Annotated in this window: 107 protein-coding genes and 3 tRNA genes (1 of these 110 only partly in view); 58 read left to right on the plus strand and 52 right to left on the minus strand. The window is 68.5% G+C overall.

All coding sequences use genetic code 11. The annotated features are described in order from the left end of the window. Window positions 1–234 precede the first annotated feature (234 nt). From ACE3QW_RS12675 to ACE3QW_RS12685, 3 genes are read right to left on the minus strand one after another with little or no spacing between them, the layout of a single operon-like run. On the minus strand, window positions 235–1245 hold the full coding sequence (locus ACE3QW_RS12675) for a hypothetical protein (protein ID WP_374251741.1): 1011 nt from the start codon (window positions 1243–1245) through the stop codon (window positions 235–237). A 54-nt stretch (window positions 1246–1299) separates the two neighbouring features. Beyond that, a complete protein-coding gene (locus tag ACE3QW_RS12680) occupies window positions 1300–1914 on the minus strand; it encodes a Rha family transcriptional regulator (protein WP_374251742.1) in 615 nt (204 codons plus the stop codon). Continuing rightward, a complete protein-coding gene (locus tag ACE3QW_RS12685) occupies window positions 1914–2417 on the minus strand; it encodes a ribonuclease H (protein ID WP_374251743.1) in 504 nt (167 codons plus the stop codon). Before ACE3QW_RS12685 ends, ACE3QW_RS12680 begins: the two co-directional genes overlap by 1 nt. Before the next feature lie 1111 nt (window positions 2418–3528). Between ACE3QW_RS12685 and ACE3QW_RS12690 the strand changes: the two genes are divergently transcribed. Genes ACE3QW_RS12690 through ACE3QW_RS12700 form a run of 3 tightly spaced genes read left to right on the plus strand, consistent with a single transcriptional unit; the run spans window position 3529 to window position 4486 of the window. After that, a complete protein-coding gene (locus ACE3QW_RS12690; protein WP_374251744.1) occupies window positions 3529–3741 on the plus strand; it encodes a hypothetical protein in 213 nt (70 codons plus the stop codon). Continuing rightward, a complete protein-coding gene (locus ACE3QW_RS12695) occupies window positions 3738–3968 on the plus strand; it encodes a hypothetical protein (protein WP_374251745.1) in 231 nt (76 codons plus the stop codon). Before ACE3QW_RS12690 ends, ACE3QW_RS12695 begins: the two co-directional genes overlap by 4 nt. Continuing rightward, window positions 3965–4486 carry a Bro-N domain-containing protein gene (locus tag ACE3QW_RS12700; RefSeq protein WP_374251746.1) on the plus strand — a complete coding sequence of 174 codons (522 nt, stop codon included), beginning with the start codon at window positions 3965–3967 and terminating at the stop codon, window positions 4484–4486. Before ACE3QW_RS12695 ends, ACE3QW_RS12700 begins: the two co-directional genes overlap by 4 nt. A 211-nt stretch (window positions 4487–4697) precedes the next feature. Here the strand turns inward: ACE3QW_RS12700 and ACE3QW_RS12705 are convergent, their stop codons facing one another. Next, window positions 4698–4970, minus strand: coding sequence for a Rha family transcriptional regulator (locus ACE3QW_RS12705; protein ID WP_374251747.1), 273 nt, complete (start codon window positions 4968–4970; stop codon window positions 4698–4700). A 3-nt stretch (window positions 4971–4973) separates the two neighbouring features. Beyond that, complete coding sequence (locus ACE3QW_RS12710; RefSeq protein ID WP_374251748.1) at window positions 4974–6308, minus strand: tyrosine-type recombinase/integrase; 1335 nt, start codon at window positions 6306–6308, stop codon at window positions 4974–4976. Between the two features lie 417 nt (window positions 6309–6725). Here ACE3QW_RS12710 and ACE3QW_RS12715 point away from each other — a divergent pair, with 417 nt between their 5' ends. Continuing rightward, window positions 6726–7844, plus strand: a complete 1119-nt coding sequence (locus ACE3QW_RS12715; protein ID WP_374251749.1) for a trypsin-like serine protease — start codon at window positions 6726–6728, stop codon at window positions 7842–7844. A 23-nt stretch (window positions 7845–7867) separates the two neighbouring features. Then, window positions 7868–8194 carry a hypothetical protein gene (locus tag ACE3QW_RS12720; RefSeq protein WP_374251750.1) on the plus strand — a complete coding sequence of 109 codons (327 nt, stop codon included), beginning with the start codon at window positions 7868–7870 and terminating at the stop codon, window positions 8192–8194. 48 nt (window positions 8195–8242) lie between these two features. On the opposite strand, the gene ACE3QW_RS12725 is transcribed toward ACE3QW_RS12720, so the two are convergent. The 3 genes from ACE3QW_RS12725 to ACE3QW_RS12735 form a co-directional block, all read right to left on the minus strand. After that, window positions 8243–9016: a queuosine precursor transporter gene (locus ACE3QW_RS12725; RefSeq protein ID WP_374251751.1), complete on the minus strand. Its 774-nt coding sequence runs from the start codon at window positions 9014–9016 to the stop codon at window positions 8243–8245. Between the two features lie 86 nt (window positions 9017–9102). Beyond that, window positions 9103–10299, minus strand: a complete 1197-nt coding sequence (locus tag ACE3QW_RS12730) for a class I SAM-dependent RNA methyltransferase (protein ID WP_374251836.1) — start codon at window positions 10297–10299, stop codon at window positions 9103–9105. A 20-nt stretch (window positions 10300–10319) separates the two neighbouring features. Further along, window positions 10320–11096 (minus strand): TlyA family RNA methyltransferase, encoded by a 777-nt coding sequence (locus tag ACE3QW_RS12735; RefSeq protein ID WP_374251752.1) that lies wholly within the window; start codon window positions 11094–11096, stop codon window positions 10320–10322. Between the two features lie 170 nt (window positions 11097–11266). Between ACE3QW_RS12735 and ACE3QW_RS12740 the strand changes: the two genes are divergently transcribed. Further along, window positions 11267–11839, plus strand: a complete 573-nt coding sequence (locus ACE3QW_RS12740) for a hypothetical protein (RefSeq protein WP_156026401.1) — start codon at window positions 11267–11269, stop codon at window positions 11837–11839. A 73-nt stretch (window positions 11840–11912) separates the two neighbouring features. Further along, window positions 11913–12401, plus strand: coding sequence for a hypothetical protein (locus tag ACE3QW_RS12745; protein ID WP_038193536.1), 489 nt, complete (start codon window positions 11913–11915; stop codon window positions 12399–12401). 37 nt (window positions 12402–12438) lie between these two features. Here ACE3QW_RS12745 and ureG read toward each other — a convergent pair whose 3' ends face one another. The 14 genes from ureG to urtA all read right to left on the minus strand — a co-directional run bounded on the left by ureG (window position 12439) and on the right by urtA (window position 25614). Continuing rightward, window positions 12439–13062, minus strand: a complete 624-nt coding sequence (gene ureG, locus ACE3QW_RS12750; RefSeq protein ID WP_250165831.1) for an urease accessory protein UreG — start codon at window positions 13060–13062, stop codon at window positions 12439–12441. Continuing rightward, window positions 13059–13742: an urease accessory protein UreF gene (locus ACE3QW_RS12755; protein ID WP_374251753.1), complete on the minus strand. Its 684-nt coding sequence runs from the start codon at window positions 13740–13742 to the stop codon at window positions 13059–13061. The genes ureG and ACE3QW_RS12755 overlap by 4 nt, the downstream gene beginning before the upstream one ends. Continuing rightward, window positions 13735–14502, minus strand: coding sequence for an urease accessory protein UreE (locus ACE3QW_RS12760; RefSeq protein ID WP_374251754.1), 768 nt, complete (start codon window positions 14500–14502; stop codon window positions 13735–13737). Before ACE3QW_RS12760 ends, ACE3QW_RS12755 begins: the two co-directional genes overlap by 8 nt. A 31-nt stretch (window positions 14503–14533) precedes the next feature. Continuing rightward, window positions 14534–15073, minus strand: a complete 540-nt coding sequence (locus ACE3QW_RS12765; RefSeq protein ID WP_374251755.1) for a Dps family protein — start codon at window positions 15071–15073, stop codon at window positions 14534–14536. Between the two features lie 152 nt (window positions 15074–15225). Continuing rightward, complete coding sequence (locus ACE3QW_RS12770; protein ID WP_374251756.1) at window positions 15226–16257, minus strand: hypothetical protein; 1032 nt, start codon at window positions 16255–16257, stop codon at window positions 15226–15228. Between the two features lie 7 nt (window positions 16258–16264). After that, entirely contained in the window at window positions 16265–17977 is a 1713-nt protein-coding gene (gene ureC, locus ACE3QW_RS12775) for an urease subunit alpha (protein ID WP_374251757.1), read from the minus strand. Window positions 17978–18015: 38 nt separating this feature from the next. Beyond that, complete coding sequence (locus ACE3QW_RS12780; protein ID WP_024278968.1) at window positions 18016–18372, minus strand: GFA family protein; 357 nt, start codon at window positions 18370–18372, stop codon at window positions 18016–18018. A 1-nt stretch (window position 18373) separates the two neighbouring features. Then, window positions 18374–18994 carry an urease subunit gamma gene (locus ACE3QW_RS12785; RefSeq protein WP_374251758.1) on the minus strand — a complete coding sequence of 207 codons (621 nt, stop codon included), beginning with the start codon at window positions 18992–18994 and terminating at the stop codon, window positions 18374–18376. 22 nt (window positions 18995–19016) lie between these two features. Beyond that, the gene (locus tag ACE3QW_RS12790) at window positions 19017–19874 is read right to left on the minus strand and encodes an urease accessory protein UreD (protein WP_374251759.1); all 858 of its coding nucleotides are present in this window, start codon (window positions 19872–19874) and stop codon (window positions 19017–19019) included. After that, complete coding sequence (gene urtE / locus ACE3QW_RS12795; protein WP_029558584.1) at window positions 19840–20535, minus strand: urea ABC transporter ATP-binding subunit UrtE; 696 nt, start codon at window positions 20533–20535, stop codon at window positions 19840–19842. Before urtE ends, ACE3QW_RS12790 begins: the two co-directional genes overlap by 35 nt. Window positions 20536–20539: 4 nt before the next feature. Beyond that, window positions 20540–21286, minus strand: coding sequence for an urea ABC transporter ATP-binding protein UrtD (gene urtD / locus ACE3QW_RS12800; RefSeq protein WP_374251837.1), 747 nt, complete (start codon window positions 21284–21286; stop codon window positions 20540–20542). A gap of 116 nt (window positions 21287–21402) precedes the next feature. After that, window positions 21403–22536, minus strand: a complete 1134-nt coding sequence (gene urtC / locus ACE3QW_RS12805) for an urea ABC transporter permease subunit UrtC (protein ID WP_374251760.1) — start codon at window positions 22534–22536, stop codon at window positions 21403–21405. Further along, entirely contained in the window at window positions 22533–24191 is a 1659-nt protein-coding gene (gene urtB, locus ACE3QW_RS12810; RefSeq protein ID WP_374251761.1) for an urea ABC transporter permease subunit UrtB, read from the minus strand. The genes urtC and urtB overlap by 4 nt, the downstream gene beginning before the upstream one ends. A gap of 187 nt (window positions 24192–24378) precedes the next feature. Then, window positions 24379–25614: an urea ABC transporter substrate-binding protein gene (gene urtA, locus ACE3QW_RS12815; RefSeq protein ID WP_374251838.1), complete on the minus strand. Its 1236-nt coding sequence runs from the start codon at window positions 25612–25614 to the stop codon at window positions 24379–24381. A 693-nt stretch (window positions 25615–26307) separates the two neighbouring features. Here urtA and ACE3QW_RS12820 point away from each other — a divergent pair. Next, the gene (locus tag ACE3QW_RS12820) at window positions 26308–26919 is read left to right on the plus strand and encodes a carbonic anhydrase (RefSeq protein ID WP_374251762.1); all 612 of its coding nucleotides are present in this window, start codon (window positions 26308–26310) and stop codon (window positions 26917–26919) included. Window positions 26920–27121: 202 nt separating this feature from the next. Beyond that, window positions 27122–28462: a magnesium transporter gene (gene mgtE / locus ACE3QW_RS12825; protein WP_374251763.1), complete on the plus strand. Its 1341-nt coding sequence runs from the start codon at window positions 27122–27124 to the stop codon at window positions 28460–28462. 4 nt (window positions 28463–28466) lie between these two features. Here the strand turns inward: mgtE and ACE3QW_RS12830 are convergent, their stop codons facing one another. Beyond that, a complete protein-coding gene (locus ACE3QW_RS12830; RefSeq protein ID WP_024278958.1) occupies window positions 28467–28727 on the minus strand; it encodes a hypothetical protein in 261 nt (86 codons plus the stop codon). 155 nt (window positions 28728–28882) lie between these two features. Between ACE3QW_RS12830 and ACE3QW_RS12835 the strand changes: the two genes are divergently transcribed. After that, window positions 28883–30250, plus strand: a complete 1368-nt coding sequence (locus ACE3QW_RS12835; RefSeq protein ID WP_374251764.1) for an HdeD family acid-resistance protein — start codon at window positions 28883–28885, stop codon at window positions 30248–30250. Beyond that, window positions 30247–31419, plus strand: a complete 1173-nt coding sequence (locus tag ACE3QW_RS12840) for an MFS transporter (RefSeq protein WP_374251765.1) — start codon at window positions 30247–30249, stop codon at window positions 31417–31419. Before ACE3QW_RS12835 ends, ACE3QW_RS12840 begins: the two co-directional genes overlap by 4 nt. Before the next feature lie 12 nt (window positions 31420–31431). Here ACE3QW_RS12840 and ACE3QW_RS12845 read toward each other — a convergent pair whose 3' ends face one another. Both ACE3QW_RS12845 and ACE3QW_RS12850 read right to left on the minus strand, forming a co-directional pair. Beyond that, on the minus strand, window positions 31432–32094 hold the full coding sequence (locus ACE3QW_RS12845) for a DUF1796 family putative cysteine peptidase (RefSeq protein WP_197023032.1): 663 nt from the start codon (window positions 32092–32094) through the stop codon (window positions 31432–31434). Window positions 32095–32303: 209 nt separating this feature from the next. Beyond that, window positions 32304–32380: transfer RNA gene (locus tag ACE3QW_RS12850), tRNA-Pro, on the minus strand. Window positions 32381–32546: 166 nt separating this feature from the next. Here ACE3QW_RS12850 and fabI point away from each other — a divergent pair. The 4 genes from fabI to ACE3QW_RS12870 all read left to right on the plus strand — a co-directional run bounded on the left by fabI (window position 32547) and on the right by ACE3QW_RS12870 (window position 35436). After that, the gene (fabI, locus tag ACE3QW_RS12855) at window positions 32547–33374 is read left to right on the plus strand and encodes an enoyl-ACP reductase FabI (protein ID WP_024278954.1); all 828 of its coding nucleotides are present in this window, start codon (window positions 32547–32549) and stop codon (window positions 33372–33374) included. A gap of 31 nt (window positions 33375–33405) precedes the next feature. Beyond that, on the plus strand, window positions 33406–33918 hold the full coding sequence (locus ACE3QW_RS12860) for a hypothetical protein (protein WP_374251766.1): 513 nt from the start codon (window positions 33406–33408) through the stop codon (window positions 33916–33918). A gap of 35 nt (window positions 33919–33953) precedes the next feature. Continuing rightward, window positions 33954–34541: a histidine phosphatase family protein gene (locus tag ACE3QW_RS12865; RefSeq protein WP_024278952.1), complete on the plus strand. Its 588-nt coding sequence runs from the start codon at window positions 33954–33956 to the stop codon at window positions 34539–34541. A gap of 142 nt (window positions 34542–34683) precedes the next feature. Next, window positions 34684–35436, plus strand: coding sequence for a hypothetical protein (locus ACE3QW_RS12870; RefSeq protein ID WP_374251767.1), 753 nt, complete (start codon window positions 34684–34686; stop codon window positions 35434–35436). Window positions 35437–35469: 33 nt separating this feature from the next. Here the strand turns inward: ACE3QW_RS12870 and ACE3QW_RS12875 are convergent, their stop codons facing one another. Next, entirely contained in the window at window positions 35470–36798 is a 1329-nt protein-coding gene (locus ACE3QW_RS12875; protein ID WP_029558596.1) for a hemolysin family protein, read from the minus strand. 163 nt (window positions 36799–36961) lie between these two features. Here ACE3QW_RS12875 and aroC point away from each other — a divergent pair, with 163 nt between their 5' ends. The 3 genes from aroC (at window position 36962) to ACE3QW_RS12890 (ending at window position 39621) form a co-directional block, all read left to right on the plus strand. Continuing rightward, entirely contained in the window at window positions 36962–38077 is a 1116-nt protein-coding gene (gene aroC, locus ACE3QW_RS12880; RefSeq protein ID WP_374251768.1) for a chorismate synthase, read from the plus strand. Window positions 38078–38091: 14 nt separating this feature from the next. Then, the gene (locus ACE3QW_RS12885; RefSeq protein WP_374251769.1) at window positions 38092–38859 is read left to right on the plus strand and encodes a polysaccharide deacetylase family protein; all 768 of its coding nucleotides are present in this window, start codon (window positions 38092–38094) and stop codon (window positions 38857–38859) included. 105 nt (window positions 38860–38964) lie between these two features. After that, window positions 38965–39621, plus strand: coding sequence for a LysE family transporter (locus ACE3QW_RS12890; protein ID WP_374251770.1), 657 nt, complete (start codon window positions 38965–38967; stop codon window positions 39619–39621). Window positions 39622–39696: 75 nt separating this feature from the next. Here the strand turns inward: ACE3QW_RS12890 and ACE3QW_RS12895 are convergent. Further along, window positions 39697–39781 (minus strand) — tRNA-Leu (locus ACE3QW_RS12895). 203 nt (window positions 39782–39984) lie between these two features. On the opposite strand from ACE3QW_RS12895, the gene lipB reads away from it, so the two are divergent. Then, window positions 39985–40713 carry a lipoyl(octanoyl) transferase LipB gene (lipB, locus tag ACE3QW_RS12900; RefSeq protein ID WP_081837728.1) on the plus strand — a complete coding sequence of 243 codons (729 nt, stop codon included), beginning with the start codon at window positions 39985–39987 and terminating at the stop codon, window positions 40711–40713. Between the two features lie 217 nt (window positions 40714–40930). On the opposite strand, the gene gatB is transcribed toward lipB, so the two are convergent. After that, window positions 40931–42421: an Asp-tRNA(Asn)/Glu-tRNA(Gln) amidotransferase subunit GatB gene (gene gatB / locus ACE3QW_RS12905; protein WP_029558601.1), complete on the minus strand. Its 1491-nt coding sequence runs from the start codon at window positions 42419–42421 to the stop codon at window positions 40931–40933. 258 nt (window positions 42422–42679) lie between these two features. On the opposite strand from gatB, the gene ACE3QW_RS12910 reads away from it, so the two are divergent. Beyond that, window positions 42680–43741, plus strand: a complete 1062-nt coding sequence (locus ACE3QW_RS12910; RefSeq protein ID WP_374251771.1) for a glycosyltransferase family 2 protein — start codon at window positions 42680–42682, stop codon at window positions 43739–43741. Window positions 43742–43873: 132 nt separating this feature from the next. Here the strand turns inward: ACE3QW_RS12910 and gatA are convergent, their stop codons facing one another. From gatA to ACE3QW_RS12930, 4 genes are all read right to left on the minus strand, one after another. Continuing rightward, on the minus strand, window positions 43874–45358 hold the full coding sequence (gene gatA, locus ACE3QW_RS12915; protein WP_374251772.1) for an Asp-tRNA(Asn)/Glu-tRNA(Gln) amidotransferase subunit GatA: 1485 nt from the start codon (window positions 45356–45358) through the stop codon (window positions 43874–43876). Continuing rightward, a complete protein-coding gene (gene gatC / locus ACE3QW_RS12920) occupies window positions 45355–45642 on the minus strand; it encodes an Asp-tRNA(Asn)/Glu-tRNA(Gln) amidotransferase subunit GatC (protein ID WP_029558604.1) in 288 nt (95 codons plus the stop codon). Before gatC ends, gatA begins: the two co-directional genes overlap by 4 nt. 79 nt (window positions 45643–45721) lie before the next feature. Continuing rightward, window positions 45722–46021 (minus strand): type II toxin-antitoxin system RelE/ParE family toxin, encoded by a 300-nt coding sequence (locus ACE3QW_RS12925; protein WP_374251773.1) that lies wholly within the window; start codon window positions 46019–46021, stop codon window positions 45722–45724. A 6-nt stretch (window positions 46022–46027) separates the two neighbouring features. After that, a complete protein-coding gene (locus tag ACE3QW_RS12930; RefSeq protein WP_374251774.1) occupies window positions 46028–46270 on the minus strand; it encodes a type II toxin-antitoxin system ParD family antitoxin in 243 nt (80 codons plus the stop codon). Between the two features lie 91 nt (window positions 46271–46361). Here ACE3QW_RS12930 and ruvX point away from each other — a divergent pair, with 91 nt between their 5' ends. Next, window positions 46362–46880, plus strand: a complete 519-nt coding sequence (gene ruvX, locus ACE3QW_RS12935; RefSeq protein WP_024278940.1) for a Holliday junction resolvase RuvX — start codon at window positions 46362–46364, stop codon at window positions 46878–46880. 178 nt (window positions 46881–47058) lie between these two features. Then, the gene (locus ACE3QW_RS12940) at window positions 47059–47994 is read left to right on the plus strand and encodes an AEC family transporter (protein WP_374251775.1); all 936 of its coding nucleotides are present in this window, start codon (window positions 47059–47061) and stop codon (window positions 47992–47994) included. Window positions 47995–48061: 67 nt separating this feature from the next. Here ACE3QW_RS12940 and ACE3QW_RS12945 read toward each other — a convergent pair whose 3' ends face one another. Then, window positions 48062–48487, minus strand: coding sequence for a hypothetical protein (locus ACE3QW_RS12945; RefSeq protein ID WP_374251776.1), 426 nt, complete (start codon window positions 48485–48487; stop codon window positions 48062–48064). A 245-nt stretch (window positions 48488–48732) separates the two neighbouring features. Here ACE3QW_RS12945 and ACE3QW_RS12950 point away from each other — a divergent pair, with 245 nt between their 5' ends. The 4 genes from ACE3QW_RS12950 to dprA are packed head-to-tail and all read left to right on the plus strand — an operon-like array spanning window position 48733 to window position 52808. Beyond that, complete coding sequence (locus ACE3QW_RS12950; RefSeq protein WP_024278937.1) at window positions 48733–49680, plus strand: aspartate carbamoyltransferase catalytic subunit; 948 nt, start codon at window positions 48733–48735, stop codon at window positions 49678–49680. Next, window positions 49673–50989 (plus strand): dihydroorotase, encoded by a 1317-nt coding sequence (locus ACE3QW_RS12955; protein WP_374251777.1) that lies wholly within the window; start codon window positions 49673–49675, stop codon window positions 50987–50989. Before ACE3QW_RS12950 ends, ACE3QW_RS12955 begins: the two co-directional genes overlap by 8 nt. A gap of 58 nt (window positions 50990–51047) precedes the next feature. Then, window positions 51048–51653, plus strand: a complete 606-nt coding sequence (gene plsY, locus ACE3QW_RS12960; RefSeq protein ID WP_029558608.1) for a glycerol-3-phosphate 1-O-acyltransferase PlsY — start codon at window positions 51048–51050, stop codon at window positions 51651–51653. 6 nt (window positions 51654–51659) lie between these two features. Further along, window positions 51660–52808 (plus strand): DNA-processing protein DprA, encoded by a 1149-nt coding sequence (gene dprA / locus ACE3QW_RS12965; RefSeq protein ID WP_374251778.1) that lies wholly within the window; start codon window positions 51660–51662, stop codon window positions 52806–52808. A 12-nt stretch (window positions 52809–52820) separates the two neighbouring features. On the opposite strand, the gene ACE3QW_RS12970 is transcribed toward dprA, so the two are convergent. Beyond that, a complete protein-coding gene (locus ACE3QW_RS12970; protein WP_374251779.1) occupies window positions 52821–53033 on the minus strand; it encodes a hypothetical protein in 213 nt (70 codons plus the stop codon). A gap of 328 nt (window positions 53034–53361) precedes the next feature. Here ACE3QW_RS12970 and topA point away from each other — a divergent pair, with 328 nt between their 5' ends. Next, window positions 53362–56049, plus strand: coding sequence for a type I DNA topoisomerase (gene topA / locus ACE3QW_RS12975; RefSeq protein ID WP_374251839.1), 2688 nt, complete (start codon window positions 53362–53364; stop codon window positions 56047–56049). A gap of 28 nt (window positions 56050–56077) precedes the next feature. Here topA and ACE3QW_RS12980 read toward each other — a convergent pair whose 3' ends face one another. Together ACE3QW_RS12980 and ACE3QW_RS12985 are read right to left on the minus strand one after the other, a co-directional pair. Continuing rightward, window positions 56078–57577: an MDR family MFS transporter gene (locus tag ACE3QW_RS12980; protein ID WP_374251780.1), complete on the minus strand. Its 1500-nt coding sequence runs from the start codon at window positions 57575–57577 to the stop codon at window positions 56078–56080. A gap of 140 nt (window positions 57578–57717) precedes the next feature. Further along, entirely contained in the window at window positions 57718–58890 is a 1173-nt protein-coding gene (locus ACE3QW_RS12985) for a putative zinc-binding metallopeptidase (RefSeq protein WP_029558613.1), read from the minus strand. 205 nt (window positions 58891–59095) lie between these two features. On the opposite strand from ACE3QW_RS12985, the gene ACE3QW_RS12990 reads away from it, so the two are divergent. Next, a complete protein-coding gene (locus tag ACE3QW_RS12990; protein WP_374251781.1) occupies window positions 59096–59563 on the plus strand; it encodes a DUF488 family protein in 468 nt (155 codons plus the stop codon). On the opposite strand, the gene ACE3QW_RS12995 is transcribed toward ACE3QW_RS12990, so the two are convergent. The 3 genes from ACE3QW_RS12995 to ACE3QW_RS13005 form a co-directional block, all read right to left on the minus strand. Then, the gene (locus ACE3QW_RS12995) at window positions 59535–61187 is read right to left on the minus strand and encodes an NTP transferase domain-containing protein (RefSeq protein WP_374251782.1); all 1653 of its coding nucleotides are present in this window, start codon (window positions 61185–61187) and stop codon (window positions 59535–59537) included. The two genes, ACE3QW_RS12990 and ACE3QW_RS12995, sit on opposite strands and share 29 nt — an antisense overlap. Beyond that, the gene (locus ACE3QW_RS13000) at window positions 61184–61882 is read right to left on the minus strand and encodes an XdhC family protein (RefSeq protein WP_374251783.1); all 699 of its coding nucleotides are present in this window, start codon (window positions 61880–61882) and stop codon (window positions 61184–61186) included. The genes ACE3QW_RS12995 and ACE3QW_RS13000 overlap by 4 nt, the downstream gene beginning before the upstream one ends. Before the next feature lie 82 nt (window positions 61883–61964). Continuing rightward, window positions 61965–62288, minus strand: a complete 324-nt coding sequence (locus ACE3QW_RS13005) for an XdhC family protein (RefSeq protein ID WP_029558617.1) — start codon at window positions 62286–62288, stop codon at window positions 61965–61967. A gap of 62 nt (window positions 62289–62350) precedes the next feature. On the opposite strand from ACE3QW_RS13005, the gene ACE3QW_RS13010 reads away from it, so the two are divergent. Both ACE3QW_RS13010 and ACE3QW_RS13015 read left to right on the plus strand, forming a co-directional pair. Continuing rightward, window positions 62351–63445 (plus strand): lysine-2,3-aminomutase-like protein, encoded by a 1095-nt coding sequence (locus ACE3QW_RS13010; protein ID WP_374251784.1) that lies wholly within the window; start codon window positions 62351–62353, stop codon window positions 63443–63445. Next, the gene (locus tag ACE3QW_RS13015) at window positions 63438–64304 is read left to right on the plus strand and encodes a PCC domain-containing protein (protein WP_374251785.1); all 867 of its coding nucleotides are present in this window, start codon (window positions 63438–63440) and stop codon (window positions 64302–64304) included. The genes ACE3QW_RS13010 and ACE3QW_RS13015 overlap by 8 nt, the downstream gene beginning before the upstream one ends. On the opposite strand, the gene ACE3QW_RS13020 is transcribed toward ACE3QW_RS13015, so the two are convergent. The 6 genes from ACE3QW_RS13020 to tpiA all read right to left on the minus strand — a co-directional run bounded on the left by ACE3QW_RS13020 (window position 64267) and on the right by tpiA (window position 73151). Then, on the minus strand, window positions 64267–65472 hold the full coding sequence (locus ACE3QW_RS13020) for a VWA domain-containing protein (RefSeq protein ID WP_374251786.1): 1206 nt from the start codon (window positions 65470–65472) through the stop codon (window positions 64267–64269). The genes ACE3QW_RS13015 and ACE3QW_RS13020 overlap by 38 nt on opposite strands. Before the next feature lie 11 nt (window positions 65473–65483). Beyond that, on the minus strand, window positions 65484–66416 hold the full coding sequence (locus ACE3QW_RS13025; protein WP_374251787.1) for an AAA family ATPase: 933 nt from the start codon (window positions 66414–66416) through the stop codon (window positions 65484–65486). A 58-nt stretch (window positions 66417–66474) separates the two neighbouring features. Continuing rightward, on the minus strand, window positions 66475–67980 hold the full coding sequence (locus ACE3QW_RS13030; protein WP_374251788.1) for an EAL domain-containing protein: 1506 nt from the start codon (window positions 67978–67980) through the stop codon (window positions 66475–66477). 136 nt (window positions 67981–68116) lie between these two features. Then, window positions 68117–71626: a transcription-repair coupling factor gene (gene mfd / locus ACE3QW_RS13035; RefSeq protein WP_374251789.1), complete on the minus strand. Its 3510-nt coding sequence runs from the start codon at window positions 71624–71626 to the stop codon at window positions 68117–68119. 63 nt (window positions 71627–71689) lie between these two features. After that, the gene (locus tag ACE3QW_RS13040) at window positions 71690–71986 is read right to left on the minus strand and encodes a succinate dehydrogenase assembly factor 2 (protein ID WP_024278918.1); all 297 of its coding nucleotides are present in this window, start codon (window positions 71984–71986) and stop codon (window positions 71690–71692) included. A 415-nt stretch (window positions 71987–72401) separates the two neighbouring features. After that, complete coding sequence (gene tpiA, locus ACE3QW_RS13045; protein ID WP_029558625.1) at window positions 72402–73151, minus strand: triose-phosphate isomerase; 750 nt, start codon at window positions 73149–73151, stop codon at window positions 72402–72404. Window positions 73152–73326: 175 nt separating this feature from the next. Between tpiA and ACE3QW_RS13050 the strand changes: the two genes are divergently transcribed. From ACE3QW_RS13050 to lexA, 9 genes are all read left to right on the plus strand, one after another. Further along, complete coding sequence (locus tag ACE3QW_RS13050) at window positions 73327–75219, plus strand: SurA N-terminal domain-containing protein (protein WP_374251790.1); 1893 nt, start codon at window positions 73327–73329, stop codon at window positions 75217–75219. 12 nt (window positions 75220–75231) lie between these two features. Continuing rightward, window positions 75232–76743 (plus strand): anthranilate synthase component I, encoded by a 1512-nt coding sequence (trpE, locus tag ACE3QW_RS13055; protein WP_374251791.1) that lies wholly within the window; start codon window positions 75232–75234, stop codon window positions 76741–76743. A 315-nt stretch (window positions 76744–77058) separates the two neighbouring features. After that, on the plus strand, window positions 77059–77691 hold the full coding sequence (locus ACE3QW_RS13060; protein ID WP_051679259.1) for an aminodeoxychorismate/anthranilate synthase component II: 633 nt from the start codon (window positions 77059–77061) through the stop codon (window positions 77689–77691). 20 nt (window positions 77692–77711) lie between these two features. Then, window positions 77712–78746, plus strand: a complete 1035-nt coding sequence (gene trpD, locus ACE3QW_RS13065) for an anthranilate phosphoribosyltransferase (RefSeq protein WP_374251792.1) — start codon at window positions 77712–77714, stop codon at window positions 78744–78746. Next, entirely contained in the window at window positions 78743–79534 is a 792-nt protein-coding gene (gene trpC, locus ACE3QW_RS13070) for an indole-3-glycerol phosphate synthase TrpC (protein WP_374251793.1), read from the plus strand. Before trpD ends, trpC begins: the two co-directional genes overlap by 4 nt. A gap of 89 nt (window positions 79535–79623) precedes the next feature. Further along, a complete protein-coding gene (locus ACE3QW_RS13075; protein WP_374251794.1) occupies window positions 79624–80037 on the plus strand; it encodes a DUF2147 domain-containing protein in 414 nt (137 codons plus the stop codon). 117 nt (window positions 80038–80154) lie between these two features. Beyond that, the gene (moaC, locus tag ACE3QW_RS13080) at window positions 80155–80640 is read left to right on the plus strand and encodes a cyclic pyranopterin monophosphate synthase MoaC (protein WP_374251795.1); all 486 of its coding nucleotides are present in this window, start codon (window positions 80155–80157) and stop codon (window positions 80638–80640) included. Between the two features lie 55 nt (window positions 80641–80695). After that, on the plus strand, window positions 80696–81910 hold the full coding sequence (gene glp / locus ACE3QW_RS13085; RefSeq protein WP_374251796.1) for a gephyrin-like molybdotransferase Glp: 1215 nt from the start codon (window positions 80696–80698) through the stop codon (window positions 81908–81910). A gap of 158 nt (window positions 81911–82068) precedes the next feature. Beyond that, window positions 82069–82779, plus strand: coding sequence for a transcriptional repressor LexA (lexA, locus tag ACE3QW_RS13090; protein WP_024278908.1), 711 nt, complete (start codon window positions 82069–82071; stop codon window positions 82777–82779). Between the two features lie 120 nt (window positions 82780–82899). Here the strand turns inward: lexA and ACE3QW_RS13095 are convergent, their stop codons facing one another. Beyond that, window positions 82900–85074 (minus strand): ComEC/Rec2 family competence protein, encoded by a 2175-nt coding sequence (locus ACE3QW_RS13095; RefSeq protein WP_374251797.1) that lies wholly within the window; start codon window positions 85072–85074, stop codon window positions 82900–82902. 236 nt (window positions 85075–85310) lie between these two features. Between ACE3QW_RS13095 and gltX the strand changes: the two genes are divergently transcribed. Both gltX and ACE3QW_RS13105 read left to right on the plus strand, forming a co-directional pair. Further along, window positions 85311–86726 (plus strand): glutamate--tRNA ligase, encoded by a 1416-nt coding sequence (gltX, locus tag ACE3QW_RS13100; protein WP_024278906.1) that lies wholly within the window; start codon window positions 85311–85313, stop codon window positions 86724–86726. Then, window positions 86723–86962: a sulfurtransferase TusA family protein gene (locus tag ACE3QW_RS13105; protein ID WP_250165789.1), complete on the plus strand. Its 240-nt coding sequence runs from the start codon at window positions 86723–86725 to the stop codon at window positions 86960–86962. Before gltX ends, ACE3QW_RS13105 begins: the two co-directional genes overlap by 4 nt. A 94-nt stretch (window positions 86963–87056) precedes the next feature. Here the strand turns inward: ACE3QW_RS13105 and ACE3QW_RS13110 are convergent, their stop codons facing one another. Continuing rightward, on the minus strand, window positions 87057–88223 hold the full coding sequence (locus ACE3QW_RS13110) for a M20 aminoacylase family protein (protein ID WP_374251798.1): 1167 nt from the start codon (window positions 88221–88223) through the stop codon (window positions 87057–87059). Window positions 88224–88375: 152 nt separating this feature from the next. On the opposite strand from ACE3QW_RS13110, the gene ACE3QW_RS13115 reads away from it, so the two are divergent. Then, window positions 88376–88451, plus strand: a tRNA-Lys gene (locus ACE3QW_RS13115). A gap of 30 nt (window positions 88452–88481) precedes the next feature. Here the strand turns inward: ACE3QW_RS13115 and ACE3QW_RS13120 are convergent. After that, window positions 88482–89045: an HXXEE domain-containing protein gene (locus ACE3QW_RS13120; RefSeq protein WP_374251799.1), complete on the minus strand. Its 564-nt coding sequence runs from the start codon at window positions 89043–89045 to the stop codon at window positions 88482–88484. Window positions 89046–89209: 164 nt separating this feature from the next. Here ACE3QW_RS13120 and ribB point away from each other — a divergent pair, with 164 nt between their 5' ends. After that, window positions 89210–90517: a 3,4-dihydroxy-2-butanone-4-phosphate synthase gene (gene ribB, locus ACE3QW_RS13125; protein WP_374251800.1), complete on the plus strand. Its 1308-nt coding sequence runs from the start codon at window positions 89210–89212 to the stop codon at window positions 90515–90517. A gap of 213 nt (window positions 90518–90730) precedes the next feature. After that, window positions 90731–91573, plus strand: coding sequence for a DUF1194 domain-containing protein (locus tag ACE3QW_RS13130; RefSeq protein WP_374251801.1), 843 nt, complete (start codon window positions 90731–90733; stop codon window positions 91571–91573). A gap of 31 nt (window positions 91574–91604) precedes the next feature. On the opposite strand, the gene fni is transcribed toward ACE3QW_RS13130, so the two are convergent. Beyond that, window positions 91605–92636 carry a type 2 isopentenyl-diphosphate Delta-isomerase gene (gene fni / locus ACE3QW_RS13135; RefSeq protein WP_374251802.1) on the minus strand — a complete coding sequence of 344 codons (1032 nt, stop codon included), beginning with the start codon at window positions 92634–92636 and terminating at the stop codon, window positions 91605–91607. Between the two features lie 225 nt (window positions 92637–92861). Between fni and ACE3QW_RS13140 the strand changes: the two genes are divergently transcribed. From ACE3QW_RS13140 to ACE3QW_RS13175, 8 genes are all read left to right on the plus strand, one after another. Further along, entirely contained in the window at window positions 92862–93911 is a 1050-nt protein-coding gene (locus ACE3QW_RS13140) for a polyprenyl synthetase family protein (protein WP_051679261.1), read from the plus strand. After that, complete coding sequence (locus ACE3QW_RS13145; RefSeq protein ID WP_374251803.1) at window positions 93908–94882, plus strand: ABC transporter ATP-binding protein; 975 nt, start codon at window positions 93908–93910, stop codon at window positions 94880–94882. Before ACE3QW_RS13140 ends, ACE3QW_RS13145 begins: the two co-directional genes overlap by 4 nt. Next, window positions 94879–96069, plus strand: coding sequence for an ABC transporter permease (locus tag ACE3QW_RS13150; RefSeq protein WP_374251804.1), 1191 nt, complete (start codon window positions 94879–94881; stop codon window positions 96067–96069). Before ACE3QW_RS13145 ends, ACE3QW_RS13150 begins: the two co-directional genes overlap by 4 nt. Window positions 96070–96146: 77 nt before the next feature. Beyond that, entirely contained in the window at window positions 96147–96878 is a 732-nt protein-coding gene (locus ACE3QW_RS13155; RefSeq protein ID WP_250165780.1) for a heme ABC transporter permease, read from the plus strand. Between the two features lie 10 nt (window positions 96879–96888). Then, window positions 96889–97059, plus strand: a complete 171-nt coding sequence (gene ccmD / locus ACE3QW_RS13160) for a heme exporter protein CcmD (protein WP_029558646.1) — start codon at window positions 96889–96891, stop codon at window positions 97057–97059. Next, a complete protein-coding gene (locus ACE3QW_RS13165) occupies window positions 97056–97652 on the plus strand; it encodes a DsbE family thiol:disulfide interchange protein (protein WP_029558647.1) in 597 nt (198 codons plus the stop codon). Before ccmD ends, ACE3QW_RS13165 begins: the two co-directional genes overlap by 4 nt. 36 nt (window positions 97653–97688) lie before the next feature. Next, entirely contained in the window at window positions 97689–98507 is an 819-nt protein-coding gene (locus tag ACE3QW_RS13170) for a ThiF family adenylyltransferase (RefSeq protein ID WP_374251805.1), read from the plus strand. 3 nt (window positions 98508–98510) lie between these two features. Continuing rightward, on the plus strand, window positions 98511–99458 hold the full coding sequence (locus ACE3QW_RS13175; RefSeq protein ID WP_374251806.1) for a glycosyltransferase domain-containing protein: 948 nt from the start codon (window positions 98511–98513) through the stop codon (window positions 99456–99458). A gap of 12 nt (window positions 99459–99470) precedes the next feature. Here ACE3QW_RS13175 and ACE3QW_RS13180 read toward each other — a convergent pair whose 3' ends face one another. Continuing rightward, entirely contained in the window at window positions 99471–100472 is a 1002-nt protein-coding gene (locus ACE3QW_RS13180; RefSeq protein WP_024278891.1) for a D-glycerate dehydrogenase, read from the minus strand. 156 nt (window positions 100473–100628) lie between these two features. Between ACE3QW_RS13180 and ACE3QW_RS13185 the strand changes: the two genes are divergently transcribed. Then, window positions 100629–101177, plus strand: a complete 549-nt coding sequence (locus ACE3QW_RS13185) for an SH3 domain-containing protein (protein ID WP_024278890.1) — start codon at window positions 100629–100631, stop codon at window positions 101175–101177. A gap of 32 nt (window positions 101178–101209) precedes the next feature. Here the strand turns inward: ACE3QW_RS13185 and ACE3QW_RS13190 are convergent, their stop codons facing one another. Continuing rightward, complete coding sequence (locus ACE3QW_RS13190; protein ID WP_024278889.1) at window positions 101210–101530, minus strand: 2Fe-2S iron-sulfur cluster-binding protein; 321 nt, start codon at window positions 101528–101530, stop codon at window positions 101210–101212. A 382-nt stretch (window positions 101531–101912) separates the two neighbouring features. Here ACE3QW_RS13190 and ACE3QW_RS13195 point away from each other — a divergent pair, with 382 nt between their 5' ends. The 3 genes from ACE3QW_RS13195 to ACE3QW_RS13205 all read left to right on the plus strand — a co-directional run bounded on the left by ACE3QW_RS13195 (window position 101913) and on the right by ACE3QW_RS13205 (window position 108016). Beyond that, entirely contained in the window at window positions 101913–106283 is a 4371-nt protein-coding gene (locus ACE3QW_RS13195; RefSeq protein WP_029558650.1) for a hypothetical protein, read from the plus strand. 131 nt (window positions 106284–106414) lie between these two features. After that, the gene (locus tag ACE3QW_RS13200) at window positions 106415–107407 is read left to right on the plus strand and encodes a P1 family peptidase (protein ID WP_374251807.1); all 993 of its coding nucleotides are present in this window, start codon (window positions 106415–106417) and stop codon (window positions 107405–107407) included. Window positions 107408–107491: 84 nt separating this feature from the next. Further along, window positions 107492–108016: a hypothetical protein gene (locus ACE3QW_RS13205; RefSeq protein WP_029558652.1), complete on the plus strand. Its 525-nt coding sequence runs from the start codon at window positions 107492–107494 to the stop codon at window positions 108014–108016. Here ACE3QW_RS13205 and ACE3QW_RS13210 read toward each other — a convergent pair. Further along, window positions 108004–109524 (minus strand): FAD-dependent oxidoreductase, encoded by a 1521-nt coding sequence (locus ACE3QW_RS13210; RefSeq protein WP_374251808.1) that lies wholly within the window; start codon window positions 109522–109524, stop codon window positions 108004–108006. The two genes, ACE3QW_RS13205 and ACE3QW_RS13210, sit on opposite strands and share 13 nt — an antisense overlap. A gap of 189 nt (window positions 109525–109713) precedes the next feature. On the opposite strand from ACE3QW_RS13210, the gene ACE3QW_RS13215 reads away from it, so the two are divergent. Next, complete coding sequence (locus tag ACE3QW_RS13215; protein ID WP_024278884.1) at window positions 109714–110235, plus strand: histidine phosphatase family protein; 522 nt, start codon at window positions 109714–109716, stop codon at window positions 110233–110235. Between the two features lie 2 nt (window positions 110236–110237). Further along, window positions 110238–110844, plus strand: partial view of a YcjX family protein gene (locus ACE3QW_RS13220; protein WP_374251809.1) — the start only. It continues 860 nt past the right edge of the window; only the first 607 of its 1467 coding nucleotides appear in the window; it begins with the start codon at window positions 110238–110240; its stop codon lies beyond the right edge, outside the window.

The raw sequence follows: 110844 nt of genomic DNA on the forward strand, positions 1-110844 counted from the left end.
CCACCGGCACGCCCGCCTCCTGCTCGCGCAGGATCCCGATAATCTGTTCTTCCGTGAACCTTGATCGTTTCATTCGTCCGTCCCTTTCCTGGGGCGGACTCTAGTTATTTCTGGAGGAGTTTCAGGGGGGCACGTCACCGCGCGAGCCTTTATCAATCGACGCCCCCTCAAAAATTTGGCCCAAATATCGCCGGGCACCGGGAGGGCTCGGACCTCCTCGGCGCCACGACAAACTTAGGAGCCCCTGTCGGCCTTTCGCCCCCTCACGGTGGACGCCGACACCCCGACCATCTCCGCCACGCTCTTCGTGGGGAGGCTGGGGAAGTGGTCAAGGAGGAAGACCGTCTCCATGTCCGTGCATGTGTCGCCGCGACGATCCACGCGGAGCACCTCCAGAGCGTGCCATGCGGTCGCCTCCGGCCTCGGCAGGAAGAGCGTGGGACGGAGGCCGTCGAAGCGCGGAGACGCTGGACGCGGTGGGGCGGGCACCTTTGCCTTCGAGGCGCGACGCGCAAGGCTCTCCTTCAAGGCTCTCTGGAAATCGAAGGGGAAGCCGTCGACGACGCAGGGGCGACCATCGGGATAGGTGTCGTGGACGATGTCCTCCGAGGGGGCGCAATCTTCGCCATCAGGGGCGGACCCGGCATGTGGCACGGAAACAACAGCGGCCGATTTTCTCGTGTCTCCTTCCAGTGCTTTATAAGGAGATGCGCGTCCCACGACACGTGATGACCTTCGCAAGTCCGCGGTACAGCGCTGCACGGTCCTGGGAGAGACGCCTAACACCGCGGCCACCTCCTCCCTCCTCAACTTGGGATGCTCCTTCTTCAGGAGCGCGACCCTCTCGGCAGTGGTGGCGCCGGCCGGAACACGGGCGAGGCTCTCGCCAGCTTGCGCGACCCGACCAGCGCTCTCCCGCGAATGCCAGCGCTCCGCCGACGACAGGCATTCCGACCACCGGGACCGGGCATATTCCACGCCCTCGGGAGACAAGAGGTCGAAGGGGTAGCCTTCAGCGTTGCGGAGGCGACGACCGAGACCGGCCTTCTCGTGGTAGCGCTGGAGGCGGACACGCCCATCCTCCACCCAGCACAACCCAGTGAGGCAGAGGGCCTCCGTCCCGAGACTTCGGGTGGTGCCCATTCGCAGGATGAAGGTGGGGAGCGTGACGTGTCCGGCGAGGTCGCCGGAGACCGCTTTCCCCGTAATGGGGTCGGCAGCCTCCGGCACGATGGGCAGGCTCAAGGCTTGCTCACCATCCAACCGCTATGCTCATGGAAGCGGCCACCTCTTCCGCGGCTATGCCGGGTCATTCCCGAACGTCCCAGGGAGAAGGCGGTGGACGACGTCGCTCAACCGGGCGTCGGTGTGGTCCCCATAGAGGCCGGTCGCCTTCGCCATGGCAACGGCGTCCGCAATGCGCTGGGCGCGGGCTTCCCGCTTCCGGGCTTCGATAGCCTCGGCCTCAAGAGCGCTATACGCGGCGATGTAGTCCATCTTGAACTTCAGCGCCTTCTTGCCCGTGAAGCCCATGGCGAGAAGGGTGAAGCCGTCCCGGTTCATCAGGAAGGCTCGCTCCTGACGCACACCCCCGCGCGGCATGGCAACGGCTTCCCATGTCCCCTCAAAATTGAGGGCACATGCTGGAGCCTCCGCCATAAGGGCCTCGATATCCCGAAGCACGTTGTCGTGGCGCTTCCCGAAGAATGCTGCCACGTCCCGTGAGGAGGCCCTGCCTTTTCCGTCCGGTCCCGCTCTCACAATGGGGATGGAGGTTGGATCGTCGGGATTATTCACGACCCCAGCGAACGGGTTTGGCAGTGCCCGGCTCGGCTTCCAGGGGGTGGGCAAGCCTTCGGTGCGGAGTTCGAAGGCGAGGTCGGTTTCGCCGGGCCGGCGTTTCTCGCCGCTCATCAACCGCGCACCTCTGTCATCCGACCGAACGGGGCGGGGTTGTCCGCCGAGTAGCGGGAGCGAACCGCCAGCTTCCGCTTCTCCGCCTCGGCTCGCGCCAGACGGTCCACGATCTCGTTGAGCCGGTTCCCGGCATGGCCCCGCACCCACTTCAAGGTCGCCATGGGGCGGGTGTCGAGAACGGCGTAGAGGACCTGCCAGAGGTCGGGGTTGGCGACGGGCTTTCCGGCGGAGTTCTTCCAGCCCCGGCGTTCCCACCCCTTGCGCCAGATGGTGGCGCCCTTGACGACATATTGACTATCGAGATGCAGCACGCTCGGAACGTCGGCGGGCAACGCCCGAAGCGCCTCTGTGGCGGCCGTCAATTCCATGCGGTTGTTCGTGGTGTGGTCTTCCCCGCCCGACAGGGTGAGCTGCGTTCCGTCTGCGGCGACGATGACGGCGGCCCATCCACCGGGGCCGGGGTTGTCGAGGGCGGAACCGTCCGCATAGGCGACAATCATGCGAGCACCTGGGCGGCGATAAAGGAGGACGCGAGGGCCAGGTGGGCGGCAACGGAGGGGCGAAGCGAGAGGCTGCAGAGCCAATCGGGCATGGTGGGTCCTTTCTGGTGATGGTGGTGGTGGCGGTGGCGGGAGACTGCCCGCCGCCTCCCGAGCCCGCGGAGTGGGCACAGGCGAGGAGACCGACGGGCGGGTTGGGTCAGCGCTCGGTGAGGCCGGCCCGGTCGAAGATGCGCCAGCTCTCTTCCCGCCTGGGCTTGTAGGCGGGGAGGTCGGCGATCAGCGTCGAGTACATGGGAGGTCTCAATCTGAACTTCCTCAGACTGAGGACGATCAAAAACCGCCCGCATCACGAGGCTTTCGATGGTCCGCTTCACATTGTCATGGCGGCTGCCGAAAAGCTCGGCGATCTCCCGCGACGACATGTGATGGATCCGCCTTGGGAGGCGCCGCCCGTGGTGGGAAGGATTATAGGCGTGTGCATCGGAGTTGATGGCACGAGGTTCATGCGGGTTCTCCTTTCGAGGTGACGAGCCGCCCCAGCCAGCCGCCCACCTCCCCGGAAAAGAGAAAGCGAGTGGCGGGCCGAAGGTTGGGGCGGTGACTGGAAATCGCGGGTGTGGGGCCAAACATCCGGTTCCGAGCGTGGCGGCGGTCGCGCCCGGTGCCAGTTAGGCTGAGGTGCAACCTTTTGCGGCGTGTATGGCCCTGCGAGCGATACGCCCGACGAGGTGCCCAGCTAGGCTTTGGTGGGCCAAAAAGGCAGCATCACGGGCCTCGCGAGGTCCCGCCATAGGCTAGTATGGGACAAAACCTCGCGGCCCATCGCAGCAGGAAATCCTATCTTCCGCGCGGTCGTAAGCATGGCGCCCGGCTTCACAGGAGCTGGCGAAGAACGCTCGCGGACCTCGCACCGCGAAGGTTTCGATATAGCTCGCGTGCAACCTATCTTTGGGGGCGGATTGCGGGCCGTCCGAGCGGTCACGAGCGGCGGCCGCAAAGCATTCGTAGGCGGCCCCCCCGCCATTGCCTCCGCACGGCGCCCGTCCACGGCCCTCCCAGAGCATCGAGGCGATCACCATCGTCAACGCGCCTTCCGAGGCGGTCGCCAATGCCGATGCAGCTCGTTGACCCTCTTCAGGACCACCCGCCGGGGCTGCAGTGCGCCGGCCTTGCGTCGGTGTTCCTGGCCGCCTGCCGGGTCCACCGGATCAACCCGTACGACGTCCTCGCCTCGGCCGCCAGCATGATGGCCGACACGATCCACGGCGAGCGACCCGAGTTCCGGGCGCTGCGCCTCTACGCAGAGCACGATCTGAAATGAGCGCGGAAGAGCAGATCGAGAAGCACCTCATGGAGAACCCGGAGGCGTTCATGGCCGGGTTCGAGTTCGCCGGCAAGGTGCTCGGCGCGTTCCTCAACGGCATGAGGGAGGCGCAGGCGGATCGGGAGAAGCCCGAGGTCGCCCTCGTCAAGAAGCTGGTCAGCTCTGGCGACGTCGTCGTCAACGGGTACACCATCGTGGTCGGGAAGCCGGAGGGCCGGGCGTGAGCACCCTCTCCCTGTTCAATTTCAACGGCCACGACGTGCGCGTGGTCATGATTGATGGCGGCCCGTGGTGGGTGGCAGCGGACGTTTGCCGGGCGCTGGACCTGTCCACCGGCGCCGGCACCACCCACCAACTCCAGCACCTCGTCCCCTCGGAGGTCATGTTGGTCTCGAAGGCTACCCTCGGGCCGACCGAGGTTAGCTTCCCCAACCGGGGCGCCAGTTGCGTCTCCGAGAGCGGCCTCTACCGCCTCGACATGCGCTCCGACAAGCCCGAGGCCCGCGCCTTCCAGAACTGGGTGACGCGCGTGGTGCTCCCGGCCATCCGCAAGGATGGGGCCTACATCATGGGCAAGGAGAAGGTCGCGACGGTCACGGCGGCACGACGCATCCCGATAATCGAAGTGGCCCTGGACATAAAAAGCTGGGAACAGGTAGCCCCCCATTGGGACAGGGCGGAATGGCGCCGGCTTTATTCTCCGTCGATCCTATTAAGTTCGTTTATTTTCAAAGGCTTATAGCAGATTCTAATGGCCTTCGGTTGGTGCGAGTGTTACAACGTCCAAGCGGCGAGTGCCGTACTAACCCATTTCAACTGAAAGGAATTTTAGGAATGGAATTTTCATTCAACGCCGTTGTGAAGTTTGAGACCTCGGCCGCCCCAACCGTGGTGTCGCCCCTCGCCGCGATCATCGTGGAGGCTCTGCGTGTAGAGCTGCACGACCTACTAGTTCACGTCCTGGCAACGTGGACTTGACACCCCGCTTGACGGCGGACTGGAGGCGGAGCCGCTCGGCACGTAAGCCCCGCCTCCATCGCATTGAACTCGCGGATGTAGGCCAGCTCGAACTTGGGGGCCTTTGCCCTATCGAACCCCATGGCGAGCAGCGTGAAGACGCTGCGGGGCATGTTGAAGTCAGGGCTCTTTCGCGTTCCGAACTCGACTAGGACGTCTACGTCATTGCGGGGAAAATGCCGGCAATGGACAGAGCCTCCCGGCAGCAAGCCTCAGCCATCCGCCCTCTCCTTTGCCTTCGGCAAGTGCACCGCCTCCACACACGCCCGCTTCGCCTCAATCCGGGACGCCCCCGGATATCTCCCCATCGTCATCGGCAGCGGGCCGCTCTCCTTCGAGTGACCCACCACCTCCGCAAGCGTCCAGGCGGTGAAGCCCGTGGCGCCTTTTTCCAATGCCTCCACCGCCATACGCATGAACCACCGGCGGAAGGAGTGGAAATCAATTCGAGCCTGTCGCCGGCCGGGAATGCGGTCTTCAAGCTCCAGTTCCCGGAGTAGCCGGGTGAACGCCTGGGAGGCAGGAGCCCCGCGGGGACGGGCGGCATTCTGTTGGTCGGGAAGTTCGTGGAAGAGGTAGTCGTCCGCCTCCTTCCCTTCGCACCGGGAAGCAACCAAGGCGACGATGTCGGGATGGATGGGCACGTCTCGCGTAGCCGCATCCGTCTTCCCCTGCCCCACCCGAATGGTCCCGTCCTTCACGTTGCGCACCCGGAGTTCTGCCATCTCCCCGATGCGCATCCCTGACAGGGCTCCCAGCCGGCAGAGGTCGCCGAGGACGCCCTTTGCGGCGGCAAGGATTTTGGTGATCTCGTCGTTCGTGAAGGGACGCTTGGCCTCCTCCCCCTCCTCCGTTTTCACCTTCTTGAGCTTCAGGCTTTGCCGCTCCCAGGGGTTGCCTGCGGCGGCGTGGCCCCGCTTCTCCATCCACTTCCAGAAGGCGGACAGGCCCGTGATGAGCTTGTTCGCGGTGGCCGGGTCGGCGTTCTTCGCGATGAACACCTCTGAGATGAAGCGACCCGCCGTTTTCCTATCGACGGCCTCCACCGTCTCCGGCGTCGAAGAGGCGCGGCACCATTCGAGGAGCACCCGCACGGCCTGTTTCCGAGAGGTCTCAGTGCGCCCCGCATAGTTCGCCTCGGCGAGCCATGCCGGCTCCAAGGGCTGGATCGGCGTCGCCCGCCCCTTCGCCACCTTGACGAAGGCAAGTGCTGCCTCGGTCCCGTGCCGCTTCTCGATCTCTTCCGCCCGTTCGGGGAGGAGAATGTCGTCGGCCACGTCGTCGCCCTTGGCGATGACCTCGCGCCACTCCATCGCCTCGACGATGACCGGGTCACCGCCTTTGGCCTTGGCCTCGGCGACCCGCTGGGCTTTCGCAATCTGCTCTTTGAGGTCCGAGACGACGGACCACTTCAGCATGTTCGCCTTGGCGAGGCTGTCGGTGTGTAGGGGGACCTTGAGATGGGCTTTGCCGATGACCTCCCGCAGTGCAGCAGGAACCTTCACCTTGACGCGGTACTGGTTGCCGTGTCGTTCAAGAAAACGCATGTCGTGACGCATAAGGGACCCCACTGGGACCCCAAATCGGTACCCCATGGACCACCTTGAAATCAAGCTTTATCAACGGTTCTATGGCCTTTCACTCTACCCATGAAACCCTCCCCTAGGGCGCGCCAGCTTCGCACTGCCGGCGAACGCTATCCCTCAGTCGCGATCCCACGGCCCAGCTTTGATCCTAAGCATCTCCCTCCGGTCGCATCTTCGCGCCTAGCGTTTCTGACATGACGCAAGGTGTCCCCTATTTGCGGTATGCGGATGATCCCGCGCGGGGTGACAGTCAAGACAGATCAGAGAGCCGCCGTTTGTTCAAAAAGGTTATTTGGGCAAAAGCGGCCTGACTCTCTGCTCTATTTTGCAAGCAACGCTCCGGATTCGCGCCCGAGACGGCAGCGAAGGATGGGATCCATGTTGTCCAAATCGATCCAGATCACGGCGACAGCGGCCTCGATACTTCTAGTCCTCCTCATGGGGTGTCGCGGGGCTGATGCGCAGGGGGGCGAAAACTGCCGGAACACATCGGAAGGTCGCGTCTGCGAGATCACCCAGCCCCTCGTGAACGGCGACCCGCTCGATGAGGCAACCCGCAAGGCGCGGGGGCTCGTCATCGTCAACGGCGGATGCAGCGGCATTCTGCTGAACCGCTACTGGGTTCTCACCGCCCGCCACTGCATTACAAACGAGCCAGCCGGTGCGACCGCTCGCGTCGATATCGGCTCGCCGGCGTTTCCAGCCAATCAGGTCACGATCACGGCCGCCTGGGATCCGACGCTCAGTGCGCAGGCGTCCGACTATTATGAGTTCGCCGTCAACCGGAACCTGGCCGCCGGCGCCCTGCCCGCCCGCGACATCGTGATGGTCTATCTCGGCCTGGGCGATCTCGGCCCGGTGGCGGGAATACTGCCCTACATCGCCGAGCCGGAGGGCACGGCGCCGGACCGCTGGACGGGCGTGCGGCTTCAGACAACGGACCAAATCATCCAGAATGGCCAAGGCTTCGGCACATTTGCGAGCGGCGCCTTTCTCGCCAATGGGCAAGCGGACCCGCGCAATCCGCCGCAGCAGGCGACCGGCCTTGGAACATACCGCAGCGGCCAGTTCACCCCCTCCGACATCAGCACGACCGGATACACGCTGACCCTGAACGCGGCTGCTCAGGTCGGGCAGGGCGGCGACAGCGGCGGCCCCACCCTGGTCGGGCGGCGCGACGGTCGCGGGCTTGCGGTGGCTGGCGTGCAGTCCACCTGCAGCGCGACGGGCTACGTGCCGAACGCACCACTCCCGGCGGGCGCGTCCAATCCGGGCTGGGAATGGGCGACGGGCATCTCCCGCTGCCAATACGTCTCGGTGGAGCCGCTGGTGCGCGAAATTGGCGAGGCCGTGGTGCGTGCACCTGTCTGCAAGACAGACGCGGAATGCGCGACCACGACCCTGCCATTCATCCTCGACTACGTCCTCGCCGATGCCGCGCCGGCCGCCACCGCGAGCCTGACCACCATCACCCGCTATCTCACCAGCGACGAGTAATCCTGAACCAGGGAGAAACCGAGATGACGACCCATGCAAACGTCTGGGGCTGCGCAATCGTGCTCGCCTGCAGCTTCGGCCTCGGCCAGTCCGCCGGCGCTCAACAACTGACCGTGACGGCAGGAACTGTTCTCAATGTCTTCGCGGACCCGTCCGATTTCGTCGTGGAAATGGACAAAGCCGGCCGTTGCGGCTCGAAGTATTTCCACATCCAACGCACCAAGGCCAATTTCAAGGAAGTGACGGCGGTGATGCTGACGGCCTTCACCGCGGGCAAGACCTTCACCGGTTTCATCGAAGGCTGCGCCGGTGACCGGAACATCCTCAGCCACGGCGAGGTCTCGCGCTGACCTCGGATCGCGAGATGCTTCAGGCCGGAGTGTCCCTCCGGCCTCCCCTCACACTTTCACCCGAAACGGCGTGAAGTCCGTGCCCACGTCATAGACATCCACCCCCTCCCGCTGCTTCATGAAGCCGACGATCTTGTAGGTGACGGGGGTGAGCACCGCTTCCCAGCCCACTTTGAGCAGGTAGTTCGAGACCATCACCGTCAGCACGAGGTGGGTGTCCCACACGCCGAGGAAGGCGAGCGGGTAAAAGATCAGGCTATCCACGGCCTGCCCGACGATGGTGGAGCCGATGGTGCGGGTCCACAGCATCCGGCCGCCGGTGAGCACCTTCATCCAGGCCAGCACGAAGGCGTTGGCGAACTCGCCGCACCAGAAGGCGAGGATGGAGGCGAAGAAGATGCGGGGCGTCTGGCCGAACACGCTGGTGACGGCGTCCTGCCCCGTCCAGCCCGGCGCGGGCGGGATGGCGACGACGATGGCCGTCATCAGCGCCGCATAGACGGACGCGGCGAAGCCCACCCACACGATGCGGCGGGCGCGGGCATAGCCATAGACTTCGGTGAGCACGTCGCCGAGCACATAGGACAGGGGAAAGAACAGCACCGCCGAACCGAACACGAACGGCCCGATGAGCGGCAGTTCCACCACCGACACCTTGGCGGCGCCGACGAGGTTCGAGCAGATCAGGATGACCGCGAAGGCGACCATGCAATAGTCGTAATAGCGCAGGCGCTTGCCTTCGAGGGCGCGCGCCTCCACCGGCATGATGCCGGCGCGGGTCTCGACGCCATCGACGCCGAAGGGGGTGTTGTCGGAAAGCATGTGGGGCAGCCTCGATGCTGCACCGCATTAAACCGCAAAGCGCCGCGCAAGCCCAGCTCGCGCTCGGGAAGGCCCGCCGGGACGGCTCAGCGCGAGAAGGTCGCCACCAGCTCCACATGGGCCGAATAGCGGAACTGGTCCACCGGCACCACGCCCTCCAGCCGCATCCCGCCCGCGACCAGGAGCGCCGCATCCCGCGCGAAGGTGGCAGCGTTGCAGGAGACATAGACGAGGCGCGGGAGCCGCGAGGCCGCAAGCTCGCGCGCCTGCGCCTCCGCGCCCTGCCGCGGCGGATCGATCACCACGGCATCGAAGGCGGCAAGCTCGGCCGCCATCAGGGGGCGGCGGAAGAGGTCGCGCGTCTCGCCGTCCACGCCCTTCAGGCCCGGCGTGTGGCCAGCCTTGAGCAGAGCGGCGAGCGCACCCGCATGGCTTTCGGCGGCGAACACGCGGGCGGTCTCAGCGAGGCGCAGCGCGAAGGTTCCGACCCCGGCGAACAGGTCCGCCACCTTGCGGGCGCCGGCCACGCCCGCCGTGACATGATCCGCCAGCACGCGCTCGCCCTCGGCCGTCGCTTGCAGGAAGGCCGCCGGCGGCAGGTCCACCCGCGCCCGGCCCATGGCGAGGCGCGGCGGCTCGCGCTGGATGACGAGTTCACCATGCCGCGTCAGCCGGGCGAGGCGGAAGCGGTCGGCGATCACCGCAAGGTCGGTGAGAAGCGCGGGCGGCAGCGGGCCGGAGCCGCGCACATCCATGTCCAGCCCGGTATCGGTGATGATGATCTGGAGATCGAGCGGCTTCTTGAGCGGCGCCAGCGCCTCGGCCACTGCGCGGGCGGCGGGCAGCGCCTGGTCGAGGCCCGGCGCCAGCACGGGGCAGGCGTCGATGGCGACCATGGCGTGGGATTTGCGCTCGGCAAAGCCGACCACGGTGCGCGCCCCATACTGGCGGGCGTGGAAGATCACCCGCCGCCGCCCTGCCCCATGGGCATCGATGGTGGGGGCCACGTCCGCCTCGATCCCCTCGCGGGCGAGCGCATCCACCACCATCTGCCGCTTCCAGGCGAGATAGGGCGCGCGCTCCCAATGCTGGAGCAGGCAGCCGCCGCAGCGGCCGAAATGCGGACACGGGGGCTCCACCCGCTCGGGACTGGGCTCGACGATGGCATCGACGAGGATGCGCTCGCCCTCCGCCTCCCCGCGCACCAGCTCTCCGGCGAGGGTAAGGGGCGCGAACAGGGGGCCAGCGGGGCCGCGGACGATGCCATCGCCCTGCGCGCCCATGCGCTCGATGCGGAACTCGGTCACGGTCGGATCGCCCCCACGAGATATTCCTGATTGCCATCGCCGCCCGCGATGGGCGACGGGATGCGGCCGAGAAGGCGCCAGCCCAGCGCGGCGATCTCCTGCTCCACCCTGGCGCAGACCTCGTCCCGCACCGCCGCGTCGCGCACCACGCCCTTGCGGACGAAGGCGCGCCCTGCCTCGAACTGCGGCTTCACCAGCGCCACCAGTCGTGAGGCGGGCGCGGCGAGCGCGAGAGCGGCCGGCAATACCAGCGCGAGGGGAATGAAGCTGACGTCGATGACGACGAGATCGAAGCCTTCAGGCACAAGGGCGGGATCGAAGGTGCGGATATCCGTTTCCTCGAACAGGCGGACGCGCGGATCGTCCCTCAGCCGCGCATGGAACTGGTCGCGCCCCACATCCACCGCATGCACCCGTCGCGCGCCGCGCCGCAGCAACACCTCGGTGAAGCCGCCGGTGGAGGAGCCGACATCCAGCGCCTCGGCCCCGGCGGGATCAATGGCGAAGGCGTCGAGGCCCGCCGCGAGCTTGAGCGCGCCGCGCGACACGTAGTCGTGGATGTCTTCGGCCTCGATGCGCGCACCGACGCTGACCTCCGCCGAAGCCTTGGCCACCACGACCCCATCCACCTTCACCAGCCCGGCGGCCAGCGCCGCCTGGGCGCGGGCGCGGCTGTCGAACAGGCCGCGCTCCACCAGCAGGCGGTCGAGCCGCATGCGGCGGCTAGCGTCCTGTTCGCCGTCACGCGCCATATGGGAATGGGGTTTCAACATTTTTTGCCGCAGGGCTCCCTGCCCGATGTCGCGGGCGGCCGGAGGCCGTGATATGCGATGGCTGCGGGGGAAGCAAACACCAGTCGACAGTTGTGATTCGGAGATCGGAGGTCCGTCCGCCGGTCGCCAAGCCTGTCGATCGTGCGGCGAGGGGCAAGGACCCGGTGGCGATGGGTGGATGGTTCTACGGCCGGTGCGCGATCCTGGCGATAGCCGCAGCGTGTGTGCTCGCGCCGGTCTCGGGCGAGGCTGCCCCCAAATCCACCGGCAAGACCGGCGGGAAATCCGATTCCAAAAAGGCTGAGGCCAAGGCGGACCCCCGGATCTGGCTGGTCGTCAAGGTCGACGAGACCTATGTGCTGCGCTTCGGCCTGCCCCGCACCGCCGACCCGGTGTTCGCCGTCTCCTGCCAGCCGGGCGCGCAGCTGATCCAGTTCACCGCGGAAGTGGCCTCCGGCAAGGTGAAGGCGGGCGACGGCGTCGCCCTCTCCCTCGCCGCCGGCAAGCGACATCTGGAGCTGGCAGCGTCCGCCTTCCGGGGGTCAGCCGAAGGCAAGGTGGTGGTGGAGGCGGCTGTCGCGCTGGACGGCCGCGTTCTCGACCTCTTCTCGGACGCGGACAATCTCGTCGTGCGCCTGCCCGGCGCCACCGAGACCTATCCGCTCGCCGGAGCCAAGCCCAAGCTGCCGGACTTCCGCCGCGCCTGCCTCACCGCCATGCCCGCGCCGGCCGATCGCAGGTAACTTTACGGCAGGCTGGCATCTTTCCCTTTTGGATCGAGCCGGTATGATCCGCCGCCGCAAAAGGGACCCTGACATGCTTCGTTCCGTGCTCGCCGCCGCCGCTCTGGTTGCCATCTCGGCCCCCGCCATCGCCGCTCCCGCGCAGGAGAAGCCGGCGGAGAAGATGATCTGGCACATCCAGGACAGCGAGGACACCGCCGCTCTGGTGTATGGCGTGCCCGACAGCGACAAGGCCGCGATCTTCTTCCTCTGCCAGAAGGACGGGTCTGCCATCACCGTCCAGTCCATGATCGGCTCGAAGGATCTGACGCGCGGCGCCCAGACTGCCATCGTGCTGAGCGCGGGCAGCGTGAAGAAGAGCTTCCCCGGCAAGGCGGTGGCCATGGAGGAAGGCGACGCGGTGAATGTGGAGGCGCCGACCCAGATGGCGGATGTCAAGGCGCTCACCAAGGCCTCCGGCACCCTCACCATCGAAGTGAAGGGCGCCAAGCAGGCCATCCCGCTCTCCGGCATCGGCCCGGCCGTCACCAAGTTCGAGACCGCCTGCAAGCCCAAGAGCTGAGAAGCCCTGAAGTAGCTGGCGGCCTGAAGCCGCCGGCTCAGGCCGCCCCGGCGAGGCCCCCGGCCTTCTCGATGAAGGCCGCCACCACCTCCACGCCCACGCCATTGCGGATGGAGGAGAAGACATAGGGCCGGCCCGCCCGCATCCGGATGGTGTCCGCTTCCATCACCTTGAGATCAGCGCCGACCATGGGCGCGAGGTCGGTCTTGTTGACCACCAGCAGGTCCGAACGCGTGATGCCCGGCCCGCCCTTGCGCGGGATCTTCTCTCCCCCCGCCACGTCGATGACGTAGATGGTGATGTCCGCCAGCTCGGGCGAGAAGGTCGCGGCGAGATTGTCGCCGCCCGATTCGATCAGCACCAGATCGAGGTTGGGGAAGCGGGCGTTCATGTCCGCCACCGCGCGCAGGTTGATGGAGGCGTCCTCACGGATCGCCGTGTGCGGGCAGCCGCCCGTCTCGACGCCGAGGATGCGCTCGGGCGGCAGCGCGCCGGCCACGGTCAGCAGGCGCGCATCTTCCTTGGTGTAGATGTCATTGGTGATGGCGCAGAGGTCGTAGCGCTCGCGGAAGGCCTTGCACAGCGCTTCCATCAGCGCCGTCTTGCCCGAGCCGACGGGGCCGCCGACACCGACGCGCAGGGGATTCTTGCCGGAACTCATGAGCGGAACAGCCTCGTATATTGGGTTTCGTGGCGAAAGCTGCCGAGATCGGCGCGGAAGGTGGCCGTGCCGAGATCGTCCAGCGTAAGAGCGGGAATTTCGGCCGCAAGCGCCCGCACCATTGGCGCAAGGCCGGCGACGACACGGGTGCCCGCCGTCTGCCCCACCGGGGCGAGGCGGATGCCCGACGACACCAGCGCCTGCACCAGCGCCAGAAGGAAGCCTTCGAGCGTCGGCCCCAGCGGAATGCCATGCGCCCCCGCCGCCAGCCCCACCGCAACCGGATAGGCGACCTCGCCGGAGAGGGCGCCCGCCGCCGTCTCGAGCGCGGTGCAAGGCCAGGCCGCGCGAACGGCATCGAGGAAGGACCGACCCTGCTGGCAGGTTTCCAGCCTGAGTTCGGCGGATGGTGCGAGGCAGACGGCGAGCGCGTTCACCTCGCCGAGCGCCGCCCCGTCTCCCGCCATGGCCGCCCGCCAAGCATGGGCCAGGAGGATGCCGTCTGAACGGCCGAACCCGAGGCGCATCAGGTCCGACACCTGCGCCGCAAGACTCGCCTCGTCCTTCACCTCGCCGGCCTCCACCGCCCATTCCAGGGCATGGGAATAGGCATAGGCCCCCACCGGAAACGACGGCGAGAGCCACGCGAAGAGGGGCAGCAGGTCGGGCTGGTCAGCCATGCTTGTGGTCGTGCCCGCAGCCCGGGCCGTGGACATGACCTTCGGCGGCATGGTCATGGCCGTGCTCGTGCTTATGGTCGTGATGGGCATGGTCATGATGGGAATGATCATGGTGCGCATGATCGTGGCCGCACCCGCACGCGTCGCCGTGAGCGTGGTCATGGTCATGGTGCTCGTGACCGTGGTGCTCATGGCCGTGCTCATGTCCATGGTGCTCATGCTCATGATGCTCGTGACCATGGTGTTCATGTCCATGGTGCTCGTGCGCGTGGCCGTGCCCGCCATGGGCTTCCGCCGCCTCGTAGGCGCCCTTCTCCGGGCGGAACGGGCGCGTCACCTTGGCGACGCCGGCGCCCAGGCCACGCACCATCTCGGTCAGCACATGGTCGTCCACGAAATAGACGGCGGTCTCGGTGATCTCCGCCGGCACATGCCGGTTCCCGAGGTGCCAAGCCACCTTCATCAGACGCAGCGGATTGGCGGTGGTGACCTCCACCAGGTCCTCGGCGGCCGCCTTGATACGGACGAGGCGCCCGTCCTCCAGCTTCACCGCGTCGCCGTCGTCCAGAACCGTCGCCTTGTCGAGGTCGAGCAGGAAGGAGAGGCCGCCGTCCGCCGTGAAGGCGAAGCGGCGGCGGTGGCGCGCGTGGTGATCGAGGGTGATCTCGTCCGCCACCTTTTCCGGGCGGACGGCGGGACGGCGGACGACGGTGGTGGCGCGGATCATCGGGTTACTCCGGTACAGCCACCCGAGCGCCATGCCCCACCGCCTTCGCGGGGTCCGGCTGCGCTCAGGTGGCGCTGTCCTGCCGATTCTGGTTGGTCTCGAACAGGAACCACAGGCGCTTCTCGGCCTCGTCCACATATTCTTCCAGCAGGCTGGCGGTGGCAATGTCCTCCGCCTCGTCGCAGATCTCGTGGGCCTCGCGCATGGTCTTGATGGCCGCCTTGTTGTCGGCGATCAGCTCCGCGAACATGGCCTCGGGCGAGACGTAGGGCTCGTTGTTCTCCTTAAGGCCGGTGAGCTTCAGGATCTCGCCGTAGGAATGCACCGTCCGGCAGCCGATCTTGCGCACGCGCTCGGCCAGCGGGTCGATGGTGGCCTCGATGGTCGCGGCCTGCTCGTCCAGCAGCAGGTGGTAGTCGCGGAAATGCTTGCCGCTGACGTGCCAGTGGAAGTTCTTGGTCTTGAGGTACAGCACGAAGCTGTCGGCCAGCACGCGATTGATGGCGTCCGCCACCTTCTGTGCCTTGGCGCTGTCGAGATCGGTGGGGGTCGCGAGGGCGGCGGTCTTCGCCGGCTTCTTGGTCAATGAACGAACGACGGCCATGGATGTGGCTCCTCAAACGAAGCGGGTTGCAACACCCGCTGCAACGAGGAGCCACGGCGAAGGTTCCGCCGCGCCGCTAAAATTCCGGCCGCCAGCTGATAATTTTTCTCAGCCATCGCGGAACAAACGCGCAAACTAAACATTTATAATTTTTAGTCGATTTTTATAAATTTCGGCTTTGGAGAGATAATCCTTGGCGCCATTTCTTTGATATGAAGCCACTTTGGTGCATTCACGCTAACAAGCTTCTCTTTTGATGTGACAAGATCCTGCTGCGCGGCCTCATCTAATGCGGCCTCGATATCCAGAACTGTGGCGTCTGGGTATTTTTCCATTTGCTCCTGCACGCGCTGAGCTTTTGCACTAGGTTTTGTATAATAAGGGGGCGCATTTTGCCGACCCAAAGTACATATTGCCCGCCCAACAGCCATATACGAATCATTAAATAATCCCATAAATCCATTTGGATCAGCCAACGAGACAATCCATAAACCCTTTTCTTTTGAATATCGGACTCCAGAGTGATTTTCTTTATGCGTAGACTCTGGCACAATGCCCACCCGCAAGCCTCTGCCACTTTCCAACAATCCGTAATTCGATTTCACCGTTGCCGCAAAATAACGTGGATCTCCTGCAGTCGACAGAAAGACATCCGTTTTCCAGATTTTTTTGATGCGCTCTGGAAGAAAAGATTCGGCGACGGGACCATATGCAGCGGTGGCGACCCACGGTCCAAAGCGAAAAGGTCTGCCGCTGCCCTCGGGACACAAGAACGAATCAGTCCCGGCTTCATCAACAACAGCGTCTAGAAAACCCAAAAATCTAGCCCGCTCCTGACCAAACATAACTGAAGTGGGTTCTGCATCTTTGACGAAACGCGAGCACTTTTTGAGCGCCGCGTGAATGGGCTCTAGTACGCGCCCTTCCTTTCCAAGAACAGCCTCGTGTACTGCCCACTCGAACCCATCACCACGCATCCCTTTATCGCGATCCATGCGCACCACTTTTGAAAGCTGACGCATAGTTACCCGATCTAGTGGGGTATTAAGATCCGTTAGATCTTCGGAAGATAGGCTATCGAGCAGTGCTCTAATAACCGAACGCGCTACAGCGTAAAGCGCTCTCCCGTATTCATCGATTGGAGCACTTTGTTCAATAAATGTCACTTTTGGCTTGGAGGGCATGCTGTCCTCAGAACAAGAAATAACGCTGCGCCATGGGCAGCACATCGGCCGGCTCGCACACCAGCAGCTCGCCGTCCGCGCGCACGTCGTAGGTCTCGGGATCGACCTCGATGTGGGGCGTGGCGTCGTTGTTGATCATGCTCTTCTTGGAGATGCCGGAGCGGGTGTTCTCCACCGCCATCAGCTCCTTGGCGATGCCCAGGCGCCCGGCAAGGCCATCCTCGATGGCCACCTTCGAGACGAAGGTGAGCGAGGTGTGGGTCCGCGCCCGCCCAAAGGCGCCGAACATGGGGCGGTAGTGCACCGGCTGGGGCGTGGGAATGGAGGCGTTGGGATCGCCCATCTGCGCCATGGCGATGGCGCCGCCCTTGATGACGAGATCGGGCTTCACGCCGAAGAAGGCCGGCGTCCACAGCACGAGATCGGCCAGTTTGCCCGCTTCAACCGACCCGATGTGCCGCGACATGCCGTGGGCGATGGCCGGGTTGATCGTATATTTCGCGATGTAGCGGCGGGCGCGGATGTTGTCGCTGTCGGTCTCGCCGGGCAGCGAACCGCGCTGGCGCTTCATCTTGTCCGCCGTCTGCCAGGTGCGGATGATGACCTCGCCCACGCGCCCCATGGCCTGGCTATCCGAGCTCATCATGGAGAGCGCGCCGATGTCGTGGAGGATGTCCTCGGCGGCGATGGTCTCCTTGCGGATGCGGCTTTCCGCGAAGGCGAGATCCTCGGCGATGTCGGGGTCGAGGTGGTGGCACACCATGAGCATGTCGAGATGCTCGTCGATGGTGTTTCGGGTGTAAGGCCGCGTCGGATTGGTGGACGAAGGCAGCACGTTCGGCAGGCCCGCCACCTTGATGATATCAGGCGCATGCCCCCCGCCCGCCCCTTCCGTGTGGAAGGCATGGATGGTGCGGCCCTTGAAGGCGGCGATGGTGTCCTCGACGAAGCCCGACTCGTTCAGCGTGTCGGAGTGGATCATCACCTGAACGTCCAGCGCGTCCGCCACGGTGAGGCAGCAGTCGATGGCGGCCGGCGTGGTGCCCCAGTCCTCGTGCAGCTTGAGCGCCGCAGCGCCGGCCAGAACCATCTCCTCCAGCGCGCCGGGCAGCGAGGCGTTGCCCTTGCCGGCGAAGGCGAGGTTCATGGGGAAGGCGTCCGCCGCCTCGATCATGCGGGCGATGTGCCACGGGCCGGGCGTGCAGGTGGTGGCGAAGGTGCCGGTGGCCGGCCCCGTGCCGCCGCCAAGCATGGTGGTGACGCCGGAGGCCAGCGCCTCCTCGATCTGCTGCGGGCAGATGAAATGGATATGGCTGTCGAACCCGCCGGCGGTGAGGATCTTCCCCTCCCCCGCGATGATCTCCGTGCCCGGACCGATGATGATGTCCACGCCGGCCTGCACGTCCGGGTTGCCGGCCTTGCCGATGCGGGCGATGCGCCCGTTCTTCAGGCCCACGTCCGCCTTCACCACACCCCAGTGGTCGAGGATCACGGCGTTGGTGATGACCGTATCCATCGCCCCGTCGGCATTCGTGACCTGAGACTGGCCCATGCCGTCGCGGATCACCTTGCCGCCGCCGAACTTCACCTCCTCGCCGTAGACGGTGAAATCCTTCTCGATCTCGATCACCAGCGAAGTGTCGGCGAGCCGCACCCGGTCGCCCGTGGTGGGGCCGAACATGTGGGCGTAGGCGGCACGGGGCATGCGGCCGGTGGTCATGGTCTCGCTCCTGAAATCTCGCGCATGCGGGCCGGGGACTACTTGCTGGCGCCGTCGTATTCGATGGGGTGAAGGCTCTTCACATCCACGCCGTCGAGGCAGCGCGCGTTCACCGCCACCGTCTCGGTGCCATCCGGCGCCGTGCCGCGGGCGAAGGATTCGATGCCGCAGGTGGTGCAGAACAGGTGATGGATCTTGCCGGTGTTGAAGAGATATTCGGTGGTCTTGCCCTCCCCCGACGTGAGGGTGAAGGCGCTCGCCGGGGCGAAAGCAAGGATGCCGCCGACGCGCCGGCAGCGGGAACAGTTGCAGGTCACCGTGCGATCGAGATCGACATCCACTTCATAGTGGACAGCGCCGCACTGGCAGCCGCCGGAATAGTGCTGAACCGCCATGTCACAGTCCTCCCTGAACCGCCGCGCGGAAGCCGTAGACCTCGCGCTTGCCGCCGAACGGCACCAGCGTCACGTCCCGCGTCGCGCCGGGCTCGAAGCGCACGGCCGTGCCGGGGGCGATATCGAGGCGCATGCCGCGCGCCTTGTCCCGGTCGAAGTCGAGCGCCGGGTTGGTCTCGAAGAAGTGGTAGTGGCTGCCCACCTGGATCGGCCGGTCGCCGGTATTGGCGACGGTGAGGTGGACCCGCTCGGCGCCTTCGTTGAAGTGGATGTCGCCTTCCTGCGGCAGCAATTCGCCGGGGACCGTCTCTGAGGGGGTGCCGCGGATGGGGTGGTGGACCGTGACGAGCTTGGTGCCGTCCGGAAAGGTCGCCTCCACCTGGATGTCGTGGATCATCTCGGCGATGCCTTCCATCACCTGATCGTAGGTGATCACCTTGGCGCCGGCCTCCATCAGCTCGGCGACGGTGCGCCCGTCGCGCGCGCCCTCCACCACGAAGTCGGTGATGAGCGCGACCGCCTCCGGGTGATTCAGCTTCACACCGCGGGCGAGGCGCTTGCGCGCCACCTCGGCGGCCATGGCGACCAGGAGCTTGTCCTTCTCGCGCGGCGTCAGCAGCACGGCATCTCTCCTCGAACGAGCATCAGGTGGCCCACACGCGGGGGAGCGGAGCCTTTCGGAAAGCCATCAGAAACGAGGTTGCGGCGCGGCGCAACGTCCCGATGTCGGGGGCGAGCCAGCGCACGGCGAGAATGCCGTTCCAGGCGCTGGCCCCGGCCTCGCAGGGCACGCTCTCCATGAGGGCGCGCGCCTCCTCCAGCCGCGCCTCGGAATCGGGCGCGATGTAGAGGAGCGTCGCCAGCGCCCGCGCGCCGCCCGCGACGGCCGGCCGCTCCAGCAGCGCGCCGATGGGGCCGGACAGGCGGAAGGCATCGGCGAACACCAGGGCGCCGCCGCGTCGGATGCGCCAGTGATCCTCAAGATGCCCCTCCCCCATCACGTCGCCATGGGCGAGGCGGCCCAGCATGAGCGCCTCGAAGGAGAGGAAGGTGGCGTCCGGCGCGAGGTCCACCGCGTAGCGGCGCTTCAGCCGGGCGCGGTCGAACAGAATGGTTTCCTGAGGCAACCATTCCAGCCGCGCGCCCTCCTGCGCTGCCAGCGACACGGAAATCTCCGCCAAAGGGCCATCGGAGCGATAGACCTTCTCGGCGGCCGGGGTTGCCACCGTGAGGTGCGCGCCCGGCCCGGCCGAGGCTTCAATCGTGAAGCGGTCGCCGCAGCAGACCCCGCCGGCGGTGTTGACGATGACGGCTTCCAGCCCCGGCCCGCCGCGCGGCATCCGCACGCGCATGGCGCCGCCTTCCGCAAGGTCGGCGACGCGCGTTACCGCGCCGAACCGCGCACCGGCGATGCGGACGCGGCCTTCGCTGCGCTGGCGCTGGGGCGGGAGGGGAGCCGACGTGGCGTCAGATCGCCATGAGGCGGCGAACATCGTCGCCATCCAGCCCACTCCTGTCACCGCTTGCCACCACCTCGCCCCGGTCCATCAGGATGAAGCTGTCGGCGAGGTCGCGGGCGAACTCGAAATACTGCTCCACCAGCACGATGGCCATGTCGCCCTTGTCCCTGAGGTAGGAAATGGCGCGGCCGATGTCCTTGATGATGGAGGGCTGGATGCCCTCCGTCGGCTCGTCCAGCACCAGCAGGCGCGGGCGGGTGACGAGGGCCCGGCCGATGGCGAGCTGCTGCTGCTGCCCGCCGGAGAGATCGCCGCCGCGACGGCGCAGCATGGATTTCAGCACCGGGAAGAGGTCGAACACCTCCTGCGGCACGTACTTCTCCTTGCTGGACAGGCGGGCGTATCCCGTCTCCAGATTTTCCTTCACCGAGAGCAGCGGGAACACCTCCCGCCCCTGCGGCACGAAGCCGATGCCCATCGCCGCGCGGTCGGGCGTGGAGAGCTTCGAAATCTCCTTGCCGTCCAGCGTGATGGAGCCGCCGGCGATGGGTCGCTGGCCGACGATGGCACGCAGGAGCGAGGTCTTGCCCACGCCGTTGCGGCCGAGCACGCATGTCACCTTGCCCGCTTCGGCGGAGACCGACACCTTCTTCAGGGTGTGGGCGGCGCCGTAATAGAGGTCGAGGTTTTCCACCTTCAGCATGGCCTCACCTCCCCAGATACACTTCGATGACGCGCTCGTCGGCACTCACCTGATCGAGCGGGCCTTCCGCCAGCACCGAGCCCTCGTGCAGCACCGTGACCTTCACGTCGAGGTCGCGCACGAACTGCATGTCGTGCTCCACCACCACCACCGAGCGGGTCTTGGCGATTTCCCTGAGGAGCACGGCGGTGTCCGCCGTCTCCTGGTCGGTCATGCCGGCGGCGGGCTCGTCCACCAGCAGCAGGCGCGGCTCCTGCGCCAGCAGCATGCCGATTTCCAGCCACTGCTTCTGCCCGTGGGAGAGGTCGCCGGCCCGGCGATAGCGGCTGTCCTTCAGGCGCACGCGCTCCAGCAGTTCCTCCACCCGCTCGCGCTCGTGGCGGCTCGGGTTCCACTCCATATTGGAGAAGGGGCGACGGTCGGCCTTCACCGCGAGGAGGATGTTGTCCTCCACCGAATGCATGTCGAACACGGTGGGAGTCTGGAACTTGCGGCCGATGCCGAGCTGGGCGATGGCAGCCTCGTCCAGGCTCGTGAGATCGTTGGTGCCGGCGAACAAGGCGACGCCCTGATTGGGGCGGGTCTTGCCGGTGATGACGTCCATCATCGTCGTCTTGCCGGCGCCGTTGGGGCCGATGATGGCCCGCATCTCGGCCTCGCCGATGACGAGGGAGAGCGCGTTCAATGCCCGGAAGCCGTCGAAGGAGACGGTGATGTTGTCGAGATAGAGCAGCGCCGAGGTCAGGGCCATTCGGTCCGGGGCGGGCTGCTCCTCCTTCAGGAAGCCTAGTTCGGCCTCCAGCGAGAGCGCGCCCTGCGACTTGACGGCATAGGGATCGGCAGAGGGAGTCAGCATGCTCATGGGGCTCACTCCGCCGGGGTCGTGCTGGGGGTGGGGTCCGAGGACGGCCGGCGGGCCTTCCACTTCTCGGAGAGGCTGGCCGCGAGGCCGAGCACGCCCTTGGGCAGGAACAGCGTCACCAGCACGAACAGCGCGCCGAGCGCGAACAGCCAGGCCTCCGGCAGCACACCGGTGAACCAGGTCTTGCCCGCATTCACGATGAGCGCGCCGAGCGCCGCGCCGACCAGAGTGCCGCGCCCGCCCACCGCCACCCAGATCACCATCTCGATGGATTGGGCAGGGGCGAACTCGGACGGGTTGATGATGCCCACCTGCGGCACGTAGAGCGCCCCGGCGACACCGGCCAGCATGGCCGAGAGCACCCAGGCGACAAGCTTGTAGTTCTCCACCCGGTAGCCGAGGAACCTTGTGCGGCTCTCCGCGTCGCGCACCGCCACCAGCACCTTGCCATACTTGGAGGTGACGAGCGCCCGGCAGAGCAGATAGCCCGCCGCCAAGGCCAATGCGGAAAGGAAGAACAGGGTCAGGCGTGTCGAGGGCGCGGAGATGGGGAAGCCCAGGATGTCCTTGAAATCGGTGAGGCCGTTGTTTCCGCCGAAGCCCATGTCATTGCGGAAGAAAGCGAGCATCAGCGCGAAGGTCATCGCCTGCGTGATGATGGAGAGGTAGACGCCGGTGACGCGCGAGCGGAAGGCGAACCAGCCGAACACGAAGGCCAGCGCCCCCGGCACCACAAGCACCATCAGCATGGCGAACGGGAAGATGTTGAAGCCTTCCCAGAACCAGGGCAGCTCCTTGTAGTTCAGGAACACCATGAAATCGGGCAGCACCGGATTGCCGTAGACACCGCGCGATCCGATCTGCCGCATCAGATACATGCCCATGGCGTACCCGCCGAGGGCGAAGAAGGCGCCGTGGCCGAGCGAGAGCACGCCGCAATAGCCCCACACCAGATCCACCGCCACGGCGAGCAGCGCGTAGCACAGATATTTGCCGAGCAGCGGGATCATGTAGTCCGGCACGTGCAGGGGATTGCCGGCGGGGAGCAGCAGGTTGGAGGCGGGGATGAGCACGCCCGCCGCCAGCACCACGATGAGGAAGATGCCGCCGGTGCGGTCGATGATGCGGGTGCGGTTCATGATTCCACCGCCCGGCCCTTGAGCGCGAACAGGCCGCGCGGGCGCTTCTGGATGAACAGGATGATGAAGACGAGCAGCAGGATCTTGCCCAGCACCGCCCCGGCGAACGGCTCCAGCAGCTTGTTGGCCACGCCCAGCGTAAAGGCGCCCACCAGCGTGCCCCAGAGGTTCCCGACGCCGCCGAACACCACCACCATGAAGCTGTCGATGATGTAGCCCTGCCCGAGGTTGGGGCTCACATTGTCGATCTGCGAGAGCGCCACACCCGCGATACCGGCGATGCCCGAGCCGAGGCCGAAGGTCAGTGCATCGATGCGGCCGGTGCGGATGCCCATGGCCGCCGCCATGCGCCGGTTCTGCGTCACCGCCCGGACGTAAAGGCCGAGCGGCGTTCGCCGCAGCACCAGCAGCAGGGTGAAGAACACGATCAGCGCGAAGCAGATGATCCAGAGCCGGTTGTAGGTGATGGACAATTGCCCGATCTGGAACGCGCCGGACATCCACGAAGGCGCGCCCACCTCCTGGTTGGTCGGGCCGAACACGGACCGCACCGCCTGCTGCAGGATGAGCGAGACACCCCAGGTGGCGAGCAGGGTTTCCAGCGGCCGGCCATAGAGGAAGCGGATCACCGTGCGCTCGATGAGGATGCCCACCAGAGCCGTGAACAGGAAGGCCAGCGGCAGCGCGATGGTGAGGGACCAGTCGAACAGATAGGGCGCCTTCTGGCGGATCAGCTCCTGCACCACGAAGGTGGTGTAGGCGCCGAGCATCACCATTTCGCCATGGGCCATGTTGATGACGCCCATGACGCCGAAGGTGATGGCGAGGCCGATGGCGGCCAGCAGCAGCACGGAGCCGAGCGATAGGCCGTACCAGACATTCTGCACCACGGCCCAGAACTTGAGGCTTTCCTCGGCCTTCGTGATGCCGGCCTCGGCAGCGGCCTTGAGGGCCGGAGACGAATTCGCCGGCAGGCTGCGCAGCAGGCTGATGGAGTCCTGATCGCCACGCGCGGCGATGAGCTGGATGGCGGCGCGGCGATCCGGCTCCGGCGCGTCAGCCTTGCCGATGAGGATGGCGGCACGGGCCTGCGCCAGCGCGGCCTTCACGGCCGGCACGGTTTCCTTGGCGATGGCCGCCTCGACCGTCGGCAGCGCCGCAGCATCGCGCGACTTGAACACGGCGGCGGCGGCATCGAGCCGTTTCGCCGGATCAGCATTGAGCAGCGTGAGCGCACCGGCCGCGGCATCGAGCGCGCGGCGGACGCGGTTGTTGGCCCGCACCGGCGAGAGGTTGGCCGGCGCGCTGCCGACGATGGCGCCCGAGGCTGGATCGACCATGCCGCTGGGGGTGCGGATGAAGACGGCCTTGCTCGCCGGATCATAAAGCAGGTTGCCGGCGGCCAGCGCCTCGACCACAGCGGCCGCCTGCGGGCTGCCCGAGGTGGCGAGCGCGGCGATCGCATCGGAGGTGTCGGAATAGCTGTCGTTGCCGAACTTGGCGATGATGCCGGAAATGTCCGGCTGGCTCTGCGCGCGGGCGGGGACCGAAGCCACGAGCCCGGCCAGCAGCACGGCAAGAAGCGAAAGAAGCAGGGTCCGCAGCGTGCTCGGCGAGGTCCTCGCCTGCGGTACGGAAGGGGGCAGCCGCATCATTCAGGTCATCCGCTCCGGCACGGCCGGACAAGCCGGCGGCCCTTATCGGGAGTGCAGCAGGGCTCCCCCTCCCCTTGCGGGGAGAGGGAGAGGCGCCCCGAGGGACGGTACGAGAGGTCGAGATGAAAACCGTGAAGAGCCTTGGGAAAGCCGCGGGGATCGATGATCCCCGCGCAATGGCAGCCGCTTACTTCGCTGCGGCGCCCAGGCACTTGTTCGTGGTGGTGTCGTAGTTGCCGCAATTGTACTTGACCCAGTCGGCGACGAGGTTCTTCGAGCCGTCCAGATACTTGGACCAGGCTTCGCCGGGGATCAGGTCCTTGGTCTTCCACACCACGTCGAACTGGCCGTTGTCCTTGATCTCGCCAATGAAGACCGGCTTGGTGATGTGGTGGTTCGGCAGCATCTCGGAGGTGCCGCCCGTGAGGTTGGCCTGCTTGATGCCGGGCAGCGCCGCGATCACCTTGTCCGGATCGGTCGTGCCGGCCTTCTCCACCGCCTTCACCCACATGTTGAAGCCGATATAGTGGGCTTCCATCGGGTCGTTGGTGACGCGCTTCGGGTTCTTGGTGAAGGCGTGCCACTTCTCGATGAACGCCTTGTTCTCGGGCGTGTCGATGGACATGAAGTAGTTCCAGGCCGCGAGGTGGCCGAGGAGCGGCTTGGTGTCGATGCCGGCGAGCTCTTCCTCGCCCACCGAGAAGGCCACGACCGGAATGTCGGTCGCCTTGATGCCCTGGTTGGCCAGTTCCTTGTAGAAGGGCACGTTGGCGTCACCATTGATGGTGGACACCACGGCGGTCTTCTTGCCCGCGGAGCCGAACTTCTTGATGTCGGAGACGATGGTCTGCCAGTCGGAATGTCCGAACGGCGTGTAGTTGATCATGATGTCCTCGGCCTTCACGCCGCGGGACTTCAGATAGGCTTCGAGGATCTTGTTGGTGGTGCGGGGGTAGACATAGTCCGTGCCCGCGAGCACCCAGCGCTCCACCTTCTCCTCGTTGGCGAGGTAGTCCACCGCCGGGATGGCCTGCTGGTTCGGCGCGGCGCCGGTGTAGAACACGTTGCGCTCGCTCTCCTCACCCTCGTACTGCACGGGGTAGAAGAGGATGTTGTTCAGCTCCTTGAACACCGGGAGCACGGACTTGCGCGACACCGAGGTCCAGCAGCCAAACACGGCCGCGACCTTGTCCTTGGTGATCAGCTCGCGGGCCTTCTCGGCGAACAGCGGCCAGTTGGAAGCCGGGTCCACCACCACGGCCTCGAGCTTCTTGCCGAGGAGGCCGCCCTTCTTGTTCTGCTCTTCGATGAGCATGAGCATCACGTCCTTCAGCGTGGTCTCGCTGATGGCCATGGTGCCCGACAGTGAATGCAGGATGCCGACCTTGATGGTGTCCTCGGCCCGTGCCGCGCCCACACCCATCGTGCCCGCGACGACGGCGGCAGCGGCAAGCGCTCCGAATCCCCTCCTGGTCGTCCGTCCCAGCAAACCGAGCATGCGCTCTCTCCCCTATTCCGACGGCCCGAGCGGGCCGACCAGTGGAGAGTGAGCAAGGCGCGTGCCAAGGCAGGCGGCGCCAGACAGGCAGGCGCCCCGCAATACCTCGCTCCAGTCCGGCCTCGGCCCACGAGAGCGTGGCTGGAGTGAATGCCCATCTATTAGGCAGAAGAGCGAATTGCAAATGGCTAAATTTACACCAACAACGGCGCACGATGCATGCAAGGGTTCGAAAGGGTAATTCGGTACTTCAGTACGCGCCACCGCGCCCCGCCACGACAAGACACTCTTCCGAAGCCATTTGCGCAACGATTAATCAGCGGGCCGCCGTAGCGCACGCCCTTCCCGACCCGGCGCGGCATGCTGGAAACGCCGGGCGCAACAATCGCCACGCCCAGCTCCAGCCTCAGAGGAAGTTGAAGAGGTACAGGAGGACGATAACCGAGATCGGAACACCCATGATCCAAAGTAGAATTCCGCGCATGTCCTTGGCTCCACACGTTTTCAAGGCGTCGCGATGAGAACGTGGCAAGGCGAACTCCGGTTCCGCACGGCATGCTCTTGACTTGTCCGCGAAGCTCAGACTTCCGTGGCCGCGTAACTGAAGGGAGCGATCGCGTGGACGAACTGATCTCCGGCTACCAACGGTTTCGCGAAACGGCATGGCCCGAGCGCAAGCAGCTGTTCGAGCGGCTGGCGGCGCGCGGCCAGAAGCCGGAAACGCTTGTCATCGCCTGCTCGGACAGCCGCGTCGATCCGCAGATGATTTTCGACGCCGGCCCGGGCGAGATGTTCGTGGTGCGCAACGTCGCCAACCTCGTCCCGCCGTTCATGCCCGACGCCAATTATCACGGTACTTCGGCGGCCATCGAGTTCGCGGTGCGGGTGCTGAAGGTGAAGCAGGTGGTGGTGCTCGGCCACGCCCAGTGTGGCGGCATCCACGCCCTGCTCGACGGCGCCCCTCCCGGCGCAGAGGATTTCGTCGCCGACTGGATGAAGATCGCCGAGCCGGCGCGGCTCATGGCCGAAGACGCCAGGCTTCCGCCGGATGAGCGCCAACGCTTCTGCGAGCAATGCTGCGTCAAGCTCTCCCTCGCCAACCTCGCCGGCTTCCCCTGGGTCGCCGAGCGTGTTGCGGAAGGCGACCTCAAGTTGCACGGCGCCTATTTCGGCGTGGCGACGGGCCGCCTGGAGCTTCTCGGCGACGACGGCACCTTCGCCCCCACCTGAGGTGGCCTTCGCTCCGGCGAGGCAGGTGACGCAGCAGGTGACGTAAAGGCGTGCCGAAAGGGCAACGTGGCCGGTTGTCCCGGCCGCGTTTCATCCCCTTGTATCAAATGGCGATTATCCGATATGGGTCGGCTCGACCGGCACCTTGCTTCTGACAGGGCCGATCCAGCTTGCACATCCCCTCGAACCGGGACACACCCATATGACCGACGCGGCTATCGCATCGCGGCTCGGGCACGAGCACGTCGCTGACATCGTCGAATTCCTCAATGGCAAGAGCGCCGAGGAAGCGACCGGCGTGGTTTCGCATATGCCGCTAAAATGGGCGGTGGAGGTGCTGGACCAGCCGCAGTTTCACGATGCCTGCGAGGTCATCGAGGCGCTGCCCCAGGAGAAGGCAGTCGGCATTCTCGAAGGGATGTCCGCCGACCGCGCCGCCGATGTGCTGCGCTGGATCGAGGAGCCGGCCAAGGGGCGCCTTCGGGACGCGCTCAGCCCCGAGGCGCAGGTGGCCATCGACCACCTGCTGACCTATCCCGAGGGCACGGCCGGCGCGCTGATGACCACAGAGTTCGTCTCGGTGCCGTCCAACTGGACCGTGCAGCAGACCCTCGACCATATCCGTGAGGTGGAGCGCAGCCGCGAGACCGTCTACGCCATTTATGTGCTCTCCCCCGGCACCCGGCGGCTGGTGAACACGGTGTCGCTGCGTCGGCTGATCTCGGGCAATCCCGGCGATTCGATCCTGTCGGTTGCGAACCCCTATACCCCGATCACCGTGCCGCCGAACCTGCCGCAGGAGGAGGTGGCGCGCACCATCTCCAAGTACGACTTCCTCGCCGTGCCCGTGGTGGACACGACCGGCCATGTCCTCGGCATCGTGACCGTCGACGACGTGATCGACGCCATGATCGAGGAGCAGACCGAGGACGTCCAGCGCATGGGCGGCATGGAGGCCATCGACGAGCCCTATCTCGAAATCTCCTTCAAGGAGATGATCAAGAAGCGCGCGGGCTGGCTGTGCATCCTGTTCATCTCCGAGATGTTCACGGCGAGCGCGATGCAGTTCTTCTCCGATGAACTGGAGAAGGCCATCGTGCTGGCCCTCTTCATCCCGCTGGTGATGAGCTCGGGCGGCAATTCGGGCTCGCAGGCCACCTCCCTCATCATCCGTGCCCTTGCCCTTCATCAGGTGCGGCTGCGCGACTGGTGGCGGGTCGCCCTGCGCGAACTGCCGACAGGTATCACGCTCGGCACCATCCTGGGTGTGATCGGCATCATCCGCATCGTCGTCTGGCAGCAGGCCGGGCTGTTCGACTATGGCGAGTACTGGAAGCTCCTGGCCGTCACCATCGGCGCCGCGCTGATCGGCATCGTCACCTTCGGCTCGCTGGCGGGATCGCTGATGCCGTTCCTGCTGAAGCGCCTCGGCTTTGACCCCGCCTCCGCCTCGGCGCCCTTCATCGCGACGCTGGTCGATGTGACCGGCATCGTGATCTATTTCTCCGTGGCCTGGCTGTTCCTCCACGGCACCATCCTGTGACGCCTCAGGACTGCCGGACGAAGCGCATCAGCGCGACGTAGCCGTCCTCTTCCGCGTCTTCCGATTCCTCCGCTTCCGCCGGCGTCTCAGCGTCGCTGGCGGCGGCGGCGAGGTCGGATGCCGTCACCTCGAACCCGCGAGAGGCGAGGAAGCGCACTGCATCGTCGGTGGAGGAGAAGCCCTCCACCGCCTCTGCGAGGACGGCGCTGAGGCCCGTGTTGCCCGACGCATCGGACTTCAGTCGATCCATGTCGGCGTTCGTCATTGAAATACCTCTCGATGGTTTTGCGTCCTTAAGCGGAACACGAGACCCACCGCGAAGTTCCGAAAGCCTTCCCCCGACCGGCGCGGACGACTTGCGTTCTTGATCCCTTTACCGTCATCCTGCGGCGGTTTCCGCTGAGTGATCCCCGCCCCGCCATGGTTAAGCTTGCCTTCCTGCTTGTGGGAGCCCGTGCATTGCGCGACCGCTGGTGGGTGCTCACCTTGGTCGCGGCCGCGCTGTTCCTTATCGCCTCCCTGATCCTGATCGACGCCATGGACGGCACCATGTCGGTGGCGACTCAGGTGTTCGGGGGCGTCTTCGTGTTCGAGGGCCTGCTGGGGCTCCTGACGGCCTTCGCCTTCTCGGGCACGCGCAGCCGGCTGCTGGCGCTCGGCCGCGCGGCCGCGCTTGTGTTCCTGGGCACCTTCATCCTCGATTACCCCTCCCATAACGGAATGGCGTTGTCCCTTCTGTTCGGCACTGCCTTTCTCGTGGACGGGGCAGCCCGCATCGCCACTGCGGCGGTGGTCCGGTTCCGCATGTGGCGTTCGACCGCGGCGGTGGGGGTGGTTGAACTCTTTCTGGCGCTGTTCATCGGCAGCCACTGGCCCCTCGCGCATGAGCTCAAGGTGCCGCTCGCGGTGGCCATGCTCACGCTGATGTCCGGCTGGATCATGCTGCGGGCGAGCCTGATGCTCAGAGCCCACCTCGCCGAAGTGGCCATCCTGAGCCTGCCCATCTATGGCGGGCGCGACTGGTACGAGAATGCGCCGGTGATCGTGGACGACACAGGCCCCCTCCCCCCCTGGGAAGGCCCCATGACCGTGCGCGTGTGGACCCCCACCGGCTCCGCCGACGTGAAGGACCACCACCCGGTGTTCGACCGCTACATCGCGGCGGTGGATCGCAACGGTGCGATTTCCACCGGTCACGCCTCGCTCGAGCTGAAGCCCGACCTCTACATCAGCCATTATCCGGCGGAGGAGATCGAGCATCCGCCGGATGAATTCGCCCGCATCCTGCGCGCCACGGCGGAGAACGACGTGAAAGGCCGCTTCCAGCCGTCCTACGCCTACGAATGCGCCAACTGGTGCGAGGCCGACCAGAAGGTGGAGTTCACCCGATTCGACACGCGGCGGCTCATGGCCTTCTGGGCCGGCTACCGTCAGGTGGACACCTACAACCTCACCGACCGCAATTGTTCGGTCGCGGTGGCCGCCGCGCTCGATTCGGCGCTGGAAGGGTGCCTCGCGACGCGGATGCCCTGGCTGCGGGTGGCCTCCCTCATGTTCAATCCGGACGTCTGGGCGGCCGCCTACATCCGCTCGCGGGCGGAGGCCATGAGCTGGACGCCCGGGCTCGTGCTCGACTACGCCCTCACGATGAAGCGGATCGTCGAGCCGGCGCCGCCGCCCTTCGCGGACCGACTGAGGGATTTCCTGCGCCGCTTCGCGGCGGGGCGCGCCGGCGCCACCCCTCCGGTGCGCCAACGCGCCGAGGCTGCGGGGCCAGCCCATCCGTGACCCACGAAAGCAGCGAGCCGATCCCCCCAGCCCTTCCCGACACATCCACCGTGCTCGCGCGCGGCGCGGTGATCGCGACGGCCATGGTCTTCGGCCTCACCTATTCCCTGACCGCCCCGCTCATCGCGTTCGATCTGGCCGCCCGCGGCCTCAGTGAAACCGTGATCGGTGCCAATGCCGCCATGCACGCCGTCGGGGTGCTGGCGACGGCGGTCATCCTGCCGCGGATGGTGGCCCTGCTCGGCCCCCGCCGGCTGATTCTCCTCGCCATCGCTGTCTCGGCGCTGGCGCTCGCCGCCTTCCCGGTCATGCCGGCCATCTGGCTCTGGTTCGTGCTCCGCCTGTTTCTCGGCATGGCGGCGGAGGCGCTGTTCGTCACCTCCGAGACCTGGATCAACGCGCTCTCGACCGAGAACACCCGCGCCCGCTCCATGGCGGCCTACACCGCCGCCATGTCGGTCGGACTTGCCCTTGGTCCGATGATTCTCTCCCTGGTCGGCACCGAGGGGGCGATGCCCTATCTGCTGGGTGCCGGCGTGGCGCTGGTCGCGGCGCTGTTCGTGGCATCGCCCAGGGTGATCGCGCCGCATTTCGACGAGCCGACCATCAGCAATCCGCTGCGCTTCGTGCGACTCGCGCCGCTGGCCCTGTCGGCGACCATGCTGAATGCCACCATCGAGACTGCCGGCCTCTCCTTCCTTGCGCTTTATGCGGTGGGACTCGGCTGGGCGGAGGAGCATGCGACACGGCTGATGTCGGTGATGATGATCGGCGCCATCCTGCTGCAACTGCCCATCGGCTGGCTCGGCGACATCATGGACCGCCGCAGGCTGGTGATCCTGCTCGCGGTCATCTCGGCGGTCGGAGCGGCGATCTGGCCGCTGGCGCTCGGCAACGTGGTGGCGACCTGTGCCCTGCTGTTCGTCTGGGGCGGCGCCTTCGTCGGCATCTACACCATCATGATCACGCTGGTGGGCAGCCGGTTCAAGGGCGGCGACCTCGTGGGCATCTACGCGGTCTCCGGCCTGTTCTGGGGCCTCGGCGCGCTCGTCGGCCCTCTGGGGGCGGGATTCGCCATGCAGATCCACCCCCATGGCCTGGCCGTGTTCGCTGCCCTCTCCTGCACCCTCTTTGCCGTCGCCGCCTGGCGATTGCGCGGGAGCGCGTGACGGGCAAGCGAATCAGGGAGCGGGCTCTCCAGGCGGCACCAACGTCTCCTTCAGATCGTCGAATCGGAACGCATCGCCTCCCCGACAGGAAATGCGCATGGACCGAAATGTGCGATCCCACCCGCGGGGAGAGCCGACATCGGTGCAGTCCTTCAGGCGAGGAACGGTTGCGGTCAGCAGCCACGGGCGGGGGCGCACCGGCGCATAGTCGAGCAGCAGCAGCCGGGGATCGGCGGCCATGGTGCACAGCTTCGCATGGAGGCTATCGATCGCCACCTCCAGCGCCTCTTCCCTGGGATCGTGCTCCGGGAGGCACTGCCGGACGAACAAAGTGATTCCCTGCGCGCAATCCCCCAGGAACCGCGCCTGAAGGGCCTGGTATTTCGGGATCAGGCGCCGCGCCATCTCCGCCTCTTCGAGGGCGAGAAAATCCTCTCCTGCGGGGAATTCGTGGAGGTGGATGGTGCCCGAGAGGTGGGAATACAGCGCGGGGTGGCCACCGTAATCCGGCACCTTCATGAGCTGCGCGGCCTCGAACACCGCCGGCGCGCCGGCGTCGAGCACCTTCATCACGCTGCCGAGCGGCGTCACCCACCAATCGAACGGATAGGCCCGCTCGGACCGAGAGAGGCGGCGCACCTGATAGGCCACTTCGCAAAGCGCGCCGAGACTCACGATTCGGTCCGGAACGAGCGCGGGAGTGCGGCGGAGAAGGCGGGACAACATGGCACCCGTCTACCATGAGACGGTAAAAGATGCCCTACGCAACCTCCCGCAGCAGAAAGAATCCGCGGGGTGTGACGCGTGCTTCGGCGCGCCCGGGGGCGGCGAACAATCATCGAGATGATGGGGGACAGGGTCTCCGGCCTGGCCGGATTTTCATCTGGTCGGAGTGGCAGGATTTGAACCTGCGACCCCCACGTCCCGAACGTGGTGCGCTACCAGACTGCGCTACACTCCGATCCAGAGGCGCCGCATCTAGCATCCGCTCTCGGGCGATGCAAGGGGGGCGACGCGCCAGCTTCGCTTGAACGGTGGATGGCCCCATGCCATAGGAAGCGCGCCCATGGTGCGTCCACTGGCCGGCATCATGGGTTTCAATAGCTTGAGCATGTGGAGTGGGGTCTATGGCGACGGACGGTTTCGCGAGCGGTCTTCTGAAGGGCAAGCGCGGGCTGATTCTCGGTGTCGCCAACAACCGATCCATCGCCTACGGAATCGCCAAGTCCGCGCGGGCCCATGGCGCCGAGCTCGCCCTCACCTATCAGGGCGAGGCGCTGAGGAAGCGGGTGGAGCCGCTGGCGGCGGAACTGGGCGGTCATCTGGTCGGCCACTGCGACGTCACCGAGCCCGAGACGCTGGACGCCGTCTTTGCCGAGACCGAACGCCTGTTCGGCACCCTCGATTTCGTCATCCATTGCATCGCCTTCTCGAACAAGGACGAGCTGGACGGCCGCTATGTGGAAACCACGGCGGACAATTTCACCAAGACCATGCTCATCTCCTGCTACTCCTTCACCGCCGTCGCGCAGCGGGCGGAGAAGCTGATGACCAATGGCGGCTCCCTCATCACGCTCACCTATTACGGCGCGGAAAAGTGGATGCCCCACTACAACGTCATGGGCGTGGCCAAGGCGGCGCTGGAGGCCAGCGTGCGGTATCTGGCCGCTGACCTCGGCCCCAAGGCGATCCGCGTGAACGCCATCTCCGCCGGCCCCATCAAGACGCTGGCCGCCTCGGGCATCGGCGACTTCCGCTACATCCTGAAGTGGAACGAGCTGAACTCGCCGCTGCGCCGCACCGTCACCACCGATGAGGTTGGCGACGCGGGCGTCTATCTCCTCTCCGATTTGTCGCGGGGTGTGACCGGCGAGGTGCATCATGTGGATGCCGGGTATCATATTGTGGGCATGAAGCATCCCGACGCGCCGGACCTCGCCCTCGTCCGCGATTGAACACGGCGCGCACCCACAAAGGAGACAAACCATGACGGCGCTTGATTCCCGGGCCTCCCGTTTCGCCCTCGCCGTTGCCGTCTCCGCGGGACTGGTCGTGTCTGCCGGTGCGGCGCTGGCGCAGAGCCCGCCGACCTTCGAGCAGTATCCGTTCCGCGACCGCGTGTTCGGCCCGGGCGGCGCGATCTTCCCGGACTATGTGACGCCCTACGAGAGCGGCGTCAGCTTCATGATCGGGGGCGGCGGCAGCCGCAGCGCGCTCTTCGCCGCCGGCACCTCGGACTACAACTGCCAGCAGACGCAGATTCCGACCATCCAGGTCCTCTCCGCCCCGCCCGGCGGCAAGGTCGGCATCCAGTATGGCCGCTTCGTCGCCACGGGAATCGATGGCGGGCGCACCACCAAGTGCATCGGCCAGCCGGCCAAGGGGCTCATCGTGAGCTACAAGGGCAAGGCGGCGCCGGGCTCGACCATCAAGCTGCGCGTGACCTACCCGCCGCGCGGCGAGTGGTACGACCACGTAATCACGATTCCGCCGCGGTGAGCGACGCCGCGCCCGACAGGGCGGGCCGGAGAGAGATGACGACGCGACGCTTTTTCCTCGTCCGCCATGGCGAGACCGACTGGAATGTGGTGGGCCGGCTCCAGGGGCGCCGCGACGTGCCGCTGAACACGCTCGGCCGCATCCAGGCGGGCCAGGTGGGGCGCGTGCTCGCCCAGCTGGCGGGAGATACGCGCGCCTTGGCCTATGTCTCCAGCCCCCTGTCGCGGGCCGTGGAGACCATGCGCATCCTGCGCACCGGCCTCGATCTGCCTGTCAGCGATTTCAAGACCGACATCCGCTTCGCTGAAATCTCCTTCGGCATATGGGAGGGCCAGACCTGGCCCGAGCTGCGCCGCCGCGACCATGACGCCGTGCGCCGGCGCGATCTCGATCCCTGGAACTTCGCGCCCCCCGGCGGCGAAAGCTATCGCACCCTGTGCGAGCGCGTCGGCGCGGCCTGCGCCGAGATCGAGGATGACGCCGTCATCGTCACCCACGGCGGCGTCATCCGCGCGCTGCTGCACGTGAAGGCCGGGATGCCGGAAGCCGAAGCCTCCAATCTGCCCGTGCGGCAGGGGGCGGTCTACGTGGTCTCCCGCGGCGGCTTCGAGGTCGCGGACTGAGCTTCCGCGCTGTCCGTCCACACATTTCCCCTTGGCATTTTTCTTGCTGCGTCAAACCGGTAGGCCCGGCACCCGTGTCGCGAACGCGACGGGCAGGGTCGTTTGTTGACGCCTTTTCACCCGAGCCCCGGGGGGACTTTTCATGACCGACATGGCCGAACTGCAGAAGCGGAAGATGCCGCTCAACCTCGCCATCGTCCATGTGGATCCGGACGCCTTCATCGCCCACTACATGGGCTGGCTGGAAATCACCAAATTCATCACCGCCCTGCGCGCCGGCGATGCGACGGTTCCGGCTGATGGCAAGACCCCCACCCTCAGCCCGGCCGACCTTGCCAACGGCGGCGTGCACAATGTCGCCAACGACGCCATGTTCGCCTTCTGCATGACGGCCGCGCTGAAAGGCGACAAGGCGGCGGTCGACAAGGTGGAGGCCGCCTTCATCGACGCCTGGGGGAAGGAGTATCCGGGCAACTTCGCCCTCTGGCACTTCCGCACCAACATCGAGACGCCCATCACGCTCGAGGATTTCGTGGGACAGGCCGGCAAGAAGATGCTGCTGGGCGACATCCCGCCCCCGCCGCTGCGCGCCAAGGAGAACTGGAGCGCGGGCCTGCGCTTCTTCGAGAAGGCCCGCAAGTCCAACTTCGTCCACGAGATCATGTACCCGCTGGCCCTGTGGCACCGCGCCAAATGGACCGAGACGCTGGAGAAGGGCATCGCCTTCCTCAAGCACATCGAGGATACGGTGCCGGTCCTGCGCGAAACGCTCGAAGAGAAGCGCAACGATCAGCCCTTCATCGCCAACATCCTGCTGAAGAACGCGTTCGGCGTGGATATGGAGCTGACCGAGGAATACGAGGGCTTCCTGCGCTCCCTCGCCCGGCGGGATTAATCGAGAGGCCGAAGGTCCGGCGCGGGCGGGGCCTCAGCCCTGCCCCGCCACTTCCTGCCGGTGCAGCACGTGGGGCCGCGACACGAGAAGCTTGTCGATGCGGCGGCCGTCCATGTCGACGATCTCGAACCGCCATCCCAGCGCCGTGAAGACCTCGCCCTCCTCGGGGAGCTCCTTGAGGTGGGAGAGGGCGAAGCCGGCGACCGTGTGGAAGCCCTCGTCGATCGGGAGGGCGACGTCCAGCAGGTCGCGCAGTTCGTCCACCGGCGTGTCGCCGGCCACCAGATAGCTGCCGTCGTGGCGCTCGACCACGTTGCGCTCCACATGCGCATCGCCCGGCTCATGGCTGGCTTCCACCGATCCGGTGATGGCGAGGAGCAGGTCGTAGCCCGTCACCACGCCGGCCATGTCGCCGTACTCGTCCACCACGATGGCCATGGGCACCTCGGCGCCGCGCAGCACGCGCATGGCCTCCAGGGCGCCCACGTTTTCCACGATGAAGGGCACCGTCTGCACATATTGCCGCGGGTCAGGCCGCTCGCCCTTCAGATAGGCGTCCAGCACGCGCTTGGCCTGAATGACGCCGATGGTTTCCTCGGGCGAACCGTCGCAGGCCGGCAGGCGCGAGTGGGGCGTGGTGAGGAGAACGTGGCGCACCTCCTCCGCATCCTTGGAGATATCCACCCACTCCACGTCCGGCCGGGGGGTCATGATGGCCGTCACCGGGCGGTCGGCGAGGCGCATCACGCCGGAGATCATGCGCCGCTCGGCGGGGTCGATGACGCCCGCCGTCTCGGCCTCGGTGATGATGGCGCGGATTTCCTCGTCGGTGACCGAGCTGGAGCGGCTGCCGCCCCGGCCGAGCAGGGTCAGCACCGCGCGGGTCGAGGCATCGAGCAGCCACACCATGGGCGCTGAGACCTTGGAGAGCCCGATCATGAGGGGCGCGAGAATGCAGGCCAGCGGCTCCGCATTCTGAAGCGCGAGCCGCTTGGGGATGAGCTCGCCGATCACCAGCGACACATAGGTGATGGCCACCACCACCGCCGTATAGCCCAGCGGGTGCGCGACACTGGTGGGCAGTCCGGCCTCCCGCAGTGTCTCGCCCAGGAGATCGCCGAGGCTGGCGCCGGAGAAGGCGCCGGCCAGGATGCCGATGAGGGTGATTCCGATCTGGACGGTGGAGAGGAAGCGGCCGGGGTCTTCCGCCAGCCGCATGGCCGCCTTGGCCCCCTTGTTCCCGCGATCGGCCAGCGTCTTCAGCCGCGCGGGGCGAGACGAGACGATCGACAATTCCGCTGCTGCGAGAACGGCGTTGATGAGAACGAGGACGAGGACGATCAGGATTTCGAGTAGAGGCATGGCGGGGGTGTGGTGCTCCGTCGGCGCACGTCATAGCACAGGATGCCCTTCCTGTGTGACGCCGGAGCCACAAATGCGCGGTGGGCGGCGCCGACCCTTCCTCGTTCCCTTGCCGGCCGTCCTCGTTTATTGAGCCCGGAGCAGTACGAGGACTAAAGGCGCCATGTCGTTCAACACCTTCGGCCACATGTTCCGCGTGACCACCTTCGGCGAAAGCCACGGGGGCGCCATCGGCTGCGTGGTGGATGGCTGCCCGCCCAACGTACGCTTCACCATCGAGGAGGTGCAGGCGGCCCTCGACCGGCGGCGCCCCGGCCAGTCGCGCTTCACCACCCAGCGCCGCGAGCCGGACGAGGTGAAGGTGCTGTCCGGCACCCTGCCCCACCCCGAGGGCGGGCTCGTGACCACCGGCACGCCCATCGCGCTGCTGATCGAGAACGTGGACCAAAGGTCCAAGGACTATGCCGACATCGCCGGCGCCTACCGCCCCGGCCATGCGGATTTCACCTACGACATCAAATACGGCATCCGCGACCATCGCGGCGGCGGACGGTCCTCTGCGCGGGAGACGGCGACGCGGGTGGCGGCCGGCGCCATCGCCGCCAAGGTGCTGCCCGGTGTCACCGTGCGCGGCGCCGTGGTGCGCATCGGCAAGATCGAGATCGACCGGTCCCGCTGGGACTGGGACGAGGTGGGCAACAACCCGTTCTTCTGCCCGGACCCCGGCACCGTGCCGCTGTTCGAGGAATACCTCGACGGCATCCGCAAAGCCGGCTCTTCGGTGGGCGCGGTGGTGGAACTGGTGGCGGAGGGTGTTCCCCCCGGCCTCGGAGCGCCGCTCTATGCCAAGCTGGACGGAGACCTTGCCGCCGCCCTCATGGGGATCAATGCCGCCAAAGGCGTAGAAATCGGCGAGGGCTTCAACGCCGCCCGCCTCACCGGCGAGCAGAATGCGGACGAGATGCGCCTCGGCAACGAGGGGCGGCCGCACTTCCTCGCCAACCACGCGGGCGGCATCCTTGGCGGCATCTCCACCGGCGCGCCCATCGTCGCGCGCTTCGCGGTGAAGCCCACCTCCTCCATCCTCACGCCGCGCCAGACCGTGGACCGCGCCGGCCACGAGACCGAGATCTTCACCAAGGGCCGACACGACCCGTGTGTCGGCATCCGCGCCGTGCCGGTGGGCGAGGCCATGGTGTGGTGCGTGCTCGCCGATCACCTCCTCCGCCATCGCGGGCAGGTGGGCCAGAGCCCGGCCTGGCCGTTCCCCCAAGGCTGACGCGGGAGGCGGGAATGAAGCAGCCGCCCCACCCAAGGCGCCTTCTTCTGGCCGTGGCCGCGCTCCTCCTCTGCGCGCCCGGCCCTGCCCTCGCCTGCGGGCCGGAGGCGCTCGGAACGGCGCGGGTGATGGAGGTCGACCCCAAGGGCCTGCGCGTCGGCAAGAAGTCCTTCCCGGATACGCTGCCGCTGGCGCCGAAAGAGGTGGTGCTCACCTTCGACGACGGGCCATGGCCCACCACCACAGCCGCCGTGCTGGATGCGCTGAAGGCGGAATGCGTGCGCGCCACCTTCTTCCTCATCGGCGAGAATGCCCGCGCCCGGCCGCAGCTGGTGAAGCGGGAGCTGGCGGAGGGCCACACCGTTGCCCACCACACCATGACCCATCCCGCCGCGACCCTGGCGAAGATCCCCTTCGACGCGGCGGTGAAGGAGATCGAACGCGGCATGGCGGCCGACGACGCGGCGGCTTATGGCGCGGCCGGGGCAGCGCCCCGCGTGCCCTTCTTCCGTTTCCCTGGGTTCGCCTCGACGCCGCAGCTCCTCGAATATCTCGAGCGAAAGGGCATCGCCGTGTTCGGCGCGGACCTGTGGGCCAGCGACTGGAACGTGATGACGCCGGAGGCCGAGCTGGATCTGGTGATGAAGCGGCTCGATGCGGCCGGCGGCGGCATCGTGCTGTTTCACGACACCAAGCCCTATACAGCAGCGATGATTCCCGCCTTCCTCAAGGCCTTGAAGCAGAACGGCTACAGCATCGTGCACATGGTGCCGAAGGCCTGAGGGTAACGCGCGTTTCGCCCATCGCAGCCGCATCCAGCGTTTGAGGGAAGCGCTTGTGGCACCGGGGTGTGCATATGCCTCCGCACGAACTGCGGAGACGACGGCATGTCCGACGAAATTCCCTCTGCCCTTCTGGTCTTCGCAGGCACCTACGCGGCCATGGTTCTGGTCCCGGGTGCGAACTTCCTGGTGGTCAGCCGCGCCAGCCTCGCCGGCCGGCCCGTTGGACTGGCCGCCGCGCTCGGTGTCTCAGCTGGTGCAACGGTCAACGTCACCACCGTGGTCATCTGTCTCGGCCTGTTGAGCGGGATTGACCCTTCGGGCGATCTCGGCCGGCTGCAGCTGGTGTTCTGCCTGCTCTACGCCGTCCTTCTGCTGCGCGCCGGAATCAGCTGCCTGCTGGAGCTGTGGAGGCTTCGCGGCCGTTCGGGCCCAACGCCCCAGGCCACCGTCCACCGGACCGGACGCGAGGCCTTTCGCCTCGGCTTCCTCACAGCGGTCACCAACCCCGTATCGCTGTCGTTCTTCCTGGCCTCGGGCGGGCTGCTCGCCGCCGCGGCCGGCCGGGGCGCGATGTTCGCCAGTCCGGTGCTGGTGTTTTCTGTGGCCGCCGGATGGTTCGGCCTGCTCGCCGTCCTCTTTTCCGCCCCGCCTGCCCGCCGCCTCTATCTGAAGATGCGATCTGCCGCCGATACGTGCATCGGCGCGCTCCTCATCGTCGCGAGCGGCCTCGTGCTGCTGCGGGTGGTCTCCCGGCTCTGACCGGCGACAGGCCCGAAAACGAAAAAGGCCCTCGCCGAAATCCGGCAAGGGCCTTTTTCAAAAGCCAGATCAACCTGGTGCGGACGAGAGGACTCGAACCTCCACGGGTCTCCCCACTAGCACCTCAAGCTAGCGCGTCTACCAATTCCGCCACGACCGCAGTCAGGGATGGCACCGGCCTCAAGGTTCCTCGGGAGAGGACCGCTTCCGGCCGGGGGCCATCGTCTAACAGATCGAATGTGCCGCCACAAGTGCCCGGCAAAGGTAACGCGCCGCTCGTGCTGCGGCCTGTGGATGACGGTTCCGCGAACCCTGAGACGGCGGGGGCTGGACCCACCGTGCGGATGGATTAAAGCAGTTCGCATGAACGCCAGCGCCCCCACCCCCGCAGTTACCCGCGCCAGCCTGGAAACCGACTTCCGCCCGCTCGATTCTTCCGCTCCCCCGGTGGAGTGGGTGGTGAGCGACGCTCTCGTGCCCTATCCGGAGGCCCTCGCGGCGATGGAAGCACGCGCGGCCGCCATCGCCGAGGGCACGGCGGCGGAATGCGTGTGGCTGCTGGAGCATCCCCCGCTCTATACCGCCGGCACCAGCGCGCGGCCGGAAGACCTCGTGGACGCGCGCTTCCCGGTCTACGAGACGGGCCGGGGTGGCCAGTTCACCTATCACGGCCCCGGCCAGCGAGTCGCCTATGTGATGCTCGACCTCAAGCGCCGCTCGGCGGACGTGCGGCGTTATGTGAGCGCCCTGGAAGCCTGGATCATCGGCACCCTTTCCGCCTTCAACGTCACCGGCGAGCGGCGGGAGGACCGGGTGGGGGTGTGGGTCAGGCGGAAGGGCGGCGGGGAGGACAAGATCGCCGCCATCGGCATCCGCGTGCGCCGCTGGGTGACATTCCACGGCATTTCGCTGAACGTGGAGCCGGACCTCAGCCACTTCGGCGGCATCGTCCCCTGCGGCGTGCGCGAGCACGGCGTCACCAGCCTCGCCGACCTCGGCCTGCCGGTGACGATGGCCGAGGTGGACGCGGTGATGCGGGTGGCGTTCGAGGAGGTGTTTGGGCCGACGGTGGTGGGCGAGCCGCTCGTCTGACCCGAACCCGGAGAAAAGGCCCCGACGCGCCAGCGTTCCCCGGACAAGCGACGGCGCAGCCGGAGCGCCGATCCGGGGACCAGCGCAAGAGTTCCCGCGCAGCGGGACAAAGCTTGACGACGCTGGGTCAGGAAGCGCCTGCGGCGGGCCCCGGCTCGCATTCCGCTTTCGCTGCATGCGTCGGGGCGCGAGAGCGTGCCCCGGACCGTCATCGCCCTCAGATCCCCAGCTTCGCCTTCAGAATATCGTTCAGCGCCTGCGGATTCGCCTTGCCGCCGGAGGCCTTCATGGCCTGGCCGACGAACCAGCCGAGCATGGTGGGCTTGGCCTGCACCTGGGCCACCTTGTCCGGATTGGCGGCGATGATCTCGTCCACCACCTTCTCGATGGCGCCGGTGTCCGTCACCTGCTTCATGCCGCGGGCTTCCACCACAACGCGCGGATCGCCGCCCTCGGTGAAGATGATCTCGAACAGGTCCTTGGCGATCTTGGAGGAGATGGTGCCCTCCCCGATCAGGTCGAGGATGGCGCCGATCTGCTGGGGCGTGACGGGCGAGGAGGTGATGTCCTTCCCCTCCTTGTTCAGCCGGCCGAACAGCTCGTTGATGACGAAGTTGGCCGCCGCCTTGCCGTCACGCTTGGCGCCGCCGCCTTCCACCACCTGCTCGAAATAGTCGGCGGTCTCGCGCTCGGCCACCAGCACGCCCGCATCGTAGGGCGAGAGGCCGTATTCGGCGATGAAACGGGCCTTCTTCTCGTCCGGCAGCTCGGGAAGATTCTCTTTCAGCTCCTCCACCCACTCAGGCTTGATGTCGAGGGGCAGGAGGTCCGGGTCGGGGAAATAGCGGTAGTCGTGCGCCTCTTCCTTGGAGCGCATGGACCGCGTCTCGCCCTTGTTCGGATCGAACAGGCGCGTTTCCTGATCGATCTTGCCGCCGTCCTCGAGGATCTCGATCTGGCGCCGCGCCTCCACCTCGATGGCCTGGCCGATGAAGCGGATGGAATTGACGTTCTTGATCTCGCAGCGCGTGCCGAGCGGCTCACCGGGCCGGCGCACGGAGACGTTCACGTCGGCGCGCAGGTTGCCCTTTTCCATGTCGCCGTCGCAGGTGCCGAGATAGCGCAGGATGGTGCGCAGCTTGGTCACATAGGCCTTCGCCTCATCCGCCGAGCGCAGGTCGGGGCGGGAGACGATCTCCATCAGCGCCACGCCGGAGCGGTTGAGGTCCACGAAGGAGAGGGTCGGCGACAGGTCGTGGATGGACTTGCCGGCGTCCTGCTCCAGATGCAGGCGCTCGATGCCCACGGTGAAGCTCTCGCCGTCCAGCAGATCGACGATCACCTCGCCCTCGCCCACCACGGGCTGCTTGAACTGGCTGATCTGGTAGCCCTGCGGCAGGTCCGGGTAGAAATAGTTCTTCCGGTCGAACACCGAATGCAGGTTGATCTCCGCCTTCAGGCCGAGCCCGGTGCGCACCGCCTGCGCGACGCACTCCTTGTTGATGACGGGCAGCATGCCCGGCATGGCGGCATCCACCAGCGACACATGGTCGTTGGGCTCGCCGCCAAAAGCGGTGGAGGCGCCGGAGAACAGCTTGGCATTGGAAGCGACCTGGGCGTGCACCTCCATGCCGATCACCACCTCCCAATCACCGGTGGCGCCGGAAATCAGCTTCTTGGCCTCCGCGGGCCGGGTGTGAAGGGTCATGGTCGTCCTATCGTCGTGCGCGGATGGTCCGCACTGTCTGGTCCTTGCGGCAGCGCCGCCATCTGGCCGTGTCGTACCCCTAGGCGACATTGCAGGCAACGGCCATGCGATGCCGCAACGTCTCGAAACACTTTGTTACACCAAGTTATCTGCGCCTCATTTCGCCCGCAAAACCGCCGCGGTCCCGCTACCGCCGTACCCAAATTCTGCTCAGCCCGCCTTTAGATTGTGCACCGGGGGCTAGTAGGAGTAGGGCTGATGAGGCTGGCGGGGGTCTCCATCGTCCGCGATGAAGCGGACATAATCGAAGCGTGGGTACGCCATAATCTATTTTTCTTAGATCATCTTTACATTGTAGATGATGGCAGTACCGACCAGACAACTCGCATCCTCGAAATTCTCGTCGAGGAAGGTCTTCCCATATCGGTGACTTCTGAGAAATCACTGGCGGCTTATCATCAGGGCGAGCGCACTACGGCCCTGATCACGCACGCCATGAACGCTTCATCGTGGGATTTCATCTTTCCTCTGGATGGCGATGAATTCATCGTCGCGGAGGATCGCGCGGCCCTGGAGACGGACCTCGCCGCCATCGGCGGATATCGCCTCGGCGGGCTGAACCCGCGTCATTATCTCATGACCGAAGAGGACGACCCGGACGAGCCCTGCCCGCTGACCCGGCTGCGCCACGTGGCGGTGCACGACCCCTACATCTTCAAGGTGGTGGTCCCCGGCCCCCTCGCCTGCGAGCGGGGCTTTGCCATCATCGACGGGAACCACCGGGCAACCAAGTGGGACGTCACGCTGCCGTCCATGATGCTGCCCAACGTCCAGCTCGCCCATTTCCCGGCCCGGTCGGAGGCGCAACTGGTGAGCAAGGGAATCGCCGGCTATCTGCGCTGGACCGCCCGGACCGACTTCTCGGAAGGCGCTCCGGACCGGATCCTGGCAGGGGTGGGCATCCTCAAGGAGGAATCGGACATCCGGGTGCGCGCGCTGGATCGGCTGGCGGAGGTTCTCGGCCCGGATCGCGGCGGACGTCATGCGCGGCTCCAGCCATTCGTCGAGCGACGGGGCGAAGTGCGCTATCCCGAGCTGGCCCGCATCTTTCCCTATCGTCGCGTGCTGTCGGCGACGGACGATCTCGTCCACGCCTTCAAGGCGGCCCTGGACGAGAACCGCGAGCTGCGGCAGGTGGGCGCCACCTTCCGGTCACGCCTGATCGCGCTGTTTTCCCGACGCCAGAAGTCGCTGCTCAAGCGGCTCACCGCCCTGCGTCATGCCCAGGACGTGCCGAAGGCGCCGCTCGGGTACTATTGAGGGCGCGATTGCCGGGGGCTTGGCCTCAGAGCTTGATGATGCCCCCCAACGGCACCGGCTTGCCGGCCTGGAACCCGTTCGGACTGCGAAACCCGGGCAAGGCCGGGGTTTCGCAGCGCCGGAGGGTGTCTCTCAGGCCTTCCACCACAGATCTTCGACCGGGAAGCGGCCGGCCGCTTCCTCGATCACCTCGGCGAGGGAGAACAGCGTCTCTTCCTCGAACGGGCGGCCGATGAGCTGGAGGCCCAGCGGCAGGCCGTCGGCCGAAAGGCCGGCGGGGACGGAGATGCCCGGCAGGCCGGCCATGTTCACCGTCACCGTGAAGACGTCGTTGAGATACATCTCCACCGGATCGGCCTTCAGCTTCTCGCCGATGCCGAAGGCGGGCGACGGGGTCGCCGGGGTCAGCACGGCGTCAACGCCCTGCGCGAAGGCGAGGTCGAAGTCCCGCTTGATGAGGCTGCGGACCTTCTGGGCGCGCAGGTAATAGGCATCGTAATAGCCGGCGGAGAGCACGTAGGTGCCGATCATGATGCGCCGGCGCACCTCGGGGCCGAAGCCGGCGGCGCGGGTGTTCTCATACATCTCCACCACGTCCTTGCCCGGCACGCGGGCGCCGTAGCGCACGCCGTCATAGCGGGCGAGGTTGGACGAGGCTTCCGCAGGCGCCACGATGTAATAGGCCGGCAGGGCATACTGGGTATGGGGCAGGGAGATGTCGACGATTTCGGCGCCGGCCTCTTCCAGCCACTTGGCGCCCTCGCGCCAGAGGGTGTCGATCTCGTCGGCCATGCCGTCCATGCGGTATTCGCGCGGAATGCCGATCTTCTTGCCCTTGATGGAGGCGCCGACCGCCTCCTCATAGTCCGGCACCGGCCGGTTGACGCAGGTGGAATCCTTCGGGTCGTAGCCGGCCATGGAGCGCAGCAGGATGGCCGCGTCGTTCACCGTGCGGGCGAACGGGCCGGCCTGGTCGAGGGACGAGGCGAAGGCGACGATGCCCCAGCGCGAGCAGCGGCCATAGGTGGGCTTGATGCCGACCGTGCCGGTGAAGGCCGCCGGCTGGCGGATGGAGCCGCCGGTATCGGTGCCCGTCGCGCCGGCACACAGGAAGGCCGCCACCGCCGCCGCCGAGCCGCCGGACGAGCCGCCGGGCACGATGGGGGTGGTGTCGCCGTCGCGCTGCCAGGGTGACACGACCGGTCCGAAGGCCGAGGTCTCATTGGACGAGCCCATGGCGAACTCGTCGTTGTTCAGCTTGCCGAGCATCACCGCCCCGTCCCGCCACAGGTGGGAGGTGACGGTGGATTCGTACTGCGGCACGAAATTCTCGAGGATCTTCGAGCAGGCCGTGGTGCGCACGCCCTCGGTGGCGAACATGTCCTTGATGCCGAGGGGGATGCCCTCCAGGTGCCCGGTGTCGCCGGAGGCGATGCGCTTGTCGCTCTCCTTCGCCATCTCGAGGGCGATCTCCGGCGTCTCAAGCACATAGGCGTTGAGCGGGCGCGCCTCTTCCATGGCCTTCAGATAGGCCTCGGTGAGCTCGACGGAGGTGAACTCGCCCTGGGCAAGCCCCTCGCGCGCCTGGGTGAGGGTGAGCTTGGTGAGCTTGGTCATTCCACCACCTTCGGCACGGTAAAGAAGCCACCCTCGGCGTCGGGGGCATTGGCGAGCACCTTCTCGGGGCAGTTTCCGTCGGTCACGGCGTCTTCCCGCATGGGCAGCTCCATGGGGACAACGCTGGTCAGCGGCTCGACCCCGGAGACATCGAGATCCGCCAGTTGCTCGACGAAATCGAGGATGGCGTTGAGCTCGTTCTGAAGATGGCCGAGTTCCTCCTCCCGCACGGCGATGCGTGCGAGATGGGCCACCCGGCGGACTGTCGCCTGATCGACGGACATGAGTAGGCTCCCAAAAGCTGCCTGCCGCTATAGCAAGGGGTATGCCGCGGTGGAAGGGTTTGGGCGCGGGGGCGGCCCGTCAGAGATGGCGTGGCAGGTCCATCCGTTGGTGCAGAATTCGGACGACCTCCAGCGTTTCTTTGCCTGCGAGCCGGAAAAAGACCACGTGCGATCCAACGGCGTGGCGCAGATAGCCGGCCTTCACCGCGCTTGCATCACGGCCGACGACGGTTCCTCGGGCGAGGCAATCGAGGGCGCCGGCGATCAGCCTCACGTAGGTTTCGGCCTGCGCCGTGCCCCAGCGGTCTTGCGAGAACGTCCAGATGGAATCGAGATCCTGCCGCGCCTTGGGCGTAAGGATCAGGAGAAGGCGCGCCATATGCGGTCAGGCCGCGCCGGACCGCTTCTCGGCGAGGAAAGATTCGACATCGAAGGGCTCGCCCGGCCCGCTCGCCTCGCCCTCGGCCAGAGCCGACCGGAGCGCATCGAGCCGCGCCTCATGCTCCTCCAGCAACCGCAGGCCGGCGCGCACCACATCGCTGGCCGAACTATAGCGTCCCGCCTCCACTTGGCGATCGACGAAATTGGCGAAATGGTCGCCGAGGGAAACGGACGTGTTGCGCGACATGGGTTAGCTCCTCCCCGAAGAATACCAAGGATTGGTACAGGTTGGTAGGCTACCCCCTTGCTCCGCTCCACAAATCCTCTACCCCTCGCTTATGGTAGACGCCCCCCTTCCCGCCCCCGTTGGTCCGCTCGCGGACATCGCCGCCCTTCTGCCGCCGCGCGGGGCTCTGATCGGGCTCGATCTCGGCACCAAGACCATCGGCGTCGCCGGCTCCGACCCGGACCGCCGCATCGCGACCGTGATCGAGACGGTGAAGCGCACCAAGTTCACCGCCGAGGCCCTGCGTCTGGTGGCCCTCGCCGACGAGCGGCGGGCGGTGGCCTTCGTGCTGGGACTGCCGCTCAACATGGACGGCACCGAAGGTCCCCGCGCGCAGGCGAGCCGGGCCTTCGCCCGCAATTTCGCCCGGCTGGCGGGGCGGCCGATCGCCCTGTGGGACGAACGACTCTCCACCGTCGCGGTCGAGCGGGCGCTGATCTCGGCGGACATGAGCCGGTCGCGCCGGGCCGAGGTGGTGGACCAGCATGCGGCGGCCTTCATCCTAGACGGGGCGCTCGGCTTCCTCGACCGCCTCGCGCAGAACGAGGCGGGAACCGACTTCGAAGACTGATTCGCCCCCCTCCCGTTCCCGGCAGGTTCTCCGCCCGCCGCCGACCCTGCCCCATTTCGGGACAATGGCGCTTTTCTTATCCCGGCTCCGGGCCTAAAGCGGGCGCGCGGCGAATTCGCACCGCCGTGTAGGAGTAATTGCCTGCCGCCGAACGGCCGGCACGGTAAGCGTCTGCCCCATGAGCCTCATCTTCACGGCCCTCGTGCCGGTCTTCCTCGTCATCGCCCTCGGCGCCGTGCTGCGACGCATCCTCCTGAAGGATGCGGCCCATTGGGCGGCGCTGGAGAAGCTGACCTATTTCGTGCTGTTCCCGGCGCTTCTGGTGGTCTCCGCGGTGAAGGCGGACCTCAGCACCGTGAATGTCGTGGCGGTTGCCGGCGCGCTCATCGGGACCGTCCTGATCCTCTCGGGCCTGATCGTTCTCCTGCACAAGCCGCTGATCGCGGCGCTGGCGGCGGACGGCCCGGGCTTCACCTCCCTGTTCCAGGGGGCGGTGCGCTGGAACACCTACATCGTGCTGGCGGTGGCGGGCGGCCTCTACGGCGCGGCGGGAATCACCATCGCCGCGCTGGCGCTGGTGGCGATGATCCCGGTGGTGAACATCATCGCCGTGCTGGTGCTCGCCTCCTTCTCCGGCCGCCACCCGCCCACCTTCGCCTATGTGGCCGAGCAGCTGGCGCGCAATCCGTACATCTGGGCCTGCTCCGCGGGCGCCCTGCTCAATGTCACGCACGTCCCGGTGCCGCCCGTCCTGGTGGAGTTCGGCGATATCCTCGGCAAGGCCTCGCTGGCGCTGGGGCTTCTGGTGGTCGGCGGCGGCCTGATCCTGGACCGGCTGAAGCGGCCGCGCGCCATCGTGTTCGCCAGCCTCGCACTGAAGCTGCTGGTGAAGCCGGCCATCGCGATCGCCCTGGCGCTGGCATTCGGGTTGAGCGGTACGGAGCTTGTGGTGGTGGCGATCACCGCCGCCGTGCCGTCCGCGCCCAACGGCTATGTGCTGGCGCGGCAGATGGGCGGGGACGCGCCACTCCTTGCGGAGATCCTGACCATCCAGATCATCGGCGCCGCCATCACGCTGCCGCTGGTGGTGACCATCGCCAAGATGCTGGCCTGACGATGCTGGCCTGACCCAAACGAAAGGGCGGCCGAAGCCGCCCTGACGAACCCCGTATCCCCGCGACTCAGCAGGGCGAGAAATAGCCCTGCCCGCCCGGGCCGGTGGTCACCCAGCAGCTGCGCGGACGCGGCGGGGGCACCGGCTCCAGATAGACGCGCGGCGCGGGCTGGTAATAAACAACCGGCGGCTGCTCGTAATAGACGACCGGGGGCGGCGGAGGCGCAGCCACAGCGCCGGCGATGGCCGCCGCGCCCAGCACGCCGATGGCGACGCCGGCGCCGAGCGCTGCGCCGTTGCCGCAGTTCCAGCAGCCGCCGCGATAATAGCGGCCGCGATACCAGTAGCCGACATCGGTGACGCTCGCGGCCTTGGTCGGCGCCATGGCCAACGCGCCGGTGCCGATGGCGGCGGCGTTGCCCGTTCCGGCACTGCCGGTGAGCACCACGGCGACGCCGAGCGCCATGAGGTTCGTCCGCATCAGAATGGACATGACGATTAACTCCCAACCTCCGGGGCGACGGTCTGGCGGCTCGCAACAGCCCGTCCGATCCGGCTGCGAAAAGGCTCGATGAGACTTCGTTCCAAAGTGTGGCGACGCCGGGGAAACACCGGGACCGCCCTTCACGGATGGTGAACGACCCGTAAATCACGATGCACCCCGCCTTGCCGCGCCAAGCTTCATTCACAGGCTTCCCTTGCCGGGGCCGCGCTTGGCCGCTATGCCTCCCGCCTGCCATGCAAGATCCTTCCGCCTTCACGCTCTCCGGCCGAGACCTCATCGGCATCGAAGGGCTTTCCGCCGGCGAGATCACGGGTCTGCTCGACCTCGCCGAGGAGTTCGTCGAACTCAACCGGCAGATCGAGAAGAAGCGCACGACGCTGCGCGGACGCACCCAGATCAACCTGTTCTTCGAGGCCTCCACCCGCACCCAGTCCTCGTTCGAGATCGCGGGCAAGCGGCTCGGCGCCGACGTGATGAACATGTCGGTCGCCTCCTCTTCGGTGAAGAAGGGCGAGACGCTCATCGACACCGCCATCACGCTGAATGCCATGCACCCGGATATCCTCGTCGTCCGGCATCACGCCTCCGGCGCGGTGGCGCTTCTGGCGCGCAAGGTGGATTGCTGCGTGGTGAATGCCGGCGACGGCGCCCACGAGCACCCCACCCAGGCGCTGCTCGACGCCCTGACCATCCGCCGCAACAAGGGGCGCATCCAGGGCCTCACCGTCGCCATCTGCGGGGATGTGCTGCATTCGCGCGTGGCGCGCTCCAACATCGCGCTCCTGAACACCATGGGCGCCAAGGTGCGCGTGGTGGCGCCCTCCACCCTGCTGCCGTCCGGGGTGGAGAGCCTCGGCGTCGAGGTGTTCCGCACCATGGAGGCGGGGCTGGAAGGGGCGGACATCGTGATGATGCTGCGCCTCCAGCGCGAGCGCATGGCCGGCTCCTTCATCCCCTCGGTGAAGGAGTATTTCCACTATTTCGGCCTCGACGAGGCCAAGCTGCGCTACGCCGCGCCCGACGCGCTGGTGATGCACCCCGGCCCCATGAACCGCGGTGTGGAGATCGACTCCGCCATCGCGGACGGGGCGCAGTCCCTCATTCGTGAGCAGGTGGAGATGGGCGTCGCCGTGCGCATGGCGGTGCTCGATTCCCTCGCGCGGAAGCTTCCCAATGCGTAACGGCCGCTCCCATTCCAACGAAACCCGGCCGCTGCTGCTCGCCAATGCGCGGGTCATCGACCCCTCGCGCGGCGCGGACTTCCATGGCGACGTCTTCCTCGCCGACGGCGTGGTGAAGGACGCCGGCTTCGGCATCGCCGCCGCCGGCATCCCGGATGGCGCCGAGGTGGTGGATTGCGCCGGCGCGGTGGTCGCCCCCGGCCTCGTGGACATGCGCGCCTTCGTGGGTGAGCCCGGCGCCGAGCATCGTGAGACGCTGGCCTCGGCGAGCCACGCCGCGGCGGCGGGCGGTGTCACCACCATCATCTGCCAGCCGGATACGGACCCGGCGGTGGACGATCCGGCCATCGTGGACTTCATCCTGCGCCGGGCGCGGGATACGGCGGTGGTGCGGGTGCATCCCATGGCCGCCATCACCAAGGGCCTCGAAGGCCACGAGATGACCGAGATCGGCCTGCTTCAGGCCGCCGGTGCCGTCGCCTTCACTGATGGGCACAAGTCGATCATGAACGCCCAGGTGCTGCGCCGCGCGCTCACCTATGCCCGCGATTTCGACGCCCTTCTGGTGCACCACACCGAGGACGCCTCCATGTCGCAGGGGGCAATGAACGAGGGCGCCTTCGCATCGCGCCTCGGTCTCTCCGGCAATCCGAAGGCGGCCGAGACCATCATCCTCGAACGCGACGTGCGGCTCGTGGGCGCGGCGCGCTCGCGCTACCACGCGGCGGCGCTCACCTGCGCCGAATCGCTGGAGGTGCTGGAGCGGGCCAAGGCCGCCGGGCTGCCGGTGACCGCCTCGGTCAGCATCAACCACCTCTCGTTCAACGAGCTGGATATCGGCGCCTACCGCACCTATTTCCGCCTCGCCCCGCCCCTGCGCGGGGAGGAGGACCGGCAGGCGCTGATCCGGGCGCTGGCCTCGGGCCTTCTGGACGTGGTGGTCTCCGACCATCTGCCGCAGGACGTGGAGGGCAAGCGCCTGCCCTTCTCGGAGGCCGAGCCCGGCGCCATCGGGCTGGAGACGCTGCTCTCGGCCGCGCTGCGCCTTGTCCATTCCGATCAGGTGGACCTCGTGAACCTGCTCGCCGCCCTCTCCACCCGGCCGGCGCAGATTCTGGGTCTGGATGCCGGCACGCTTCGGCCCGGCGCGGCGGGGGACGTGATCGTGTTCGATCCGGGCATGCCCTATGTGCTCGATCCCCGCTCCCTGAAGTCGCGCTGCCGGAATACGCCGTTCGACGAAGCGCGCCTCGACGGGCGGGTGCTGCGGACCGTCGTTGCCGGGCGCACTGTCTACGAATACGTTTGACCCACCGTGACCTGTGCCGTCCCGCCGCGGCGGCGCGGCGAGATCGTTCGAGGTGCGCATGCCTGATACCCCGCCCGCGCTCGTGCTGCTGATCGCGCTCGCGTTCGGCTACCTGCTCGGCTCGGTCCCGTTCGGGCTCCTCCTCACGCGCTTTGCCGGCACCAAGGACCTGCGCACCATCGGCTCCGGCAACATCGGCGCCACCAACGTGCTGCGCACCGGGCGCAAGGATCTTGCCGCCGCAACCCTTCTGCTGGACGCGCTGAAAGGCACCGCGGCCGTTCTCCTCGCCCGCCACTTCGCCGGAGAGACGGCCGCCATGGCGGCGGCTGTCGGCGCCTTCCTCGGCCACATCGCGCCGGTGTGGCTGCGTTTCAAGGGCGGCAAGGGCGTCGCGACCTTCCTGGGCGTCACCATTGGGCTGTTCTGGCCCGCCGCCATCGCCTTCGCGGTGGTGTGGCTGGGGGCGGCCTATTTCACGCGCTATTCCTCATTGTCCGCGCTCATGGCGTCGGTTGCCACGGTCATCGCGGCCATGGGCCTCGGGCACAACAATCTCGCCGTGCTGCTCGCCGTGCTCGCCATCCTGCTGTGGCTGAAGCACCACGAGAACATCCGCCGGCTGCTGGAAGGCACCGAGGGCAAGATCGGCGCGAAGGGCTGAGGCGACATGGCGCGGGGCAGGGCACAGGGTCCCGCCAGCGGGCCGTCGAAGGGCGAATTGCTCGGGCCGGAGCAGCGCCGCGACTGGCTGCGGCTGATCCGCACCGAGAATGTCGGCCCGCGCACCTTCCGCGCCCTCATCAATCAGTTCGGCGGCGCCGGCGCGGCGCTGGAGGCCCTGCCCTCCCTCGCCCGGCGCGGCGGACGGCTGATGCCGCCGCACACGCCCACCATCGCCGAGGCGGACGCCGAGATGGAGGCGCACGCCCGGATGGGTGCCCGGCTGGTCGCGCTCGGCGAGCTTGACTATCCCCCTGCCCTCGCCGCCCTCGACGATGCGCCGCCGCTGATCTCCGTGCGCGGCGAGGCCGAGGTCTTGCGCCGGCCCATGGTCGGCATCGTCGGCGCCCGCAACGCCTCGGCCGCCGGCCGCACCTTCGCGGCGCGGCTCGCGCGGGATCTCGCGGCGGGCGGATGGGTTGTGGTGTCCGGCCTTGCCCGCGGCATCGATGCGGCCGCCCACGAGGCGAGCCTCGATGGCGGAACGGTGGGCGTGTTCGCTGGCGGACTGGCCAAGCCCTACCCGCCCGAAAACCTCGGCCTGATGGAGAAAGTGGCCGCGACCGGCGCGCTTGTCTCCGAGATGCCCATCGGCTGGGAGCCCCGCGCCCGCGACTTTCCCCGCCGCAACCGGCTGGTTTCCGGCATGAGCCTCGGCGTCGTGGTGGTGGAGGCGGCGGAGCGCTCCGGCTCGCTCATCACCGCGCGCCTTGCCGCCGAGCAGGGGCGCGAGGTGTTCGCCGTGCCCGGCTCGCCGCTCGATCCCCGTGCGGGCGGCACAAACCGCCTGCTGAAGCGCGGCGCGACCCTCGTCACCGAAGCCGCAGATGTGATCGAGGTGCTCACCCCCATCGCCGGGCGGCGCGAGGATCCGGTGGTGGAGGCGGAGGCGCCGTTCGTGCCGGCGGGGCCGGTCACGCCGGGCGACGATGCGCGCGCCCGGGTGATCTCGCTGCTCGGCCCGGTGCCGACGCCGACCGACGATCTGGTGCGCCTGTCCGGTTGCACGGTCGCGGAAGTCCAGATCGTGCTGCTGGAGCTTGAGCTTGCCGGACGCCTCGACCGCCCGGGCACCGGGCGGGTTGCGCTTAAATAGGGGCGGAGCGGCTCACCGCCGCTTGGCGTCGGTGCTCCCCGGTCCGCGGGACGATACGTTGTCGGCCAACGCGCGCGCCTCCTGACGCGCCATATCGAGCACATAGGCGAGGGTACTGAACCCGTGGTTGCGGGCGAGACGTGACAATTCGGCGGTAATGGCGGCGACATAGGCAGCCGTCGCGGCCGCATCGTCGGCGATGTCGACGGGAGACCGTTCGGTCATGTCGGTTCCAAGCCCCGGTTGGTATCTGAGACTGGTCTTAAAGATTGAGTTCGATATTGAAACATACTCTGGGTTGTACTTTCATCAAACCCGGCGGCTGAGCCTGAAGGGGGGCACCATTTGACAGGCGCCCCTTGGCTCCCCATGTTGCGGCGCTCTCGGCGTCGCGATCCTCTTGCTGGGGTGAGCGATCGCGATCAGACGCCGGGCATCGGAGCCGGAGCTTCACGCTTCGCTCCCGGGATACCAAACGGTATCGCGGGATGCTCCCTCCCCTTTCCAAGGCCGCGCAATGGGGCGGCGGCCCTTGATTGAGACACGGTTCGTCATGCAGGTCGTCATCGTCGAATCGCCGGCCAAGGCGAAGACGATCAACAAATATCTCGGTCCCGGCTACGAGGTCATCGCCTCCTACGGCCACGTTCGCGACCTCCCGTCGAAGGACGGGTCGGTGGATCCGGACGCCGACTTCCGCATGCTGTGGGACGTGGACCCCAAGGCGCAGAAGCGGCTCAACGAGATCGCCGCCGCCGTGAAGGGGGCCGATGGCCTGATCCTCGCCACCGACCCGGATCGCGAAGGCGAGGCCATCTCCTGGCACGTGCTGGAGGTGCTGCGGCAGAAGAAGGCGCTCAAGGGCCAGAAGGTCGAGCGCGTGGTCTTCAACGCCATCACCAAGCAGGCGGTGCTGGAGGCCATGAAGGCGCCGCGCGATATCGACGTGGCCCTGGTGGACGCTTATCTCGCCCGCCGCGCCCTCGATTATCTCGTGGGCTTCACCCTCTCCCCCGTGCTGTGGCGCAAGCTGCCCGGCGCGCGCTCCGCCGGCCGCGTGCAGTCGGTGGCGCTGCGCCTCGTCTGCGACCGCGAGCGGGAGATCGAGACCTTCGTCCGCAAGGAATACTGGTCCATCCTCGCCCGGCTCGCGACGCCGCGGAACGAGGAGTTCGAGGCCCGCCTTTCCGGCGCCGACGGCAAGAAGATCACCCGCCTCTCGGTGGGCACGGCGGAGGAGGCGAAGGCCTTCCGCGAAGCGCTGGACAGCGCGGCGTTCCGGGTGCGCTCGGTCGAAGCCAAGCCCATGAAGCGGCATCCCCAGCCGCCCTTCACCACCTCCACCCTGCAGCAGGAGGCGAGCCGCAAGCTCGGCCTCGCGCCCGCCCGCACCATGCAGATCGCCCAGCGCCTCTATGAGGGCGTGGACGTGGGCGGCGAGACGGTGGGTCTCATCACCTATATGCGAACCGACGGCGTGGACATGGCGCCCGAGGCCGTTGCCGCCACCCGCGATGCCATCGGCAAGCAGTTCGGGCCGAAGTACCTGCCCGGCGTGCCGCGCAAGTACACCACCAAGGCCAAGAACGCGCAGGAGGCCCACGAGGCCATCCGCCCCACCGACCCCTCGCGCCATCCGCGGGATGTGGCCCGCTATCTCGATGGCGAGCAGGCCAAGCTCTATGAGCTGATCTGGATCCGCACGGTCGCGAGCCAGATGGAATCGGCCGAGCTGGAGCGCACCACGGCGGACATTGAGGCGAAAGCCGGCGCCCGCACGCTGGACCTCACCGCCACCGGCACCGTGGTGAAGTTCGACGGCTTCCTCACCCTCTACCGCGAGGGCAAGGACGATGAGGATGACGACGAGGAGGGCCGCCGCCTTCCGGCCATGAGCGCCAACGAGGCGCTGGCCAAGCGCGACATCAACACCACCCAGCACTTCACCGAGCCGCCGCCGCGCTATTCGGAAGCCTCGCTGGTGAAGCGCATGGAGGAGCTGGGCATCGGCCGCCCCTCCACCTATGCCGCCGTGCTCGCGGTGCTGCGCGACCGCGAATATGTGAAGCTCGACAAGAAGAAGCTGGTGCCGGAGGACAAGGGCCGGCTCGTCACGGCCTTCCTCGAAAGCTTCTTCAAGCGCTACGTGGAATACGATTTCACCGCCGACCTGGAAGAGAAGCTCGACGAGGTTTCCGCGGCCGAACTCGATTGGAAGGAGGTGCTGCGCGCCTTCTGGCAGGATTTCCACGCCGCCATCGAGGCCACCAAGGATCTGCGCGTGTCGCAGGTGCTGGACGCCCTCGACGAGATGCTGACCGCCCACATCTTCCCGCCCACCGAGGACGGGACAGACCCGCGCCTGTGCCCCACCTGCGGCACCGGCCGGCTCTCGCTGAAGATGGGCAAGTTCGGCGCCTTCATCGGCTGCTCCAACTATCCCGAGTGCCGCCACACCCGTCCGCTCACCGGCGACAATGCGCAGGAAGGCGACGGCACCCGCGTGCTCGGCCTCGACCCGGATTCGGGCGAGGAAGTCACCATCCGCTCGGGCCGCTTCGGCACCTATCTCCAGCTCGGAGAGGGCAAGGAAGGCGAGAAGCCCAAGCGCTCGTCGCTGCCCAAGGGTCTCGCCCCGGCGGACGTTGACCTTGAAACCGCGCTGAAGCTGCTGGCCCTCCCGCGCGAAATCGGCCTCCATCCGGAGGATCGCGAGCCGATCCTCGCCGGCATCGGGCGCTATGGACCCTATGTCCAGCACGGGCGCACCTACGCCAACATCGAGGACGGCGACGACATCCTCGCCATCGGCCTCAACCGGGCGGTGGCGCTGATCGCGGAGAAGCAGTCCAAGGGTCGTGGCGGGCGCGGCGGCACGCCGGCCGGGCGGGTCGTCGGCGACCATCCGACGCTGGGCGGTCCGATCACCGTGCGGCCGGGCCGCTTCGGGCCGTACGTGAACCACGGCAAGGTCAATGCGACCCTGCCCAAGTCCACCGATCCCGAAACGCTGACCCTCGAACAGGCGGTGCAGCTCATCGACGCCAAGGCGGCGTCTTCGCCGGCCAAGCCCGCGCGTGGCGGTGCCCGCAAGGCAGCTTCGGCGGATGGCGAGAAGGCCGCGCCGAAGAAGGCCGCCGCGAAGAAGCCGGCGGCCAAAAAACCGGCGACGAAAGCCGCGGCGACCAAGAAGCCCGCTGCCAAGAAGGCAGCCGCAAGCAAGCCCGACGCGGCCGAATAGGCGCCGCGCCGTCCCGGCCGGGGCAGCATCACACGATGCTGCCCTCGCCCTCGCTGGCGTGGACCGACGTGCGCAGCGGCCGCTCCGGCAGGAACGCCAGCGCCACGGCCGCCAGCGCCGCCACCACCGTCATGGTGAGGAACACCCGGCTGAACGCGCCTGCGAGGCGCGCCGGTTCCGCGCTGCGCGCCAGGGTCTCGATATCCGCCGCCCCGCCCGTGGCCAGCGCGGCGAGAAGCACGGCGCCAAGCACGGCCACGGCCAGCGCGCCGCCGAGCTGGCGGAAGAAGGTCATGACGCCCGTCGTCGTGCCCATCAGATGCGGCTGCACCGCGTTCTGGATGGACACCGTGCAGACCGGCAGCGCCGTGCCCAGACCCAGACCGATGACGACGAACAGCGCCAGGGCCAGCGCCAGCGGCATGGCCGGAACCAGACCGATCGCGAGGAGTCCCGCGGACGCGAGCGTCAGCCCGGCGAGGGCCGGACGCTTGTAATGGGCAAGGCGCGCCATGGAGCGCCCGGAGAGCACGGCGCCCATCACGACGCCGCCCATGAAGGGAATGAGCCCTAGGCCGGACTGGGTGGCGGAGAGGCCGCGCGCCGTCTCGAAATAGAGCGGCACGAAGATGGACAGGCCGACCATTCCCCCGAATGCGAGGAACGAGGCGATCATGCCCCAGCCCACCACCTTGTCTGCGAGGAGGCCGAGGGGCAGGAACGGCTCCTGCGCCCGCCGCATCCGCCAGATGAACAGGGCCACGAAAACCGCCGCGCCGGCGAACAGGCCGAGGATGAGCGGCGAGCCCCAGGGCAGGCGCACACCACCCCAGCCGAGGGCGAGCAGAAGCATCAGGCTCGCCACCGCCATCAGCGCCGCGCCCAGATAGTCCATGGCATGGCGGCGCTCGTGGCGCGGCAGATCGCGCAGCCGCCGCTCGGTGATGAGCAGCGCCACAAGGCCGATGGGCAGGTTGACCCAGAAGATCAGGGTCCAGCTGAGGTATTGCGCAAACAGGCCGCCCAGCACCGGACCGGCAATGCTGGAGGCGGCGAACACGCCGGCGATCTGCGCCTGATAGCGCCCGCGCTCCCGCGGCGAGACCAGATCGGCGATGATGGTCTGGGACAAAGAGATGAGGCCCCCGCCGCCCAGCCCCTGCACCGCCCGCGCGATGATGAGGGCGAGCAGGTTCGGCGCCAGCGCGCAGGCCACGGAGGCCGCCGAGAACACGGCGACGGCCGTCAGCAGCATCACCCGCCGCCCGTGGATGTCGCTCAGCTTGCCATAGAGCGGCGTCGCCACCGTTGCGGTCAGGAGATAGGCCGTGACCACCCAGGAGAGGTTGGCGAAGTCGCCGAACGCATCGCCGATGGTCGGCAGGGCCGTGGCCACGATGGTCTGGTCCAGCGCGCCCAGCAGCATGGCCAGCATCAGCCCGAAGATGATGCGGCGGATCTCGGCGTGGCTGGGTGGGGTCTTCGCCCCTGACGAAGCGTGGGGCGACTGGGGATCGATCTGGTTCATCGGGGGAATCGAACGACGGCGGAGGGACGACCATGGGTCGCCCGTTGCCATCCGATTGCAAGGCCGACGGGACGGAAGGGGCACCCCCATCCGCTCCCGCCCAGCTTCACGAGTGCGTGAAGGCGCACCCCGCGGACGCCTTACGCGACTGCGGCGATCGGGCTGCCCTCCGGCGCATCGGCGGCATTCTCGCCACGGCCCGGCGGCACCTCCTCGGTGACGGTCTCCGGCACCGGATCGGCTTCCACCTGCCGGTGGACCAGGCTGTGGATGAAGCCGACCTTCTCGATCACGCCCGGCCCGAGGATGAACGGATAGGCATCGGACATGCCGAGGCAGCGGTTGAGATTGTTGAGCGCGAACGAGATGGGCAGCCACGAGTCCACCATCTGCTGGATGGCGCAGGCGCGGTAGGGGTTGAAATCCACCTCCGCCCCCAGCTCGCCGGTCCGGTCGAGCCGCGGCTGCACCCGCATGCCGAACGCGCCCGCCATCTCCAGCGTATCCACGATGTGGATATAGTGCTTGAACGTCTCGGCGAAGTCCTCCCACGGGTGGGCGGTGGCGTAGGCCGAGACATAGTTCATCTGCCAGTCGGGCTTGGGACCATTGGCGTAATAGGCCTGCAGGGCCTCGCCATAATCCACCGTCTCGTCGCCGAAGAGGGCGCGGAAGGCCTGGAGGCGACCGGCGTCGCGCACCAGCCGGTTCCAGTAATAATGCCCCGTCTCGTGGCGGAAATGGCCGAGCAGCGTGCGGTAAAGCTCGCCAAGCTCCCCCTTGCGATGCTCGCGCTCGGCGTCGTCTGCCTCCGCTAGGGCGATGGTGATGAGGCCCTCGTCGTGGCCGGTCATGATCTTCGGGGCCGAGCCGTCCGGATCGTCGGCGAGGAAGTCGAAGCAGAGGCCGCCCTCGCGGTCCTCGTTGTTCTCCAGCGGCAGGTTGAGGCGCAGGAGGGAATAGATGAGCCGGTGCTTTGCCACCTCCACCTTGCGCCACTTGCGCAGGTTTTCCGGCACCGTGAGGTCGGGCACCGTGCGGTTGTGGCGGCAGGCGAGACAGAATTCGCCTTCCTCCTCCGCCGGCATCAGCCAGTTGCAGGCATCGAACGCCGCATTGGCGCAGAAGCGGTAGCGCTGCTCGCCGCCGCGACCGATGGCGCGCCACACGCTGCTCTCGGCATCCCCCTCGCGCTCCAGCGGCACGAGGGCGTTGGCTTGCGGGATGTAGCCGAGATCGTGGCCGCACTTCTCGCAGCGGCGGTTTTCGAAATACAGGAGCTGATCGCAGGCGGCACAGCGAAACAGGCGCATGATGGGTCTCCCCCCAAGCCAGCGGCCGTCCTTGTACGACGCCCGCCCGGGTGGCTCTTGAACCCGGGAAGCGCCGCGCGGTTCCCCGTTCACCGCTGGCTCAGGCAAGAAAGTGAGCCTTTCCCCGGCTCAAGTCCATTTCGCGCCTGCGAAACGCGCTCTGGGCGGGGATGACGGGTCGTCCGCCGCGCGGCATGATCCCCTCATGAGCAGCCGCAAAGACCCCACCGCCCTCTTCACCATCGGCTACGAACAATCCACGCCCTCCGCCTTCCAGTCGGTGCTGGATGAGGCGAAGGTGGGCCTGCTGGTGGACGTGCGCGCCGTCGCGGCGTCACGCCGGCCGGGGTTCTCCAAGACGGCGCTGGCGGCGGGCATTGCCGAACACGGCGTCGCCTATGTCCACCTCAGGACGCTGGGCACACCCAAGGAAGGGCGGCTCGCGGCGCGCAGCGGCGACCATGACGCGCTGATGCGCATCTACGACGCCCACCTCGCCACCGATCCCGCCAAGGCGGCGCTGGCGGAATTGACCGAGCTGGCGCAGGGCCGGCGCATCTGCCTCATGTGCTTCGAGCGCCATGTGGAGGGCTGCCACCGGCTGCGGCTCGCGCAATTCCTTTGCGAGCGGCTGGACATCGGCGTCACGCACCTTCAGCCGGCGCCGTTCTGAGCTGCCGCTCACCTTTGGCGGCGGCCTCGCGCGCCTCGGCGAGAAGGCGCGGCGTGTCCACGTCGAGGAAGGCGCCCTCCTCCGCCGCGACCGGCACTTCCGCCACCAGCTCGGCATTGGCGGCGAGAATGGCGCGGGCGCCCACATCCCCCTCCAGCGCCGCCAGTTCGGCGAAGAAGCGGCGCGACCACAGCACCGGATGCCCCCGCTGCCCGCCTTCCACCGGCGCCGCGATGAGCCGGCCGGACGCAGGCGCATAGGCCGCCATCAGTCGATCCAGCAGATCGGGCGCGAGCAGCGGCATGTCGCCGAGCACCACCAGCGCCCCCGCCACCGTCTCCGGCACCGCGGCAATGCCGGCGCGCAGCGAGGAGGCCATGCCTGTCGCGTGATCGGGATTGTGGACGAAGATCACGTCGAGCCCCGCCAGCGCCGCCTCCACGCGGCCGCGCTCGTGCCCGGTGACGACGATGACCGGCCGCGCGCGAGACGCAAGCGCCGCCTCCGCCACGCGGCGGATCACAGGCCGGCCGCCCACCTCCGCGAGCAGCTTGTTGATCCCCTCCCCCATGCGCGAAGAGCGGCCGGCGGCGAGGATGACCGCCGCGAACCCGTCCTCCGCCTCGTCGCTCTCGGCGCGGGGATGGGGGCGGGCGGCGATATCCTGCAGCAGCCCGCCGGCACCGAGCCGGGCGATGTCGCGTCCCGTCACCTCAAGCCCGGCAAGGAGGCGATGGAGGATGAAGTCGAAGCCGTTCTCCTTCGGGCTGCGCGCACAGCCCGGCGCGCCCAGCACCGGCACGGCGCCGAGCCGCCCCAGCATCAGGAGGTTGCCGGGGTCCACCGGCATGCCCAGGCGCTGGACTTCTCCGCCCGCCGCCACGAGCCCGGCGGGGATCACGTCGTTGCGGTCGGCGATGGCCGAGGCGCCAAAGACGATGACCAGTTCCGCACCGGCCGCGACTGCGTCCGTGAGCGCGGCCGCCAGCGGCGCGGCGTCGTGCGGCAAGGTGCGGTGGGCGATCACCTCGGCCCCGGCTATCGCGAGGCGGGCGCGGGTGACGGCGAGCGTCTTCGCCACCACCTTGTCGGCGAGGCCCGGCAGCAGGGTGGAGAGCACCGCCACGCGCTTCAGGCGGAACGGCGCGATGGCGATCACGCCCTGAGCCGCCGCGGCGGCTGCCTCCACGAGCGCACCCGGAACGGCATAGGGGATGATCTTCACCGTCCCCACCATGTCGCCGGCCGCCACCGCGCTGAAGTCGCGCAGGGTGGCGAGGGTGATGGCTTCGTCCACCGCGTTGAAGGCGTCCAGCGCGGCATCCGAAATCCGCAGGACGCCGGCGGTGGCGGCGTAGAGATTGGCGCGGCCGGTGAAGGCCGTGTCGGGCCGCACGTTGGCGCCCGCGACTGCATCGGCGAGACGGCGCGCGGCGGCATCCTCGGCCACATCCCCCGGCTCCATGCGGGCCGCGACCACCTCGGCGATGCCGGCCGCCGCGAGCCGGGCGATGTCGGCCGCCGTCAGGCGGGTGCCCTTCTTGATGGTGCCGCCCGGCAGCCGCACGGAATGGGCGGCGACGGCGCCTTCGGCCTCGGCGAGCGGCAGGGGGCCAAATCTCACGCCGCCGCTCCTGCCGTGGCGCTGGCGCCGGTGCGCAGGGCGCGGATCACCTCCGCCAGCACCGCGACCGCAATCTCCGCCGGACTGGAGGCGCCGATGTCCATGCCGATGGGCGCGTGGATGCGGCTGATGGCCTGCTGGGACAGCCCCGCCGCCGCGAGCCGTTCCACGCGCTTGGCATGGGTACGCCGCGAACCGAGCGCGCCCACATAGAAGCACTCGGCCCGAAGGGCTGCGGCGATGGCCGGCTCGTCGATCTTCGGATCGTGGGTGAGTGCCACCAAAGCGGTGAAGGGATCGAGCCTGTAGGCCGGCAGCGCCTCCTCCGGCCAATCGGCGATCACCGGCACATCGGGGAAGCGCTCGGGGGTGGCGAAGGCGGTTCGCGGATCAAGGATGGTCAGGTCGAAGCCGGCTAGCCGGGCCATGGGCGCCAGTGCCTGCGAGATGTGGACGGCGCCGATCACCAGCATTCGGGGCGGAGGCACATCCACCGCAAGGAAGACACTGCCCTCCCCCGCCTTGCCGCTGCGCCGCGCCGCCAGCGCCGCCGCGATCTCCGGGGCCAGCGGGTCGGTGGCGAGCGTCGCGGCGGTGGCGAGCCGCTGGGCGCCGGTGGCAAGCTCGGTCACGACGACCGCGGCGCGGCGGGCGGCGCGTTCCGCATTCAGGGCGGCGAGCAGGTCGAGACGCATGGTGGTCCTCCCTCAGGGAGCATCCGGATCATCTTCCCCACTGAATATAACGCTTGGCGGCCTGCGTCACCGCCCGGCGTGCTCAGTCCACCGGCTCCACATAGACGGCGATTTTGCCGCCGCAGGAGAGGCCGACCTTCCAGGCGGTCTCGTCGGCGACGCCGAATTCCAGCGTGCGGGGCCTGCCTGCCGCGATCACCTCCGCCGCCTCGCTCACCACCGCGCCTTCCACGCAGCCGCCGGAGACCGAGCCGAGGAAATTGCCCTCCGCATCGATGACGAGGCGGCTGCCCACCGGGCGCGGTGCCGAGCCCCAGGTTTCCAGCACGGTGGCGATGGCCACCCCCCGGCCCTCGCGGCGCCAGCGCTCGGCGGCGGCGAGAACATCGCTGTCGGTCACGTCCATGGGCGGCTCCCGTATCGATTTGGCATCCCGGCAGGCTTCCCATATAGCTGTCCGCCGAGCCGATGCCGAACCCTCTCAACAAACTTGTGTCCTTGGCCGCCAGCGATCAAGGGACGCTGCGCACCGCCGACGACCTGATCGGCGCCGGCCTCGCCGCGCCGGACGCGCGCGCCGGGCTGGAACAGGTGGCCGCCCGCTATGCCGTGGCGGTGACGCCTACGCTGGCCGCCGCCATCGACACGACGGACGCCGCCGACCCTATCGCCCGCCAGTTCGTGCCCGATGTGGCCGAGCTGGAGGTGCGTCCGCAGGAACTGGCCGACCCCATCGGCGACGACGCCCATAGCCCCGTGCCGGGCGTGGTGCATCGCTATCCCGACCGGGCATTGCTGAAGATCGTCGGCGTCTGTGCCGTCTATTGCCGCTTCTGCTTCCGCCGCGAGATGGTGGGGCCGGGCGCGGCCTCTCTCCTCTCCGACGATGCGCTGGAGCAGGCCTTCGCCTATTTCGCCGGGCATCCGGAGATCTGGGAGGTCATCCTCACCGGCGGCGACCCCTTCATGCTCTCGGCGCGGCGCATGGGCGAGGTGGTGGGGCGGCTTGCGGCCATCCCCCATGTGAAGATCGTGCGCCACCATACCCGCGTGCCCATCGCCGCGCCGGAACGGGTGACGCCGGCCTTCGTCTCCGCGCTCAAGGCGCCGGGCATCTCGCCCTATGTGGCGGTGCATGTGAACCATGCGCGGGAGCTGACACCCGCCGCCCGCGCGGCTCTGGCGCGGCTCGCCGATGCCGGCATTCCCCTCTTGTCGCAGACGGTGCTGCTGCGGGGGGTGAACGACAGCGCGGAGACGCTGGCCGAGCTGTTCCGCGCCCTCGTGGAATGCCGGGTGAAGCCCTATTACCTGCACCATCCCGACCTCGCCCCCGGCACCGGCCATTTCCGCCTGCCCATCGCCGAAGGTCAGGCGCTGGTGCGGGCACTGCGCGGGCGCCTCTCGGGCATCGCGCAGCCCACATACGTGCTCGATATCCCCGGCGGGGCCGGGAAAGTGCCGCTCACGCCGGGCCATCTGGCCGCGACCGAGGGCGGATATCAGGTGAGCGACAATTGCGGCGGCCTGCACGCCTATGCCGATGAGGGAACGAATGGCTGAGCTTCGCCGCATCACCCAGCCCGGGCCGGTCGCGGCCGAGCGCATCGAGAGCGCGGTGGGCACGCTGAAGGTGCTCGACTTCACGCTTGAGCCCGGCCTCACCATCAACGCCGCCATCTGCGGCCCGCTGCTGGAAGCCGGCATGGGCGCGGCGCAGGTAGAGATTTCCGGCGGCGCCTTCGGCCCCTTCACCTATGTGATGCCCGCCGCCTCGCCCGACGACACCCACGCCGCATGGTACAGCCGCGCCTTCTCCCCCGAGGGCGTGACCAAGCTGGAGCGCGGCAACGTCACCTTCGGCCGGAAGGAGGGCGCGCCCTTCATCCATTGCCATGCCTTCTGGATCGAGCCCGACGGCACCCGCCACGGCGGCCATGTGATGCCCCACGAGGCCGTCGTCGCCGCGCCCATCCGCGCCCGCGCCTATGGTGCGGCCGAGGTGGAGACATCAGCCGATTACGACCCCGAGACCAATTTTCCCCTCTTCACCCCCCATGCGGTGAATGCGCCGGCCGATGGCCCCCGCATCGCCTTTGCGCGGGTGCGGCCCAACACCGAGTTGTTCGGCGCGGTGGAGGACATCTGCCGCCGCCACGGCTTCAAGGGCGGGCGGCTGCGCGGCGGGGTGGGCAGCATCATCGGCGCGCGCTTCCATGATGCGCCGGAGGTGGAGGACTATGCCACCGAGGTGTTCGTGACCAACGGCGTGATCGCCCCCGATGCGACGGGCGCGCTGGTCGCCGACATCTCCCTCTCCCTCGTCGGCCTCTCCGGCGTGCTCGCGGAGGGGCGGCTGGTGCGCGGCGAAAATCCGGTACTCATCACCTTCGAGCTGGCGGTGGAAGAGACCGCCGGCTGAGGGGGCCGGACAGGGCCGACACAAGGCTTTCCAAGCTTTTCAGGTCGTGGACGGGACGCATCTCGTCCACCTGCGGCAGCATGGCGGCAACGCCCTGCGCCTTCGGTTCGAACCCCTCGTAGCGCAGCAGCGGGTTGAGCCACACGAGCCGGCGGCAGGAGCGCTTGAGGCGGGCCATCTCGCCGGCAAGCGTATCGTCCACCTCCCGCTCCAGCCCATCGGTGAAGAGCAGAACGACAGGGTTCTGCGCCGTCACCCGGCGCGACCACTCCACATTGAAGGCGCGCAGCGAGGCAGCGATGCGCGTTCCCCCCGCCCAGTCCCGCGCCGAGGCGGAAACCGCCGCCAGCGCCGCATCGGGATCGCGCCGCGCCAGCTGCCGGGTGACATTGGTGAGGCGCGTGCCGAACAGGAAGACGGAGACCTTCCGTCGCCCGCCGAGCGCGTGAAGGAAAGACAGGATGGGCCGGGAATAGTCGGCCATGGAGCCCGAGATATCCACCAGCGCCACCACCGGGGGCGGCTTCTCCTTCGGGCCGCGATGCCTCAGCAGCACGAGATCACCGCCCGTCGCCACGGCCGCCCGCAGCGAGGCGCGCAGATCGAGCCGGCGCCCCTTGGGATCGGCGACGAGGCGGCGGGTGCGGGCATAGTCGTCCGGCATCCGCAGGTGCGCGATGCGGCGGCGCGCCTCGGCGAGTTCGGCGGCCGACATCTGCGCGAAATCCTTGGTGCGCAGCACGTCCTCGACGGAGGCGGAGAGGCGCGCCTCCACCTCCACGCGGGGCTTTTCCACCTGCCGCTCGGTGCCGACCCCGGCGAACAGCGCCTCCTCCACCCGCCGGAGCACGCTCTCGCGCTTCTGCTCGCGCTGCGGCACGGCCACCGGCGAGAGCATGGCGATGAGCCGCTCCTGGTGCGCCCGGCGGCGCCAGAACAGGCGGAAGGCCTGATCGAACACCACGCTGTCCTCGTGGCGCGACACGAAGAGGGCGTGGAGGGTCCAGTAGAAATCCTCGCGGGCGCCGACGCCCGCCATCTCCACCGCCGCCACGGCATCAAGGATGCGGCCCGGCCCCACCTTCAGGCCAGCGGCCCGCAGGGCGCGGCCGAACCAGGCGATGTTCTCGGCGAGCCGCCCGTCTTCGGCGGCGATCGCGGTGGTCACAGACGTCCCGTTCACTCCGCCGCGCGCGAGGCCTGCCGCGCTTCCTCGATGAGGCGTTCGATGCGGGGCGCGTCGGTGCGGGCGATGTCGTCCTGATATTTGAGCAGCACGCCCAGCGTGTCGCCCACGAGGCCCGGATCGAGCGAAACCGCATTCAGCTCGACCAGCGCGGACGCCCAATCCAGCGTCTCGGCGACGCCGGGCACCTTGAACAGGTCTTCCTTGCGCAGCGCCTGCACGAAGGCCACCACCTCGGCCGAGAGCCGCGCGGGCGCATCCGGCAGGCGGGTGCGCAATATCTCCATCTCGCGGGTGGCGTCCGGGTAGTCCACCCAGTGATAGAGGCAGCGCCGCTTGAGGGCGTCGTGGATTTCCCGCGTGCGGTTGGAGGTGAGCAGCACGATGGGCGGGGCGGCGGCCTTGATGGTGCCCAGCTCCGGGATCGTCACCTGATGGTCGGAGAGCACTTCCAGCAGGAAGGCCTCGAAGGCTTCATCCGTGCGGTCCAGTTCGTCCACCAGCAGCACCGGTGGGCCTTCCGCATGGGGCTCCAGCGCCTCCAGAAGGGGGCGGCGCAGCAGGTAGCGGTCGGAGAAGATGTCCGCCGCGATGGCGCCCTTGTCGCTCTCCCCGGCGGCTTCCGCGAGGCGGATGGCGATCATCTGGGCGGCGTGGTTCCACTCGTAGACGGCCGCCGAAAGATCCAGCCCCTCATAGCATTGCAGGCGGATGAGCCGGCGCCCGAGGGCCGCGGCCAGCGCCTTCGCCACCTCCGTCTTGCCGACGCCGGCCTCACCCTCCAGCAGCAGCGGGCGGCCCATGCGCAGCGCGAGGAAGACGACGGTGGACAGCGCCCGGTCGGCCACATAGCCCTGCCCGGCCAGCAGCCGGCCGGTGTCGTCGATGGAGCCGGGCAAGGCGCCCCGTGTCGCGTCTGCGGTCATGGGGCGAGTAGAGCATGGGGCGGGAAACCGGCCAAGCGGGGGCAAGCCCCACTCTCTGTCAGGCCGGATGGGCTGGCGCAGGCAGCGCCGGCAGCCCGTCGAGCAGCGCCTCAAGCTCGATCGGGCGGGAGAACAGGAAGCCCTGCGCGAAGCGGATGCCGCAATTGCGGACGCGTTCAAGCTGCCGCTCGGTCTCGATGCCTTCGGCGATGATGAGGACGCCGAGGTCTCGCAGCAGCGGCACCATGGCCTCCAGCATGTGCGGCTCGGTCCACGCCTCCTCGCGCAGGAAGGAGCGATCGATCTTGACGAAATCGACCTCGATCATGCCGAGCAAAGCGAGATTGGAGAAGCCGACGCCGAAATCATCGACCGCGATCTGCGCGCCGCGGTGGCGCAGGCTGCGCAGCACCTCGCCGAGGGCCGGCGCGTCGTAATCGAGCGCCTGGCGCTCGGTCAGCTCGAACACCACCTGGCAGAGCGCCAGCGGGCGCGTGCCGAAAGCCTCGTCCGCCATCTGCACGAGGCGCGTGTCGCTGAACTGGACGGGCGGCACGTTTACGGCGAGCGAGAAATCGGGAACCTTCTGCGACATATGGGAGAGATCCCGCGCCGCCTGCAGCAACACCCACCGCGTGGTGTCATGGATGAGGGGGCTGGTCTCGATCCAGGGGATGAAAGAGTTCGGCATCAGCACGCCGTGGCGGGCATGCCGCCAGCGCAACAGCGCTTCAGCTCCCACCCAGTTGCGCGACGCCACATCCACCAAAGGCAGGTAGGCGAGGAAGAAGTCCCCGCGCCGCAGGGCATTGCGCACCTGCCCCTCCACCGAAAGACGCCGCCGCACCAGCGACATGGGTCCGAACCACAGTGCGATCCCCAACCCCGAGATCAGGCTGAGCTGTAGCGGCACGGTGGCCAGCCACTGGTGGACCAGGCTGGATTCCGGCACGTTGATGACAACCACCACCGGCCACTTGTGTGATTGAGCCTTGAGCTCCACGGGCGAGACGAACATGGACAGGACACCGGCAACGGTCGCGTCGCCCGTGTCCTGCGGCGTCGCTGGCATGGACCGGCCCAACTGGACGGAGAGCAGGCGATGGCGGACGCCCTCGTCCGCCTCCGGCGGGACCACCGCTTCAAGGAGGCAGGCCCCGTTGAGATCGAGCAGCAGCCTGCGACCGTCACCGAGATCCAGAGGTATCTGCACCGGGTCCCGATCCGACATTCCGGCGCACAACTCGTCCAGGGAAACCGCCGACCGCACCGTACAGGCGTCGCCCTGCCGCCCCTGGAACTCAACATTCAGCAGGGGCGCCGTGCCCAATTGCTGTCTAAGGCCGCGAACACCTTCCGGGCTGCACAGATCTTTGGAGCGGCCGGCAGCATCACGCACCAGACCCGCAAGGCGGTCGAGGTTGCGGTCGGTCCATTGGGCGAGGTTGAGAGCCTGCGTGTGGTAGCGCTGGACGACCCCCGATCTCATCCTCTGGAAGTCGAGCATGAGATAGATGGCCGCGACGAGGCAGACGGTCGCGACGAACACGACAGGCACCATCATCTCGAGATGTTTCGGCCAGAGGCGCCGGCGCCAAGACTGCACGTCCCCCATCCCGCATCACCACCCCTAGTGGAACTTGTTTCTCCAAACCAAGGCCACGTTGTAATTGATCCGGGATGTACCAGAACACCTGAAACTACGCTAATCCTTTCCGTGCGGAAAGATCTGCCAGCTTTTTCAGCACGGTGAGGGTGCCCTTCAGCCGGTGCTCGGCGTTCGGCCAGTCGCGCAGGAACACGACCTTGAAGTCGGGGCGCACCTTGGCCTGACTGCCCTCGTTGGCGATGAGCTTCACGAGGCCCGAGGGGTCCGAGAACTCGTTGCCGCGGAAGGTGAGCACCACGCCCTTGGGGCCGGCGTCCACCTTCTCCACATTGGCCTTGCGGGCCAGCGCCTTGATCTGGGTGAGCTTCAGGAGCTGGCCCACCTCCTCCGGCGTGGGGCCGAAGCGATCCACCAGTTCGGCGCCGAAGGAGTCGATCTCGGCATCGTCCTGGATGTCGGCGAGGCGCCGGTAGAGGGCGAGGCGGACGTGGAGGTCGGCCACGTAATCCTCGGGGATCAGCACCGGCATGCCGATGGTGATGTTGGGCGACCACTTGTCGTCCACATAGTCGGTGATGCCGGCCTTGATGTGGGCGATCGCCTCCTGGAGCATCTCCTGGTACAGCTCGTAGCCCACTTCCTTGATGTGGCCGGACTGCTCGTCGCCCAAGAGATTGCCGGCGCCGCGGATGTCGAGGTCGTGGCTCGCCAGCTGGAAGCCGGCGCCGAGAGTCTCCAGGGATTGCAGCACCTTCAGCCGGCGTTCCGCCTGCACCGTCACCGGCTTGGTGGCCGGCACGGTGAAGATGGCATAGGCGCGCGCCTTGGCCCGGCCGACGCGGCCGCGCAGCTGGTAGAGCTGGGCGAGGCCGAACATGTCCGCCCGGTGGACGATGAGCGTGTTGGCGTTGGGCACGTCGAGGCCACTCTCCACGATGGTGGTGGAGAGCAGCACGTCATACTGCCCATCGTAGAAGGCGGTCATGATGTCTTCGAGCGCGCCGGCGGCGAGCTGGCCGTGGGCCACCGCCACCTTCACCTCGGGCACCGAGGCGGCCAGAAACTCCCGCACCTCGGCGAGGTCCTCGATGCGCGGCACCACATAGAAGCTCTGGCCGCCGCGATAGCGCTCGCGCAGCAGCGCCTCGCGCACCACCAGCGGATCGAACGGCGTGATGAAGGTGCGCACCGCGAGACGGTCCACCGGCGGGGTGGCAATGATGGAGAGTTCGCGCACCCCGGTCATGGCCAGTTGCAGGGTGCGGGGAATGGGCGTGGCGGTCAGCGTCAGCACATGCACCTCGGCGCGCAGCTGCTTCAGCCGCTCCTTGTGGGCGACGCCGAAATGCTGCTCCTCGTCGACGATGACGAGGCCGAGATCCTTGAAGGCGATGCCCTTGCCCAGCAGCGCGTGGGTGCCGACCACGATATCCAGCGTGCCGTCGGCAATGCCCTTCTTGACCGCGGTGAGGTCCTTGCCCGTCACCATGCGGGAAGCCTGCCCCACCTGAACCGGCAGGCCCTTGAAGCGGTCGGAGAAGGTCTTGAAATGCTGGCGGGCGAGGAGCGTGGTGGGCACCACCACCGCCACCTGCTTGCCGGAGAGCGCCACCGCGAAGGCGGCGCGCAGGGCCACTTCCGTCTTGCCGAAGCCCACGTCGCCGCAGATCAGCCGGTCCATGGGATGGCCGGAGGCGAGGTCGTCCAGCACCGAGTCGATGGCGGCTTCCTGGTCGTCCGTCTCCTCATAGGGGAAGCGGGCGCGGAACTCGTCGTAGAGGCCCATGGCCGGCACCAGCTTCGGCGCCTCGCCGAGCTGGCGCTGGGCGGCGATCTTGATGAGTTCGGACGCCATCTCGCGGATGCGCTTCTTCATCCGCGCCTTGCGCTGCTGCCAGGCGCCGCCGCCCAGCTTGTCCAGCTGGGCTTCCGTCTCCTCCGAGCCGTAGCGGCTCAGGAGTTCCAGATTCTCCACCGGCAGGAACAGCTTGTCGCCGCCGGCATAATGCAGCTCCAGGCAGTCATGGGGCGCGCCCATGGCCTCGACGGTCTTCAGGCCGATGAAGCGGCCGATGCCGTGGTCCACATGCACCACGAGGTCGCCGGCGGTGAGCGCGGTCAGTTCGGTGAGGACATCCTGCGGGCGGCGCGCCTTGCGCTTGGGGCGCACGAGGCGATCGCCGAGGATGTCCTGCTCGCCGATGACGGCGAAGTCCGGCGTCTCGAAGCCAGCTTCCACGCCGAACACGGCGAGCGCCGCCTGGTTCTTCGGCAGGGCGGCGAGGCTGTCGAAACGGGAGATGGCGGCGCAGCCCTTCAGGCCATGGTCGGCCAGCACCGTGCCGAGGCGCTCACGCGAGCCTTCCGACCAGCCGGCGAGGATGACCTTCTTGGACTTCTGCAAATCCCTGACATGGGCGATGGCGGCGTCGAAGACGTTTGCGTCCTGGTCCGCCCGCTCGGCCGCGAAGGAGCGGCCCTGAACGCCGCCGAGGTCGATGACCTTCCCCGCCCCGCCCTCCGGCACGGCGAACGGCGAGAGACGGGCGAGGCGCATGCCCGCGAGGGCCTTCGACCATTCCGGGCCTTGCAGATAGAGCCGGTCCGGCGGCAGCGGATTGTAGATCGGTCCGCCGCTGAGGTCCTGCGCCTGCCGGCGGGCGTCGTAATAGTCGGCGATCTGGGCGATGCGCTCGCCGCCAGCTTCCTCGGCCAGCGGATCGAGCAGCAAAGTGCCGCCTTCCAGATAGTCGAACAGCGTGTCCATCCGCTCGTGGAATAGCGGCAGCCAATGCTCCATGCCGGCGTGGCGGCGGCCTTCGCTCACGGCCTCATAGAGCGTGTCGCCCTTCTGAGCGGCGCCGAACTGGGCGATGTAGGCCATGCGGAAACGGCGCATGGTGTCGGTGGTCAACTGGAACTCGGCCATGGGCACCAGCTCCAGCGACCTGAGCTGGGAGGTGGTGCGCTGGGTCTCGGGATCGAAGGCGCGGATGCTCTCCAGCGTGTCGCCGAAGAAATCGAGCCGGATGGGCGCGTCGAGGCCGGGCGGGAACAGGTCGATGAGGCCGCCGCGCACCGCATATTCGCCGGTGTCGCGCACGGTGGGGGTGCGCAGGAAGCCGTTCTGCTCGGCCCACTCGGTGATGCCGTCCAGCGCGATGGCATTGCCCGGGGCCGCCACCAGCGACTGCGACGCCACCAGCCCCTTGGCCGGCACGCGCTGCACTGTGGCGTTGACGGTGGTCAGCAGCACGCTCGCCGCCCCGCCCTTGATGCGGGCGAGCTTCGCCAGCGCCGCCATGCGCCGCGCCACGATGGAGGCGTTGGGCGAGGCCCGGTCATAGGGCAGGCAATCCCACGAGGGGAAGGAGATAACCTCCAGCTCGGGGGCGAAGAAGGCGAGGCCCCGCTCCAGCGCCGCCATGCGCTGGCCGTCGCGGCAGACCACCGTCAGGCTCGGCCACGGCGCGTTCTTGCCCGCCGCGATGGAGCGCGCGAGGTCCGCGACCACCATGCCCTCCATGCCGTCGGCGACGCGCGAGAGGGTCAGCGGCCGGCCTTCGGCCAGCACGTCGGCGATGGGCAGGGGACGCTTCAAGACAGGAACTCCGGAAGGACGGCGGGGGCGGAAGATCAGCCCGGCAAGATCAGCCCAGCAAGATCAGCCCGGCAGCCCGCGGCCCGAGAAATGGAAGGCGCAGATCTTGCGGAACAGCTCGGTGTCGAATTCCGGCGGGATCGGCTCGGTGCCGCTCACCCAGGCGAAGACCTTCTGGTCCTCGGGCTCCAGCAGTTCCTCGAAATCAGCGAGTTCCGCGTCCGACAGCGCGGTGATCTCGGCGTCGGCGAAGCCGCCGAGAATGAGGTCCATCTCGCGCATCCCGCGATGGCGGGCCCGGAACAGGACGCGGCGGCGCCGCTCGTCGAGGCCGTCGCTGGACCTGATGATGCCGGACATGAGGGGACCTCCAAAGCAAGGCGACGGCCGGGCCCTGCGGCCCGTCCGACACCGGCATATAGGGGCTTGTCCCCCGTCTTGGCCAGTGGGCACGGGGGATGGCGGCTGGTCGCGGCTGGATTCGCCGGTGCCGATAGGCCCCTCTCCCGCGAAGGGAGAGGGGCAAAACCGCCCACGGGGCGACAGCGGCGAAGCGGCTGGCCCGCGACACCGGCCGAACTCCCTCTCCCCTTGCGGGAGAGGGCTGGGGTGAGGGGTGAAGGATGCCGGACGGGGCGGGATTGCCGGGGGTCACCGCCAGTGGGCCGACGGGAAAACTCTTCCTCACCGTCGCGCGCATTGGCGGCGATACTCCCCTCACCCGTCTCGCGGCTGCGCCGCGATCCACCCTCTCCCGCGTAGGGGAGAGGGGAAATCAGCCCACCGCCCGGGCGATGGCGAGGAAATCGGCCGCCTTGAGGCTGGCGCCGCCCACCAGCGCGCCGTCCACATCGGCGGTGGCGAGCAGGGCGGCGGCGTTGTCGGGCTTCACCGAGCCGCCATAGAGGATGCGGATGCCGTTCGCCTCGGCGCCGAAGCGCTCGCCGAGGATATGGCGGATGGCGCCATGCACCTCGGCCACATCGTCGGTGGTGGGGGTGCGGCCGGTGCCGATGGCCCAGATGGGCTCGTACGCGACGACAAGGTTCGCCGCCGTCGCGCCATCCGGCACCGACTGGCGCACCTGACGCGTCACCACGGCGGCGGCTTCCCCGGCATCACGCTCCACCAGCGTCTCGCCCACGCAGACCACCGGGAGCAGCCCGGCCCGCCACGCGGCCTTCACCTTGGCCTTGACGATGGCATCGCCCTCCTGGTGGTCGATGCGACGCTCGGAATGGCCGAGAATCACCGCCACCGCGCCCGCGTCGCGCAGCATCTCGGCGGAGATGTCGCCGGTATGGGCGCCGCTCTCGGCCGGGTGGCAGTCCTGCCCGCCGATCATCAGCTGGGTGCCCGCGACATCGGCGGCGAAAGCACCGATGAGGGTGAAGGGCGGGCAGATCATGGTTTCCGCCGAAAGACCGGCAAGGCCGGCCGCCACGGTCCGCAACTCGGACTTGGCCGCCCGCAGGCCGTTCATCTTCCAGTTGCCTGCGATCAGGGGGCGGCGTTCGGCCGTCATAGCGGTTCCTCCGGGTTTTGCAGCAGCAGCAAGGCTCACGTAGGGGCCTCACGTACCAGAGCGGCGCGCCCGCTGGAAAGGGGTGCGACCATGCGCCGTTGCGAGGCCCCCTCCCCCTCCCTATGATGCGCCGCTTCCGCGCCGGGGCCCCCGGCGCTCTTCGAACGAATGAACGATGGTCCTTCAGACACTCCGCAAGGGCGCCTCCGGCTGGATCGCCAAGATTTTCCTCGTCGTGCTCACCCTCAGCTTCGTGGTCTGGGGCATCGCCGACGTGTTCCGCGGCATGGGCGCGTCATCTGTCGCGAGCGTCGGCGGCACCGAGATTTCGGCGCAGGTGTTCCGCCAGCAGTATCTCGACCAGCTCCAGCGGATCAGCCGGCAGGCCGGCCGTGCCATCACGCCCGAGCAGGCGCGCGCCTTCGGGCTCGACCGGCAGGTGCTGAACCAGATGATCGCCGACGCGACGCTGGACGCCGAGGCCGCCCGCCTCTCGCTCGCCGTGTCCGACGCGCAGATCGCCCGCGAGATCGCGGAAAACCCGAACTTCCGTGCCCCCGGCGCCAAGGCGTTCGACCCCAGCTATTTCCAGCAGATTCTGCGCTCCAATGGCCTGACGGAGCAGCGCTTCGTCGCCAGCGAGAAGCAGCGCCAGGTGCGTGACCAGCTCCTGCAGGCGCTCGGCGCCGGCGTCTCGGTGCCGCAGGTGCTGCTGGAGGCGGTCAACCGCTTCGAGGGCGAGACCCGCACCGCCTCCTATATCCGCGTGACCCCGGCCGCCGCCGGCACCCTGCCCGCGCCCACCGAGGAGGCGCTGCGCGCCTATTTCGATGCGCACAAGCTGGCGTTCCGCGCCCCCGAATACCGCAAGATCAGCGTGCTCGCGCTGACGCCCGCGACCCTCTCCGCCGGCATCACCGTGACCGACGCGGACGCCAAGGCCGACTACGACCGCACCATCGCCCGCTTCGGCAAGCCGGAGACGCGCGAGGTGCAGCAGATCGTCTTCACCAGCGCCGCCGATGCGGCGGCCGCGGAAGAGAAGATCAAGGCCGGCGCGACCTTTGCCGACATCGCCACGGCGCGCGGTCTGACGCCGAAGGACACCGACCTCGGCCTCGTCGCCAAGTCCGCCATCCTCGATCCGAAGATCGCCGAGGCCGCCTTCTCCCTCGCGGACGGCGCGGTGAGCGGCCCGGTGGAAGGGCGCTTCGGCACGGCGCTGGTGCATGTCACCAAGATCGTGCCCGGTTCCTACCAGCCGTTCGAGCTGGTGAAGCCGCAGATCGTTTCCGAGCTGCAGCTGGACAAGGCGAAGCGCATCATCCTCGACATGCACGACAAGGTGGAGGACGAGCGCGCCTCCGGCGCCACCCTCCAGGAAGCCGCGCAGAAGCTGGGCCTCAAGGTCCAGAGCTTCGATGTGGACCGCTCCGGCCACGACACGGCGGGCGCTTCGGTGGACGTGCCCGGCGGAGCCGACGTGATCTCCGGCGCCTTCGCCGCCCAGCCGGGCGTCGAGACCGACACGGTGCAGCTTCCCCAGGGCGGCGGCTTCGTGTGGTACGAGACCGCCGCCATCACCCCCGCCCGCGACCGCACCTTCGAGGAAGCCAAGGACGCAGTGACCGCCCGCTACACCGAGGCGGAGACGGAGAAGGCGGTGGAAGCCAAGGCCAAGGAGCTGATGGACAAGGCGAAGGCCGGCACGCCCCTCGCCCAGGTCTCGGCCGAGGCGGACATTCCGCTCCAGATCGCCGAGGGCCTACACCGCGGCCGCGCCGAAGGCCCGTTCAGCGCCGAAAGCGTCACCTCCGTGTTCGACGTGAAGGAGGGCGGCTTCGGCATCGCCCTCGGCGCGCCCGAGCCGGACCGCATCGTGTTCCAGGTGACGAAGGTGGAGGTGCCGCAGCAGATGCCCGACACCAGCCGCGTCAGTCAGGAGCTGTCGCGCCAGCTGGAGAATGACGTGCTGGTGCAATATCTCGCCGCCATCCAGAAGGAGCTGGGCGTGAAGATCAACGAGCGCCTGTTCGCCCAGGCGGTCGGCACCAACCCGGCGAACTGAAGGCCGGCGCCCGTGAACGCACCCACCGACTTCGACCTCTTCGCCTCGCGCTACCTCAGGGGCGAGGCACAGGTGGTCTCGACCACCCTCGTCGCCGATCTGGAAACGCCGGTCTCGGCCTTCCTCAAGCTCGCCGGCGACCAGCCCAACGCCTTCCTGCTCGAATCCGTCGAGGGCGGGCAGGCGCGCGGGCGCTATTCCATGATTGGGATGAAGCCCGACCTCATCTTCCGCGCCTCCGGCGATGTCGCCGAGATCAACCGAACGCCGGACGCCGACAAGGGCGCCTTCGTGCCCTGCGCCGAGCCGCCGCTGACCGCGCTCCGCTCGCTTCTGGCGGAATCCGCCATCGAGCTGCCGGAGGGCGCCCCGCCCATGGCGGCCGGCGTGTTCGGCTATCTCGGCTACGACATGGTGCGGCAGATGGAGAAGCTTGGCCCGACCAAGCCCGATCCCATCGGCGTGCCCGAGGCGCTGCTCATCCGCCCCACCATCATGGTGGTGTTCGACGCGGTGAAGGACGAACTGACCGCCGTCACCCCCGTACGGGCGAAGGAGGGTGTCTCGCCTCGGGCCGCCTGGGAGGCGGCGATCGAGCGCCTCGACCAGGTGGTGGCGGACCTCGACCGCGCCATCGCCCACCCGGCGCCCGATCCGTTCCACGGCGAGGTCTCGCAGGCCTCCAACACCAGCGCGGCGGACTTCTGCGCCATGGTGGAGAAGGCGAAGGACTACATCCGCGCCGGCGACATCTTCCAGGTGGTGCTGTCCCAGCGCTTCGAGAGCGCGTTCACCCTGCCGCCCTTCGCCCTCTACCGGGCGCTCCGGCGGGTGAACCCGGCGCCGTTTCTCGTCTATCTCAACTTCGACGGCTTCTCGGTGGTGTGCTCCTCGCCGGAGATCCTGGTGCGGGTGCGCGACGGGAAGGTCACGATCCGCCCCATCGCCGGCACCCGCAAGCGCGGCGCCACCCATGCCGAGGACGAGGCGCTGGCGCAGGAACTGCTCGCCGATCCCAAGGAGCGGGCCGAACACCTGATGCTGCTGGACCTCGGCCGCAACGACGCCGGCCGCGTCTCGCGCGTCGGCACGGTGAAGGTGACGGACTCGTTCTTCATCGAGCGCTACAGCCAGGTCATGCACATCGTCTCCAACGTGGAAGGCGCCATCGACCGGCGCTTCGATGCGGTGGACGCGCTCGCGGCGGGCTTTCCGGCCGGCACGGTCTCCGGCGCGCCAAAGGTGCGGGCCATGGAGATCATCGACGAGCTGGAGAAGGACAAGCGCGGCATCTATGCCGGCGCCATCGGCTATTTCGGCGCCAACGGCGAGATGGACACCGGCATCGTGCTGCGCACGGCGGGGGTGCAGGACGGGCGCATGTTCGTCCAGGCCGGCGCCGGCATCGTCTACGACTCGGTGCCCGAGAGCGAGCACCAGGAGTGCGTGAACAAGGCCAAGGCCCTGTTCCGCGCCGGCGAGGAAGCCGTCCGCTTCGCCGCCCGCGCCGGCAAGGGGCAGTGAGGGGATGGAGATGGGGATGACACGCCGCGAGCGATGGTGAAGCGGGAGCAGCCTCGCGCCCCGGACGCATGCAGCGTCAGCGGAATGCGAGCCGGGGCCCAGCGCAAGGAGGCCGCCGCAGGCGCTTCCTGATCCAGCGCTCTCCGGCATCGCCCGCTTCGCGGTTGTCCCTGCGCTGGACCCCGGATCTGCGCGCCAGCTCCGCTGGAGCTTGTCCGGGGAACCGCTTCGCGGCGCATCACCATTGACCGCCCGTCATTCCTCGCCTTAACACCCGCCATTCCCGCACAGCGCGGCGCGGGGCCGGAGTTCCAGATGTCCGCCACACAGGTTTCGGCCAATCCCTCCCCGAAGGTCACGCTGATCGATAATTACGACAGCTTCACCTACAACCTCGTCCATTACCTCGGCGAGCTCGGCGCCACCGTCACCGTCCACCGCAATGACAAGGTCAGCGTGGAGGAGGTGCTGGCCGAGAAGCCGGACGCCATCGTGCTGTCCCCCGGCCCCTGCACGCCCAACGAGGCGGGCATCTGCCTCGATCTCATCGCCAAGGCGGGGGACAAGGTGCCGCTGTTCGGCGTCTGCCTCGGCCATCAGGCCATCGGGCAGGTGTTCGGCGGCGACGTGGTGCGCGCGCCCTCCCCCATGCACGGCAAGATGAGCGAGATCCTGCACGAGGGCAAAAGCGTCTTCCGCGGCCTCAACCATTCCTTCCAGGCGACGCGCTATCATTCCCTGATCGTCGAGCGGGACACCCTGCCGGACGCGCTGGAGGTGACGGCCCACACCGAAGACGGCCTCATCATGGGCCTCGCCCACAAGAGCCTGCCCATCCACGGCGTGCAGTTCCACCCCGAGAGCATCGCCTCGGAGAATGGGCACGCGCTGATCCGCAATTTTCTCGAGATCGCCGCCGCCTTCAACGCTGAGAAGGCCAAGGGCTGAGACGGGGGCGAGGACACACCATGGACCAGTTCAAACCCCTGCTCGGCAAGGTGGCCACCGGCGCGAGCCTCAGCCGCGACGAGGCCGCCTTCGTGTTCGACCGCATGATGTCCGGCGAGGCGACGCCCTCCCAGATGGGCGCGCTGCTCATGGGCCTGCGCGTGCGCGGCGAGACGGTGGAGGAGATCGCCGGCGCGGTCTCCGTCATGCGCGCCAAGATGCTCACCGTGGACGCCCCCGACGAGGCGGTGGACGTGGTGGGCACCGGGGGCGATGCCTCCGGCTCCTACAACATCTCCACCTGCGCCAGCTTCATCGTCGCCGGCGCCGGCGTGCCGGTGGCGAAGCACGGCAACCGGGCGCTGTCCTCCAAGTCCGGCGCGGCGGATGTGCTCGCGGCGCTCGGTGTGCGGCTCGACCTTGATCCCGCCGGCATCTCCCGCTGCATCGGCGAGGCCGGCATCGGCTTCATGTTCGCCCCCTCCCACCATCCGGCCATGAAGCATGTGGGCCCGACACGGGTGGAGATGGGCACGCGCACCATCTTCAACCTGCTCGGCCCGCTCTCCAATCCGGCCGGCGTGAAGCGGCAGATGGTGGGCGTGTTCGCGAAATCCTGGATCGTGCCCCTGGCCGAGGTGCTGAAGGCGCTCGGCTCGGAAAAAGCATTCGTGGTCCACGGCTCGGACGGGCTGGACGAGATCACCATCTCCGGCGGCACCGACATCGCCGTGCTGGAAGACGGCCGCATCCACACCTTCACCCTCAATCCCGAGGACGTCGGCCTTGCCCGCGCCCCCGCCGAGGCGCTGAAGGGGGGCGATGCCGCCCACAATGCCGAAGCCCTGCGCGCCGTGCTGGACGGCGCCCCCGGCGCTTATCGCGACGTGGCGGTGCTGAACGCCGCCGCCGCCCTCGTGGTGGCCGGCCGCGCCAAGGACCTGACCGCCGGCGTCGGCATGGCGCAGACCAGCCTCGACACCGGCTCCGCCCGCGCGCGGCTGGAACGGCTCGTCACCCTTTCCGCCTCACTCGCCCCGGAGGCCGCGCAATGAGCGACATTCTCACCAAGATCGAGGCCTACAAGCGCGAGGAAATCGCCGCCGCCAAGAAGGCCCGGCCGCTCAACGAAATCGAGGCCGCCGCCCGATGCGCGCCCCGCGTGCGCCCCTTCGCCGGGGCCATTGAGCAGAGCCTGTCCGAAGGCCGCACCGCGCTCATCGCCGAGATCAAGAAGGCGAGCCCCTCCAAGGGCCTGATCCGCGCGGATTTCGACCCGCCCTCCCTCGCCCGCGCCTACCAGCGCGGCGGCGCCACCTGCCTCTCGGTGCTCACGGACACGCCCTCCTTCCAGGGCGCGCCGGACTATCTGAAGGCGGCCCGCACGGCGGTGAGCCTGCCGGTGCTGCGCAAGGATTTCATGTACGACACCTATCAGGTGGCGGAAGCCCGCGCCTGGGGGGCGGACTGCATCCTCATCATCATGGCCGGTGTGGATGATGCCCTCGCCCGCGACCTCGCCGACGCGGCGGCGGCGCACGGCATGGATGCCATCGTCGAGGTGCATGACGACGCAGAGCTGGACCGCGCGCTGGCGCTGCCCTGCCGGCTCATCGGCATCAACAACCGCAACCTGCGCACCTTCGAGACCACGCTGGAAACCTGCGAGCGCCTCGCCCCGCGCGTGCCGAAGGACCGCATCGTCATCGGCGAGAGCGGCATCTTCACCCCGCAGGATGTGGCCCGGCTGGCGCAGGTGGGCATCGGCACCATCCTGGTGGGCGAGAGCCTGATGCGGCAGGAGGATGTCGCCTCCGCGACCTGCCAGCTGTTGGCCACATAGGCCTCGCCACCCCGGCTTGCCGTATACGTGAAGTTACTCTTTAATACGTGAGGCGGCCCGCAAGAGGCCGCACGCAAGGGAGGAGCTTCATGAAGACGTTTGCGATTGCCGGCCTCGCCGCCCTTCTCGCCACGCCTGTTTTCGCCGCGGACCCGACCGGCCTGTGGCAGACCCCCACCCGCAGCGGGCAGGTGGAAATCTCCAAATGCGGCGCCAGCCTGTGCGGCCGCCTCATCTCCTCCGAGGGGCTGAAGGCCGATCCGGCGCTGAAGGACGTGAACAATTCCAACGCCTCGCTGCGCGGACGGGCGCTGAAGGGCCTCACCATCCTCACCGGCTTCTCCGGCGGCCCGCAGGAATGGAGCGGCGGCAGCATCTACAATGCCGAGGACGGCAAGACCTATTCCGGCACCATCACCATGGATGGTGACAACACGCTGAAGCTGCGCGGCTGCGTGGTGGTCCCGCTCTGCAAGACGCAGGTGTGGACCCGCCTGCGCTGACCTGAACCCAACCCGGCAACACTGCCTTTCCGCCGCATTGCTCCTGCGGCGGTGGACAGGCGCCGCCGCGGACGCCATCTTCCCCCCGACATCGAATCCGGGAAGACCGCGACGGCCATGGCCAGCCTCACCCATCTCGACGAACAGGGCGCCGCCCGCATGGTGGACGTGTCCGACAAGGACGCGACCACCCGCGAGGCGCTGGCCGAGGGGCAGGTGGTGATGGCGCGCGAGACGCTGGACCTCATCCTCTCCGGCAACGCCAAGAAGGGCGACGTGCTGGGCGTGGCGCGCATCGCCGGCATCATGGCCGCCAAGCGCACCCATGAGCTGATTCCCCTCTGCCATCCGCTGATGCTGACCAAGGTGGAGGTGGAGGTTTCCCCCGCCCCCGCATTGCCCGGCCTCCACGTCACGGCCCGCGCCAAGGTGACGGGCCAGACCGGCGTGGAGATGGAGGCGCTCACCGCCGTCTCCGTGGCCTGCCTCACCATCTACGACATGGCCAAGGCCGCCGACCGTGGCATGCGGATTGAAGGCATTCGCCTGCTGGAGAAATCCGGCGGCCGCAGCGGCCACTTCCGCGCCACCGACGCGGCCTGAGCCGGCCCGCCACCATGACAAGACCTGCGTTCAGGCAGAGTGAGGGAGCCGCGCCATGGCGCTCATGACCGTCGAGGAGGCCACCGCGCTCATCACGTCCGGCGTGTCTGCGCTCGGTGTGGAGGATGTGCCGGTGCAGGCCGCGGCCGGCCGTGTGCTGGCGCGCGATCTGGCGGCCCGCCGCACCCAGCCGCCGGCGGACATGTCGGCCATGGATGGCTATGCCGTGCGCGGCGCCGATATCGCGCAGACGCCCGCTCGCCTCGCCGTCATCGGCGAATCCGCCGCCGGCCGGCCCTTCGCTGGCACGGTGGGCGCCGGGCAGGCCGTGCGCATCTTCACCGGCGCCGTGGTGCCGGAAGGTACCGACACGGTGGTGATTCAGGAGAACGTCTCCCGCGAGGGCGACACCATCACCACCACGGCCCCGACCGCCGCGCTCCGCAACGTGCGCAAGCGCGGCTGCGATTTTTCCGCCGACGCGCCCGGCCTCTTCGCCGGCCGGCGGCTGACCGGCCGCGACATCATGCTGGCCGCCGCCATGGACCATGCGACCGTGCCGGTCGCCCGCCGCCCGCGCGTCGCGCTGCTCCAGACCGGGGACGAACTGGTGCTGCCGGGCCAGGGCACCGGCAACGACAGCGAAATCGTCGTCTCCAACGCCTTCGGCCTCGCGGAACTCGCCCGCCGCGCCGGCGCCGATGTGACCGACCTCGGCCTCATCAAGGACGACCTCGCCGCGATCCGCGCCGTGGTGGCGCGGGCACTCTCCGGCGAGTTCGATCTCGTCGTCTCCTCCGGCGGCGCCTCGGTGGGCGATCATGACCTGATGGCCCCGGCGCTGAAGGCGGAAGGGGTCGATCTCTCGGTCCACAAGATCGCGCTCAGGCCCGGCAAGCCGCTCATGTTCGGCCATCGCGGCACCGTGCGGGTGCTGGGGCTGCCGGGCAACCCGGTGTCGTCCCACGTCTGCGGGATGGTCTACCTGGTCCCCCTCATCCGCGCCCTGCAGGGCGATTCCCGCCCCGGCCCCGAGACCGTGCCGGCGCGCCTCGCGGCCGACCTGCCGCCCAATGACGTGCGGCGCGATTTCATGCGCGCCACCCTCGAGCGCCGGGCGGATGGCTCGATCCACGCCATCCCCTGCGCCTCGCAGGACAGCGCCATGCTGAGCATTCTTTCCGCCGCCGACTGCCTTCTGGTGCGCCCGCCTTTCGCCCCGGCGGGCCGCGTCGGAGACCCCTGCGAGATTATTCCCTTCGCGGATTGAGCCCTTAACGGAGCCTTCACCACTTGCGGAACACAAAAGGAACAGATAAAGACTGTTCATGATTTGTTTCGCGGCGCACCGGGCTGGATGCGCCTTGAATCGGGACCGGCCGAGAGCGCCTGTTCCGCGGCGGTGCGTGCAAGGAACGGGGCCAGGGAATGCTCACTCGGAAGCAATATGACCTTCTGCGCTTCATCCATGAGCGGCTGAAGGAGACCGGTGTTCCCCCCTCCTTCGACGAGATGAAGGAAGCGCTGGACCTGCGCTCCAAGTCCGGCATCCATCGCCTCATCACTGCTCTGGAAGAGCGTGGCTTCATCCGCCGCCTGCCCAATCGCGCCCGCGCGCTGGAGGTGGTCCGCCTGCCCGACAGCGTGGCGCCGGGTCTCGCCTCCGCCCGCTCCGCAGGCCGGGGCTTCTCGCCCTCGGTCATCGAGGGCAGCCTCGGCAAGGTCCGCCCCGTGGCGGAGGATGACGAGGCGGGACAGGTGGTCTCGGTGCCGGTCATGGGTCGCATCGCCGCCGGCTCGCCCATCTCCGCCATCCAGAGCCGCAGCCATACGCTGAACATCCCGCCCGAAATGCTGGGCTCCGGCGAGCATTTCGCCCTTGAGGTGCGCGGCGACAGCATGATCGAGGCCGGCATCCTCGACGGCGACACGGTGCTGATCCGCAAGTGCGATTCCGCCGACACCGGCGACATTATCGTCGCGCTGGTGGACGACGAGGAAGCCACCCTCAAGCGCCTGCGCAAGAAGGGGGCCTCCATCGCGCTGGAGGCCGCCAATCCGGCCTACGAGACCCGCATCTTCGGTCCCGACCGCGTGCGCATCCAGGGCCGCCTGATCGGCCTCATGCGCCGCTACTGATCCTTATTTCTCCCGCGGGAGATCCGGAACGGGGTGAGGGGCGCGGTGGTCCACGCTCAACGGGCGCCTGCGCTTTTTTGAAGGCGTTGCCCCTCACCCCGACGCCTGGCAATTGTCGTGTCAGGGAGCGGTGGCGTCGGTCTGCGGATCGCCCGCATCGACCGCCCCCCGCTCCGGTGCGAGGTCCGGCGGCAGCGGTGCCATCCAAGGCCGGGACACCGAGGGGCTGCGGCTCCGCTCGGCCACGAGGGCACCATCGCGCAGGGTGAAGGCGAGCGTTCCGGTCCGCGCGAGTTTTTCCGGCGTCAGCACCTCGGCCGGGCAGGCCCGGGGCGGGGCATCGCGGGTCACGACCATGCGGGCATTCAGGCAGTCCGCCTCCAGGCTCTCGGCGCGCCGGGAGACGGCGATGGTTCCGCCGCCGGGCAGCGGCGCGGTGCAGCCGAGCGGGTCGCACATGAAGGCGGAGGCGAGGTCCTTGGTGCCGGCCGTCCGGCGGTCGCCCTCCCGCGTCAGCCATTGCTCCACCACCAGCTTCTGGCCCGAGGCGCCGAGCACGGAGAGCCGTCCATCCGGCATCCGCACCGCCACCGTCTGCGCATCGGGCGCGATGAGGAGGTCCGGTTTCAGCGGCGTTCCCGCCACCAGCGCGGCGAGGCCGAGGGGCACCAGCGCCGCGAAGGTGAGCACGCCGCGCAGCAGGCAGAGGGCCAGCAGCGCGAGGGAGAGCCAGAGCAGCGTTCCGGCACCGACGAAGGCGGCGCGGATATCGGCCCCCGGCAGGGTCCCCACCCAGTCGGACACCGCCGTCATGATCTCGATGCCCCGCCCCATCACCGGCCAGGCGAGGTGGTCCCAGCCGAACGGCATCAGCAGCACGCCCGCAAGGCCCGCCGGCATGACAAGGAAGGAGACGGCCGGCATCGCCGCGAGATTGGCGAGAAGCCCATAGGGCGCCACCCGCTGGAAGTGGAAGATGCCGTAAGGCGCCGTCGCCAGCCCCGCCACCAGCGAGGTGAGCGCCGTGCCGGCCACCAGCACGGCCACCCAGGACAGCACGGCTCCGGCAACGCCATCCGGCCGGGGTATCGCCCGCAAAGGCTGGAGCCGTTCATAGGCGGCGACGAGAGCGAGGGTGGCGGCGAACGACATCTGCGTTCCCGGGTCCAGCGCCGCCTCCGGCGTCAGCGCCAGCACCACCACCGCCGCGACACCCACCGAGCGCAGCGACAGGGACGGCCGCCCCACCAGCACGCCGGCCAGCACCAGCCCCGTCATCACGAAGGAGCGCTGCGCCGGCACGTCGTTGCCCGACAGCACGAGATAGAAGGCGCTGCCCGACAGCGCGATCAGCGCCGCGAATGACTTGATGGGCCACGACAAAGCCAGCCCCGGCACCAGCGCCAGCAGGCCCCGCGCCAGCGCGAACAGGGTGCCGGCCACCAGCGCCATATGCAGGCCGGAGATGGAGAGGATGTGCGAGAGGCCGGACACCCGCATGCTCTCCTCCACCGCGCGCGGAATGCCGGAGCGGTCTCCGGCCACCAGCGCCACCGCCACCTCCGCCGGCACGCCGGAAAGCGAGGCGCGGATGCGGTCCGACAGGCTCTGGCGCACCCCGTCCAGCGCCATGGCGAGCCGCACGGACAAAGGCGGATCGCGCGGCGCCGCCGCCTTGGGCCGGCCGAGCCCGTATCCGATGGCGCCGATGCCCTGGAACCACGGCGTGCGGCCGAAATCATGGGCGCCCGGCATGGCCGGGCCGGAGGGCGGCAGCAATTGCGCCAGCTGGGTCACATGGCTGCCCACCGGCGGCGCCCACCCCTTGCGGAGCGAGAGGCGCACCAGCGCCGGCGCGTTTTTGAGCCCGCGCACGGCGTCGCCATCGAGCCGCAGCAGGATGCGGTCGCCCGTGGTCCGCCGCTCCACCCGCTCGATGAAGCCGGAGAGGCGCACCGGGGTCTTGGGCGGCACCACCATCTCATGGGCGATGAAAGCGGTGCGCACCCCGCCGGCCGCGAAGCCGGCCATGGTAGCGAGGAGCACCGCGGCGGCCCCGAACATCATCGGCCGCGCCCGCGCGCCCCAGGCCGCCGCCGCGAACAGGGCCACGAGGACGAGGCTCGCGGTGAGCGAAGGTTCGGTGGAGGCGCCGAAATAGAGCAGGATTCCGGCGGTGAAGGCGGCCGGCAGCCACAGGATCAGCCGGCCGGACGCCGCCTCGGCCACCACGTCATGGGCGATGCGGGCCTTCAGCGCGTCGGCGAGGCGTGAAAGCCCACGCGTGGAAAGCACCGGGAGCGCGCCCGCAGCTCCCCGTCCCCCTGCCCGCGCGCCGCCTGAAGCCCGCTCGTCCATCCCCGCCCGCCGGGGGCCGGGCTGGGTCGCGCCCGTCCCCACCCCATGTTCCTTGTGCCCCGCCTCTATGCTACACGGGCGCCTCCCGCGCGCCATGTGGTTCGGTTTGCGTTCCGCAGGGCCGCCCGCGCGTCTTCCGTCCAAGCGGACCCAATCCCGCCGAGCCCCGCCCGATGTCGCAGATCGTCACCCGCTTCGCCCCCTCGCCCACCGGCTTCCTGCATATCGGCGGGGCGCGCACGGCGCTGTTCAACTGGCTCTACGCCCGCCACACCGGCGGCAAGATGCTGCTGCGCATCGAGGACACGGACCGCCAGCGCTCCACCAAAGAGGCCATCGACGCCATCATCGAGGGGCTCTCCTGGCTCGGCATCGATTGGGAGGGCGAGCCCATCTACCAGTTTGCCCGCGCCGAGCGGCATCAGGCCGCGGTGGCGGAGATGCTGGCGAAGGGCAACGCCTATCGCTGCTACGCCACGCCCCAGGAGTTGGACGAGATGCGCGAGCTGGCCCGCAAGGAGGGCCGCCCGCCGCGCTATGACGGCCGCTGGCGCGACCGCGATCCCTCCGAGGCGCCGGCCGATCGCGCGCCCGTCATCCGCCTGCGCGCCCCGCAGGAGGGCGAAACGGTGATCGACGACATGGTGCAGGGCACCGTGACCTTCCCCAACAAGGACCTCGACGACCTCGTGCTGCTGCGGTCCGACGGCACGCCCACCTACATGCTGGCGGTGGTGGTGGACGACCACGACATGGGCGTCACCCACATCATCCGCGGCGACGACCACCTCACCAACGCCGCCCGCCAGACGCAGATCTATCGCGCGCTCGGCTGGGACGTGCCGCGCATGGCGCACATCCCGCTCATCCACGGGCCGGATGGCGCCAAGCTCTCCAAGCGCCACGGAGCGCTGGGCGTCGATGCCTATCGCGACATGGGCTATCTGCCGGCGGCACTGCGCAACTATCTCGTGCGCCTCGGCTGGAGCCACGGCGACCAGGAAGTGTTCTCCACCGACGAGATGGTCGAATTCTTCGACCTCGACAAGGTGGGCCGCTCGGCCGCGCGCTTCGACTTTGCCAAGCTGGAAAGCCTCAACGGCCACTACATGCGCGCCTCTAGCGATGCCGAGCTTTTGGCTGCCATCGACGCGCTCGTGCCCTACCTGCCGGATGCCGCGCACCGCCTGCCGCGCATGACGGACACCCGCCGCGCCCAGCTCGCTGCCGCCATGCCGGGGCTGAAGGAGCGGGCGAAGACGCTGGTCGAGCTGCTCGACAATGCCGAGTTCATCTTTGTCGAGCGGCCCATCCCGCTGGACGAGAAGGCGACCACGCTGCTCTCGCCCGAGGCCCGCGCCCATCTCGGCCGCCTCGTGCCGCTGCTGGAAGCCGTGGACTGGAGCGCCGCCGCCACCGAGGAGGTGGTGCGCCGCTATGCCGAGGCGCAAGGCGTGAAGCTCGGCGCCGTGGCCCAGCCGCTGCGCGCCGCGCTCACCGGCAAGTCCACCTCCCCGCCGGTGTTCGACGTGCTCGCCGTGCTCGGCCGCGAGGAGAGCCTCGGCCGGCTCCGGGATCAGGCGATTTGAAGCCGGCCGCCGTCACCGTCGCACTGGATCTGAAGGGGCTGAAATGCCCCCTGCCCGCCCTGCGCACCCGCAAGGCGCTGGCGCAGGCGGCGGCGGGCACCCGGCTCGTCGTCACCTGCACGGACCCCATGGCGGTGATCGACATTCCCCACCTCGCGCACGAGACGGGCGCGGTGCTGGAAAAGCAGGAGGTCGAGACCGGCCTCCTGACCTTCGTGCTGGTGAAGCCGGCCTGAGAGAGCTTTGCGCCGCACGGGCTTTTCGTGCGTCACGCTCAAGCGCCGCGCGGGCTTTTAGCGCGTCTCGCTCAGGCGCCGCGCGGGCTTGAACTCACGCCGTCAGCGGCAGCGCCCGCTCCACCAGCCGCACCCAATAGGACGCGCCGTAGGGAATGGCGGCGTCGGCAAAGTCGTACTGCGGATGATGCAGTCCGGCGGATGGGCCATTGCCGATGAAGATGTAGGCGCCGGGCTTCTCTTCCAGCATGTAGGCGAAGTCCTCGGCCGCCATCAGCGGCGGCGCGGCGGCGTCCACCTCCGAGGCGCCGGCCACCTCGCTCGCCACCTCGGCGGCGAAGGCCACCTGATCGGCATGGTTGCTGGTGACGGGATAGCCTTCCTTGAAGCTCACCGTGGCGGTGGCGCCATAGGCCGCGGCGACGCCTTCCGCCACCTGCCGGATGCGCTCGCGCAATTGGGCGCGCACCCCCTGGTCCAGCGTGCGGGCGGTGCCGACGAGGGTGGCCGAGGGCGGCAGCACATTGTCCGCCTCGCCCGCATGGAACATGGCGATGGAGACCACCGCCGCCTCCAGCGGGTCCACATTGCGCGAGACGATCTGCTGCAGGGCCATGACGATGGCGGCGCCGGTAAGCACCACGTCCACGCCCTGGTTGGGCCGCGCCGCATGGGCGCCGCGCCCGTCCACCACGATCTCGATATGGTCGGCCGAGGCCATGATGCCGCCCGGCCGCATGGCGAAGCGGCCCACCTCCAGCCCCGGCAGATTGTGCATGCCGTAGACCTCGCGGACGGGGAAGCGGGCGAACAGCCCGTCGTCGATCATCGCCTTGGCGCCGGCCCCGCCCTCCTCCGCCGGCTGGAAGATGAGCACCGCCGTGCCGGAGAAGGCGCGGGTCTCGGCGAGGTGGCGCGCGGCGCCGAGCAGCATGGCGGTGTGGCCGTCGTGGCCGCAGGCGTGCATCTTGCCGGGCGTCTGCGAGGCATAGGCCGCGCCGGTCTTTTCCAGAATGGGCAGCGCGTCCATGTCGGCGCGCAGGCCGATCAGCGGGCCATCGCCCTTGCCGCGCACTAAACCCACCACGCCGGTGCGGCCAATGCCGGTGATGACCTCGTCGCAGCCGAAGGCGCGCAGCTTCTCCGCCACCGCGGCGCTGGTGCGGTCGAGGTCGTACATGAGCTCGGGGTTACGGTGGAAATCCTGCCGCCAGGCCGCGATCTCGTCGGCGCGGGCAGCGATGTGGTTGTTGACCGGCATGGCAATTCCAGAAGCAATTGAGCGACCATGGTGCGGAACCCATCCTGCCCGGTCAATGCCCGCGCCCGCGCTGCCCCCTGCCGAAATGCCGGGACATCCCGCCCGCCCGGCCTTGACCCCGCCGCCTTCGCACCCTAACCAACGCGTCAAGTGAGCCCGTAGCTCAGCCGGTAGAGCACGTGACTTTTAATCATGGGGTCTCGGGTTCGAATCCCGACGGGCTCACCACCTCACCTCTTCAAGCCCGACAACCGCCGCTCAACGGCCGTGCGCCCGTGCCTGTGCGAGGTTGAGCCTCACCCGCACGATGATGGCGGCGTGGACCGCCACGGCGATGGCGAAAGCCAGCGCGTGCTGGGCGGCGGTGGCGGGCACCAGCGCGGCGGCGATGGCGCCGAAGGGGATGAACAGCAGCGCGCCCGTGCCGAGGCCCGGATTGTAGCTGCGGAAGCGCGCGGCCATGCCGAGATGGGCGATGCCGTTGACCAGGATCAGATAGGCCGCGGCCAGCCCCCATCCCGCGCCGGCGAGCCAGGCCACATAGACGGCGACGAGATTGATCCCCCACACGCCGGGGAGATTGATCAACAGCACGTCCGAGACGGTCAGCGCCTCCACCCCGCCGAAGACCACGCGGTTCACGTAGGTGCGGAACCGGTCGCCCGTGTGCTCCTCGATCTGGTGCAGCATGTAGATCGGCGAGGCGAGGAAGATCAGGAGCACGCTCCGCCCGGCCCCGGACACCAACGGCGCGGCCAGCAGCAGCGCGACGGCCATGAAGCCCGCTCCGGCCACCCAATTGCGCGAGAGCCAAGCCTTCATCGAATGATTCCCGCAGTCCGCCGCCGCGATCATCCTGCACCGCGCGTCTTGCGCCAAGCCTCCGGGCGGCAGATCCAGTCAATTCAGCAGGAGCGAACACAGCCGGCGAAGACGCCTCCGCACTTTTTCATTGTCACTGAAATTGGCTTTGCTATGCTCGCCCCATGAAGCTCGCGGAATGGCTCTCGGCAACCGGTACGAAGCGCAGCGCGTTCGCGCGGCAGGTGGGCATGTCCCCGGCCAGCGTGACGGCCCTGTGCAATGACGAGCGCGCCTGGATCTCCCGCGAGACGGCCGAAAAGATCGCCGAGGCGACCGGGCAGCAGGTGACGCCCAACGATTTCCTCGGCCTCGTCCCGCACATCCGAGGTTTGCCCGTGACCGATACCACCCAGGCCCGCGTCCAGTCCGCCATCGAAGCCATCGCACGGGGAGAGATCATCGTCGTCACCGACGACGACGACCGCGAGAACGAAGGCGACCTCATCCTCGCCGCCTCGCTGGCGACGCCGGAGAAGATGGCCTTCGTCATCCGCAACACCTCCGGCATCGTCTGCACGCCTTTGCCCCCGTCCGAGGCGAAGCGGCTGCGGCTCGATCCCATGGTGTCGAACAACGATGCGCCCATGGGCACGGCCTTCACCGTCTCCATCGACGTGCGCCACGGCACCACCACCGGCATCTCGGCCGAGGAGCGCACCAACACCGTGCGCGCCCTCGCCAATCCCAACATGGGCGCCGGTGATTTCGTGCGGCCGGGCCACGTCTTCCCGCTGATCGCCCGCGAGGGCGGCGTGCTCATCCGCTCCGGCCATACCGAAGCGGCGGTGGATCTCTGCCGCCTCGCCGGCCTGCCCCCCATCGGCGTCATCGCCGAGCTGGTGAACGACGACGGCACGGTGCAGCGCGGGCCGCAGGTGACGGCCTTCTCCGAGAAGCACAACCTCACCCGCATCTCGGTGGCGGAGCTCATCGCCTATCGCCAGGCGCGGGAGAAGCTGGTGACGCGGGCGGCGGAATTCCCGGTGCCCACCATCGTCGGCGAGTTGCAGGGCTATTCCTACGTGACGCCCTTCGATCCGGTGAACCACCTCGCCCTCGTGAAGGGCCGCATCGGCGACGGCGAGAAGGTGCTGGTGCGCCTGCACCGGGCGGATGCCATCGCCGACGCCTTCAGCGGCGGCAAGGTGCTGCAGAAGAGCCTGGAACGCATCGAGGCCGAGGGCCGCGGCGTGCTCGTCTATCTGCGCGACGGCACCAGCGGCGTGCCGGCCGTGGCCATGGGCCAGAATTCCGAGAAGAGCACCAGCGAGCTGGAGCGCGATCGGCACTGGCGCGAGGTGGGGCTGGGCGCGCAGATCCTGCGCGATCTCGGCATCCAGTCGATCCGCCTTCTGTCCTCCAAGACCCGAACCTATGTGGGCCTCGCGGGCTTCGGCATCGAGATCCTCGGTACCGAAACGCTCGATTGAGTTCGGCACGGCGGCGGCATTGCCGCCGCCTCTAACCCGTTGCGAGGGTTAAAAAGACAATGGCGTGACGCCCGCAGCGCACGCCATTGCAACGGTTCCGCCGCAAAACGTGACAGGCCCTGAGGCGGCAAATCTCTTCTCCCCGCCGGGGAACGGTGTCAGCATTTCACGGACGTGATGCCGCACCGTTCCTTCCCCGGGAGGAAGCCGTCCATGTCCTCGCGCCGCCGCCTCTGGTCTCATGCTTCCGGCCTGCTGGCCGCGTCTCTCCTCGCCCTCGGCCTTTTCCACACCGCGCCGGCTGAAGCCGGCGGCTCCGGCAAGCTCGCCGTGGATGTGGAACTGGTGCTTGCGGTCGATGTCTCCTACTCCATGGATGCCGACGAGCTGGCCCTGCAACGCGAGGGCTATGCCTCCGCCATCACCTCCCCCGAATTCCTCGATGCGCTCAGACTCGGCCCCAATGGCCGGATCGCGGTGGAATATGTGGAGTGGGCCGGCGAGAACGAGCAGAAGATCGTGGTGGAGTGGCGCATCATCGACGGACCGGACAGCGCGAAGGCGTTTTCCGATGCGGTGCGGTCCGCGCCCATCCGGCGCATCTACCGCACCTCCATCTCCGGCGCCCTGCTGTTCGCAGCCGACCAGTTCGACCTCAACGGCTTCCGGGGCCTGCGCAAGGTCATCGACGTGTCGGGCGACGGCGTGAACAATCAGGGGCCGCCCGTGGCGCTGGCGCGGGATTCGGTGGTCCGCCGGGGCATCACGGTGAACGGCCTGCCGCTGCTGATGAAGCGCTCCGCCTCGTCCGCGCTCGATATCCCCGAGCTCGATGTCTATTACGAGGATTGCGTCATCGGCGGCCCCGGCGCCTTCGTCATCCCGGTCGAGACGATGGCCGAGTTCTCCCGCGCCATCCGCACCAAATTGGTGCTGGAGGTGGCCGGCGTGGTGCAAAAGCCCGGACCGGGCCTGATCCAGCACGCCTCAGCCCAACAGCCCCGCATCTCCTGCACCATCGGCGAGAAGATCTGGATGGATCACTGGGCGAACTGATCCGGCCGCGAGACCGCCGGTGGGCCGTCTCTCAGCGCGCCTCGACCAGCGGCACCGCGCGCAGGTCCGCGAGGCTGCCGGCCCCCGTCGCGAAGGCGGCGATGCGTAGCTGCTCCGCGAGCAGCTCGAAATGCGCAATGACCGCCTCGGTGGAGGTGACGGCCGCCTTCAGCGTCGCCGCCGCCTGCCCCACGAGATCGGCGCCGAGGCGGATGGCCTTGGCGGCGTCCACGCCGTCGCGGATGCCGCCGGACGCGATGATCGGCACATCCGACAGCGCCGCGCGCACCTCGACCACCGCATCGGCGGTGGGAATGCCCCAGCCGGCGAAGGCGGACGCCAGAGCCTGCGTGCGGCCCGTGCCACGGGCGCCTTCCACCAGCGCCCAATTGGTGCCGCCGGCTCCCGCGACATCCAGCGCGGCCACCCCGCACTTCACCAGCCGGCGCGCGACTGGGGCGGACAGGCCGAAGCCCACTTCCTTCACCACGACCGGCACATGGAGATAGGTGCAGAGGCCGGCGATGGCGTGGAGCACGCCGCGCCAGTCGCGGTCGCCGCCTTCCTGAATGGCTTCCTGCAAGGGATTGAGATGGATGACGAGCGCATCCGCGCCGATCATGTCCACCGCGCGGCGGGCATGGTCGCGGCCATCGGCGGCGAGGAGCTGCGCGGCGCCGAGATTGGCAAGAAGCAGAACATCCGGCGCCCGCTTGCGCAGTTCGCCGCCGAGTCCTGCGGCCGCGCCGGTCTCCACCGCGATGCGCTGCGAGCCGACGCCGAGGGCGATGCCCAGCGCCTGCGCCGCCTCGGCCAGATGCGCGTTGATGGCCTCGGAGCGCGCCGGCCCGCCGGTCATGGCGGAGATGAGGAGCGGCGCTTTCAGCCGGCGGCCGAGCAGGCTGGTGGAGAGGTCCACCGCATCGAGGCTCAGCTCCGGCAGCGCGCAGTGGACGAAGCGCCAGCGGTCGAATCCCGCATCCACGCGGGACGCCACGCGATCGCCGGAGAGAACGATGTCGATATGGTCTTCCTTGCGGCGACCGGCTGCGTTCTCGTCCATGCCTCTCCCGGCGTTCCCTGGGCCCATGCCTTCTGGCGTCGCGCATTCCGCGCCGCGGCGCTGGCGCCACACGCCGGCAAAATGTGCGACGCGGCGGAACGCACGCACTGGCATCATTGTGTAAGCGGTGATCTAAAGTCATTCAAGGCAACGTATGTGCCTGTTGCAGGGGGATGGTCGCCCAAGGTGGCCAAGAGCGCGGCCAAGAACAGAGTGAGGGGGCGTATGGGGCAGAAGGGCGGACGAGACCGGCGGACCGATGCTTCGGCGACGGCCTCGCGGGAAGCGCTGTCGGCGGCTGCCGGCAGTGTCGTGCTCGCCGCGGCGGCGCCGGACATGGAGGCCGCGCACGCCCTCGATACCGCCCTGCCGGACTTCCCGCCCCGCTCCCGCGACCTCTCCTATCTACGCGCCGTGGTGGACCGCCGGCTCGGGCTTCTGGTGCCGCCGGCCGCGTCCCATCCGGCCGTGCTGCACGCCGCCATGCGGCACATCCTGCTGGCGCCGGGCAAGCGGCTGCGTCCGCTGCTCACCATGGCGGCGGCCATGCAGCTCGACGCCTCCGAGCATGCGGTGCTGGATTTCGGCTGCGCGCTGGAGATGATCCACGCGTCGTCCCTCATCATCGACGACCTGCCGTGCATGGACGACGCCATGGTGCGCCGGGCCCAGCCGACCACCCATGTCCAGTATGGCGAGGATGTCGCCGTGCTGGCGGCGGTGGCGCTCCTGTCCCGCGCCCTCGGCGTCGCCGGCGCGGCGGCGGGGACGAGCGATCACGTGCGGCTCGACGCGGTGTGCATCCTCTCCAAGGCGGTGGGCTCCCTTGGCCTGTGCGGCGGCCAGTATGACGATTTGCGCCCCAGCCCCGGCCGCTCCCTCGCCGCCACCGAGGACGTGAACCGCCGCAAGACCGGCGTCCTGTTCTCCGCCGCGGTGGAAATCGCCGGCCGCGCCGCTGCCGCCGACGAGGCGCAGGCCGGCCACCTCCGGGCGCTCGCCGGCCATGTGGGCAGCGCCTACCAGATCCTCGACGACATCCTCGACAATGCGGGCTCGGCCGCGGCGCTGGGCAAGGATGTGGGCAAGGACGCCAACAAGGCGACGGTCATCGCCTCCCTCGGCGCGCCACGCGCGCGCAAGCTGTTGTCGGAGCACTTGGCGGGGGCGCTCGCAGCCTCTAAAGAACTGGGGCCCAACAAGGAGGGCCAGCAGCCCCTGCGAGACTTCATGACCGCTGCCTTCGGTGAACTGATGGGGCCGCTGGCGCCGTGAGCGCCGCCGCCCACCATTACGACGACCCGAAAGACGAAAGCCCGGCACCTCCCCTCGCCATTCTCGGCCTCACCGCAGGCTATGGCGCGCGCACTGTGCTGGCTGGCGTGGACCTCGTGCTGCGCGCAGGAACGGTCACGGCCCTCGTCGGCCCCAACGGCGCCGGCAAGAGTACGCTGGTGCGGGCCATCTGCGGACGTATCCCGCCGCGCACGGGCGTGATCCGCATCTGCGGCATCCCCGCCGCCGAGGGTGAGGCCCGCGCCCGCATCGGCCTCGCCCCGCAGGACATCGCCCTCTACCGCGCGCTGACCATCGCCGAAAATCTCGCCGTCTTCGCCCGTCTCGCCGGCGTCCGCCGCACGGACGTTGCCGCCTGTGTCGCTGGCGTAATGGCCCGCACCGGCATCGAGGAACGCGCCAACGAGCGTATCGACCGGCTCTCCGGCGGCTGGCAGCGCCGCGCCAACGTGGCGGCCGCCCTCGTCGGCAATCCGCGCCTGCTGGTGCTGGACGAGCCCACCGTGGGCGTCGACGCCCCCGCCCGCGCCGACCTCGCCGCGCTGGTGCAGCGGCTGGCGGCGGACGGGCTCGGCGTTCTCGTCATCACTCACGATTTCGCCTTCGCTGAAGAGGTGGCCGAGCGCGTCGCCATCCTCTCCGAGGGGCGGATCGCGCTGGAGGGGCGGCTCGCCGCCCTCATCGCAGCCCGCTTTCCCAACCAGCGCCGCGCCGCCGTGACCTTCGCCACGCCCCCCTCGCCGAACGGGCGGCAGGTGCTCGCCCTGCGCGGGCTCATCGGCGATGAAGGCGGCACCTCCTTCAGCGGCGTCGTCTCCGATACGCCGGAGGGTGCGGGCGGGCTCATCGCCGCGCTCAAGGTGGCCGGCCTCGTGCCGCGCACCATCGCTTTCGAGGCAGCAGGGCTCGATGCCCTCTATGCCGACGTGACCGGGAGCGGCCATTCATGATCGGCGCCATCGTCCGCGCCATGGCGCTGACCCTGATGCGCGACCGCGGTGCGCTGATGATGACGTTCGTGCTGCCGCCGGTGCTGTTCATCCTGTTCGCGGCGGTGTTCGCCGGCACGGGAGGCGAAACCTCGGTCATCAAGATCGCGGCGGCGCGCGCCACCGACGCGCCATCGGCCACGGCCTTTCTCACCGCGCTCGGCCACGCCGGCGACAACGATCTCGTGCTCGTGACTCCCGAGGAGGTCCGCGCCCGGGTGGCCGACGGGCGCGCCGACGTGGGGCTGGTGGTGCGGGGCGACGTGGCCGCCGCCACCGACAAGCCGCCGCTGCTCGTCATCACCGATCCCGCCCGCAACGTGGCCGCCGCCCTGCTCTCGGCGCGCATCCAGCGGGTGTTCACGGACGATCTCCCCGGCCTCGCCATCCGCCGCGTGGCGGCGCAGATCCAGGTGCTGGTGGGTGCCTTCTCCGAGGACCAGACATCGCGGCTGGAGCAATCCATCGCCCGCGCTCCGGAACTGGTGGCAGGCGGCGGCGCCGAGCTGATGGAGCGCCAGCCGCTCACCCGCCGCCGCTCCGAGCCGGGCGTGAGCTATTATGCCGGAGCCATCGCCATGCTGTTCCTGCTGTTCTCGGCGGTGCAGGGAGCCGGCAGCCTGGTGGATGAACGCCGCTCCGGCGTGTTCGACCGCATCGTCATGAGCCGCGGCGGCGTGCTGGCGCTGGTGGGGGGCAAGCTCGCCTTCCTGATTCTCCAGGGGCTTGCGCTTTCGGCGGTGCTCTTCACGGTGGCGCAGATCGTCTATGGCGTGAACGTGTTCGTGAATTTCTGGACCTTCGCGGCCGTGGCCGTCGCCGCCTCGGCCGCTGCCGCCGGCGTCGCCTTGCCGCTCGCGGCGGTCTCCCGCACCCGCCAGCAGGCGCAGACGCTCTCCACCTTCGCGGTCCTGCTGCTCTCGGCCGTGGGCGGCAGCATGGTGCCGCGCTTTCTCATGCCCGAATGGCTTAAGCACGCGGGGATTCTCACCCCCACGGCCTGGGGCATCGAGGCGTTTCAGGGGGCGCTCTGGCGCGGCGAGGGCATGGCGACGCTGGCGCCCTCCCTCCTGATCCTCCTCGGCTGGGCCGCTGCCGGCGCCGCCGTCACCCTCTGGTTCATCCGCCGTCAGGTCCGGCTGGCCTGAAGTCTCGCCCCTGCGACACGAAATCCTGAACACCGTCTGCGCTTCCATCCGGCGCCCGCGCACACTAGAACGCCTTCATGGCGATCCTCGACCTTGCCAATCCGGTCCGCTTCCTCAGCCTGTCCGCGCGCATCCTGCCCTGGATCGCCGCCGCGGCGGTGGTGACGCTTGCAATCGGCTTCTATCTCGCCTTCCAGGCGCCGCCCGACTACCAGCAGGGCGAGACGGTGCGGATCATGTACATCCACGTGCCGTTCGCGTGGCTGGGCCTGTTCGGCTATTCCATGATGGCCGCCTCCTCCATCGGCATCCTCGTCTGGCGGCATCCTTTGGCCGATGTGGCGCACAAGGCCGCCGGGCCCGTGGGGGCCACCTTCACCGCTCTGTGCCTCATCACCGGCGCGCTCTGGGGCCGGCCCATGTGGGGCACCTATTGGGTGTGGGATGCGCGCCTCACCTCCATGCTGGTGCTGCTGCTGCTCTATCTCGGCCTGATGGCACTGCGCGCGGCCATCGACGACCCCAACCGCGCCGGCCGCGCCGCCGCCGTGCTCACGCTGGTGGGCTTCATCAACGTGCCCATCGTGAAGTTCTCCGTGGACTGGTGGAACACCCTGCACCAGCCGGCCTCGGTGTTCCGCATGGGCGGCTCGACCATCGATTCCAGCCTGCTGTGGCCGCTGCTCATCTGCGCCATCGGCTTCACCCTGGTGTTCATCGCTTTGCACATGCTCGGCATGCGCACGGAGATCCTCCGCCGCCGCGTGCAGGCGCTGGAAGCCCGCGCGGCCGCGGAAGCCATGGCCTGAGCCCCCGCGCATGACACATACCGTCTTCATCGCCGCATCCTACGGCGTCTCCCTCCTCGGCCTCGGGCTGCTCGCCCTCTGGCTGGTACTGGACTATCGCAGCCAGCGGCGCACCCTGTCGGAACTGGAAGCGCGCGGCGTCGGCCGCCGCAGGGCCAATCGCACGGGAGAGGCGGAATGAGCGATCCCGTCATCACCCCCGCCCGCCCGCGCCGCCGCCTGTGGCTGGTGGCGCTGCCGCTGGTGGTGTTCCTGGCGCTGGCCGGCCTGTTCTTCTCGCGGTTGGAGACCGGCGGCGATCCCTCGCGCATTCCCTCCGCGCTGGTGGGCAAGAAGGCGCCCGTCGTCTCCCTGCCGCCGCTGGAAGGCCTGAAGGGGCCGGACGGCGCGCCGCTGCCCGGCATCGACCTTGCCGCGCTGGGCGGCAAGCCGGCGCTGGTGAACGTGTGGGCCTCCTGGTGCGGCCCCTGCCGCGAGGAGCATCCCATCCTGATGCAGCTCGGCAAGGACCCGCGCTTCAGCCTCGTGGGCATCAACTACAAGGACGCGCCGGACAATGCCCGCCGCTTCCTCGGCCAGTTCGGCCTGCCCTACAAGGCGGTGGGGGTCGACCCCAAGGGGCGCGCGGCCATAGAATGGGGCGTCTACGGCGTGCCGGAGACCTTCGTGGTGTCGAAGGACGGCACCATCGTCCACAAGTTCGTGGGGCCGCTGACCCCCGAGGCGGTGAGCAACACGCTCCTGCCGATGATGGCACGCCTCTCCGGCGGCTGAAGCCCAGCCCCCCGAGGCGTCGCCCGAGGATTAGAGATGGCCTTCTCCCCCGAAGAGATCGAGCGCTACGCCCGTCACATCGTGCTGCACGACGTTGGCGGACCGGGCCAGCAGAAGCTGAAGGCCGCGACCGTGCTGGTGATCGGCGCGGGCGGGCTCGGCGCGCCCGTGCTGCTCTATCTGGCGGCGGCCGGGGTCGGTCGGCTGATCCTGGTGGAGGACGATGTCGTCTCCCTGTCCAACCTCCAGCGGCAGGTGATTCACCGCACGCAGGACATCGATCGGCTGAAGACCGACAGCGCCCGTGACGCGGTGGCCGCCCTCAACCCCCATGTGGAGCTGGTGACGCATCCGGTGCGGATCGATGCCGGCAACGCGCTGGACTTCATCGCCCAGGCCGATCTGGTGGTGGACGGCTCGGACAATTTCTCCACCCGCTATCTGGTCTCGGATGCCTGCGTGCTGGCGAGGAAGCCGCTCGTCACCGCGGCGCTGGGCGCCTTCGATGCCACCATCACCACCATCCGCGCCCATGAGACGGGGCCGGATGGCACCCCGAACCCCACCTATCGCTGCCTCTTCCCCGAGCCGCCGCCGGCCGGCACCGTGCCCGCCTGCGCCGAGGCCGGGGTGCTGGGCGCGCTGGCCGGCGTCGCCGGATCACTCGCGGCGCTGGAGGCGCTCCGGGCCATCGTCGGGTTCGGTGATCCGCTGGTGGGGCGCCTGCTGATGATCGACGCGCGCTCCATGCGCTTCGAGACGCTGAGCTATGGCTGGGACCCGGAAAATCCGCTGACCGGCGAAGGCGCGCGCATCACCGACCTCTCCGCGCACAAGCGCAGCGCGGCGGCCTGAGGCATGGTGGAGGGCTCCGGTCGCGCGTGCGTCTATACCTGCCTGATCGGCGGCTACGAAGCGCTGAACGAGCAGCCCATGGCGGCCGCCTCCGGCCTCGACTTCCTCTGCTTCACCGATGATCCGACGCTCACCAGCGCCTCGTGGAAGCTGGTGCCCTATACCCCGGCCTTCCCGCTCGACCCGGTGCGCAGCCAGCGCATCGTCAAGCTTTCCCCGCACGATCTGCTGCCCGGCTACGACGTCTCCCTCTACATCGACAACAGCGTCATCCTGACGGCACCGCCGGAAGAGGTGATCGCGCGCTACCTGAGCGACGGGGTGGCTGCGGCCATGCCGGGGCACAGCTTCCGCGCCAGCGTCCGCGACGAATTCATGGAGGTCCTGCGCATGGGCCTCGACGATGGCGGGCGGGTGCTGGAGCAGCTCAACCATTACGTGATGACAGACCCGGCAGGGCTGGAAGCCGTGCCCTTCTGGTCCGCCATCCTCCTGCGGCGCCACCACGACCCCGAAGTCATCGCCGCCATGCGCCTGTGGCTCGCGCAGGTATTGCGCTACTCCCGCAGGGATCAGCTCTCCGGCACTTATGCGCTGGGGCGGTCGGAATTGGAGGTGGTGCGATTCGAGGTGGACAACCTGGGGTCATGGTTCCACCGCTGGCCGGTGACGGAGGCGCGCGACCGCGGCGCCTTCCCCTTCTCGCCAACCTATAGTCAGATACCAGCCGCTCTGCTGGCCGACGACTGGCGGCGCGACCGTGCGGCGCTGGAGGCGCGGATCGCGGCTCTGGAGCAGGCGCAGTCCGAGGCGTCGGCCATGGTCGGGACTGAATGTGCCCCGAACCCGCCGATACCCGTACCGAATGGCCCCCGAACATCACCGACATCGGGGCCTGTCAGCCGGCTCGCGCGTCTCGTGAGCCGTCTTTCCGGCCGCAGCCGAAACTGAGGCGTTTCCGCCTCAGAGCATCGCCGGCAGCACGCGATCCGGCGGACGGTGGCCGTCCATGAAGGTCTTGATGTTGACGATGACCTTCTCGCCCATGTCCACGCGGCCTTCCAGCGTGGCGGAGCCAAGGTGCGGAAGAAGCACGACTTTTCCCTGCCGGGCGAGGCGCACCAGCTTGGGGTTCACCGCCGGCTCGTGCTCGAACACGTCGAGGCCGGCACCGGCGATCTCGCCGGCTTCCAGCAGGCGGGTCAAGGCGTTCTCGTCGATCACCTCGCCGCGCGCCGTGTTCACCACATAAGCGTCTGGCTTCAAGAGCTTAAGACGACGGGCGGAGAGCAGGTGGTAGGTCGCGGGGGTGTGCGGGCAGTTCACGGACACGATGTCCATGCGCGCCAGCATCTGGTCGAGGCTGTCCCAATAGGTGGCGTCGAGCATTTCCTCGATGCCGGAATTGAGGCGGCGGCGGTTATGGTAATGAATCTGCAGGCCAAATGCCTTGGCGCGCCGCGCCACCGCCTGGCCGATGCGGCCCATGCCGATGATGCCGAGGCGCTTGCCCCAGATCCGCCGGCCGAGCATCCAGGTGGGCGACCAGCCGGTCCACTCTTCCTTGTCCGCGATCATCGCCTGAGCGCCTTCGGCGAGGCGCCGCGGCACGGAGAGGATCAGCGCCATGGTCATGTCCGCGGTGTCCTCGGTGAGGACGCCGGGCGTGTTGGTGACGGTGATGCCCCGGTTCAGCGCACTGGCGACGTCGATGTGGTCGACGCCGTTGGAGAAGGAGGCGATCAGCCGCAGGTTTTCCCCAGCCTGCGAGAGCACCGACGTATCGATGCGGTCGGTCAGAGTCGGCACGAGCACGTCCGCGGTCTTGACCGCCTCCACCAGCGCGGCCTGATCCATGGGCACGTCGTCGATGTTCAGTCTGGCATCGAAAAGCTCGCGCATCCGCGTCTCGACCGAGTCGGGCAGCTTGCGCGTGACAACGACGAGGGGCTTGCGACGCACCATCGTTACTCCCCATTCCCCATTTCTTAACGGTTCTGGTCCCGTCTATCAGACAGCCGGGGAAACACAAGGCGCGCCGGGACGCAGGGCCTTGACGTGCCCGCCACGTCGGCGCACCCCTCCGGTCGGTTAGGTGCGATGCGAAAGGACGATCCCATCATGCCCGCAAAGCGAACTCATCTGAAGCGAAGCCTCGACAGCCGGTCGGTGAAAGCCCTGGCCCTTGCGGCGGCGATGATGGTGGGAACGGCTGCGGGCGCAGTCGCCGCCGAGCCCGGCACCTCCGGCCTGCCGGTTCCCCGCTTCGTCTCGCTCAAAGCCGACAAGGTGAACGTCCGCAACGGACCGAACCGGGATCAGGATGTGGCCTGGGTGTTCAACCGCGCCGGCCTGCCGGTGGAGGTGACCGCCGAATATGAGACGTGGCGCCGCATCCGCGATGCCGACGGCGCGGAGGGATGGGTGTACCACTCCATGCTGTCGCTGCGTCGGACCGCCCTCGTCGCCCCCTGGCTGAAGGGCGAGACCGTGCCCCTGCGCGGCTCGGCCGATGCCGATGCCAAGGTCGTGGCCAAGCTCGAGCCGAGCGTGCTCGGCGTGGTGAAGACCTGCGACGGCAAGTTCTGCCGCATCACCGGCGACGGCTTCGACGGCTATGTGCAGCAGAACCAGCTGTTCGGCGTCTATCCCGGCGAGAAGGTGGACTAAAGGGGAGCGCCGCTCCCCTCGCCTCCCCGATTTCAGCCCTGCGTCTCGGGCGTGTGCAGCACCAGCCCGTCCAGCGCCGCCGTCAGCTTGATCTGGCAGGAGAGGCGGGAGGTGGGGCGAAGGTCGGTTGCAAAATCGAGCATCCCCTCCTCCATCTCGGAGGGCTGGCCGACCTTGTCCATCCAGGCTTCATCCACATAGACGTGGCAGGTGGCGCAGGCACAGGCGCCGCCGCATTCCGCGACGATGCCGGGAACGCCATTGCGCACCGCCGTCTCCATGGCGGTAGCACCTTCCGGTCCATCCACCTTGTGGACCGCGCCCGTGTGTTCGATAAAGGTAATGGCAACCATAGATTGTCGCTTCCCGGCTTCCGCCGCGCAGGCGGCGGTGGCTTGATCGGACGGCTCGCGCACCCCGGCCTGATGGCCGCGGCGGGGCCGCTTTCCGGCCACTGGCTATAGCGGCTTGCCTCGCGCCGCACCAGCGTGGGCGCCGATTGTCGCGCGTCCCGCCCGTGCGAACCGAATGGCCAAGCCCAAGCCAAGCCGCTCGATATTAACGATATCTTCATTAATGCGGCCGGGGCGGTTCAAACGGAGCCGCGGCCTGTCTAGGATAAGAAACGGTAAACCATCTTCGTCCGGCATGGCCGGATGACGGGGCGTGTACGGGTATCGGAGCCTTGGGCGGCATCACGCCGGGGCACCGAAAGCGGGCAGAGGCGACAGCGAGATGAAGAACCCGAAGAAGATCCAGGACCCGACCGAGGCGGCTCTGTCGGCCATCCAGGAGGCTCTGACGCTCGAGCTCGACAATGCCGAGGCCAATGCGGCTGCGGCCAAGGGGGGCGAGGCGCCCCTGCCGCCTGATCGCGGGACCCCGCTGGATCGACCGCCCGCGCCCGAACGTGTTCTCTCCGGTCCCGGACCGCAGCGTGAAGGCCGCCCCATCAACCGCCGGCCGCGTCCCCCCGAGGGTGGCGAAGTTCGCGTCGACGGCGGCCGCCGCGAGGGCGCGCCCCGCCCCCGCAGCGAAGCCGAGCGCCGCGCCGCCAACGACGACCGCCAGCCCATCGGCCAGCTTCTCGGCCAGTTGCAGAAGAAGGCGCCGGTCGTGCCCTTCTACTGGGCGACCGGCGCCTCGCTCGTGTGGATCGTCATCGGCATCATCTTCGCCTACACCGTCCATCATAGCCTGATGGCAAGCTCGAACGGGCTCCAGTCGCTCGGCGACTCCCCGGCCCTGCTCGGCATCTTCGCCGGCATCCTCATTCCCCCGCTCGCCTTCTTCGGCATGGCCAGCATCGTGCGCCGGTCCTTGGAACTGCAGGGCATCGCCCGCTCCATGACCGAGGTCGCCCTGCGCCTCGCCCAGCCGGAATCCATTGCCACGGAAAGCGTTGTCACCGTCGGTCAGGCGGTGCGCCGCGAGGTCGCCGCCATGGGCGACGGCATGGACCGCGCCGTCGCCCGCGCCGGCGAGCTGGAATCCATGGTGCGCGCCGAGGTCGCCACCCTGGAGCGCGCCTATGAGGAGAACGAGACGCGCATCCGCACGCTGATCGACGACCTGCAGGCCGAACGCCACAACATCCAGATCGAGACCGAGCGCCTGCGCGAGGGCATCATCGCCGCCGAGACCGTGCTCTCCAGCGAGGTGAAGGACGTCGCCTCGCGCATCCACACCACCATGATGGAAGCGAGCGAGCAGGTCACCGAGATCCTCGGCCAGAAGGGCGAGCACATCACCGCCGCCCTCGCCCGCGTCGGCGACAGCATGATCGACAGCCTCACCGCCAAGGGCGGCGAGCTGATCGACCGCCTCCAGCTCACCGGCTCCGACATCCGGCAGGATCTGTCCGAATCCGGCGATCTGCTGGTGGAAACCCTGCGGTCGCGCACCGACGACCTTGCCTCCAACCTGCTCGCTACCACCACCGACGTGTCGCAGCTGGTCGAGCGCTGGGGCGACGAGGTGAACAACAACATCGACCGCCTCAAGCAGGGCATCACGGATACGCTGGCCGAAAACGTCGGCCGCTTCGCCGACGACATCGACGTGCGCGTGGCCGAGGTGAACTCCGCCTTCCGCGCCACCAGCGAGAGCGCGGTGGTCGAGTTCTCCACCCGCGGCGGCGAACTCGTCCGCAAGCTCGAGGAGACCGGCGAGCGCGTCGCCGAGACGCTGGCCGTGCGCGGCACCGATCTCGCCGACCGCATCGAAGCCACCGGCAACCGCATCTACGAGGCCGTCGCGGTGCGCGGCGAGGATCTCCAGCAGCGCCTGTCCGAGACCGGCGAGCGCATCACCTCCTCGCTCGACCGCTCCAGCAACCAGGTGGTCACGGCGCTCGTGGACAAGGGCAACGAGGTCACCGCGTCCCTCAACGGTGCCGGCGAGGACATGACCGAGCGCCTGTCGCGGGTCGCCACCGAGGTCACGCAGGCCATCGGCGCCCGCGGCTCCAAGGTGACCGAACAGTTCCGCGAGACCGCCGACATCCTGGTGGCGACCATCGGCACCAAGAGCGACGCCATCAAGGAAATGCTCACCGCCCGCCTCAAGGCGATGGAGGAGACCATCACCGTGCGCGGCGCCGAGCTCGCCGACCGCATGCAGCACGATGCCGCCCACCTTGCCCGCGCCATGCAGGACGGCGTGAAGAACTTCGACACCACGGTGAAGGTGCACGCCCCCGAGCTGGTGGACCAGATCACCCACCGGGTGGCGCTGGTGAACGAGAACCTGCGCCTCGCCACCTCCACGCTGGACGAGCGCCTGTCCGCCACCACGGACACGGTGGCGACCATCATGGACCAGCGCTTCTCGCGCATCGAGCAGACGCTGGACCAGCGCGCCCAGAGCCTGACCGAGACGCTCGCGACCCGCACGGTCAACTTTGCGCGCACCATCGCCGAAGGCACGAAGAACGCCACCGAGTCCCTCGACAAGTCGGTGGAGACGCTGGAGAACTTCTTCGCCACCCGCTCCAAGGCGCTGGGCGAGGTGCTCACCGACCGTGCCGATGCGGTGAACCGCAACATCGGCGTGCGGGCGCAGGAGATCGCCTCCGTGCTCGACGGCCGCGTCCATCGCATCGAGGAGCTGGTGCTCGGCCGCCTCGATGGCGTCGCCACGTCGCTGGAAGTGCGGGGCACCGCCATCGCCGACGCCCTTGTCGGCCGCATCGAGACCGTCTCCGGCTCGCTGCGTGCCGAGGCGAGCGAAGTGGAGCGCTCGCTCACCACGCTGTCGAGCAACGTCAGCCGCACCCTCACCGAGCATTCGGAGAAGGTGGCGGACAGCCTCGGCACCCGCCTGACCGAGATCGCCCATCTCATCGACGACAAGAACGGCACCTTCCTGTCCGCGCTGGAGCGCACCAGCCAGCGCGCCGTGTCGGAGATCACCGCCACCAACAGCGCCCTGCGCACGGACGTGGGCGTCATCATCGAGCGCCTCGACGACGCCAACTCCACCTTCCAGGGTGCCCTCACCCAGGCGGTGTCCCACCTCGACGCATTCGCGGGCACCTTCGCCCGCCAGGTGGAGAGCTTCGGCGGCGCCGTCTCGGGCATCGCCCTGAGCGCCGACGCCACTGCCGAGCGCTTCCAGTCCCAGATCGGCTCGCTCAAGGAAGTCTCGACCACCGCGCTGGCCCAGATGTCCTCCCTGTCCGAGCGGCTCGAACAGAACCGCCGTCTCATGGACGAGGCGACCCAGACGCTCGCCTCCACCCACGACCAGGTGGACAGCACCCTCGCTGCGCGTCGCGAAGCGATGGAGCAGCTCGCCCGCTCCCTCGCCCAGCGGGTCGGAGACGTGGAGAGCCGCCTTGCCGCCTTCCACACCATGCTCGACGAGACCTATTCGGCCTCCCAGAAGCAGGCCAGCGAGATCGCCAGCGTCATCGCGGCGGCCACATCCGGCTCCACGGAAGCGGTCGCGCAGCAGCTCGCGCTGGTCCGCACGGCTGCCGACGCCGAGCGCGAGCGTTCCGCCGCAGCCCTGCGCGAAACCTACGAGGTGGCGCTCAACGACGTGCACACCCTCTTCGGCGAGACGGGCAACCGCTTCACCGCCGTCGCCACCGATCTCAAGCGGGTGGCCGAGGATGTGCAGCAGGCCATCACCCTCGCCCGCGAGGAGATGAAGCGCGGCATCCTCGAACTGCCCGCGGAGACCGAGGCGAGCGCCGCCACCATGCGCCGCGCGGTCGCCGAGCAGATCAAGGCCCTGGCCGAGCTCAACGAGATCGTCGCCCGGCAGGGTCAGGCCCTTGATGTGGTGGAAGCGTCCGCCCGCGCCGCGCAGCAGGAGACGGCCCGCGCCTCCCGCGAGGCATCGCGTGAGGCCCCCTCCGCCCTGCGCAGCCGCCCCGAGCGCGAGCCCCGCGCCGAGAGTCCCCGCTCGGAACTCCAGCGCTCCGAGCCGGCCCGCGCCGAGGCGAGCCGCCAGGATACCGGCCGGCAAGATATCGGCCGGCAGGAGCTGACCCGCGCCGACATCAGCCGCAGCGAGACCGGCCGTTCCGAGCCGGCCCGCAGCGAAGGCGCAAGCCTGCTCCAGTCGGAGCTGCGCCGTGCCCCCGCCAACCGCCGCGCTGAACCGGCCGAGCGTCCCGCTTCCCGGCCCGCCGCCCGCACCGAGACCAACGGTGAGGAACGCGACAGCTGGCTGACCGAGCTTCTCGCCCGCGCCTCCGGCGAGCTCAATGAAGACACTCCGCGCTCCCGCCCGGCGGCCCCCGCCCCCGTGGCGGCCCCGGAGAGCCTCGACGACCTCTCCGCCGACATCGCCCGCATGGTGGATCATCAGGCGGCCGTAGAGATGTGGGACCGTCACAACAACGGCGAGAGCCATGTGTTCTCTCGCCGGCTCTACACCCTGCAGGGCCAGCAGACCTTCGACGCCCTGAAGCGCCGCTACCGCGCCGATGCCGGCTTCCGCGAGACCGTTGATCGCTACGTCGCCGAATTCGAGCGGCTCATCGATCAGGTGTCGGGCGACGATCGCGGCAGCACGCTGGCGCGCACCTACCTCACCTCCGACACGGGCAAGGTCTACACCATGCTCGCCCACGCCTCCGGGCGCCTCGACTGAGGCAGCACGGACCGGGTCTCGTCGACGAGGCTGGACGCAACAAGGACCGCGCCGGGCCAAAGCCCCCGGCGCGGTCTTTCCATTTTCGAGGCTTGCTTGCAGGGCCGGGGAAGCCGGCAGGGAAGAGCGAGATGCGCAACCTCATCACCGACGTGCCCGGCCTCCTGGTCGGCAACGCCACCGAACCGCACATCGGCACGGGCGCGACGGTCATCCTCGCGGAGGAACCGGCGGTGGCGGCGGTGGACGTGCGCGGCGGGGGGCCTGGCACGCGGGAGACCGATCTGCTCGACCCGGCGGCGACAGTGGAGCGCGTCGATGCCATCACCCTTTCCGGCGGCTCGGCCTTCGGACTTGATGCGGCCTCCGGCGTCATGGCGGGGCTCGCCGCGCGGGGGCGGGGCTTTGCGGTGGGCACCGCGCGCGTGCCCATCGTGCCCGGCGCCATCCTGTTCGACCTGCTCAATGGCGGGGACAAGGGCTGGGAGGGCCATCCGCCCTACCACCAGCTCGGCCGCGATGCGCTGGACGCGGCAGACGTGGATTTCCACCTCGGCTCGGTGGGCGCCGGCACGGGCTGTACCACGGCGACCGTGAAGGGCGGGCTCGGTTCCGCCTCGGCCATGACCGCGACCGGCCATGTGGTCGGCGCCATCGTCGCGGTCAATGCCGCCGGAAGCCCGCTGTTCGGCGACGGTCCGCATTTCCGGGCTGGCCACTATGAGCGGGGCGGCGAGTTCGGCGGGCTCGGCGCGCCGACGCATGTTCCGGATGAGGCGAGCGATCCACGGCTCAAGGGCGGCGTCTCCCGTTTCGCCACCACCATCGCCGTCGTGGCGACGGATGCGGTGCTGACCACGGTACAGGCGCGGCGGCTCGCCATCATGGCGCAGAACGGCTTGGCGCTTTCGCTGTTTCCCGTCCACACCCCGCTCGATGGCGACGTGGTGTTCGCCATGGCCACCGGCCGCAAGCATCTGGAGGCGCCGCTGCCGGACCTCGCCCGGCTCGGCGCCCTCGCCTCCATCGTGCTGGCGCGCGCGGTGGCACGCGCGGTTTATGAGGCGCGCCGTCTGCCCTTCCCGGATTGCCAGAAGAGCTGGCACGATCATTTCGGACGCTGACGCCGTTCGTCCGACGTCGGGCCGGCGTTAGCCGGATGCACGGCGCGCGGGATCGGCTATAAGCCCGGGGATCCGAGGATCCCCATGACCGCTCCCTCCACGCCCCAAGTCCCCCTCCGCAGCCCCACCCCCGGCAAGCCTGAAGGCGCGCCGCGCCTCGGCGGGGCACTGGCCTTCCTGTTCTGGTGCGCCTGCGGCATCGCCGCATTGCCGCTGGCCGGGCTGTTCACGCTGATCTCTGCGCTGGGCCTCACCGGCGCGCGCTCCGCCCTTTTCGACTCTTTCGCGGGTGCGGGCGTGGCGCAGCAAGTGCTGCGACTGGGGCTGATGCCGCAGGTGGTCTTGTTCTGCTGGGCGGTGGCCATGGTGGTGCTCACCGTGGCCCGCGCGCGCATCGCGCTTCTCGTGCTGCCGTGGGTGCTGGTGCTCTGGCTGGCGACGACAGGCTACAGCCAGTTCGCCATTCGCGACGCCATTGCTCCGGACGGCGCCGATCTCGGCGCGTTCGCGGCGCTGATGCCGGGGCTTCTCGCGCAGGCGGCGGGCGTCGCAGCCTTCTTCGGCTATTTCCGGGAAGGCGCGCGACCGCAGAGCTTCTACCGCCGCTGAGGCGGCGCCTCGTCTTCCAGCTCGCCGTGCGGCTCCACCGGCAGCCGCCTGCGCCGGCGGCCGTTTTCGGATGCAGCGCGGGTGGCAAGGCCAGATGCCCAGCCTGATGCGGCATGAAGCGCGGCCCGCGCCGCATGGCGGGAGGCCGACGCCGCCGAAGCGACGCTCCGCCGGGCCAGGGCACCGGCCGTCGACGGTGCCGGAAGGGGGGCGGGAAGGTCCGGCTCCTGCGCCGGTGCGAGGGCTGGCGTGCCCTTCTCCATATGCAGGCGCGCGGCGAGGCGCACATGCCAGAAGGCGGCAAAGCGAGCCACCCGTCCGGTCCATCCCGAAAGGCCACCCGTGGCGAAGGGCTGGAGCAAGGCGATCCTGTCGTCCCGCTCGGCGATCGCGCCCACGATCATGCGCGCAGCGAGGAAATCGAGCCCCAGCGACCCCGCACCGGGCGCAAGCGCGTACCAGACGCCGCGCTCGCCCTCATACAGCATCGGCATCCCGCCAGGATCGGGCAGGCTTCGCGCCCGCGCGCCTTCCACCAGCCCGCTGCCGACCGGATAGACCTCGGCCGCGTGGCGCCGCAACACACGCGCCGCACCGACGCGCGTCATCACCGGCAGGGCCGACTGGGCAGCGAGCGCCAGCCTATCGCCGTCCAAATGATATGCGAGCCCGGTGAGGCCAAACTCCTCGACGACGCCGGCATAAGGCACGTTGCTGCCCGGCAGCCGGAAGCCGCCCGAAACCCACGGCGCCCGTGGCAACCGGGCGACGCCCGAGCCGAGGCGGGCAAACGCCGCCGGTCCGCACACGGCGACCTGGAAGGCGCGGACCCGCTGGTTCGCCATATCGAGATACTTGCGGACGCCCTTCAGATCGACGGAAAGCGCGCCCTCCACATTGACGAAACGCACGCCGGCCGCCCGGGCCGCGTCTTCCAGCGCCGCGACGAGGGAAGCGGTGCGCACGCGTTCGGCCGGCACGACGCCGAGGCCGGCGGCAAAGGTTTCCGTGCCGAGCAACGCCGCCAGATCGTCCGCGCCGACGAAGACTGTGGTATCGGGCGCGAGTTGCTGGCGCAGCTCGTGCTCGCGATAAAGGTCTTCCGCCGCGTGGGCTCGCGCCACGGTCAGTCGCCCGCGCGGGCCGATCTCGACGCCGAGACGCTCGGCGAGGGACAGCCCCGCCTCCGCCGCCTGGGCGGAGAGAATGAGCAGCTCCTGCGCATCGTCGCGGCCGACCCGGCTGGAAAGCTCGAGGGTCGAGAGCGGAAAGCCGGGAGCCACGACGCTGTCGAGCGGCCAGGAGGGCACGGCCGCCGAAGGGCCGGCCATGGCCAGCAACACCACGTCGCGCCCGCGCCGGGCGAGATCCGCCGCCAGAACGAGGCCGGCGACATCGCCGCCGACCACGCAGACGTCGCAGTCGATGATCCGCTTGGGGCCCGCGGCGGAGCGCTCGGGCACCATCGCATCGTGCGCGGGGGGCCGGGGCGCAGACGTCTGGCTCATGAATTGGTCCAATAAGAGATGGGCAATGCTGACGCCGCCAGCTTGAGAAAGCGTTTATTTGCGGCGCTCTAATGGCGTTTGGCCGGCTATTGCGCCGGGGGGCGTGACGCTGCGGCGCGGCAGCGGTCATTGCGCTGCACAGGCCGCGTGCGCCATAAGGAGCCGCAATTCGTTGATCGGTTAGTAACCATGCGCCGTCTCATTTTGCTGCGCCACGCGAAGTCGGACTGGCCGGACGGCATCGCCGACCCGGAACGGCCCCTTGCAGCCCGTGGCCGGAACGCGGCGCCCCGCATCGGTGCCTATATCGCGCAGGAACACCTGCTGGCCGATCGCATCCTGGTGTCGCCTGCTCGTCGGACGCGCGAGACGTGGGATCTTGTGGCCGCCCGCCTGCCGCCGCCGAAAGTGGTGGCGAGCGAGCCCCGCGTCTACGACGCGTCCGCCGCCCGCCTCATGACTGTGCTGCGCGAACAGCCTAAGGACGCCCACAGCGTGATGCTGGTGGGCCACAATCCCGGCCTCGAAGACCTGGCCGAGCTGCTTGTGGCTTCGGGCCCGGCGCCCCATCTTGCCAGCATGGCAGAGAAATTCCCGACCGGCGGCCTCGCCGTCATCGACCTTCCCGTGGACGAGTGGAGCGCGACAGCGCCCGGCATCGGCCGCCTCGACCGTTTCGTCACCCCCCGCGATCTCGGCGGAAACGACTGACGATGGCGTTCTTCACGGACGCCGTGGACGATGCGCGCATCGCGCTTCAGGCCCTGGCGGATCGGGTGGAGGGCATCGCCCATCCCACCCTGCGCCTCGGCGTGACCGGCCTGTCGCGGGCGGGAAAGACCATCTTCACCACGGCCCTCATCCACGCTCTCACCAAGGGCGCGCGGATGCCCGTTTTCGAGCCGTACCAGTCCGGCCGCATCGCCCGGGCGGAGCTTCAGCCCCAGCCGGACGACGCGGTGCCGCGCTTTGCCTATGAGGGCCATCTGGAGAAGCTGGGGGCGGAGCGGCGCTGGCCCTCCTCCACCACCCGCGTCAGCGAGCTGCGCCTCGCCATCCGCTATGCCACCCGGCGCGGCAGCCTCAAGACGCTGACCCTCGACATCGTGGACTATCCGGGCGAGTGGCTGCTGGACCTGCCGCTGCTGAACATGTCTTACGCCGACTTTGCCCGGCAGAGCCTCGCCCTCGCGCGGGCGCGGGCGCGGGCGGAGGTGGCGGCGCCCTTCCTCGCGGCGGTGGCCGACGCCCCCGCAAGCGGGCCAGCCGACGAGGCGCGGGCGCGGGAGGTGGCGGCGCGGTTCACCACATATCTCGCCG

The sequence above is a fragment of the Xanthobacter sp. genome (assembly GCF_041911315.1).
GTDB classification, from domain to species: domain Bacteria; phylum Pseudomonadota; class Alphaproteobacteria; order Rhizobiales; family Xanthobacteraceae; genus Xanthobacter; species Xanthobacter aminoxidans.

Coding starts and splice junctions, on each gene's coding strand:
- ACE3QW_RS12835 (WP_374251764.1), top strand. CDS start 28,883: ATGGTTAAGCTTGCCTTCCTGCTTGTGGGAGCCCGTGCATTGCGCGAC.
- ACE3QW_RS12875 (WP_029558596.1), bottom strand. CDS start 36,798: ATGCCTCTACTCGAAATCCTGATCGTCCTCGTCCTCGTTCTCATCAAC.
- ACE3QW_RS13015 (WP_374251785.1), top strand. CDS start 63,438: ATGGCTGAGCTTCGCCGCATCACCCAGCCCGGGCCGGTCGCGGCCGAG.
- ACE3QW_RS12740 (WP_156026401.1), top strand. CDS start 11,267: ATGGGTGGATGGTTCTACGGCCGGTGCGCGATCCTGGCGATAGCCGCA.
- tpiA (WP_029558625.1), bottom strand. CDS start 73,151: ATGACGGCCGAACGCCGCCCCCTGATCGCAGGCAACTGGAAGATGAAC.
- ACE3QW_RS12730 (WP_374251836.1), bottom strand. CDS start 10,299: ATGGGCGCGCAGGGCGATGGCATCGTCCGCGGCCCCGCTGGCCCCCTG.
- ACE3QW_RS12735 (WP_374251752.1), bottom strand. CDS start 11,096: ATGTTGAAACCCCATTCCCATATGGCGCGTGACGGCGAACAGGACGCT.
- ACE3QW_RS12985 (WP_029558613.1), bottom strand. CDS start 58,890: ATGCGCCTGTTTCGCTGTGCCGCCTGCGATCAGCTCCTGTATTTCGAA.
- urtB (WP_374251761.1), bottom strand. CDS start 24,191: ATGATGCGGCTGCCCCCTTCCGTACCGCAGGCGAGGACCTCGCCGAGC.
- lexA (WP_024278908.1), top strand. CDS start 82,069: ATGCTCACTCGGAAGCAATATGACCTTCTGCGCTTCATCCATGAGCGG.
- topA (WP_374251839.1), top strand. CDS start 53,362: ATGCAGGTCGTCATCGTCGAATCGCCGGCCAAGGCGAAGACGATCAAC.
- ACE3QW_RS13005 (WP_029558617.1), bottom strand. CDS start 62,288: ATGGACGTGACCGACAGCGATGTTCTCGCCGCCGCCGAGCGCTGGCGC.
- ACE3QW_RS13110 (WP_374251798.1), bottom strand. CDS start 88,223: ATGCCGGTCAACAACCACATCGCTGCCCGCGCCGACGAGATCGCGGCC.
- ACE3QW_RS12930 (WP_374251774.1), bottom strand. CDS start 46,270: ATGTCGCGCAACACGTCCGTTTCCCTCGGCGACCATTTCGCCAATTTC.
- ACE3QW_RS13150 (WP_374251804.1), top strand. CDS start 94,879: ATGATCGGCGCCATCGTCCGCGCCATGGCGCTGACCCTGATGCGCGAC.
- ACE3QW_RS12725 (WP_374251751.1), bottom strand. CDS start 9,016: ATGCTTTCCGACAACACCCCCTTCGGCGTCGATGGCGTCGAGACCCGC.
- ACE3QW_RS13120 (WP_374251799.1), bottom strand. CDS start 89,045: ATGAAGGCTTGGCTCTCGCGCAATTGGGTGGCCGGAGCGGGCTTCATG.
- ACE3QW_RS12760 (WP_374251754.1), bottom strand. CDS start 14,502: ATGGCGCTCGGGTGGCTGTACCGGAGTAACCCGATGATCCGCGCCACC.
- ACE3QW_RS12720 (WP_374251750.1), top strand. CDS start 7,868: ATGACGACCCATGCAAACGTCTGGGGCTGCGCAATCGTGCTCGCCTGC.
- ACE3QW_RS12710 (WP_374251748.1), bottom strand. CDS start 6,308: ATGCGTTTTCTTGAACGACACGGCAACCAGTACCGCGTCAAGGTGAAG.
- ACE3QW_RS12870 (WP_374251767.1), top strand. CDS start 34,684: ATGACCGACATGGCCGAACTGCAGAAGCGGAAGATGCCGCTCAACCTC.
- fni (WP_374251802.1), bottom strand. CDS start 92,636: ATGGACGAGAACGCAGCCGGTCGCCGCAAGGAAGACCATATCGACATC.
- ACE3QW_RS13130 (WP_374251801.1), top strand. CDS start 90,731: ATGTCCTCGCGCCGCCGCCTCTGGTCTCATGCTTCCGGCCTGCTGGCC.
- ACE3QW_RS12910 (WP_374251771.1), top strand. CDS start 42,680: ATGAGGCTGGCGGGGGTCTCCATCGTCCGCGATGAAGCGGACATAATC.
- ACE3QW_RS12690 (WP_374251744.1), top strand. CDS start 3,529: ATGCCGATGCAGCTCGTTGACCCTCTTCAGGACCACCCGCCGGGGCTG.
- ACE3QW_RS12745 (WP_038193536.1), top strand. CDS start 11,913: ATGCTTCGTTCCGTGCTCGCCGCCGCCGCTCTGGTTGCCATCTCGGCC.
- urtC (WP_374251760.1), bottom strand. CDS start 22,536: ATGAACCGCACCCGCATCATCGACCGCACCGGCGGCATCTTCCTCATC.
- ACE3QW_RS13140 (WP_051679261.1), top strand. CDS start 92,862: ATGGGGCAGAAGGGCGGACGAGACCGGCGGACCGATGCTTCGGCGACG.
- ACE3QW_RS12950 (WP_024278937.1), top strand. CDS start 48,733: ATGCAAGATCCTTCCGCCTTCACGCTCTCCGGCCGAGACCTCATCGGC.
- moaC (WP_374251795.1), top strand. CDS start 80,155: ATGGCCAGCCTCACCCATCTCGACGAACAGGGCGCCGCCCGCATGGTG.
- ACE3QW_RS12790 (WP_374251759.1), bottom strand. CDS start 19,874: ATGGCGACGATGTTCGCCGCCTCATGGCGATCTGACGCCACGTCGGCT.
- ACE3QW_RS13170 (WP_374251805.1), top strand. CDS start 97,689: ATGGCCTTCTCCCCCGAAGAGATCGAGCGCTACGCCCGTCACATCGTG.
- urtD (WP_374251837.1), bottom strand. CDS start 21,286: ATGGCCCTGACCTCGGCGCTGCTCTATCTCGACAACATCACCGTCTCC.
- ACE3QW_RS13185 (WP_024278890.1), top strand. CDS start 100,629: ATGCCCGCAAAGCGAACTCATCTGAAGCGAAGCCTCGACAGCCGGTCG.
- trpC (WP_374251793.1), top strand. CDS start 78,743: ATGAGCGACATTCTCACCAAGATCGAGGCCTACAAGCGCGAGGAAATC.
- fabI (WP_024278954.1), top strand. CDS start 32,547: ATGGCGACGGACGGTTTCGCGAGCGGTCTTCTGAAGGGCAAGCGCGGG.
- urtE (WP_029558584.1), bottom strand. CDS start 20,535: ATGCTGAAGGTGGAAAACCTCGACCTCTATTACGGCGCCGCCCACACC.
- ACE3QW_RS13075 (WP_374251794.1), top strand. CDS start 79,624: ATGAAGACGTTTGCGATTGCCGGCCTCGCCGCCCTTCTCGCCACGCCT.
- dprA (WP_374251778.1), top strand. CDS start 51,660: ATGGCGCGGGGCAGGGCACAGGGTCCCGCCAGCGGGCCGTCGAAGGGC.
- aroC (WP_374251768.1), top strand. CDS start 36,962: ATGTCGTTCAACACCTTCGGCCACATGTTCCGCGTGACCACCTTCGGC.
- ACE3QW_RS13000 (WP_374251783.1), bottom strand. CDS start 61,882: ATGCGTCTCGACCTGCTCGCCGCCCTGAATGCGGAACGCGCCGCCCGC.
- ruvX (WP_024278940.1), top strand. CDS start 46,362: ATGGTAGACGCCCCCCTTCCCGCCCCCGTTGGTCCGCTCGCGGACATC.
- ACE3QW_RS12780 (WP_024278968.1), bottom strand. CDS start 18,372: ATGGCGGTTCAGCACTATTCCGGCGGCTGCCAGTGCGGCGCTGTCCAC.
- ACE3QW_RS13155 (WP_250165780.1), top strand. CDS start 96,147: ATGGCGATCCTCGACCTTGCCAATCCGGTCCGCTTCCTCAGCCTGTCC.
- ACE3QW_RS13030 (WP_374251788.1), bottom strand. CDS start 67,980: ATGATGGTGCCTGTCGTGTTCGTCGCGACCGTCTGCCTCGTCGCGGCC.
- gltX (WP_024278906.1), top strand. CDS start 85,311: ATGTCGCAGATCGTCACCCGCTTCGCCCCCTCGCCCACCGGCTTCCTG.
- ureG (WP_250165831.1), bottom strand. CDS start 13,062: ATGAGTTCCGGCAAGAATCCCCTGCGCGTCGGTGTCGGCGGCCCCGTC.
- plsY (WP_029558608.1), top strand. CDS start 51,048: ATGCCTGATACCCCGCCCGCGCTCGTGCTGCTGATCGCGCTCGCGTTC.
- ACE3QW_RS12715 (WP_374251749.1), top strand. CDS start 6,726: ATGTTGTCCAAATCGATCCAGATCACGGCGACAGCGGCCTCGATACTT.
- ACE3QW_RS12980 (WP_374251780.1), bottom strand. CDS start 57,577: ATGAACCAGATCGATCCCCAGTCGCCCCACGCTTCGTCAGGGGCGAAG.
- ACE3QW_RS13205 (WP_029558652.1), top strand. CDS start 107,492: ATGACCGCTCCCTCCACGCCCCAAGTCCCCCTCCGCAGCCCCACCCCC.
- ACE3QW_RS12830 (WP_024278958.1), bottom strand. CDS start 28,727: ATGACGAACGCCGACATGGATCGACTGAAGTCCGATGCGTCGGGCAAC.
- ACE3QW_RS12695 (WP_374251745.1), top strand. CDS start 3,738: ATGAGCGCGGAAGAGCAGATCGAGAAGCACCTCATGGAGAACCCGGAG.
- ACE3QW_RS12970 (WP_374251779.1), bottom strand. CDS start 53,033: ATGACCGAACGGTCTCCCGTCGACATCGCCGACGATGCGGCCGCGACG.
- gatC (WP_029558604.1), bottom strand. CDS start 45,642: ATGTCCGTCGATCAGGCGACAGTCCGCCGGGTGGCCCATCTCGCACGC.
- ccmD (WP_029558646.1), top strand. CDS start 96,889: ATGACACATACCGTCTTCATCGCCGCATCCTACGGCGTCTCCCTCCTC.
- ACE3QW_RS12890 (WP_374251770.1), top strand. CDS start 38,965: ATGTCCGACGAAATTCCCTCTGCCCTTCTGGTCTTCGCAGGCACCTAC.
- gatB (WP_029558601.1), bottom strand. CDS start 42,421: ATGACCCTTCACACCCGGCCCGCGGAGGCCAAGAAGCTGATTTCCGGC.
- ACE3QW_RS13195 (WP_029558650.1), top strand. CDS start 101,913: ATGAAGAACCCGAAGAAGATCCAGGACCCGACCGAGGCGGCTCTGTCG.
- ACE3QW_RS12990 (WP_374251781.1), top strand. CDS start 59,096: ATGAGCAGCCGCAAAGACCCCACCGCCCTCTTCACCATCGGCTACGAA.
- ACE3QW_RS13190 (WP_024278889.1), bottom strand. CDS start 101,530: ATGGTTGCCATTACCTTTATCGAACACACGGGCGCGGTCCACAAGGTG.
- ACE3QW_RS13165 (WP_029558647.1), top strand. CDS start 97,056: ATGAGCGATCCCGTCATCACCCCCGCCCGCCCGCGCCGCCGCCTGTGG.
- ACE3QW_RS12925 (WP_374251773.1), bottom strand. CDS start 46,021: ATGGCGCGCCTTCTCCTGATCCTTACGCCCAAGGCGCGGCAGGATCTC.
- ACE3QW_RS12885 (WP_374251769.1), top strand. CDS start 38,092: ATGAAGCAGCCGCCCCACCCAAGGCGCCTTCTTCTGGCCGTGGCCGCG.
- mgtE (WP_374251763.1), top strand. CDS start 27,122: ATGACCGACGCGGCTATCGCATCGCGGCTCGGGCACGAGCACGTCGCT.
- ACE3QW_RS13025 (WP_374251787.1), bottom strand. CDS start 66,416: ATGACCGCAGACGCGACACGGGGCGCCTTGCCCGGCTCCATCGACGAC.
- ACE3QW_RS13215 (WP_024278884.1), top strand. CDS start 109,714: ATGCGCCGTCTCATTTTGCTGCGCCACGCGAAGTCGGACTGGCCGGAC.
- ACE3QW_RS13180 (WP_024278891.1), bottom strand. CDS start 100,472: ATGGTGCGTCGCAAGCCCCTCGTCGTTGTCACGCGCAAGCTGCCCGAC.
- urtA (WP_374251838.1), bottom strand. CDS start 25,614: ATGGGTGTGGGCGCGGCACGGGCCGAGGACACCATCAAGGTCGGCATC.
- glp (WP_374251796.1), top strand. CDS start 80,696: ATGGCGCTCATGACCGTCGAGGAGGCCACCGCGCTCATCACGTCCGGC.
- ureC (WP_374251757.1), bottom strand. CDS start 17,977: ATGACCACCGGCCGCATGCCCCGTGCCGCCTACGCCCACATGTTCGGC.
- ACE3QW_RS12945 (WP_374251776.1), bottom strand. CDS start 48,487: ATGTCCATTCTGATGCGGACGAACCTCATGGCGCTCGGCGTCGCCGTG.
- ACE3QW_RS12940 (WP_374251775.1), top strand. CDS start 47,059: ATGAGCCTCATCTTCACGGCCCTCGTGCCGGTCTTCCTCGTCATCGCC.
- ACE3QW_RS13040 (WP_024278918.1), bottom strand. CDS start 71,986: ATGTCCGGCATCATCAGGTCCAGCGACGGCCTCGACGAGCGGCGCCGC.
- ACE3QW_RS13175 (WP_374251806.1), top strand. CDS start 98,511: ATGGTGGAGGGCTCCGGTCGCGCGTGCGTCTATACCTGCCTGATCGGC.
- gatA (WP_374251772.1), bottom strand. CDS start 45,358: ATGACCAAGCTCACCAAGCTCACCCTCACCCAGGCGCGCGAGGGGCTT.
- ACE3QW_RS12685 (WP_374251743.1), bottom strand. CDS start 2,417: ATGATTGTCGCCTATGCGGACGGTTCCGCCCTCGACAACCCCGGCCCC.
- ACE3QW_RS12770 (WP_374251756.1), bottom strand. CDS start 16,257: ATGCCCTCCAAGCCAAAAGTGACATTTATTGAACAAAGTGCTCCAATC.
- ACE3QW_RS13050 (WP_374251790.1), top strand. CDS start 73,327: ATGGTCCTTCAGACACTCCGCAAGGGCGCCTCCGGCTGGATCGCCAAG.
- ribB (WP_374251800.1), top strand. CDS start 89,210: ATGAAGCTCGCGGAATGGCTCTCGGCAACCGGTACGAAGCGCAGCGCG.
- ACE3QW_RS13210 (WP_374251808.1), bottom strand. CDS start 109,524: ATGAGCCAGACGTCTGCGCCCCGGCCCCCCGCGCACGATGCGATGGTG.
- ACE3QW_RS12865 (WP_024278952.1), top strand. CDS start 33,954: ATGACGACGCGACGCTTTTTCCTCGTCCGCCATGGCGAGACCGACTGG.
- trpD (WP_374251792.1), top strand. CDS start 77,712: ATGGACCAGTTCAAACCCCTGCTCGGCAAGGTGGCCACCGGCGCGAGC.
- ACE3QW_RS13200 (WP_374251807.1), top strand. CDS start 106,415: ATGCGCAACCTCATCACCGACGTGCCCGGCCTCCTGGTCGGCAACGCC.
- lipB (WP_081837728.1), top strand. CDS start 39,985: ATGAACGCCAGCGCCCCCACCCCCGCAGTTACCCGCGCCAGCCTGGAA.
- ACE3QW_RS12955 (WP_374251777.1), top strand. CDS start 49,673: ATGCGTAACGGCCGCTCCCATTCCAACGAAACCCGGCCGCTGCTGCTC.
- ACE3QW_RS13010 (WP_374251784.1), top strand. CDS start 62,351: ATGCCGAACCCTCTCAACAAACTTGTGTCCTTGGCCGCCAGCGATCAA.
- ACE3QW_RS12860 (WP_374251766.1), top strand. CDS start 33,406: ATGACGGCGCTTGATTCCCGGGCCTCCCGTTTCGCCCTCGCCGTTGCC.
- ACE3QW_RS13060 (WP_051679259.1), top strand. CDS start 77,059: ATGTCCGCCACACAGGTTTCGGCCAATCCCTCCCCGAAGGTCACGCTG.
- ACE3QW_RS12680 (WP_374251742.1), bottom strand. CDS start 1,914: ATGAGCGGCGAGAAACGCCGGCCCGGCGAAACCGACCTCGCCTTCGAA.
- ACE3QW_RS12755 (WP_374251753.1), bottom strand. CDS start 13,742: ATGGCTGACCAGCCCGACCTGCTGCCCCTCTTCGCGTGGCTCTCGCCG.
- ACE3QW_RS12765 (WP_374251755.1), bottom strand. CDS start 15,073: ATGGCCGTCGTTCGTTCATTGACCAAGAAGCCGGCGAAGACCGCCGCC.